The organism is Reyranella sp. (genome assembly GCF_004297265.1).
GTDB lineage: Bacteria > Pseudomonadota > Alphaproteobacteria > Reyranellales > Reyranellaceae > Reyranella.
The window spans coordinates 1-113,370 of sequence record NZ_SCUT01000065.1 but is presented as its reverse complement, the minus strand read 5'-3'; the positions used below and the strand labels follow the sequence as shown (position 1 = coordinate 113,370).

99 protein-coding genes and 1 pseudogene (1 of these 100 only partly in view) are annotated in these 113,370 nt (G+C 67.3%); 51 read left to right on the top strand and 49 right to left on the bottom strand.

The window, feature by feature from the left end; translation table 11 throughout:
• The 4 genes from EPO41_RS29480 to EPO41_RS29465 form a co-directional block, all read left to right on the top strand.
• Positions 1 to 873 carry the 3' portion of an efflux transporter outer membrane subunit gene (locus tag EPO41_RS29480; RefSeq protein ID WP_296333221.1) on the top strand. 663 nt of this gene lie to the left of the window's left edge, so the window shows 873 of its 1,536 coding nt (coding positions 664-1,536); its start codon lies off the left edge, out of view; its stop codon occupies positions 871 to 873.
• A gap of 27 nt (positions 874 to 900) precedes the next feature.
• The gene (locus EPO41_RS29475) at positions 901 to 1,926 is read left to right on the top strand and encodes an adenylate/guanylate cyclase domain-containing protein (protein WP_296333218.1); all 1,026 of its coding nucleotides are present in this window, start codon (positions 901 to 903) and stop codon (positions 1,924 to 1,926) included.
• A gap of 92 nt (positions 1,927 to 2,018) precedes the next feature.
• Complete coding sequence (locus tag EPO41_RS29470) at positions 2,019 to 5,177, top strand: CusA/CzcA family heavy metal efflux RND transporter (RefSeq protein ID WP_296333215.1); 3,159 nt, start codon at positions 2,019 to 2,021, stop codon at positions 5,175 to 5,177.
• A gap of 19 nt (positions 5,178 to 5,196) precedes the next feature.
• Positions 5,197 to 5,991, top strand: coding sequence for an alpha/beta hydrolase (locus tag EPO41_RS29465; RefSeq protein WP_296333212.1), 795 nt, complete (start codon positions 5,197 to 5,199; stop codon positions 5,989 to 5,991).
• An 80-nt stretch (positions 5,992 to 6,071) separates the two neighbouring features.
• Here the strand turns inward: EPO41_RS29465 and EPO41_RS29460 are convergent, their stop codons facing one another.
• Complete coding sequence (locus EPO41_RS29460) at positions 6,072 to 6,974, bottom strand: hypothetical protein (protein ID WP_296333209.1); 903 nt, start codon at positions 6,972 to 6,974, stop codon at positions 6,072 to 6,074.
• Positions 6,975 to 7,191: 217 nt separating this feature from the next.
• Here EPO41_RS29460 and acnA point away from each other — a divergent pair, with 217 nt between their 5' ends.
• The 6 genes from acnA (at position 7,192) to EPO41_RS29430 (ending at position 15,640) form a co-directional block, all read left to right on the top strand.
• Positions 7,192 to 9,879 (top strand): aconitate hydratase AcnA, encoded by a 2,688-nt coding sequence (acnA, locus tag EPO41_RS29455; RefSeq protein ID WP_296333206.1) that lies wholly within the window; start codon positions 7,192 to 7,194, stop codon positions 9,877 to 9,879.
• 20 nt (positions 9,880 to 9,899) lie between these two features.
• Complete coding sequence (locus tag EPO41_RS29450; RefSeq protein ID WP_296333201.1) at positions 9,900 to 10,454, top strand: DinB family protein; 555 nt, start codon at positions 9,900 to 9,902, stop codon at positions 10,452 to 10,454.
• A complete protein-coding gene (locus tag EPO41_RS29445; protein ID WP_296333199.1) occupies positions 10,454 to 11,575 on the top strand; it encodes an alpha/beta fold hydrolase in 1,122 nt (373 codons plus the stop codon). The genes EPO41_RS29450 and EPO41_RS29445 overlap by 1 nt, the downstream gene beginning before the upstream one ends.
• A 6-nt stretch (positions 11,576 to 11,581) precedes the next feature.
• Entirely contained in the window at positions 11,582 to 12,253 is a 672-nt protein-coding gene (locus EPO41_RS29440) for a nitroreductase (RefSeq protein WP_296333196.1), read from the top strand.
• Between the two features lie 85 nt (positions 12,254 to 12,338).
• Positions 12,339 to 14,276, top strand: a complete 1,938-nt coding sequence (acs, locus tag EPO41_RS29435; RefSeq protein ID WP_296333194.1) for an acetate--CoA ligase — start codon at positions 12,339 to 12,341, stop codon at positions 14,274 to 14,276.
• A gap of 8 nt (positions 14,277 to 14,284) precedes the next feature.
• Complete coding sequence (locus tag EPO41_RS29430; protein ID WP_296333191.1) at positions 14,285 to 15,640, top strand: amidase; 1,356 nt, start codon at positions 14,285 to 14,287, stop codon at positions 15,638 to 15,640.
• A 141-nt stretch (positions 15,641 to 15,781) separates the two neighbouring features.
• On the opposite strand, the gene EPO41_RS29425 is transcribed toward EPO41_RS29430, so the two are convergent.
• Positions 15,782 to 16,417 carry a flavin reductase family protein gene (locus EPO41_RS29425; RefSeq protein ID WP_296333189.1) on the bottom strand — a complete coding sequence of 212 codons (636 nt, stop codon included), beginning with the start codon at positions 16,415 to 16,417 and terminating at the stop codon, positions 15,782 to 15,784.
• A gap of 96 nt (positions 16,418 to 16,513) precedes the next feature.
• Here EPO41_RS29425 and EPO41_RS29420 point away from each other — a divergent pair, with 96 nt between their 5' ends.
• The 8 genes from EPO41_RS29420 (at position 16,514) to EPO41_RS29385 (ending at position 22,711) form a co-directional block, all read left to right on the top strand.
• Positions 16,514 to 17,092: an SCO family protein gene (locus tag EPO41_RS29420; RefSeq protein WP_296333186.1), complete on the top strand. Its 579-nt coding sequence runs from the start codon at positions 16,514 to 16,516 to the stop codon at positions 17,090 to 17,092.
• A 76-nt stretch (positions 17,093 to 17,168) separates the two neighbouring features.
• A complete protein-coding gene (gene phaZ, locus EPO41_RS29415) occupies positions 17,169 to 18,389 on the top strand; it encodes a polyhydroxyalkanoate depolymerase (protein ID WP_296333184.1) in 1,221 nt (406 codons plus the stop codon).
• Between the two features lie 49 nt (positions 18,390 to 18,438).
• Positions 18,439 to 19,242, top strand: a complete 804-nt coding sequence (locus tag EPO41_RS29410; protein WP_296333181.1) for a mechanosensitive ion channel domain-containing protein — start codon at positions 18,439 to 18,441, stop codon at positions 19,240 to 19,242.
• Positions 19,243 to 19,260: 18 nt separating this feature from the next.
• Positions 19,261 to 20,121 (top strand): metallophosphoesterase, encoded by an 861-nt coding sequence (locus EPO41_RS29405; RefSeq protein ID WP_296333179.1) that lies wholly within the window; start codon positions 19,261 to 19,263, stop codon positions 20,119 to 20,121.
• 75 nt (positions 20,122 to 20,196) lie between these two features.
• Complete coding sequence (locus EPO41_RS29400; protein WP_296333177.1) at positions 20,197 to 20,586, top strand: YciI family protein; 390 nt, start codon at positions 20,197 to 20,199, stop codon at positions 20,584 to 20,586.
• On the top strand, positions 20,583 to 21,824 hold the full coding sequence (locus tag EPO41_RS29395) for an RNA polymerase sigma factor (RefSeq protein ID WP_296333176.1): 1,242 nt from the start codon (positions 20,583 to 20,585) through the stop codon (positions 21,822 to 21,824). Before EPO41_RS29400 ends, EPO41_RS29395 begins: the two co-directional genes overlap by 4 nt.
• 77 nt (positions 21,825 to 21,901) lie before the next feature.
• The gene (locus EPO41_RS29390) at positions 21,902 to 22,312 is read left to right on the top strand and encodes a glyoxalase/bleomycin resistance/extradiol dioxygenase family protein (RefSeq protein WP_296333173.1); all 411 of its coding nucleotides are present in this window, start codon (positions 21,902 to 21,904) and stop codon (positions 22,310 to 22,312) included.
• A gap of 24 nt (positions 22,313 to 22,336) precedes the next feature.
• Positions 22,337 to 22,711: a DoxX family protein gene (locus EPO41_RS29385; RefSeq protein WP_363247784.1), complete on the top strand. Its 375-nt coding sequence runs from the start codon at positions 22,337 to 22,339 to the stop codon at positions 22,709 to 22,711.
• Position 22,712: 1 nt separating this feature from the next.
• On the opposite strand, the gene EPO41_RS29380 is transcribed toward EPO41_RS29385, so the two are convergent.
• From EPO41_RS29380 to recQ, 3 genes are all read right to left on the bottom strand, one after another.
• Positions 22,713 to 24,632: a PAS domain-containing sensor histidine kinase gene (locus EPO41_RS29380; RefSeq protein WP_296333167.1), complete on the bottom strand. Its 1,920-nt coding sequence runs from the start codon at positions 24,630 to 24,632 to the stop codon at positions 22,713 to 22,715.
• A gap of 116 nt (positions 24,633 to 24,748) precedes the next feature.
• Positions 24,749 to 26,242: an ATPase domain-containing protein gene (locus tag EPO41_RS29375; protein WP_296333164.1), complete on the bottom strand. Its 1,494-nt coding sequence runs from the start codon at positions 26,240 to 26,242 to the stop codon at positions 24,749 to 24,751.
• A gap of 110 nt (positions 26,243 to 26,352) precedes the next feature.
• On the bottom strand, positions 26,353 to 28,170 hold the full coding sequence (gene recQ, locus EPO41_RS29370; RefSeq protein ID WP_296333160.1) for a DNA helicase RecQ: 1,818 nt from the start codon (positions 28,168 to 28,170) through the stop codon (positions 26,353 to 26,355).
• Between the two features lie 156 nt (positions 28,171 to 28,326).
• On the opposite strand from recQ, the gene EPO41_RS29365 reads away from it, so the two are divergent.
• Together EPO41_RS29365 and EPO41_RS29360 are read left to right on the top strand one after the other, a co-directional pair.
• Complete coding sequence (locus tag EPO41_RS29365; protein WP_296333158.1) at positions 28,327 to 28,566, top strand: hypothetical protein; 240 nt, start codon at positions 28,327 to 28,329, stop codon at positions 28,564 to 28,566.
• Positions 28,567 to 28,675: 109 nt separating this feature from the next.
• Entirely contained in the window at positions 28,676 to 28,804 is a 129-nt protein-coding gene (locus EPO41_RS29360; RefSeq protein ID WP_296333156.1) for a hypothetical protein, read from the top strand.
• Between the two features lie 3 nt (positions 28,805 to 28,807).
• On the opposite strand, the gene EPO41_RS29355 is transcribed toward EPO41_RS29360, so the two are convergent.
• On the bottom strand, positions 28,808 to 37,348 hold the full coding sequence (locus tag EPO41_RS29355; protein ID WP_296333153.1) for a glucoamylase family protein: 8,541 nt from the start codon (positions 37,346 to 37,348) through the stop codon (positions 28,808 to 28,810).
• Positions 37,349 to 37,573: 225 nt separating this feature from the next.
• On the opposite strand from EPO41_RS29355, the gene EPO41_RS29350 reads away from it, so the two are divergent.
• Positions 37,574 to 37,951, top strand: a complete 378-nt coding sequence (locus EPO41_RS29350; protein ID WP_296333151.1) for a hypothetical protein — start codon at positions 37,574 to 37,576, stop codon at positions 37,949 to 37,951.
• Positions 37,952 to 38,096: 145 nt separating this feature from the next.
• Here EPO41_RS29350 and EPO41_RS29345 read toward each other — a convergent pair whose 3' ends face one another.
• From EPO41_RS29345 to EPO41_RS29335, 3 genes are all read right to left on the bottom strand, one after another.
• Positions 38,097 to 38,870: a short-chain dehydrogenase/reductase gene (locus tag EPO41_RS29345; protein ID WP_296333147.1), complete on the bottom strand. Its 774-nt coding sequence runs from the start codon at positions 38,868 to 38,870 to the stop codon at positions 38,097 to 38,099.
• 12 nt (positions 38,871 to 38,882) lie between these two features.
• Complete coding sequence (locus tag EPO41_RS29340; RefSeq protein ID WP_296333144.1) at positions 38,883 to 39,773, bottom strand: MBL fold metallo-hydrolase; 891 nt, start codon at positions 39,771 to 39,773, stop codon at positions 38,883 to 38,885.
• Positions 39,774 to 39,852: 79 nt separating this feature from the next.
• Entirely contained in the window at positions 39,853 to 41,532 is a 1,680-nt protein-coding gene (locus EPO41_RS29335; protein ID WP_296333142.1) for a PQQ-binding-like beta-propeller repeat protein, read from the bottom strand.
• Positions 41,533 to 41,662: 130 nt separating this feature from the next.
• Here EPO41_RS29335 and EPO41_RS29330 point away from each other — a divergent pair, with 130 nt between their 5' ends.
• From EPO41_RS29330 to EPO41_RS29315, 4 genes are all read left to right on the top strand, one after another.
• Positions 41,663 to 42,817 carry a CaiB/BaiF CoA-transferase family protein gene (locus tag EPO41_RS29330; RefSeq protein WP_296333141.1) on the top strand — a complete coding sequence of 385 codons (1,155 nt, stop codon included), beginning with the start codon at positions 41,663 to 41,665 and terminating at the stop codon, positions 42,815 to 42,817.
• A gap of 24 nt (positions 42,818 to 42,841) precedes the next feature.
• A complete protein-coding gene (locus EPO41_RS29325; protein ID WP_296333139.1) occupies positions 42,842 to 43,537 on the top strand; it encodes an EI24 domain-containing protein in 696 nt (231 codons plus the stop codon).
• A 9-nt stretch (positions 43,538 to 43,546) separates the two neighbouring features.
• Positions 43,547 to 43,933: a hypothetical protein gene (locus EPO41_RS29320; RefSeq protein ID WP_296333137.1), complete on the top strand. Its 387-nt coding sequence runs from the start codon at positions 43,547 to 43,549 to the stop codon at positions 43,931 to 43,933.
• A 99-nt stretch (positions 43,934 to 44,032) separates the two neighbouring features.
• On the top strand, positions 44,033 to 44,845 hold the full coding sequence (locus EPO41_RS29315) for a DUF4394 domain-containing protein (protein ID WP_296333134.1): 813 nt from the start codon (positions 44,033 to 44,035) through the stop codon (positions 44,843 to 44,845).
• 10 nt (positions 44,846 to 44,855) lie between these two features.
• Here the strand turns inward: EPO41_RS29315 and EPO41_RS29310 are convergent, their stop codons facing one another.
• Positions 44,856 to 46,346 carry an alpha/beta fold hydrolase gene (locus EPO41_RS29310; protein WP_296333133.1) on the bottom strand — a complete coding sequence of 497 codons (1,491 nt, stop codon included), beginning with the start codon at positions 46,344 to 46,346 and terminating at the stop codon, positions 44,856 to 44,858.
• 146 nt (positions 46,347 to 46,492) lie between these two features.
• Between EPO41_RS29310 and EPO41_RS29305 the strand changes: the two genes are divergently transcribed.
• Positions 46,493 to 47,269, top strand: a complete 777-nt coding sequence (locus tag EPO41_RS29305) for a LytTR family DNA-binding domain-containing protein (RefSeq protein WP_296333131.1) — start codon at positions 46,493 to 46,495, stop codon at positions 47,267 to 47,269.
• 70 nt (positions 47,270 to 47,339) lie between these two features.
• Here EPO41_RS29305 and gtdA read toward each other — a convergent pair whose 3' ends face one another.
• Together gtdA and EPO41_RS29295 are read right to left on the bottom strand one after the other, a co-directional pair.
• On the bottom strand, positions 47,340 to 48,383 hold the full coding sequence (gene gtdA, locus EPO41_RS29300; protein ID WP_296333128.1) for a gentisate 1,2-dioxygenase: 1,044 nt from the start codon (positions 48,381 to 48,383) through the stop codon (positions 47,340 to 47,342).
• A gap of 7 nt (positions 48,384 to 48,390) precedes the next feature.
• Positions 48,391 to 49,206 carry a gamma-glutamyl-gamma-aminobutyrate hydrolase family protein gene (locus EPO41_RS29295; RefSeq protein ID WP_296333126.1) on the bottom strand — a complete coding sequence of 272 codons (816 nt, stop codon included), beginning with the start codon at positions 49,204 to 49,206 and terminating at the stop codon, positions 48,391 to 48,393.
• A 163-nt stretch (positions 49,207 to 49,369) separates the two neighbouring features.
• On the opposite strand from EPO41_RS29295, the gene secB reads away from it, so the two are divergent.
• Positions 49,370 to 49,891, top strand: coding sequence for a protein-export chaperone SecB (secB, locus tag EPO41_RS29290; RefSeq protein ID WP_296333125.1), 522 nt, complete (start codon positions 49,370 to 49,372; stop codon positions 49,889 to 49,891).
• 139 nt (positions 49,892 to 50,030) lie between these two features.
• Here the strand turns inward: secB and dnaQ are convergent, their stop codons facing one another.
• The 3 genes from dnaQ to EPO41_RS29275 all read right to left on the bottom strand — a co-directional run bounded on the left by dnaQ (position 50,031) and on the right by EPO41_RS29275 (position 52,559).
• On the bottom strand, positions 50,031 to 50,714 hold the full coding sequence (gene dnaQ, locus EPO41_RS29285; protein ID WP_296333123.1) for a DNA polymerase III subunit epsilon: 684 nt from the start codon (positions 50,712 to 50,714) through the stop codon (positions 50,031 to 50,033).
• 25 nt (positions 50,715 to 50,739) lie between these two features.
• On the bottom strand, positions 50,740 to 51,402 hold the full coding sequence (gene coaE, locus EPO41_RS29280; protein ID WP_296333122.1) for a dephospho-CoA kinase: 663 nt from the start codon (positions 51,400 to 51,402) through the stop codon (positions 50,740 to 50,742).
• Between the two features lie 179 nt (positions 51,403 to 51,581).
• Positions 51,582 to 52,559 carry a quinone oxidoreductase gene (locus EPO41_RS29275; protein WP_296333120.1) on the bottom strand — a complete coding sequence of 326 codons (978 nt, stop codon included), beginning with the start codon at positions 52,557 to 52,559 and terminating at the stop codon, positions 51,582 to 51,584.
• Positions 52,560 to 52,672: 113 nt separating this feature from the next.
• Here EPO41_RS29275 and EPO41_RS29270 point away from each other — a divergent pair, with 113 nt between their 5' ends.
• Genes EPO41_RS29270 through EPO41_RS29250 form a run of 5 tightly spaced genes read left to right on the top strand, consistent with a single transcriptional unit; the run spans position 52,673 to position 56,965 of the window.
• Positions 52,673 to 53,812: a PQQ-dependent sugar dehydrogenase gene (locus EPO41_RS29270; protein WP_296333116.1), complete on the top strand. Its 1,140-nt coding sequence runs from the start codon at positions 52,673 to 52,675 to the stop codon at positions 53,810 to 53,812.
• Between the two features lie 5 nt (positions 53,813 to 53,817).
• A complete protein-coding gene (locus EPO41_RS29265; protein ID WP_296333112.1) occupies positions 53,818 to 54,417 on the top strand; it encodes a Maf family protein in 600 nt (199 codons plus the stop codon).
• Positions 54,414 to 55,304 carry a shikimate dehydrogenase gene (locus EPO41_RS29260; protein WP_296333110.1) on the top strand — a complete coding sequence of 297 codons (891 nt, stop codon included), beginning with the start codon at positions 54,414 to 54,416 and terminating at the stop codon, positions 55,302 to 55,304. Before EPO41_RS29265 ends, EPO41_RS29260 begins: the two co-directional genes overlap by 4 nt.
• 3 nt (positions 55,305 to 55,307) lie before the next feature.
• A complete protein-coding gene (locus EPO41_RS29255) occupies positions 55,308 to 55,760 on the top strand; it encodes a PaaI family thioesterase (RefSeq protein ID WP_296333108.1) in 453 nt (150 codons plus the stop codon).
• On the top strand, positions 55,757 to 56,965 hold the full coding sequence (locus tag EPO41_RS29250; RefSeq protein ID WP_296333106.1) for an MFS transporter: 1,209 nt from the start codon (positions 55,757 to 55,759) through the stop codon (positions 56,963 to 56,965). The genes EPO41_RS29255 and EPO41_RS29250 overlap by 4 nt, the downstream gene beginning before the upstream one ends.
• A gap of 140 nt (positions 56,966 to 57,105) precedes the next feature.
• Here EPO41_RS29250 and rho read toward each other — a convergent pair whose 3' ends face one another.
• The 11 genes and pseudogenes from rho to ubiE all read right to left on the bottom strand — a co-directional run bounded on the left by rho (position 57,106) and on the right by ubiE (position 65,846).
• Positions 57,106 to 58,020: a transcription termination factor Rho gene (rho, locus tag EPO41_RS29245; RefSeq protein ID WP_363247782.1), complete on the bottom strand. Its 915-nt coding sequence runs from the start codon at positions 58,018 to 58,020 to the stop codon at positions 57,106 to 57,108.
• Between the two features lie 15 nt (positions 58,021 to 58,035).
• Positions 58,036 to 58,485 (bottom strand): annotated as a pseudogene (locus tag EPO41_RS29795) (Rho termination factor N-terminal domain-containing protein); the annotation flags it as partial.
• A gap of 206 nt (positions 58,486 to 58,691) precedes the next feature.
• Positions 58,692 to 59,600 (bottom strand): NAD(P)-dependent oxidoreductase, encoded by a 909-nt coding sequence (locus EPO41_RS29240; RefSeq protein ID WP_296333101.1) that lies wholly within the window; start codon positions 59,598 to 59,600, stop codon positions 58,692 to 58,694.
• Positions 59,597 to 60,070 carry a GNAT family N-acetyltransferase gene (locus tag EPO41_RS29235; protein WP_296333099.1) on the bottom strand — a complete coding sequence of 158 codons (474 nt, stop codon included), beginning with the start codon at positions 60,068 to 60,070 and terminating at the stop codon, positions 59,597 to 59,599. Before EPO41_RS29235 ends, EPO41_RS29240 begins: the two co-directional genes overlap by 4 nt.
• A gap of 3 nt (positions 60,071 to 60,073) precedes the next feature.
• Positions 60,074 to 60,508 carry a carboxymuconolactone decarboxylase family protein gene (locus EPO41_RS29230; protein ID WP_296333097.1) on the bottom strand — a complete coding sequence of 145 codons (435 nt, stop codon included), beginning with the start codon at positions 60,506 to 60,508 and terminating at the stop codon, positions 60,074 to 60,076.
• A 37-nt stretch (positions 60,509 to 60,545) separates the two neighbouring features.
• Entirely contained in the window at positions 60,546 to 61,010 is a 465-nt protein-coding gene (locus EPO41_RS29225; protein WP_296333096.1) for an Rrf2 family transcriptional regulator, read from the bottom strand.
• 17 nt (positions 61,011 to 61,027) lie between these two features.
• On the bottom strand, positions 61,028 to 61,510 hold the full coding sequence (dut, locus tag EPO41_RS29220; RefSeq protein WP_296333095.1) for a dUTP diphosphatase: 483 nt from the start codon (positions 61,508 to 61,510) through the stop codon (positions 61,028 to 61,030).
• A 15-nt stretch (positions 61,511 to 61,525) separates the two neighbouring features.
• The gene (gene coaBC, locus EPO41_RS29215; protein ID WP_296333091.1) at positions 61,526 to 62,752 is read right to left on the bottom strand and encodes a bifunctional phosphopantothenoylcysteine decarboxylase/phosphopantothenate--cysteine ligase CoaBC; all 1,227 of its coding nucleotides are present in this window, start codon (positions 62,750 to 62,752) and stop codon (positions 61,526 to 61,528) included.
• A 13-nt stretch (positions 62,753 to 62,765) separates the two neighbouring features.
• Positions 62,766 to 63,506 (bottom strand): sulfite exporter TauE/SafE family protein, encoded by a 741-nt coding sequence (locus tag EPO41_RS29210; RefSeq protein WP_296333090.1) that lies wholly within the window; start codon positions 63,504 to 63,506, stop codon positions 62,766 to 62,768.
• Positions 63,507 to 63,509: 3 nt separating this feature from the next.
• Positions 63,510 to 65,033 carry a 2-polyprenylphenol 6-hydroxylase gene (ubiB, locus tag EPO41_RS29205; protein WP_296333087.1) on the bottom strand — a complete coding sequence of 508 codons (1,524 nt, stop codon included), beginning with the start codon at positions 65,031 to 65,033 and terminating at the stop codon, positions 63,510 to 63,512.
• Positions 65,034 to 65,846, bottom strand: a complete 813-nt coding sequence (gene ubiE / locus EPO41_RS29200; protein ID WP_296333082.1) for a bifunctional demethylmenaquinone methyltransferase/2-methoxy-6-polyprenyl-1,4-benzoquinol methylase UbiE — start codon at positions 65,844 to 65,846, stop codon at positions 65,034 to 65,036.
• Between the two features lie 25 nt (positions 65,847 to 65,871).
• Between ubiE and EPO41_RS29195 the strand changes: the two genes are divergently transcribed.
• The gene (locus tag EPO41_RS29195; protein ID WP_296333080.1) at positions 65,872 to 66,606 is read left to right on the top strand and encodes an SDR family oxidoreductase; all 735 of its coding nucleotides are present in this window, start codon (positions 65,872 to 65,874) and stop codon (positions 66,604 to 66,606) included.
• Between the two features lie 31 nt (positions 66,607 to 66,637).
• On the opposite strand, the gene EPO41_RS29190 is transcribed toward EPO41_RS29195, so the two are convergent.
• Genes EPO41_RS29190 through EPO41_RS29170 form a run of 5 tightly spaced genes read right to left on the bottom strand, consistent with a single transcriptional unit; the run spans position 66,638 to position 71,294 of the window.
• On the bottom strand, positions 66,638 to 67,327 hold the full coding sequence (locus tag EPO41_RS29190; protein ID WP_296333077.1) for an acyl-homoserine-lactone synthase: 690 nt from the start codon (positions 67,325 to 67,327) through the stop codon (positions 66,638 to 66,640).
• A 9-nt stretch (positions 67,328 to 67,336) separates the two neighbouring features.
• On the bottom strand, positions 67,337 to 68,416 hold the full coding sequence (locus EPO41_RS29185) for an SDR family oxidoreductase (protein WP_296333076.1): 1,080 nt from the start codon (positions 68,414 to 68,416) through the stop codon (positions 67,337 to 67,339).
• Between the two features lie 47 nt (positions 68,417 to 68,463).
• Positions 68,464 to 69,228, bottom strand: coding sequence for an iron-containing redox enzyme family protein (locus tag EPO41_RS29180; protein ID WP_296333073.1), 765 nt, complete (start codon positions 69,226 to 69,228; stop codon positions 68,464 to 68,466).
• Positions 69,218 to 69,922: a hypothetical protein gene (locus EPO41_RS29175; protein ID WP_296333072.1), complete on the bottom strand. Its 705-nt coding sequence runs from the start codon at positions 69,920 to 69,922 to the stop codon at positions 69,218 to 69,220. The genes EPO41_RS29180 and EPO41_RS29175 overlap by 11 nt, the downstream gene beginning before the upstream one ends.
• The gene (locus tag EPO41_RS29170; protein ID WP_296333070.1) at positions 69,909 to 71,294 is read right to left on the bottom strand and encodes an aminotransferase class I/II-fold pyridoxal phosphate-dependent enzyme; all 1,386 of its coding nucleotides are present in this window, start codon (positions 71,292 to 71,294) and stop codon (positions 69,909 to 69,911) included. The genes EPO41_RS29175 and EPO41_RS29170 overlap by 14 nt, the downstream gene beginning before the upstream one ends.
• Positions 71,295 to 71,731: 437 nt before the next feature.
• On the opposite strand from EPO41_RS29170, the gene EPO41_RS29165 reads away from it, so the two are divergent.
• Positions 71,732 to 72,823, top strand: a complete 1,092-nt coding sequence (locus tag EPO41_RS29165) for a LuxR family transcriptional regulator (RefSeq protein WP_296333066.1) — start codon at positions 71,732 to 71,734, stop codon at positions 72,821 to 72,823.
• Here the strand turns inward: EPO41_RS29165 and EPO41_RS29160 are convergent.
• Positions 72,785 to 74,362: a PLP-dependent aminotransferase family protein gene (locus tag EPO41_RS29160; protein WP_296333063.1), complete on the bottom strand. Its 1,578-nt coding sequence runs from the start codon at positions 74,360 to 74,362 to the stop codon at positions 72,785 to 72,787. The two genes, EPO41_RS29165 and EPO41_RS29160, sit on opposite strands and share 39 nt — an antisense overlap.
• A gap of 105 nt (positions 74,363 to 74,467) precedes the next feature.
• On the opposite strand from EPO41_RS29160, the gene EPO41_RS29155 reads away from it, so the two are divergent.
• Positions 74,468 to 75,208: a pyridoxamine 5'-phosphate oxidase family protein gene (locus EPO41_RS29155; RefSeq protein ID WP_296333061.1), complete on the top strand. Its 741-nt coding sequence runs from the start codon at positions 74,468 to 74,470 to the stop codon at positions 75,206 to 75,208.
• On the opposite strand, the gene EPO41_RS29150 is transcribed toward EPO41_RS29155, so the two are convergent.
• Complete coding sequence (locus EPO41_RS29150) at positions 75,181 to 76,140, bottom strand: LysR substrate-binding domain-containing protein (RefSeq protein ID WP_296333059.1); 960 nt, start codon at positions 76,138 to 76,140, stop codon at positions 75,181 to 75,183. The genes EPO41_RS29155 and EPO41_RS29150 overlap by 28 nt on opposite strands.
• 10 nt (positions 76,141 to 76,150) lie before the next feature.
• Here EPO41_RS29150 and EPO41_RS29145 point away from each other — a divergent pair, with 10 nt between their 5' ends.
• Positions 76,151 to 77,551 (top strand): MFS transporter, encoded by a 1,401-nt coding sequence (locus EPO41_RS29145; RefSeq protein WP_296333057.1) that lies wholly within the window; start codon positions 76,151 to 76,153, stop codon positions 77,549 to 77,551.
• A 28-nt stretch (positions 77,552 to 77,579) separates the two neighbouring features.
• Here the strand turns inward: EPO41_RS29145 and EPO41_RS29140 are convergent, their stop codons facing one another.
• Positions 77,580 to 78,170 carry a hypothetical protein gene (locus tag EPO41_RS29140; RefSeq protein ID WP_296333054.1) on the bottom strand — a complete coding sequence of 197 codons (591 nt, stop codon included), beginning with the start codon at positions 78,168 to 78,170 and terminating at the stop codon, positions 77,580 to 77,582.
• Between the two features lie 87 nt (positions 78,171 to 78,257).
• On the opposite strand from EPO41_RS29140, the gene EPO41_RS29135 reads away from it, so the two are divergent.
• Positions 78,258 to 78,740 (top strand): hypothetical protein, encoded by a 483-nt coding sequence (locus EPO41_RS29135; protein WP_296333052.1) that lies wholly within the window; start codon positions 78,258 to 78,260, stop codon positions 78,738 to 78,740.
• A 23-nt stretch (positions 78,741 to 78,763) separates the two neighbouring features.
• On the opposite strand, the gene EPO41_RS29130 is transcribed toward EPO41_RS29135, so the two are convergent.
• Positions 78,764 to 79,741: a tripartite tricarboxylate transporter substrate binding protein gene (locus tag EPO41_RS29130; protein ID WP_296333049.1), complete on the bottom strand. Its 978-nt coding sequence runs from the start codon at positions 79,739 to 79,741 to the stop codon at positions 78,764 to 78,766.
• Between the two features lie 176 nt (positions 79,742 to 79,917).
• Here EPO41_RS29130 and EPO41_RS29125 point away from each other — a divergent pair, with 176 nt between their 5' ends.
• Complete coding sequence (locus tag EPO41_RS29125) at positions 79,918 to 80,199, top strand: type II toxin-antitoxin system ParD family antitoxin (protein ID WP_296333046.1); 282 nt, start codon at positions 79,918 to 79,920, stop codon at positions 80,197 to 80,199.
• Positions 80,200 to 80,386: 187 nt separating this feature from the next.
• Here the strand turns inward: EPO41_RS29125 and EPO41_RS29120 are convergent, their stop codons facing one another.
• Both EPO41_RS29120 and EPO41_RS29115 read right to left on the bottom strand, forming a co-directional pair.
• Positions 80,387 to 81,349 (bottom strand): ribonucleotide-diphosphate reductase subunit beta, encoded by a 963-nt coding sequence (locus EPO41_RS29120; protein ID WP_296333045.1) that lies wholly within the window; start codon positions 81,347 to 81,349, stop codon positions 80,387 to 80,389.
• Positions 81,350 to 81,453: 104 nt separating this feature from the next.
• Complete coding sequence (locus EPO41_RS29115; protein WP_296333043.1) at positions 81,454 to 83,319, bottom strand: ribonucleoside-diphosphate reductase subunit alpha; 1,866 nt, start codon at positions 83,317 to 83,319, stop codon at positions 81,454 to 81,456.
• Positions 83,320 to 83,769: 450 nt separating this feature from the next.
• On the opposite strand from EPO41_RS29115, the gene EPO41_RS29110 reads away from it, so the two are divergent.
• Complete coding sequence (locus EPO41_RS29110) at positions 83,770 to 88,593, top strand: NAD-glutamate dehydrogenase (RefSeq protein WP_296333040.1); 4,824 nt, start codon at positions 83,770 to 83,772, stop codon at positions 88,591 to 88,593.
• On the opposite strand, the gene EPO41_RS29105 is transcribed toward EPO41_RS29110, so the two are convergent.
• From EPO41_RS29105 to EPO41_RS29090, 4 genes are read right to left on the bottom strand one after another with little or no spacing between them, the layout of a single operon-like run.
• Complete coding sequence (locus EPO41_RS29105) at positions 88,590 to 89,153, bottom strand: hypothetical protein (RefSeq protein WP_296333038.1); 564 nt, start codon at positions 89,151 to 89,153, stop codon at positions 88,590 to 88,592. The genes EPO41_RS29110 and EPO41_RS29105 overlap by 4 nt on opposite strands.
• Before the next feature lie 12 nt (positions 89,154 to 89,165).
• Positions 89,166 to 90,140, bottom strand: coding sequence for an alpha/beta hydrolase (locus EPO41_RS29100; RefSeq protein ID WP_296333035.1), 975 nt, complete (start codon positions 90,138 to 90,140; stop codon positions 89,166 to 89,168).
• Between the two features lie 38 nt (positions 90,141 to 90,178).
• The gene (locus tag EPO41_RS29095; protein ID WP_296333033.1) at positions 90,179 to 91,048 is read right to left on the bottom strand and encodes a metal ABC transporter permease; all 870 of its coding nucleotides are present in this window, start codon (positions 91,046 to 91,048) and stop codon (positions 90,179 to 90,181) included.
• A 16-nt stretch (positions 91,049 to 91,064) separates the two neighbouring features.
• Positions 91,065 to 91,808: a metal ABC transporter ATP-binding protein gene (locus tag EPO41_RS29090; RefSeq protein ID WP_296333030.1), complete on the bottom strand. Its 744-nt coding sequence runs from the start codon at positions 91,806 to 91,808 to the stop codon at positions 91,065 to 91,067.
• A 257-nt stretch (positions 91,809 to 92,065) separates the two neighbouring features.
• On the opposite strand from EPO41_RS29090, the gene EPO41_RS29085 reads away from it, so the two are divergent.
• Positions 92,066 to 92,824 (top strand): DUF1223 domain-containing protein, encoded by a 759-nt coding sequence (locus EPO41_RS29085; protein WP_296333028.1) that lies wholly within the window; start codon positions 92,066 to 92,068, stop codon positions 92,822 to 92,824.
• Between the two features lie 3 nt (positions 92,825 to 92,827).
• On the opposite strand, the gene EPO41_RS29080 is transcribed toward EPO41_RS29085, so the two are convergent.
• Genes EPO41_RS29080 through EPO41_RS29050 form a run of 7 tightly spaced genes read right to left on the bottom strand, consistent with a single transcriptional unit; the run spans position 92,828 to position 99,576 of the window.
• Entirely contained in the window at positions 92,828 to 93,814 is a 987-nt protein-coding gene (locus EPO41_RS29080) for a tripartite tricarboxylate transporter substrate binding protein (protein WP_296333025.1), read from the bottom strand.
• A gap of 34 nt (positions 93,815 to 93,848) precedes the next feature.
• Complete coding sequence (locus tag EPO41_RS29075) at positions 93,849 to 94,625, bottom strand: enoyl-CoA hydratase-related protein (RefSeq protein WP_296333020.1); 777 nt, start codon at positions 94,623 to 94,625, stop codon at positions 93,849 to 93,851.
• The gene (locus tag EPO41_RS29070) at positions 94,622 to 95,806 is read right to left on the bottom strand and encodes a CoA transferase (protein ID WP_296333013.1); all 1,185 of its coding nucleotides are present in this window, start codon (positions 95,804 to 95,806) and stop codon (positions 94,622 to 94,624) included. The genes EPO41_RS29075 and EPO41_RS29070 overlap by 4 nt, the downstream gene beginning before the upstream one ends.
• 1 nt (position 95,807) lies before the next feature.
• Positions 95,808 to 96,596, bottom strand: coding sequence for an enoyl-CoA hydratase-related protein (locus tag EPO41_RS29065; protein ID WP_296333009.1), 789 nt, complete (start codon positions 96,594 to 96,596; stop codon positions 95,808 to 95,810).
• Positions 96,597 to 96,605: 9 nt separating this feature from the next.
• Positions 96,606 to 97,361 (bottom strand): enoyl-CoA hydratase-related protein, encoded by a 756-nt coding sequence (locus tag EPO41_RS29060; protein WP_296333006.1) that lies wholly within the window; start codon positions 97,359 to 97,361, stop codon positions 96,606 to 96,608.
• A complete protein-coding gene (locus EPO41_RS29055; protein WP_296333004.1) occupies positions 97,358 to 98,590 on the bottom strand; it encodes a CoA transferase in 1,233 nt (410 codons plus the stop codon). Before EPO41_RS29055 ends, EPO41_RS29060 begins: the two co-directional genes overlap by 4 nt.
• Positions 98,590 to 99,576 (bottom strand): tripartite tricarboxylate transporter substrate binding protein, encoded by a 987-nt coding sequence (locus EPO41_RS29050; protein ID WP_296333002.1) that lies wholly within the window; start codon positions 99,574 to 99,576, stop codon positions 98,590 to 98,592. The genes EPO41_RS29055 and EPO41_RS29050 overlap by 1 nt, the downstream gene beginning before the upstream one ends.
• 93 nt (positions 99,577 to 99,669) lie before the next feature.
• Here EPO41_RS29050 and EPO41_RS29045 point away from each other — a divergent pair, with 93 nt between their 5' ends.
• The 6 genes from EPO41_RS29045 (at position 99,670) to EPO41_RS29020 (ending at position 106,340) form a co-directional block, all read left to right on the top strand.
• Positions 99,670 to 100,569, top strand: a complete 900-nt coding sequence (locus EPO41_RS29045; RefSeq protein WP_296332999.1) for a LysR substrate-binding domain-containing protein — start codon at positions 99,670 to 99,672, stop codon at positions 100,567 to 100,569.
• A 45-nt stretch (positions 100,570 to 100,614) separates the two neighbouring features.
• Complete coding sequence (locus EPO41_RS29040) at positions 100,615 to 103,929, top strand: helicase-related protein (protein ID WP_296332996.1); 3,315 nt, start codon at positions 100,615 to 100,617, stop codon at positions 103,927 to 103,929.
• A gap of 25 nt (positions 103,930 to 103,954) precedes the next feature.
• On the top strand, positions 103,955 to 104,209 hold the full coding sequence (locus EPO41_RS29035) for an RNA-binding S4 domain-containing protein (protein WP_296332993.1): 255 nt from the start codon (positions 103,955 to 103,957) through the stop codon (positions 104,207 to 104,209).
• A 77-nt stretch (positions 104,210 to 104,286) separates the two neighbouring features.
• Complete coding sequence (gene fdxA, locus EPO41_RS29030) at positions 104,287 to 104,622, top strand: ferredoxin FdxA (RefSeq protein WP_296332991.1); 336 nt, start codon at positions 104,287 to 104,289, stop codon at positions 104,620 to 104,622.
• A 289-nt stretch (positions 104,623 to 104,911) separates the two neighbouring features.
• Positions 104,912 to 105,439, top strand: a complete 528-nt coding sequence (locus tag EPO41_RS29025) for a CarD family transcriptional regulator (RefSeq protein WP_295134523.1) — start codon at positions 104,912 to 104,914, stop codon at positions 105,437 to 105,439.
• Positions 105,440 to 105,530: 91 nt separating this feature from the next.
• Positions 105,531 to 106,340, top strand: coding sequence for a hypothetical protein (locus EPO41_RS29020; protein ID WP_296332988.1), 810 nt, complete (start codon positions 105,531 to 105,533; stop codon positions 106,338 to 106,340).
• A 9-nt stretch (positions 106,341 to 106,349) separates the two neighbouring features.
• Here EPO41_RS29020 and EPO41_RS29015 read toward each other — a convergent pair whose 3' ends face one another.
• Positions 106,350 to 107,762: a M48 family metalloprotease gene (locus tag EPO41_RS29015; protein ID WP_296332986.1), complete on the bottom strand. Its 1,413-nt coding sequence runs from the start codon at positions 107,760 to 107,762 to the stop codon at positions 106,350 to 106,352.
• A gap of 111 nt (positions 107,763 to 107,873) precedes the next feature.
• Here EPO41_RS29015 and pip point away from each other — a divergent pair, with 111 nt between their 5' ends.
• From pip to dnaK, 5 genes are all read left to right on the top strand, one after another.
• Complete coding sequence (gene pip / locus EPO41_RS29010) at positions 107,874 to 108,884, top strand: prolyl aminopeptidase (RefSeq protein ID WP_296332983.1); 1,011 nt, start codon at positions 107,874 to 107,876, stop codon at positions 108,882 to 108,884.
• 24 nt (positions 108,885 to 108,908) lie between these two features.
• Positions 108,909 to 109,793, top strand: a complete 885-nt coding sequence (locus tag EPO41_RS29005) for a PhzF family phenazine biosynthesis isomerase (RefSeq protein WP_296332981.1) — start codon at positions 108,909 to 108,911, stop codon at positions 109,791 to 109,793.
• 83 nt (positions 109,794 to 109,876) lie between these two features.
• Positions 109,877 to 110,932, top strand: coding sequence for a TauD/TfdA family dioxygenase (locus EPO41_RS29000; RefSeq protein WP_296332978.1), 1,056 nt, complete (start codon positions 109,877 to 109,879; stop codon positions 110,930 to 110,932).
• A gap of 58 nt (positions 110,933 to 110,990) precedes the next feature.
• Complete coding sequence (locus tag EPO41_RS28995; protein WP_296332975.1) at positions 110,991 to 111,620, top strand: nucleotide exchange factor GrpE; 630 nt, start codon at positions 110,991 to 110,993, stop codon at positions 111,618 to 111,620.
• A gap of 220 nt (positions 111,621 to 111,840) precedes the next feature.
• Positions 111,841 to 113,370 (top strand): molecular chaperone DnaK (gene dnaK, locus EPO41_RS28990; protein WP_296332972.1); only part of this gene is annotated, 1,530 nt, incomplete at its 3' end.

The following is a 113,370-nucleotide window of genomic DNA, read 5'->3' as shown; positions in this document are numbered from 1 at the left end:
CTGAACAAGCAGTCGGGCCTGGGCGCCATTCCCGGCGCCGACGTCGCCACCCAGCAGGCCGCGCTCGCGCAGGCCGAGTCGACGCTGCCGCCGCTCGAGAAGGCGCTGGCGCAGCAGCGCAACCTGATGGCCACGCTGACCGGCAGCCTGCCCAGCAATCCGGTCACCGAGCGCTTCGATCTCACCGACCTCAAGCTGCCGCACGAGCTGCCGCTCACCCTGCCGTCGCAGCTCGTCGAGCAGCGGCCCGACGTACGCGCCGCCGAGGCCAACCTGCACGCCGCCAGCGCGCAGGTTGGCGTCGCGATCGCCAACCAGCTTCCGCAGGTGACCCTGGGCTTCGGCCTGAACAGCAGCGCGCTTTCGCTCGGCACCCTGTTCATGCCCGGTCTCGCCGGCGCGACCACGGGCGCCAGCGCGATCCAGACGCTGATCGACGGCGGCGCGCTCGCGGCCAAGAAGCGGTCCGCGGTCGCGGCGCTCGAGCAGGCCGATGCGCAGTACCAGTCGATCGTGCTCGCCGCCTTCCGCAACGTCGCCGACACGCTGAATGCACTCGAGTACGACGCACTCGCGCTGAAATCGGCCGTCGAGGCGGAACGGGCGGCGGCCACCGCCCTCGGCATCGCGCGCAAGCGCCTGGAACTCGGCGACACCACCTACGTCTTCGTGCTGATCGCCGAGCTCACCTACCAGCAGACGCTTCTGACCCGCGTGCAGGCGCAGGCCGCGCGTCTCACCGACACCGCGGCGCTGTTCCAGGCGCTGGGCGGGGGCTGGTGGAACCGCGACGGCGCGGGTCCGGGCAACGGCCGGTCGCGCTGCAAGCCGCCGGCCTCTCCCTGGTCCATCTCCTCGAATACCCAGCGCTGACACGGCGGGCCGGGTGCCATGTCGCGCATGGCCATCACCAGGCGTCGCGAGCCGGCCGCCTCGTCCAGGGCGGCCGTTCTGTTCGGGGCCTTCGTCGTGTCGACCGCGGTGGGCTACGCCGACATCGTCACCGGCGACCTGCGGCTCACGGCCCTCTATCTCTTCGTCATCTTCGGCGCCTCGTGGCTTGCCGGCCGGTGGATCGGCATCGCCGCGGCATCGGTCGCCTTCGCCTGGATGATCGGCGCCAATCCGCCGCCGGCTTTCGTCAGCGCCCGGTTCACCTACTACGGCATCGAAGCCATCGGCACCGTCGCGGTGTTCCTGGCCTGCGCGCTGATGGCCGACCGGCTGAGGCATAGCCTCGACCGCGAGCGGCTGCAGAACCTCAACCTGTCGCGCTACCTGCCGGCGGAGCTCGTCGACCATCTGGCGCGAGAGGGGTTGCGCGCGGCCCGGGGCCGTCGGGCGAAGGCCGCGATCCTGTTCGTCGACATGCGCGACTTCACGGCGTCGGTGCAGACCATGGAACCCGACGCCCTGTTCGGTTTCCTCCAGGAGTATCGCACCGTGGTCTCGCGCATCGTCGAGGCCGAGGGCGGGATCATCGACAAGTTCATCGGGGATGGCGTCCTGGCGGTGTTCGGGGCCGTGCGCCCATCGCCCGAGGACGCGGCCGCCGCCATCCGATGCGGCCTCCGGCTGCTCGCCGCGATCGATGGCTGGAACGTCGAGCGCGCGCGGCATGGCGAACCATCGGTACGCGTGGGCGTGGGCATCCACCATGGCGAGGTCGTCATGGGTGCCATCGGCGACGAGCAGAGGCTCGAATATTCCGTCGTCGGCCATGCGGTGAACGTGTGCTCGCGCATCGAACGCCTGACGAAGAAGTATCGCTGCCCTCTGCTGATATCGGAGGAGACGCTGGCCGAGGCGGCGCGCAGCGGTATGCCATTCGACCAATGGCACCACTTCGTCGACGAGGATGTGCAGGGCATATCCGGCGAATTGCGACTGGCGGCGCCTCGTGCATATGAAGCGAAGGTTGCATAGATGATGTACGCGCAACGCTAGTGTGCCTGCGCCACTTGTGTATTAGCTGCGCGGGAGGCGCGCTGCCCATCGGCCCGCCATGAGGGCCGCGGATGCATGCAATCGTCGGCGCTGCACTACGTCAGCGCATTCTCGTTTTGATTCTCGCCGTCCTGATGATCTGTGGCGGCCTGTTCGCCTACAAGCGACTCAACATCGAAGCCTATCCCGACCCGGTGCCGCCGCTGGTCGACATCGTGACGCAGAATCCCGGCCAGTCGTCCGAAGAGATCGAGCGCTACATCACCATCCCGATGGAAGTGCAGATGGCGGGACTTCCCTACGTGAAGTCGATCCGCTCCATTTCCCTGACCGGCCTCAGCGACGTGAAGGTACAGTTCACCTACGACCTCACTTATCGCGAAGCCGCGCAGCTCGTGACCAACCGGCTGGCGCAGCTCGGTCCGCTGCCCAATGGTGCGCAGCCCATCATCTCGCCGACCAGCCCGATCGGCGAGATTTTCCGCTATCGCGTGATCGGCCCGAAGGGCTTCAGCGTCACCGACCTGAAGACCATCCAGGACTGGATCCTGCTGCGCCGGCTGAAGGCGGTGCCCGGCGTGATCGACGTCACGACCTGGGGCGGCAAGAGCAAGACCTTCGACGTCACCGTCGACCTCGACCGGCTGCAGGCGCACGCCCTTACGCCGAAGCAGGTGATCGACGGGCTGAACGGCGCCAACATCAATGTCGGCGCCAACACCGTCAATCTCGGACCGCAATCGGCGGTCGTGCGCGCCGTCGGCCAGATCCGGTCGATGGAGGACATCCGCAACACCATGCTCATGGCGCGCGACGGCTCGCCCGTTCTCGTGTCGGATATCGCCGACGTCGCCGTCGGCAACGAGCCGCGACTGGGCGTCGCCGGCCACGACGACGACGACGATGTCGTCGAGGGAATCGTGCTGATGCGCCGCGGCGCGGAGACCATGCCCACCCTGCGCGCCGTCGAACGCGAGGTCGAGCGCATCAACGACTCGAACCTGCTGCCGCCCGGCGTGCGCATCGAGCGCATCTACGACCGCAGCGTCCTGGTCGAGGTGACGACCCACACCGTTCTGCACAACATGGTGATGGGCGTCGGTCTCATCTTCCTGATCCAGTGGCTGTTCCTGGGCGACCTGCGCTCGGCGCTGATCGTGTCCGCCACCATTCCCTTCGCGCTGCTGTTCGCAGTCGTCATCATCGTGATGAACGGCGAGTCGGCGAACCTGCTGTCGATGGGCGCGATCGACTTCGGCATCATCGTCGACGCCACCGTCATCATGGTCGAGAACATCTTCCGCCATCTCGCCGAAGCCGGTCATGGCGGCACCTCGCGATCCGCGCGGCAGGAACCGGAGGGCCTCACCGGCAAGCTGTTCACCATCTACGAGGCCTCGGGCGAGGTCACCAAGGCGATCTTCTTCTCGGCCACCATCATCATCGCGGGTTTCCTGCCGCTGTTCACCCTGTCCGGCGTCGAGGGCCGCATCTTCGGGCCGATGGCGCAGACCTACGCCTATGCGCTGGCGGGCGGCCTGATCGCGACCTTCACCGTCTCGCCGGCGCTCTCGGCCCTGCTGCTGCCCGAGAAGGTCTCGGAGACCGAAACCTTCCTCGTACGCGGACTGCGCCGTCTCTATCGCCAGGCCTATTCGCAGGCGCTGGCCTGGCGTCACGCCATGATCGTCGTTGGCCTGGGCGTGATGGCGGCGGCCGGCCTCGCGGCCAGCACCGTCGGCCTCGAATTCCTGCCCAAACTCGAGGAAGGCAATATATGGTTGCGCGCGGCCCTGCCGCCTTCGGTCTCGCTCGACGAGGGCAACGGCTACGTGAACCGCATGCGCAAGCTGGTGAAGAGCTTCCCGGAGGTCGAGACGGTCATCTCCCAGCACGGCCGGCCCGACGACGGCACCGACCCCGACGGCTTCTCCAATGCCGAGTTCTTCGTGCCGCTGAAGCCCGCCAGCAAATGGCGCAAGGGGCTGGAGAAGCCCGAACTCATCACCGAGATGAGCGACGCGCTGCGCAAGGCCTTTCCCGGCGTGAACTTCGCCTTCTCGCAATACATCCAGGACAATGTGCAGGAGGCCGCCTCCGGCATCGACGCGGAGAATGCCATCAAGATCTCCGGCCCCGACCTCGGCACCCTCCACAAGATCGCCGTCGACATCCGCCGTGTCCTGGAAGGCGTGCCCGGGATCACCGACATCCAGGTGCCGCCGCTGCTCGGCCAGCCGACCATCCGCATCGACATCGACCGCGCCCGGGCCGCCCGCTACGGCCTGTCGCCGGGCGACATCAACGCCACGATCCAGGCGGCGGTCGGCGGGCAGGCGGCGGGTGATCTCTTCGAGGAAGGCAGCGACCGCCACTTCCCGCTGCTGGTGAGGCTCGCGCCGCGCTATCGCCAGGACATGGACGCGATCCGGCGTATCGCCATCGGCACCGTCGGGCCCAACGGCAACATCGTGCAGGTCCCCCTGGGCGAAGTGGCGACGGTGAAGCTCGCGACCGGCGCCTTCTACATCTACCGCGAGCAGCAGGAGCGCTACATCCCGGTGAAGTTCAGCGTCCGCGGCCGCGATCTCGGCGGTGCGGTGCTGGAAGCCCAGCAGAAGGTGACGGAGCAGGTGAAGCTGCCGAGCGGCTACCGGCTCGACTGGGCTGGCGACTTCGTGAACTTCGAGAGCGCCATCGCGCGCCTGGCCGTCGCCGTGCCGATCGCCATCGGCCTGATCCTGCTGCTGCTCTATGTCAGCTTCGGCTCGCTGACCGACACGCTGCTGGCCGGTGCCGCCATGCCGCTGGCGCTGTCGGGCGGCATCCTTGCGCTGTGGGGCGCCGACATGTCGTTCAGCATCTCCGCCGCCATCGGCTTCGTGGCGCTGTTCGGCATCGCCGCCATGAACGGCATCATGCTGGTGAGCTGCTTCAACCGGCTGATCGCCGCGGGCGTCGAGCGCGAGCAGGCGCTGCGCGAGACCTGCGAACAACAGATGCGGCCGGTGCTGATGACCTGCGTCGCCGCCGCCGTCGGCCTGCTGCCCGCCGCCTTCTCGACCGCCATCGGCAGCCAGGTCCAGCGGCCGCTCGCCATCGTCGTGGTCGGCGGCACCCTGCTGGCGCCCTTCCTCTTCCTCACCGTGCTGCCGGCCGCCATCGCCGTGTTTTCACGCCGCCGGGCTACGGTCCCCGTGCCGCATGACGCAGCCTTGACCACGGCCTGAGGCACCACGAAAAGAGACGATGCCCTCTACGGACGAACTCATCGATCTCGGCGACCGCCGTCTGCGGGTGCGCCGCCTTGCGCCGACGCACGACGACGGGCTCGACCGCACGGTGCTGGTCTTCCTGCACGAGGGGCTGGGCTGCATCGAGATGTGGCGCGACTTCCCCCAGAAGCTCTGCGACGCCACGCGCTGCGCCGGCATCGTTTACGACCGCACCGGCTACGGACGGTCGAGCCCCTGGCCCTCCGATCCCGGCGTCCGCTACATGGAAATCGAGGCCGACCTCGTCCTGCCGCGCCTGCTGGCGGCCCTCGGTATCGAGGATTGCGTGCTGGTGGGCCACAGCGACGGCGGCACGATCGCGCTGAACTATGCCGCGGCCGATCCCGAGCCGCTGCGCGCCGTGGTGACCCTGGCCGCGCACGCGATCAACGAGCCGGTCTGCGTCGCGGCGATCGAAGCGGCCCGCGCGGCCTTCGCCTCCGGGGACCTGCGCCAGCGGCTCGCGAAGTATCACGACGACGTCGACGGCGCCTTCCATCTCTGGGCCGATGCCTGGGTCGCGCCGGGCTTCGAGCCGATGGACGCCAACGGCCGGCTGCCGGGTGTCGTCGTGCCGGTGCAGGCGATCCAGGGCGAGGACGACGAATACGGCAGCGAACTGCAGCTCGGCATCATCGCCGGCAAGGTCGAGGGCTATTGCGAGACGCGGCTGGTGCCGGATTGCGGCCACAGCCCACACCTGCAGCAGCCGGCCCAGGTCCTGGCGGAAATCACCCGCTTCGTGTCGCCGCTGGCGCTGCTGGGGTGAATCATGGGAGCGCGCCACTCCAGTGGCGCATCATGTTCATGAGCGCCACTGGAGTGGCGCGCTCCAATGACGAGCTGGAACTAAAGCCGCTTCAGCTCGCTGGAGGCCGCCCAGTTCAGCTCGGACACGGTCGGGCAGCGGGCCTGGGCGAGCTGGAACTGTTCGCGGGCGCGCTGCTTGTCGCCGCGGCGGACGGCATCCATGCCGATGAAGAAGGCGGCCGGGCACTTGCCGTTGGCGCGCTTGGCCCCGTCATCGGACTCGGCGGCGACCTCGAGCTCGCCGGCCGTGCTCTTGCCCATCAGGAAGCGCAGGATCGGGCCGGGCCATTCGTTCAGGCTCTCCGCCCCGACGTCGCGCACGAGGGCCGTGCGGGCATCGCGCCGGGCGCGGACCTGCGCCGCATAGCGCCACAGCAGCGGCGCCTGCTTCGACTTGAAATTGGGCCGGCCCGCCAGCGAGGCATCGAAATCGTCGGCCGCCTGCGCATAGTTGCCGAGATTGAAATTCGCATGGCCGCGGTAGAACAGCGCCGAGCGCCGCTCGCCCGGCGTCTGGGCGCTTGCGAGGGCGGCATCGAGCAGGCCGATGGCACGCTGGAAGTCGGCGATCTGCATGTAGACCTGGGCCTGCGCGATCGTCAGCGAGGGATCGCCCGGCTTGCGCAGCAGGGCGCTGTCCAGCGTGCGCAGCGCCGCCGCCCGGTCGCCGCCGCCCGCCAGGCCCGGCATCGTGCTCGACAGCACCACCTGCCAGTCGCCCGGCAGGACCTTGCCCATCTCGGCAATGTCCTTCTGGCTGTCGGCCTCGCGACCCAGGCGGCTCAACTGGAACGCACGGATGCTGAGATAGATCGACCTGTCGAAGGCCGAGAGCTGCGACGCCGAGAGGATCTTGTTCAGCGATTCGAGGGTCGCGCCGCCGCTTCCCCCGGCCGCAGGCAGCGAAGGCGCGGCGGCTCCGCCGGGCGAAAAGCCACGCACGCTGGGGTCCCAGGATTCGGCCGCGTTCCGCTGCGCCGACGCTTCGCCCGACAGGGCGAAAACGGCTGCAAGAGCCCCAAATGCGCAAACTATTCGATGTCGCATGCGTCCAATCTGACACAACGACCGCAAAGCCGCATCCGCCGATTGCCTGTGGGGGTCCATGCCCCTATTTTGCCCAACATCCGCAGAGAACCGACCTTCCAGGAGTGTAGATATGGCCGCCGCCCATCCCAATAGCTTCAAGGCTCGAAAGACGCTGAAGGTCGGTAGCCGCAGCTATACCTATTTCAGCCTGAAGGCGGTCGAGAAGGAGGTCGGCGACCTGTCCCGCCTGCCGTTCTCGCTCCGTGTCCTGATGGAAAACCTGCTGCGCCACGAGGACGGCACGACCGTCAAGAAGACCGACATCTCGGCCTTTGCGGAATGGCTGAAGAACGGCGGCCGCTCGGCCAAGGAGATCAACTTCCGCCCCGCGCGCGTGCTGATGCAGGACTTCACCGGCGTCCCGGCCGTGGTCGATCTCGCCGCCATGCGCGACGCCATGGGCAAGCTGGGCGGCGACCCCAAGAAGATCAACCCGCTGGTCCCGGTCGACCTCGTGATCGACCACTCGGTGATCGTCGACAATTTCGGCAATTCGAGCGCCTTCGGCGCCAACGTGAAGCTCGAATACGAGCGCAACCTGGAGCGCTACCAGTTCCTGCGCTGGGGCTCGATGGCGTTCGACAACTTCCGCGTCGTCCCGCCGGGCACCGGCATCTGCCATCAGGTCAACCTCGAATACCTGGCCCAGGTCGTGTGGACCAAGAAGGAAGGCAAGGAGACGATCGCCTATCCCGACACGCTGGTCGGCACCGACTCGCACACCACGATGGTGAACGGCCTGGCCGTCCTGGGCTGGGGCGTCGGCGGCATCGAGGCGGAGGCCGCCATGCTCGGCCAGCCGCAGCCGATGGTCATTCCCGACGTCGTGGGCTTCAAGCTCACCGGCAAGCTCAAGGAAGGCGCCACCGCGACCGACCTGGTGCTCACCGTCACCCAGATGCTGCGCAAGAAGGGCGTGGTGAACAAGTTCGTCGAGTTCTACGGCGAGGGCCTCCAGGACCTGCCGCTGGCCAACCGCGCGACCATCGCCAACATGGCGCCGGAATACGGCGCGACCTGCGGTTTCTTCCCGGTCGACGACATCACGCTGGGCTACCTCAAGACCACCAACCGCGGCCCGGCCGCCAAGCTGGTCGAGGCCTATGCCAAGAAGCAGGGCCTGTGGCGTTCCAAGAAGTCGCCCGAGCCGGTGTTCACCGACACGCTGTCGCTCGACCTCGGCGACGTCGTGCCGAGCCTCGCCGGCCCGAAGCGCCCGCAGGATCGCGTGCCGCTCGCCGACGCCGCCCAGCAGTTCGTCGCGAACATGGAGAAGGAATTCGACCGCAAGGACGACGGCAAGCGCATCCCCTGCGAGGGCACGAGCTATGACCTCGGCCACGGTGACGTGGTGATCGCGGCCATCACCTCCTGCACCAACACCTCGAATCCCTACGTCATGCTGGGCGCCGGCCTGATCGCGCGCAACGCGGTGAAGCTCGGCCTCAAGGTCAAGCCGTGGGTGAAGACCTCGCTGGCGCCGGGTTCGCAGGTCGTGACCGAATACTTCGAGGCCTCGGGCCTGCAGAAGGACCTGAACAAGATCGGCTTCAATCTGGTCGGCTACGGCTGCACGAGCTGCATCGGCAACTCCGGCCCGCTACCCGATCCGGTCACCAAGGCGATCGGCGACGGCGACCTGGTCGTGAGCTCGGTGCTCTCCGGCAACCGCAACTTCGAGGGCCGCGTCAATCCGCTGACCCGCGCCAACTACCTCGCCTCGCCGATGCTGGTCGTGATCTACGCGCTGGCCGGCTCGATGAAGATCGACATCACCAAGGATCCGATCGGCATCGGCAAGGGTGGCAAGCCCGTCTACCTGAAGGACCTCTGGCCTTCGAACATGGAAGTCGCCAAGACCGTCGACAAGTTCGTGACGGCCAAGGCGTTCAAGAAGCGTTACGCCAACGTCTTCGAGGGCGACCGGTTCTGGCGCGGCATCAAGACCAAGCCCAGCCTGACCTACGCCTGGGACGACAAGTCGACCTACGTGCGCAACCCGCCCTACTTCGAGGGCATGGGCAAGACGCCGGCGGCGCTCAGCAACATCGCGGGCGCCCGCCCGCTCGGCCAGTTCGGCGATTCGATCACCACCGACCACATCTCGCCCGCCGGTTCGATCAAGAAGGACAGTCCCGCCGGCAAGTACCTGATGGAGGAAGGTGTCGAGGCCAAGGACTTCAACCAGTACGGCACGCGCCGCGGCAATCACGAGGTGATGATGCGCGGCACCTTCGCCAACATCCGCCTGAAGAACGAGATGGTCCCGGGCATCGAGGGTGGCTACACGCACCACTACACGACCGACCAGCCCGAGCCGATCTACGACGTGGCGATGCGCTACAAGAAGGAGCACACGCCGCAGGTGCTGATCGCCGGCAAGGAATACGGCACCGGTTCCTCGCGCGATTGGGCGGCCAAGGGCGTCAACCTGCTGGGCGTGAAGGCGGTGGTCTGCGAGACCTTCGAGCGCATCCATCGCTCGAACCTGGTCGGCATGGGCGTGCTGCCGCTGCAATTCAAGGACGGCATGACGCGCAAGACGCTGAACCTCACTGGCCGCGAGACCTACGACGTGGGCGGCATCGACGGCGAGCTGAAGCCCGGCATGGACGTGCCGCTGACCATCCACCGCCCCGACGGCGCGTCGGAGACGATCATGCTGACCTGCCGCATCGATACCGCGGAGGAGGTCGGTTACTTCAAGAATGGCGGCGTGCTGCACTACGTGCTGCGCAACCTGGCCCACGCGGCCTGACGCCGGCGGACACGGGACCCATGGCGACGGGGCTGCCAGGCCATGCCGTCGCCATGGCCCGCAACAACATCTGGGCGAACCACCGGCTGCTGACCGCCTGCAGGGCGCTGACGCCGGAAGAGTTCGCCGCGCCGCGCACCAGCTTCTTCCCGTCGCTGCGCGCCACGCTCAATCACATCCTCTGGGTCGACCTCTATTACATCGACGCGCTGCACCGCGACCCGACGGTGCTGCAGCGCTATAACGACCCGATTCCCGACTATCCCGACGCCGCCTCGCTGTACGGGCCGCAGATCGCCAGCGACCGGCGGCTGCTCGCCTTCTGCGAGCGCCAGACCGAGGAAAGCCTGGCGGAGGGCCTGTCCCTGCCGCGCCCCAACCGCACGCCGCCGCCCTCCAGCGTCATCTCGATCCTGGAGCATCTGTTCCAGCACCAGACGCATCATCGCGGCCAGGCCCATGCCATGCTGGCCGGCACGAGGGTGAAGCCACCGCAGCTCGACGAGTTCTTCCTGGCGGGCGAACAACATTTGCGCCGCGACGAGCTGCTGGCTCTGGGCCTCGAGCCCTCCTGATGCGTCCGCGTTCTTCCTTCGCCGGCGCGGCCATCGAGGTGAGCGACCTCGCGCGCTCCGTCGCCTTCCACCGCCTGTGGCTGCCGATGCTGGGCTTCCATCGCGTGTGGACCAGCCCCGACCGGGTGATGTGGTCGCGCGGCTACGACCATTTCGTGATGCGCCAGGCCAAGGATGGCATCTCGTACGGACCGGGCGCGCTGTGGCTCGCGGTGTCGGCCGAAAGCCGCGGCCAGGTCGACCAGGTCTTTGCCGAACTGCGCGATGCCGGCGCGGAGATCATCCAGCCGCCGCAGGAACTCGACTATCTGGCCCCCGGTTCCTACTCCCTGGGCTTCCGCGATCCCGATGGCGTGCCCATCGAGGTCATGCATCGCTGGGACGACCTGCCGGATGTTCCCGATGCCGAGCAGGTGCGCGTACCCGGCCATGGCGTCAGCCTGGGCGGTTATTTCTTCAAGCCGGTGGCTGGCCAGCCGCCCTATCCGGCGCTGATCCTGCTGCACGGCTTCGCCGGCCATGCCCACAACATGGTAGGCCTCGCGCGGGCCGCCGCGGCCAACGGCTACGCGGCGCTGGCGCTGTCGCTGCGCGGCTGGCTGGGCTCGGAAGGCGAGAACGACCAGGGTCTGCGCCAGCCGCTCGACGTCCTGGCCGCCATCGACTGGCTCGCCAAGCGGCCGCTGGTCGACCGCGACCGGATCGCCCTGGTCGGCGCCTCGATGGGCGGCCAGGTGGCGCTGCTCGCCGCCGCCCACAAGCCGCCGATACGCGCCGTCGCCGCCTTCTTCGCGCCCACGGACCTGGCACGCTGGCGCGAGGCCAATCCCTTCATGCGCGACTATCTCGACGATCTGTGCGGGCCCGAGGGCCTGCCGGTGCGCTCGCCGATCCTGCGGGTCGCGCAGATCGACGCGCCGGTCCTGCTGCTGCATGGCGACCGCGACGAGAACGTGCCGGTCGAGCAGTCGCTGGCCATGGCCGAGGCACTGCGCACTCACGGCAAGGACGCCGAGGCCGTGGTGATCCCCGGCGCCACCCACTATTTCACCGAGCAGCAGAACGCCGCCGCGCGGCGCACGCTGTTCGACTTCCTGCGTCGTCATCTCACCCGGAGCTAGCCGTCCATGCGCGTGTCCGAAGCCGTCAACTCCCGCCGCTCCATGCGCGTCTTCAAGCCGGATCCCGTGGCCAAGGCCGACATCGAATGGATCATCGAGACCGCCAACCGCTCGGCCTCGAACGGCAACCTGCAGCCCTGGAAGCTCTATGTGACCATGGGCGCGGCGCGGAAGCGGCTCTCCGCCGCGATCCTGAAAGCCATGGACGAGGGCGATAACGGTCCGGGCGCGGAGTACCACATCTATCCGCAGGAATTCACGCCGGTGTACGACGCGCGCCGCAAGCTCGTCGGCAAGCAGCTCTACACCCTGCTCGGGGTGCCGCGCGGCGATGCGGCCGGCATGCTGAAGCAGTTCCGCAAGAACTACGAGTTCTTCGACGCGCCGGTCGGCATGATCCTCTGCGTCGAGAAGCGCATGGGCAACGGCCAGTGGATCGACTGCGGCATCTTCCTCGACCAGCTCATGCTGCTGGCGCGCGAGAAGGGTCTGCACACCTGCCCGCAGGCCGCTTTCAGCCGCTACCAGCACGTGGTGCGGCGCGAACTGGGGATCCCCGACGACCAGACGGTGATCTGCGGTCTCGCCCTGGGCCATGCCGATCCCGACGTGGTGCCCAACAGCCTGATCACCGAACGCGCGCCGATCCAGGACTTCACGACCTGGTTCAGCGAGTGACGCCCAAAGTCGAATTGCCGAGCCCGGCGGCAGCGGGCTAGAACGCGGGTAATTCAAGGCACAAAGCCGAAGCCGGAGGAAAGCCATGGCCGATGAAGTGATCGCCGTCAGCGCGGACTGGGCCAAACGCGCCTATGTCGACGAGGCCAAGTACAAGGCGATGTACCAGGCCTCGGTCGACGACCCCGCCGGGTTCTGGAACGAGCACGGCAAGCGGGTCGACTGGATCAAGCCGTACACCCCGGGCGCCGTGCGCGACGTCGACTACAGTGGCGACGTCCGCATCCGCTGGTTCCACGACGGCGTGCTGAACGTCTCGGCCAACTGCATCGACCGTCATCTCAGCCATCGCGCCGACCAGACCGCCATCATCTGGGAAGGCGACGATCCGGCGAAGTCCGAGAAGATCACCTATCGCAAGCTGCACGACGAAGTCTGCCGCATGGCGAACGCGTTGAAGGAACTCGGCGTGAAGAAGGGAGATCGCGTCACGATCTACCTGCCGATGATCCCCGAGGCGGCCTACGCGATGCTGGCCTGCGCGCGCATCGGCGCCATCCATTCCGTCGTGTTCGGCGGCTTCTCGCCCGACAGCCTCGCCAACCGCCTGGTCGACTGCGACAGCAACGTCGTGGTCACCGCCGACGAGGGCCTGCGCGCCGGCAAGCACGTACCACTCAAGGCCAATTGCGACGAGGCGCTGAAGAAGGCGCCCGGCGTGAAGAAGGTGCTGGTGGTGAAGCACACCGGCGGCAAGGTCGACTGGAACACCGATCGCGACGTCTGGTGGCACGAGATCGCCGCCAAGGTTCCGGCCGAGTGCGTGCCTGAGCCGATGGGTGCCGAGGATCCGCTGTTCATCCTCTACACGTCGGGCTCGACCGGCAAGCCGAAGGGCGTGCTGCACACGACCGGCGGCTACATCGTCTATGCGTCGATGACCCACCAGTACGTGTTCGATTATCACGACGGCGACGTCTACTGGTGCACCGCCGACGTGGGCTGGGTGACCGGCCACAGCTACATCCTGTACGGACCGCTGGCCAACGGCGCCACGACCCTCATGTTCGAGGGCGTGCCCAACTATCCCGATTCCAGCCGCTTCTGGCAGGTGATCGACAAGCACCAGGTGAACATCTTCTACACCGCCCCCACCGCGATCCGCGCGCTGATGCGCGAGGGCGAGGCGCCGGTGAAGAAGACCAGCCGGAAGAGCCTGCGCCTGCTGGGCTCGGTCGGCGAGCCGATCAATCCCGAAGCCTGGCTGTGGTATCACCGCGTGGTCGGCGACGATCGCTGCCCGATCGTCGATACCTGGTGGCAGACCGAGACCGGCGGCATCCTGATCACGCCGCTGCCCGGCGCCACGGCGCTGAAGCCCGGCTCGGCGACGCTGCCCTTCTTCGGCGTCCAGCCGGTGATGGTCGACGCCGAGGGCAACGAGCTGCAAGGGCCCTGCACCGGCAATCTCTGCCTGATCAATTCCTGGCCAGGGCAGATGCGTACCGTCTATGGCGATCACCAGCGCTTCATCGAGACCTACTTCAGGACCTATCCGGGCAAGTACTTCACCGGCGACGGCGCCCGGCGCGACGAGGACGGCTACTACTGGATCACCGGCCGGGTCGACGACGTGATCAACGTCTCCGGCCATCGCATCGGCACCGCCGAGGTTGAGAGCGCGCTGGTCGCCAACACCAAGGTGGCCGAGGCCGCCGTGGTCGGCTTCCCGCACGACATCAAGGGCCAGGGCATCTACGCCTACGTCACCCTGAAGGCCGGCCAGCAATCCTCCGAGGAGCTGCGCAAGGAGCTGGTCGCCTGGGTACGCAAGGAGATCGGCCCGATCGCCACGCCCGACGTGATCCAGTGGGCGCCCGGCCTGCCCAAGACGCGTTCGGGCAAGATCATGCGCCGCATCCTGCGCAAGATCGCAGAGAACGATTTCAGCAACCTGGGCGACACGTCCACGCTCGCCGACCCGATGGTCGTCGACGATCTCGTGAAGCACCGCGGCAAGTAAGGACACCGATGGCCAACCCGACGATCACCCAGCTCGCCGCGGACCTGGCCGCCGGCCGCACCACCTCGCGCCAGCTCACGGAAGAAGCGCTGGCGCGCATCGAGGACTCCAAGGGCGAAGGCAAGCGCGCCTTCGTGAAGGTCTGGAAGGACCAGGCACTGGCCGCAGCGGACGCGAGCGACGGCCTGCGCAAGGCGGGCCTCGTGCCCTCAGCCCTCGCCGGCCTCCCGGTCTCGATCAAGAACCTCTGCGACGTTGCGGGCGAAACGACCCTTTCGGGCTCGAAAGCGCTCGACGATGCCAAACCCGCCACGGCGGACGCGCCGGTGGTGGCGCGCCTGCGCGCGGCCGGCGCGGTGATCGTCGGCAGCACCAACATGAGCGAGTTCGCCTTCTCGGGCGTCGGCTTCAACCCGCATTACGGCACGCCGGGCAATCCGGCCGACCGCACGCGCGTGCCGGGCGGATCCTCGGCCGGCGCCGCCGTGTCGGTGGCCGACCGGATGGCCGTCGCGGCGCTGGGCACCGACACCGGCGGCTCGGTGCGCATTCCCGCCGCGGTCTGTGGGCTCGTGGGCTTCAAGCCGACGGCGCGCCGCGTGCCGATCGACGGCGTGATCCCGCTCTCGACCTCGCTCGATTCGATCGGTCCCCTCGCCAACTCCGTCGAGGACTGCGCCCTCGTCGACGCCGTCTTCGCCGGTGAACTCGGAAAGGGGCCGATCTCGGTGCCCGATCCTGCGCCGCTTGCAGGCCTGCGCTTCGCCATCCCGAAGCACTTCGTGATGGACGATCTCGATGCAACGGTCGCCAAGGCCTTCGAGCGCGCCTGCAAAGCGTTGGCAGCCCGGGGCGTCAGGATCGAGCAGATCGACCTCGCCGAGCTGAACGAGCTGCCGGGCATCAACGCCAAGGGCGGGTTCGCGGCCTCCGAGGCCTATGCCTGGCATAAGGAACTGATCGCGCGCCGCGGCCAGGATTACGACCCGTTCGTCCATCCGCGCATCATGCGCGGCAAGGACATGACGGCGGCCGACTACATCGAGCTGCTGGCGAAACGCGCCGATCTCTGCCGCCGCGTCTCGGCCATCACCGCGAACTACGACGCGGTGATCATGCCGACCTGCGCCATCGTCGCGCCGACGATCGAGGAAGTCTCGACACCCGAGGGCTTCACCCAGAAGAACCTGCTGCTGCTGCGCAACACCACGGTCGGCAACTTCCTCGATCGCTGCGCCATCAGCCTGCCATGCCATGCCGCTGGCGAGCTGCCCGTCGGCTTCATGCTGATGGGCGAGGCCATGGCCGACAAGCGCGTGCTGGCAATGGCGCGGTCGGTGGCGCCGGTCGTCGCGGGGCAGTGAGCGTAGAACTGCCGGCGTCTCGACGGGAGCGCGCAGCGCGGAGTGGAGAGACCTTCTCTCCACCAAAAGCCAGAAAATCGTTGAGAGAAGGTATCTCCGCTACGCCGAGCTACGCTCGGCTCCGGTCGAGACGACGGGATTTCACTGATACCGCGGATCGTCCGGACGCCGCATCTTCCAGACGTTCTCGACCGTCGTGTATTCGCTGTAGCCCAGCCGCGCGACCGGCTTCATCGACAGGATGTCGACCCTGCCGTCCTTCAGGATGGCGTCGTCGATATGGATGCCGACCACCTGGCCCAGCACGATCGAGCCGCGCTTGGCCTCAAAGCCCGGCTCCTCCGGCAGCTCGACCGTCTTCCAGTACTTGCACTCCAGCGCGACCGGCGATTCCTTGACCCGTGGCGGCTTCACGAAGCGGCAGGGCTCGGGCGTCAGGCCGGCGAGCTTCATCTCGTCGATGCCGTAGGCCACCATCGCGGTGGTGATGTTCATCTTCTCGCTCATCTCCGCGGTCACCATGTTGACCACGAACTCGCCGGTCTCCTCGGCGTTCATGCGGCTGTGCTTGGTCGGCGTGTCTCCATAGGTGCCGGTGATGGCGAAGTAGACCATGGGCGGGAACTCGCCGACGCCATTGTAGAAGCTGTAGGGCGCGAGATTGACCCGGCCCTGGCCGTCGACCGTCGAGATCCAGCCGATCGGCCGCGGCACGATCAGCGCCTTCAGCGGATCCTGCGGCAGTCCGTGGTCGCGCTTCGAAGCATCGTAGAACATCGCACTTCCCTTCCCGGTCGAAACACAAAGGCAGAGAGGTTGTGCGACGAGCGGTCCGGCTTGTCGAGGCGGCCGCGACGGCCCATGTTTCGCGCCATGTCACGCACCATGAAGGCGCTGCTGGGCGTCTGGATCGCGGCGCTCGTCGTCGCGGCCGGCTGGATCGGCTGGGATGCCACGCAGGGCGGCAAGCCGTCGATCGGCGGGCCGTTCAAGCTCGTCGACCAGGACGGCCGCCCCTTTTCGAGCGATCAGCTCAAGGGCAAGCCGACCCTGATCTATTTCGGCTTCACCTATTGTCCCGACGTCTGCCCGACCTCGCTGCTGCTGATGGAAACGGCTGTCGAGAAACTGGGACCGGACGCGGCCAAGAAGGTGAACCTCGTCTTCATCACCATCGATCCCGAGCGCGACACGCCGGAATTGCTCAAGGGCTATGTCCCTAACTTCGGGCCGGGGATCATCGGCCTCACGGGAACGCCGCAGCAGATCGCCGACGTGGCCAAGGCCTATCGCGTCTATTACCAGAAGGTACCCGGCAAGGAGGGCTCGCCCTACCTCATGGACCACTCCTCCATCGTCTACCTGCTTGATCGCAATGGCCGGTTCGTCACTCACTTCACCCATGACGCCAAGGCCGAAACCATCGCCAATGCCGTGGGACGGTTGCTCTAAGTCATTGATTCTTCACGTTTGCTGCATCGCACTATGGACGTGACAAGCTCCGGCTTGAGCGTACAATCCGCGCCCCATGCTTTATCAAGCGTACGAATTCCAGCGTCAGCTCGCCGCCCCCATCCGCATGTGGGCCGGCGCCCTCGAGCAGGTCTATTCCAGCCCCTACAATCCATGGGCGGAAACCTGGTTCGGCAAGTCGATCGCCGCCAGTGCGGAGATCATGACCCGGCTCACCCGCAGCTACGGCAAGCCGGCGTTCGGGTTGAAGACGACGACGGTCGGCGACGAGACCGTCGCGGTCAACGAAGAGATCCTGCTGCGCAAGCCGTTCTGCCAGCTCCTCCGCTTCCGTCGCGACACCACGCGGCGCGATCCCAAGGTCCTGGTCGTGGCGCCGATGAGCGGCCATTACGCCACCCTGCTGCGCGGTACGGTCGAGGCCCTGCTGCCGGACCATGACGTTCACATCACCGACTGGATCGACGCGCGTGAAGTGCCGCTGAGCCAGGGCAACTTCGACCTCGACGACTACATCGACTACGTCGCCGACTTCTGCCGCTATCTCGGCCCCGACGTCCATGTCATCGCCGTCTGCCAGCCCTCGGTGCCCGTGATGGGCGCCGCCGCGCTGATGGCCGAGGCGAAAGACCCGCGCCAGCCCAAGTCGCTGACCCTGATGGGCGGCCCGATCGACACCCGCGTCAGCCCCACGGTTCCCAACGACCTGGCGATGCGCAATTCGATGATGTGGTTCCGCCAGAACGTCATCTCGACGGTGCCGCTCAATTATCCGGGCGCGATGCGCCGGGTCTATCCGGGCTTCCTGCAGCTCACCTCGTTCATCAGCATGAACCTCGATCGCCACGTGAACGCGCACGTGCGGCAGTTCGAGCATCTGGTGAAGGGTGACGACGACCCGGCGAGCGCCCACCGCGCCTTCTACGACGAATATCTCGCGGTGATGGATCTCAGCGCCGAGTTCTATCTCCAGACCATCGAGGTCGTGTTCAAGGAACACCTGCTGCCGCGCGGCGAGTGGGTGAGCCGCGGCCGCAAGATCGATCCCTCGTTCATCGAGACCGCCCTGATGACGGTCGAGGGCGAGCTCGACGACATTTCGGGCGTCGGCCAGACCAAGGCGGCGCATGCGCTGACGCCCAACATTCCCGGCGCGCGGCACGTCCACTGGGAGCAGCCGCGGGTCGGTCATTACGGCATCTTCAACGGCCGCAAGTGGCGCGAGCAGATCATGCCGCGCATCCGCGCCTTCATCCGCGAGAACGACGTCCACTAGCCAGGTACCGCGAGGCAACCGCGGCGCTCCGTCCCGCGTTGGCTCTTCCATGGGTATCGAACAGCAGTGGGAGAATGCGGCCAACGTGCTGGTCGCGTTGGTCACCACTTACGGCCTGAGGGTGCTGGGCGCCATCATCATCCTGTGCGCGGGGTGGATGACGTCGCGCCTGCTCTATACGGCGGTGGTCCGGCTGTGCCAGAAATCGCCGCGCATCGACCGCACCGTGGCGCTCTTCATCGGCAACGGCGTTCGCTACACGGTCCTCGTCTTCACCTTCGTCGCCGTCCTCACGACCTTCGGCATCGCCACGACGAGCTTCGTCGCCGTCCTCGGCGCCCTGGGCATTGCCATCGGCCTCGCCCTCCAGGGCACCCTGAGCAATCTTGCCGCCGGAATCATGCTGGTCGTGTTCCGGCCCTTCCATATCGGCGACCGGGTCGAGACGGGCGGCGTGACCGGCGTCGCGCGCGAGATCAACCTGTTCTTCACCGAGATCGACGGCGACGACAATACCCGCATCATCATCCCCAACGGCAAGCTGTGGGGCGAGATCGTGAAGGTGCCGACGCGCAATGACACCGCCCGGATCGACCTGCGGATACCACGGCCGGCCAACGAAGATGTCGGGACATCGATCTCACGTCTGAAACACCTGATCGAGCGCGACCAGCGCACCTTGAACGTCTCCACGATCGGTATCGACACCCTCGAAGCCGACAAATACATCCTGGCGGCGCAGGTCTGGACGCAGCGCGAGTCGCTCACAGCCCTGAAATACGACCTGAACCGGAGCATCAAGGAAGAGTTCGACCGCAAGCCGCCGGCTGCAGTGGAGCGCCGCGCCGGATAGGGTTAGCATTACCCTGCCATGGCCGACCTGCCCGTCACGATTTCCGAGTGGGAACCCGCCCCCTTCGCCCTGAGGGGCGAGACGGTGTTCGCCATCGGCGACGTCCACGGCTGTGCGGCCGAACTCGGGGCGCTCCTGAAATCGATCGCCACGCTCGCAGGCGAGACCACGGGTAGCAGGCGCCGGCTGATCTATCTCGGCGACATGATCAACCGGGGCCCCGACAGCATCGGCGTCCTGAAACAGTGGGCCCAGGACGAGGAAGCCCACGGAGTCGACCATGTCGACCGGCTGATGGGCAACCACGAGATCATGATGATGCTCACGGTCGTCGGCGGGCCACACGCGCACAAGGCCGAGACCATGTGGCTCAGCAAGCGCATGGGCGGCCACATCCTGCTCGACGAGATGGCGGCCCGCGCCGGCCATCCGGCGTCGCATGCCGACCAGGCGCTGCTGCACGATGCCCTGGGCGAGACGGTCGTGCACCGGCTGCAGGGCATGCGCTCGCACGTTCGGCTGGGCAACACGGTGTTCGTCCATGGCGGCCTCGATCCCCATGCCGATCAGGACGAGTTCCTCGCCCGCCCCTGGCTGATCTTCACCGAGGCGCGCTGGGCCTGGATCAACCACGGCTTCCTCGACTGGAAGCAGGGCTTCGGCGGTACGCTGGTGGTCCACGGCCACACGCCGCCCGACAAGCACCGGAAGATCAGCGGCATGGAAGACACGCACCTGTTCGAGGGCGACCGCCTGTGCCTCGACGGCGGCAGCGCCCGCACGGGTATCGTCGCCGGGGCGGAAATCCGGGATGGGCGCTATCGCATCCTGAAGGCCGGCACGCCCTTCGAGACTCCGGTCTCTTCCGACGCCGAGTAGGCGAAAATATTCCCTACCGGGCTGTCGGCAGATGGCCTGTCCTGACGTCCTGGGTAACAGAGGAACCGCAAACCCATGCTCTACGCCATCCTTTGCTACAATTCCGAGGAAGCCATCGGTTCGTGGTCGAAGGAGTACCACGACGAGACGATGACGAAGCTCTATGCCGTGAACGACAAGCTCGCGCGGCAAGGCCGGCTGGGGCCGGTGGCCCGCCTGCTGCCGACGACGGCGGCCACGACCCTGCGCAAGGGGCGCGAGGAGATGGTGATCGACGGGCCGTTCGCCGAGACCAAGGAGCAGCTCCTCGGCTTCTATGTGATCGATTGTGCCTCGCTCGAGGCTGCCATCGACACGGCCAAGGAACTCGCCAAGGCCAATCCCGGGACCGGCAGCTACGAAATCCGCCCCGTGGCCGAGTTCCATCCCAGCCAACTTCCTGAAGCGAAGAAGCCAGCGGCATGAACGACCTCGGCTGGATCGATCCGGTTCTGGGCGCAGCGCGTCCCCAGGTGATGGGGGCGCTGCTGCGTTACTTCCGGAAGCTCGATACGGCCGAGGAAGCCTTCCAGGAAGCCTGCCTGCGCGCCCTGAAGACCTGGCCGCAGAACGGCCCGCCGCGCGACCCCGCCGCCTGGCTGATCCTGGTCGGGCGCAATGCTGCGATGGACCAGGTGCGGCGGCAGGCCAGGCAGAGCGAACTGCCCGACGAGGCGGTGCTGTCGGACCTCGACGATGCCGAGGCGTCGCTGGCCGACCGGCTCGACGGCGAGCACTACAAGGACGATATCCTGCGGTTGCTGTTCATCTGCTGCCATCCCGAATTGCCGGCGACGCAACAGATCGCCCTGGCCTTGCGCATCGTCTGCGGACTCTCGGTGAAGCAGATCGCGCAGGCCTTCCTGGTGGGCGAAGCGGCGATGGAGCAGCGCATCACGCGCGCCAAGGCCCGCATCGGCAATGCCGGGGTCGCCTTCGAGACGCCGGGCGCGCCGGAGCGGGCAGAGCGGCTCGCGGTCGTCGCCGCCATGATCTACCTCCTGTTCAACGAAGGCTATTCTTCGAGCAGCAGCCGCGAGGCCGATGCGCGCAAGCCGCTGGCCGAGGAGGCGATCTGGCTCGCCCGGCTGCTGCTGCGCCTGTTTCCCGCCGAGCCCGAGATCATGGGCATGCTGGCGTTGATGCTGCTGCAGCGGGCACGGGCAAAGGCCCGCTTCGACGGGGACGGCAACGTCGTGCTGCTGGAAGACCAGGATCGCAGCCTGTGGAGCCAGCCGCGCATCGCCGAGGGCCTTGCGCTGATCGACAAGGCGATGCGCCACCGCCGGCCCGGCCCTTACCAGGTCCAGGCCGCCATCGCCGCGCTGCACGCCAGGGCGAAGCGCGCCGAGGACACCGACTGGGCGCAGATCGACCTGCTCTATGCCAATCTCGAACGACTGCAGCCGTCGCCGGTGGTGACGCTCAACCGCGCCGTCGCCGTTTCCAAGGTGAAGGGCCCCCAGGCCGCGCTCGAGATGATCGAACCGCTCGGCCAGCGGCTGTGGGGCTATTTCTATTTCCATGGCGTGAAGGGCGCGCTGCTGGAGCAGCTCGAGCGGCCCCTCGAGGCGCGCGAGGCCTTCAGCCACGCGATCGCGCTGGCCAACAGCCCGGCCGAGGCCGCGCACATTCGCCAGCATCTCGACCGGCTCTCATCGTAGAAAAAATTACGGCGGCACTGTCGGAGTCGACATCGGCCGGCCGTCCTCGGGACATGACATCAGCCAAGGAGACCGTCATGACCCCAGCCGTTCAGCCGCCGGTGCTCGGTGGCCCCTGCCCCTACCTCTCGGTCAGCAACGCGGCCAAGGCCGCCGACTATTACGTCGCGGCGCTCGGCGCCCGGGAAGTGATGCGCATGCCGCCCGACGACAAGGGCCGCTACATGCACATCCATCTGGTGATCAATGGCGGCTCGCTGATGCTCGCCGATGCCTTTCCCGAGCACGGCGCACCGCTGGAGAAGCCCGCCGCCTTCACCCTCCATCTCCAGGTCGACGATGTCGATGCCGCCTTCGACCGGGCGATCAAGGCCGGTGCCACGGTCGCGCTGCCGGTGCAGGACATGTTCTGGGGCGACCGCTACGGCCAGTTCCGCGATCCATTCGGCGTGCTCTGGTCGATGGGCACGCCCATCAGGAAGGGCTGACCGGTCGTGGTCTCGACCAAGGCATTGTGGGCGGGTCGCGTGCTGAGCGGCCTCGCCATCCTGTTCCTGCTCTTCGACGGGTTGATCAAGCTGCCGCCGCTGGAGATCGTGACCACGACGTCGAAGGAAATGGGCCTGCCTGAAACCGATTCCTTCGCGCGCTTTCTGGGCATCGTGACGCTCGCCTGCACGGTCCTCTACGCTTGGCCGCGCACCGCGCTGCTGGGTGCGGTCCTGCTGACGGGCCTGTTCGGCGGCGCGATCGCGACCCACCTTCGGATCGGCAGCCCTCTGTTCAGCCACACGCTGTTCGGCATCTATCTGGGTGTTGTCGTCTGGGGCGGGCTCTGGCTGCGCGACGAGCGCGTGCGGCGGGTGATGCCATTCCTGTCCCGATGACTCAGCCGATCAGGCCCTGGATCTGCTCGGCCAGTTGCGCCTGCTGATAGGGCTTGTGGAGACGCGGCAGGTCGAACGGGGCGCGCGTCGGCAGGTCGGCGTAACCGGTGGCCAGCAGGATCGGCAGGCCGGGCCGCAGCGCGCGCGCTTCTTCGGCGAGCTGCAGGCCGGTCATGCCAGGCATGGCGTAGTCCGTGATCATCATGTCGATTGGCCTGCCGGTCCGCAGGACTTCGAGAGCTTGCGATCCCGACGACGCCGTGATGACGGTGTGCCCCAGATCCTCCAGCAGCGACGTCGTGCTGAGGCTGATGAGGAAGTCGTCGTCGACGAACAGCAGCGTCGCATGGCGTTTGCCGTCGGGCGTCCGCGCCGTGGCTTCTGGGGCGGCGGCCTCCATCGCGTCATGAGCCATCGGCAGCCATAATTCTGCGCGCGTGCCTCGCCCGGGCGTGCTGAACAGGCGCAGCGCGCCCTTGAGCTGCAGCGCAAGGCCGTGGATCATCGAAAGGCCCAGGCCCGTTCCCTTGCCGACTTCCTTGGTCGAGAAGAAGGGTTCGATCGCCCTGCGCAGCGTTTCGTCATCCATCCCGGAGCCCGTGTCGGAGACGGTGAGCCGAACATAGCGACCGGCCGCGAGATCGCGCGTCACGTCCGTCTCTGCAAGATCGAGCGCGAGGGTCAGCGTGCCGCCGTCGGGCATGGCGTCGCGGCTGTTGACCGCGAGATTGAGCAGCGCGAGCTCGACCTGGTTGGCATCGACATGGGCGGGCGGAATGCCGGCCGGGAGATCCTGGATCATCGTGACCGAAGGACCGAGTGACCGGCGCAACAGGTCGTCCATGCCGCGCACCAGGTCGGCGAGGTCCACCGGCCGGGCATCCAGCGCCTGGTGCCGGGCGAAAGCCAGCAGGCGCTGTGTCAGCGCCGCGCCACGCTGTGCGCCCTGCATGGCGCCATCGATCAGCCGATCGCTGGACGGGCTGGACTGCACGCGCTTGCGGAGGAGCTCCAGGTTGCCGATCACTGCCGTCAGGAGATTGTTGAAGTCGTGGGCGACGCCGCCCGTGAGCTGGCCGATCGATTCGAGCTTCTGCATCTGGCGAAGCTGCGCCTCGGTGCGCTCGCGCTCGGCAATCTGCGCCAGCAGTTCGTCGTGAGCCTGGCGAAGCTGCGCCGTCCGCTCCTGAACGCGCCTTTCGAGCAGTTCGTTCAGGCCTTGGAGGCTCGCTTCAGCGCCCTTACGAACCGTAATGTCGGACGCGACGCCCACGAAGCGCTGCGGCGATCCGCCGGCGACACGAACGAGGCGGGCCCGGACATCCAGCCACAGGCTTTCCCCATCGGGCCGCCCGAACCGGAGATCCACGGCAAAGTCCTGACCCGTGCTCATGCTGCGGCTGAGCGCCCCGGCTACGGAAGCGCGGTCGTCGGGCGCGATACCACGCATCAGGTCATCCAGTCCGACATCCTGCAGCTCGGTGCGGCCCAAGAGCATTTTGCCCTCGACGGAGACGTTGAGGCGCGACGTCGCGAAGTCGAACTCCCAGGCAGCCAGCCGTCCGGCATGCAGCGCCGTCCGAAGCCGCTGGTCGCTCTCGCGCAAATTGGCCAGCAGCCGGCGGGTCTCATGCTGGCGCCGCCTTCCCTTCACGGCTGCGCGCGAGACACTGAGGAGGGTCGTGGGATGAAAAGGTCGTTCGATGAAAGAGACGTTGCCGAGGGTCTCGAGCCAGCGCGATGCGATCGGGTTGCGCTCCGGCCCGCCACCGCGGTCGGTCACCAGCAGGAAAGGCAGGTCGGACCATGGCGGCTGGCTGGCAAGCCAGGCCGAGAGGGGATTGAGATCGGCACCGTGAATTGCCTCCTCGGTCATCAGCAGGAAAGCGACGTCCTCGTCGAGACATCGGACAACGGCCATGAGGTCGGGACACGCGACGCAGGATACACCGGTCCGCTCGATCAATGAGCATGCCACCGCCGCATCACGTCCGCGCGGCGCAAGAACCAGGGCGCGCAGTTCCCGGGACGCATCGGTCATTCGCGCGATACCGGTCGGACAGGCGCGCGATTGCCCGGCAGCATGGGTGTTCCCCGCAGCACACCATGAAACTGCGAAAGCGGTTCGCCAATGTGAAGTCCCCGGTCCAGCCAGAATTCGCGGATCGTGTCCTCGTGCCTGCCACCCCTTTTCTTGATCACGGACAAGGCCCGTCGAACCGCCCCTTCCGCCTCGAAGAAGCGCAGCAGGATCACGGCGTCGGCCAGATAGGTGACGTCCACCGGCGACTTCATCTCGCCGATGATTCCCTGCTGCGCCATTGTGACGAAGGTCGAAACGCCAGTGCGGTTGAGGTACTGGATCAACTCGTGCATGTGCAGGACGAGCGAGTTCTCCTCCGGCATGGCGGCCTGATAGCCGTTCAGACTGTCGATAACGACAGTCTTCATTGCGGGATCGTTCGCCACCAGCCGGACGTTGTGCGCGAACTCTCCCGGTGACAACTCGGCCGCATCGAGCTGCATGATCTGTAGCCTGCCGGTCGCCTGCATGGCTGGAAAATCGAACCCCAGAGGCTTGGCACGATCGAAAATGAGACCGATCTCTTCGTCGAACACGAACATCGCGGCCTTGTCGCCCTTGCGAATTGCTTCTGCCACGAACTGCCAGGCCAGCGTGGTCTTGCCCGAACCGGCCGGTCCGACCAGCAAGGTACTGGAGCCCTGCTCGATCCCGCCGCCCAGGAGTGTATCGAACGCTGGCAGGCCCGTTCCGATCCGCCCGCGCTCGAAATCGCGGCGGTGCTCCGCTGCAACCAGACGGGGGAACACCTGCGCCCCGCCGGCGCGAATGACGAAATCATGGTAGCCACCCCGGAACCCCTGCGCGCGATACTTCACGATGCGCAGCCGCCGGCGCTCGGCACCGTAGTCCGGCGTGAGTTCCTCCAGCCGGATCACGCCGTGCGCGACGCTGTGAACCGTCTTGTCGAGCACATCCGTCGTGAGGTCGTCGAGCATCAGGACAGTGGCGCCGTGACGCGCGAAATAGTGCTTCAGCGCCAGGATCTGCCGCCGATAGCGCAGCGAACTCTGGGCAAGCAGCCGGATCTCCGACAGCGAATCGAGCACAATACGTTGCGCCTTGCTGCGCTCGACCGCCTGGAAGATGAGCTTCACTGTCTCGCCGAGTTCGAGGTCGGAGGAATACAGCAGGCTCTGCTGCTGGTCGGCATCGAGCAGGCTCTCCGGCGGCACGACCTCGAAGACCTCGATCTTGCCGTCAAGCTCCCAGCCGTGGGCCTCCGCGGTGTGGTGCAACTCCTTGGCGGTCTCGGACAGGGTTACATAAAGGCCGCGCTCGCCTGCCCGGGCTCCCTCCAGCAGGAATCGCAGGGCCATGGTGGTCTTGCCCGTTCCGGGACTTCCCTCGAGCAGGAAGACCCGGCCGGACGCCAGCCCGCCCAGTAGAATTTCGTCGAGACCCGGTACGCCGGTCCGGTCTTTGGATGTACCCTCCCTGGCGTCCATGGTTCCTCTCTGATCTCCGCCCGCAGGCCGCTTGGATCGCCTGCCCGCGAACAGGCAAAGGCGACCTTCACAACGAAGAAAAGAGGCGAAAAGTTCCGGGTTCGCCCCCGTCAGGGGCTGCGCGGCCCGATTGCAGCCAGGAATTCGGCCCCGTAGCGTTCGAGCTTGGCATCGCCGATCCCGTGGATTTCGCGCATGGCCGCCAGGGTCGAGGGCCGGTGGGTGGCGAGTTCGACGAGGGTGCGATCCGAGAAGACGACATAGGCGGGCACGTTCTGCGCCCGCGCCAGCCGGGTGCGCAGCGAGCGGAGAGAGTCGAGCAGCTCGCTGTCGGCATCGCTGACGATCGGCGGCGCCACGGCCCGCCCGCGGCGCTCGCCCCTGGAGGTCGCCGACGCGGCGATCTTGCGCAGCTCGACCTTCTGCCTGCCCTTCAGGACGGACCAGCCCTCGTCCGTCACCCACCAGCGCCCGTGCTCCATCAGGTCCTGGGCAATGAGTCCGACCGCCGAGAGCTGGCGGAAGATCGAACGCCAGTCCGCTGCCTTGCGGTTCTTGCCGACGCCGAAGGTCGGCAAGGCGTCGTGCCTGAACTTGGCGACATTGTCGGTGAGGTCGCCCGTCAGGACGGCGATGAGATGCTCCATGCCGAAACGCTCGCCGGTGCGCACGATGGCGGACATCGCCTTCTGCGCATCGACGGTCGCATCGAACAGCTCGACGCCTTCCTGGCAGAGATCGCAGTTGCCACAGGTCTCCGACGCCTCGCCGAAATACGCGAGCAGGGTCTGGCGTCGGCAACGCGGCGCCTCGGCAAGCGACAGCAGCGCGCCCAGCCGCTGACGCTCGATGCGCTTGCGCTCGTCGGAGGAATCGCCCTGCTCGATCTGCAGGCGGCGCAGCTGCATGTCGCCCAGCCCGTAGAGGGTCAGCGTATCGGCCGGCAGCCCGTCGCGGCCCGCACGTCCGATCTCCTGGTAATAGGCCTCCACGTTGGACGGCAGGTCTGCATGGCAGACGAAGCGCACGTCGGGCTTGTCGATGCCCATGCCGAAGGCGACGGTGGCCGTCATCACCAGCCCGTCTTCCTGCTGGAAGGCATCCTGGTTGGCGTCGCGCACGGATTTCTCGAGGCCGGCATGATAGGGCCGCGCGTTGATGCCTGCGGCCACCAGCGCCTCGGCGAGTTCCTCGACCTTGCGCCGCGAGGCGCAGTAGACGATGCCGCTCTCGCCGGGATGCGCCTGCACGAAGGACAGGACCTGGCGCGTCGAGCGCTCCTTGGGCTTGAAGGCGAGCTTGAGGTTGGGCCGGTCGAAGCTGCGCACGAAGACGCGCGGCTCAGCAGCGAACAGCTTCTCGACGATGTCGCCCCGCGTCGGCGCATCGGCGGTGGCGGTGAAGGCCAGCGTCTGCAGCCGGCCGCCGATCTGCCGCGCCAGGTTGCCGAGCGTCAGATACTCGGGACGGAAATCATGGCCCCATTGCGAGACGCAATGAGCCTCGTCGATCGCCATCATCGTGACCTGCGCCTCGGCCAGCATCTCGACCGTGTCGGGCCGCGCCAGCCGCTCCGGCGCGACATAGAGCAGGCGCAGCTCACGGCGGCGCAGCAGGCCCATCACCCGCGCGTTCTCGGCCGGGTCGTTGCTGGAATTGAGGCTGCCGGCGGCCACACCGGCGGCGGTCAGCGCCTGGACCTGGTCGCGCATCAGCGCAATCAGCGGCGACACCACCAGGGTGAGGCCGGGACGGGCAATGGCGGGAAGCTGGAAACAGAGCGACTTGCCGCTGCCAGTGGGCATGACCGCCAGCACGTTCTCGCCGGCCAGCACGGCGCGCACGATTTCCTCCTGGCCGGGGCGGAAAGCGTTGAATCCGAAGACGGAATGCAGCAGCGCGCGGGCGTTGGAGAGGGGATCGTTCATTGTTGGCGGCAAACTACCCCTCCAGGCCCGCCTGCGACCATGTGGAATGCCGTCGCTGAGGGATGGCTCTCCCGCCAACACCGTATCCAAAAGACCATCCCAGGATGGAACCCGCACTCTCCGTGCTCGTTCATCCATCAACGATAGGGGATACAAATGTTGGGATTGAGCCTCGCCGTGCTATTGGCGGCCGTGGGCATCGCGGCTTTTCCATGCTGGCGGCATAGCGCTGGCTGGGGCTACGGGCTGAGCACCGTCGCGGGAGGGCTGCTTTTCCTGGTGGCCGCATTCACCGTCGGCGAGCGCGCCGTGCCGCATTCGCAGTCGGCCACGCCCGCGCGAGCCCCGTCTTCTCGCGCGCACGCGGTGGTCGCCCAAGTGGAGGCGCTGAACTAGCGCGTCATTAATCGTACTTCGTACGGCAAAGCGCGTAGGATGAACCCATGGCCCGACGAAGCTGAGATTTTCTCCGCATCGACGCCAGGAAACCAATATTCCCATGTCCATGAAGCATCGCCGCGGCAACCGCGAGGCGAAGAAGCCCAAGCAAAACAAAGCCAAGATCGTCGCACCGACTTTCGCGTCGGCCATGGCCTCGCCCGTGAAACCCGCTGCCACGGCCAAGCGCAAATAGCGCTCAGCCCAGCGTCACAGCGACGGTCCTTCGGGCGGCGTCGTTGCCCAGACGGACCATGGCCTTACCGTCAGCAACCGGCTGCGGCACCCCGTCCAACTCGACGGCGACGACTCCGCGGCTGACGCCGTCGGGATTGCGCACTACGATCTCGTACACCGACCCGCGCAAAGTGAGGGTCATCTCGAAACCCGGCCAGGCGGTTGGCAGGCAGGGCGCCACCTCGAACCGGTCACCCTTCACCTTCAGGCCGAGGATCGACTCGATCCCGGCACGATGGAGCCAGCCCGCCGAGCCGGTATACCAGGTCCATCCCCCGCGTCCCACATGCGGTGGCACCGAGTAGACATCGGCCGCCACGACATAAGGTTCGACCTTGTAGCGCAACACGCCAGCACGGGTCGCCGTGTGGTTGATCGGGTTGAGCAGCGCAAACAGCTCATGCGCCTTGTCGCCCTGGCCCAAGGCCGCGAAGCCCATGATCGACCAGGCTGCTGCATGCGTGTACTGCCCGCCATTCTCGCGAATGCCGGGCGGATAGCCCTTGATGTAACCGGGATCGAGCGGAGTCCTGTCGAAGGGCGGCGTGAACAGCAGCGCCAGTCGGTCGCCGCGATGCACGAGCATCTCGTCGAGCGACTCCATGGCCTGCACGGCTCGCGAGGGATCGGCCGCACCCGAGATTGCGGCCCACGACTGGGCGATGGAATCGATGCGACACTCTTCGCTCGTGGCCGAGCCCAGGAGCGTGCCGTCGTCATAGTAGCCGCGACGGTACCAGGCACCGTCCCACGCTTCGCGGTCGAGCGCAGCCTTCAGTGCCCCGGCATGAGCGATCCAGCGGGCCGCCCGTCGCGTTTCGCCGCGGCGTTCGGCAATTGGCGCGAACGCAAGCAGGGCCGCGTACAGGAACCAGCCGAGCCAGACGCTCTCGCCCCGACCCGCCTCGCCCACCCGGTTCATGCCGTCGTTCCAGTCGCCGGTGCCGATCAGCGGCAGGCCGTGCGCGCCGGTGGCCAGACTGAGATCGAGGCCGCGTGCGCAGTGTTCGAACAGCGACGCGGCCTCGTCCGCTTGTTCCGGCTGGAAGTAGAGATCGTGCTCGCCCTCGCGCAGCGCCGGACCCTCGAGGAAAGAAACGGGCTCGTCGAGGATCGCGCCATCGCCGGTGGTCTCGACATAATGCGCGGCCACGGTGGCGAGCCATGCGCGGTCGTCCGAGATGCGCGTGCGCACGCCCTGACCCGCGATCGGGAACCACCAATGCTGGACATCGCCCTCGACGAACTGCCGCGACGCCGCGCGCAGGATGTGGGCGCGCGCCAGCGCAGGCATCGGCACGGCCAGCGACATTGCATCCTGGAGCTGGTCGCGGAAGCCGTAGGCGCCGCTCGCCTGATAGAAGGCCGAACGGGCCCAGTAGCGGCAGGCCAGAGACTGGTAGAGCAGCCATCCGTTCAACAGGATGTCGGTCGCGGGATCGGGGGTCTTCACCTGCACGGTGCCCAGGACGCCGTCCCAGAACTCAACGGCCTCGCGATGCACGGTGGCCAGATCGGCAACCCTGTACCGCGCGATCAATGCACGCGCCTCGGCCTCATCGGCCGCCTGGCCCAGGAAGCACACGACCTCGTGCACGCCGCCTGGCTTCAGGTCGACGGCGGTCTGCAAGGCAGCGCACGGATCGAGGCCGGCGCCGAGGCGCTGCGACAGCGGCAGATCGGCGCTGAGCGCAACGGGATTGTCCATCCTGCCGTTGCGGCCGAAGAACTCGCCGCGATCGCCCGTCCAGGCGGTCTGGCGCCCGGAGAGATCGGCAAATGCGACCCGGCCGCCATGGTGGAGATTCCATCTGTTGCGCGCGAAAATCGCACCGGTCTCGCCGTCCCGCTCCGTGACGACCGTCGGGCCGGCGGCGCCGCGGGCAAGGCCCAGGACCCATTCGACATAGGCGGTGACCGAGAGCCGGCGCGGCCGATCGGAGATGTTGCGGAGGGTGAGCCGCGAGATTTTGAGGGAATCGCCCAAGGGAACGTATTGCAGCAGATCGAGCGCGATGCCGTTCGCCACCAGTTCGAACCGGCTGTAGCCGCGCCCGTGCCGGACGATGTAGGTCGCCTGCGCGAGGCGCACCGGCCGCGCCGTCGGCGTCCACAATTCGCCACTGTCGAGGTCACGCACATAGAACGCCTCGCCCGGCCGGTCGACAACCGGATCGTTGGACCAGGGCGTGAGCTGGTTGTCGCGGCTGTTCTGCGACCAGGTGTAGCCGCCGCCATCGGCCGCCACCTGAAAGCCGAATGACGCATTCGAGATCACGTTGATCCATGGCGCCGGTGTCGACTGCCCGGGGCCGAGTACAGTGACGTACTCCCGGCCATCGGGCGAGAAGCCGCCCAGTCCATTGAAGAACTGCAGCGCACCCAGCGCCACCGGCTGCGGCGGCAATGGCTTCGCGCCGGCCTCCCTCGCCACGGCACGACGGAGCGGTGGCGCCACGCCACGCGGCGACTTGAGGCGACCGAGCTGGTCCGACAGGCTGCCACGGCCGCCGCGCAGCACCACGCGGGCCAGGGCAAGCAGGAGTGCGCGGGTCTCGGCGGAGATCAGATCGGTACGCAGGACGAAGACGGCGCCCGGTGCATCCTCGACCCCGAGATGGGTTCGGGACCGGCTGGCGCGAACCAGGGTCTCCAGCATGGATTGGAGATCCTGCACGTAGGAGGTGCTGCGCTCGTTCAGGATCACGAGATCGACCGACAGACCCTTGAGTCGCCAATATTCGCGTGCGCGCAACAGCTCGCGCACGATGCCCGTGTCCTCGACCTCCTCGACGCGCACCAGAACGATCGGCAGATCACCGGAGATGCCTTGCGACCACAGGGTCGGCGGCGCGGCCAGGCCGCGCCGAATCGCATCGGGCGATGAACGCAGCGCCGGACTGGCGTAAAGCACGTACCCCGCCAGACGCTGGAAGTAGCTCGCCTCGACCGCATCGATGTCGAGATGGCGAAGCTGAACCTGCGCCTGCGTCCAGGCGAGCGTCGTGGCGCGCGTGAACGCATTGACGTCGAGGTGGCGGTCGATGGCGTCGAGCAACGAATCGCGTGACGATGCGACGACCGTCCAGAAGGCGATCCGCGCCATGCCGCCTGCGGGCACCTGCAGGCGCCGGCGCAGTGCAAACACCGGATCCAGGACCGACCCCACCGTGCCGGAGAGCCGGCGACCGTCGGTCACCGCGATCGCGTCGCCGATCTCGTTGCCGCGACCGATGAAGCGGGCGCGATCCGTCTCGACCTCGATCTCGCCCACGGCCAAGCCTTCCACCACCGCCAGCTGGGCGGCCCACAGTTCGGGCTCGTCCGGCCCGCGGCGCCGGCGCGTGGCCAGCAGCGCCCCGGTGGCCGGCAGATATTCGGTGTGTACGAACATCTTGGAGAAGGCCTGATGCGCTGCATCCGCGCCGCGCGGCGCCAGGACAATTTCGGAATAAGACGTCAGCTCGACGGTACGCGGCAGGCTCCCGGCATTGGTCAACGTCACGCGCCTGACCTCCGCATCGTCTTCCGGCGAGACGACGACGTCGAGGCTGGTGACCAGCGTACCATCGTGGCGCACGAACTCGGCGCGATCCTCCGCGAACATCACTTCGTAGCGATCGGGGGGCCGGCCACACGGCTGGGCGGTGGCCGACCAGACTGCGCCCGTCTCGACGTCGCGCAAGAAGATGTAACTCCCCCAGTCGTCGCGCGTCGTGTCCTCGCGCCACCGGGTCACCGCCTGGCTGCCCCATTGACTGTAGCCGGAGCCCGCTGCCGTCAGCATGACGGAATAGCGTCCGTTCGACAGGAGGTGCACCGAGGGGCTGGCGGCGTGCGGATTGCGCAAGCGCCGCACCAGCGCCGGCTCGACATCTCTTGCCAGCGCACTGGTGCCGACCTCGTCGGCGCGCGGATGGGCGACCGCGACATCGCGCGGCGCCCGCTCCTGCAGCAGCAGCTCCGTCGCCTGGACTCCCGGCTCGGCATGGAAGCGTGAGCGCATCACGCCGTCGAGCAAGGCGTTGGCAATGGCGACCACCGTCATGCCCTGGTGATGGGCCATGTAGGCAAGCACGACCGCACGTCCCTCGCCATCCGGCAGACGCGAGGGCGTGAAATCGAGCGCCTCGTAGAAGCCGTAGCGGCCGCGTGCTCCGAAGGCGGCCAGCCGTTCGAAGTTGGTGACCGCAGCAGCAGGATCGACCATGGCGGCCAGGCCGGTGGCATAGGGCGCAATGACGAGATTCTCGCTCAGGCCGCGCTTGAAGCCGAGCCCGGGCACGCCGAAATTCGAATACTGGTAGGTGAATTCCTTGTCGCGCGCATTGTAGGCCGACTCCGATATCCCCCACGGCAGACCGAGTTCGGTCGCATACTGGATCTGCCGGCGGACGACGAGACGGTTGGTCTTTTCGAGCAGGCTGCCGAGCGGCGCGCGCATCACAAGCGACGGCATCAGATACTCGAACATCGATCCCGACCACGAGACCAGGGCCGCGCTGCGGGCGACCGGCGTCACTTCACGGCCCAGCCGGAACCAGTGTCGTGCCGGGATGTTGCCCGCCGCGATGGCGACGAAGCTCGCGAGCCGCGCCTCGGAGGCAAGAAGGTCGTAGCAATTGACGTCGAGCCGGTCTTCGGCGACCAGGAAGCCGATCGACAACAGTCGGCGCCGCTCATCGAACAGGAAGTCGAATTCCATGGCGCCCGCCATGGCGCGTGTGGATGTCTCGATCGTGAGCAGGCGACGGACCAGATCGCCCGTCATCCCGTCGGCCCGGGCGTCGCGATGATGGCTGGCAACCGTGCGGTGAGCCGCCTCGATCCAGAACAGCATGTCGGCGCTCTCCGGATCGGCGCGCTCGCTCGCGAGCGTGCGCGCCAGGTCGACGGCGGTCTCCGCCAGCGATAGCACCGCTTCGAGTCGGACTGGCGTCTCGGACAGGGCGGCCGCCAGCCCGTCGAACGCCCGGACGAGTTCGGGCCGGGTGACGAGATGGGTGCGGCGATCGTCAGACAGCGCCGTCAGAGCCTCGCGAGCGAGGTCGAGACTGTCGGAAACGCCGCGCGCGCCATCGGGCTTCGCGGAATCTCGTGTGCGCCAGGCGCCACAGGCGTTGGCCAGCGCGATCAGGTGTCCGGCGAGGTTTCCGCTGTCCACCGTCGAGACGTAGCGCGGTTCGAGGGCACGCAGATCACTCGTGTCGTACCAGTTGAAGAAATGGCCGCGGAACCGTTGCAGCCTCTCCATTGTCGCGAGGGTGGCTTCAAGACGCTCCACCGCCTCGGCGGTGCCGATCCAGCCGAACTCGCGGGCAGCGGCCGTCGAAAGAAGCAGCAGACCGAGATTGGTCGGCGACGTGCGATGCGCCACGGCAGGCGTCGGCGCCTCCTGGAAATTGTCCGGCGGCAGCATGTTGTCCGCCTCGGTGACGAACGTCTCGAAGAAGCGCCACGTCTGGCGAGCAATGAGGCGTAGCGAGACCGCCTCGGCAGGCTTGATCCGCAAGCTGCCGGCGTCGCGGGGCGGGCGGCTCACCCAGGCTGCGACGGCGGGCGCCAGCAGCCAGGCCAGCACGAATGGGGCGGCGACCGGGATTGCCGCCGCGCCGGCCAGCCAGACCACGCAGGCGGCGACGAGCGCGACCGTGACGCTTCCTGCCATCTTGCCATAGAGGCCAAGCCATCCTGCCCGCACGCTTTGCTTGGATTGGGCTGCAGTGATCCATTCGAGAAGACGGCGATGGCTGGCCACGAGCCGGAACAACGTCCGGCCGATCGCGTCGGCCATCAGCCAGGCATGGTGACCCAGGAAGGTGACGAGCAACGCGGTCTGCAAGGCTGCCGAAACGACGTCGCTCCACAGCGCATCGAGATGACTGCGGGCCGTGATCTTCGCATGTCGCGGGAACAAGCCCGCGATCGCCGGCAGAAGTGTGGGTAGCGCGATGACCAGTAGCACGAAGCCCGTCCAGACCATCGCGGGGCCGAGGGGCAGCGTCCAGCCCGCCAGCAGGGAGAGGATCGCTGCCGGCGCCGAAAGGGTGCGACGCAGGTTGTCGAACATCTTCCAGAAGCCGATCGCGGGCAGGAACTCGGTCTGCGCTCCGGGCTCCGTCGACTTCACGACTCCCAGCATCCAAGGCAGGAGCTGCCAATCCCCCCTCGCCCAGCGATGCTGGCGCGCCGCCGCCACATCATAACGCGCGGGAAACTCCTCGACGACTTCGATGTCGGATGCGAGGCCGGAGCGCGCGAAGGTTCCTTCGAAGAGATCGTGACTCAGCATCATGCTGTCGGGAACGCGGCCCCGCAGCGAGGCCTCGAACGCGTCGATGTCGTAGATGCCCTTGCCCGAATAGGAGCCCTCTCCGAACAGGTCCTGATAGACGTCCGACACGGCCGACGCGTAGGGATCGATACCGCTGTTGTTGGAGAAGATGCGCTGGAACCGCGAGCCCTCGGCGCCGACCGGCAGCGAGGGTGTAACGCGCGGCTGGAGCACGCCATAGCCTTCGATCACGCGGCGCCGGCTCACGTCCAACCGCGGCCGGTTCAGCGGATGGGCCATCTTGCCGACCAGGCGAACGATCGCGTCGCGCGGCAGGCGTGTATCGGAATCGAGGGTCACGACGTAGCGCACGTCCGCAGGCAGCGCCCGGCTGGCGCCCGGCGCGGCGACGAATGTCGTGCCCGTCGAGCCACGCAGCAGATGGTTGAGTTCGTGCAGTTTGCCGCGCTTGCGCTCCCAGCCGATCCAGGCACCTTGCGCCTCATTCCACCCGCGCCGGCGATGAAACAGGAAGAACCGATCGACCCCCTGTTCCGCCGGATAACGGCGGTTGAGGCGCGCGATACCCTCGACCGCGGTCGCGAGCAGGGCCGCGTCCTCCGGCATCGATTCGGCGGGCGCGTCCGTCCAGTCCGACAGGAGGGCGAAGTGAATCGCACCGGCCGGGTTGGAGAGATGATGGACCTCGAGGCTCTCGATCAGCTCCTCGATCGTCGTCTGCGTCGTCAGCAGGGTGGGAATTGCCACGACCGTCCGCAGATGCGCCGGCACGCCATCGCGCAGTTCGAGGCTGGGCAGCAGCGTGGCGCCGAAGCCTCCCGTGATCAGTCGGTTGACCAAAAGGAGCGCCGCATCCAACGCGGGCAACAGACCCGCGGCGGCCATCCCGAGCAGCAGCGGGCCCTGGAGCCCAAGCAGCGACAGACCCAGCAGTGGCAGCAGGAGCACGAGGCCGGCCGTGACGGCAACGCCCGCGACATAACCCGCCAGGCCGGTCCGCAGGAGCCGCCGCCGCACGGTCAGCCCCTTGGTGCGGAAGCCAACCGACCGTTCGAAAGCCCGGCGGCCGCTGCCGATCAGATGAAAGCCCGGCTCGCGCCGCCGGCCGTCTCCGTCGTCGCCGACGGGGCAGTGTGCCGCCATGCCCAGAGCACGCCGGGCGATCTCCGGTTCGTCGAGCGTCGTACCACGGGCGATCTGCTCGATGGCGGTGCGATAGAGGTTGCGGGTCGCAAAATCCATGTCGACGAAGACACCGCCAGTTCGCAGCACGTCATCGACCGGACTCACCTCCTCGAAGAGCTTCGCCCAATCGACGTCAGAGACCAGACGCATGCTCGTGATGATGTTGCGGACCGTGACGTTGGTCGCGCCCTGGAGCTGATGATCGCGCCGCACCAGCTCGTCGGCGCTGGTCCCGTCGCGCGCCAGTCGCTTCTCGAGCCAGCCCACCGCCGGGGTCGTCTCGGGATCCTGGTCACGCAGGCGATGGACGAGCTGGACGGCGAACCCTTCGGAGAAGCCTCCCCGGTCATAAGGCTGGAGAGCCGCGGGGTCCGCCGCGTGATCTTGCAGTCCCAACAGGCGATCGGCAACGAGATCTGCCTGTTCACGCTCGGCGCGCCGGTTGACGATGCGGCTGGCCGAACGACGCAGGTTCTCGACCAGGACGATGCGGAGCGTGATCGCAACGGCCCACAACTCGCCGATGGTCAGCGGTTGGACCGTCTGGTACGCGCGCACGAAGCGGGTGAGCGTCTCGGGATCGAAGCGGCTGTCGGTGTGCGCCACGAAGGCCCATGCCAGGCCGAACACCCGCGGGTAGCCGGCCAGCGGCCCTTCGCTGAGTTTGGCGAGCTGTCGGTAGTAGCCGGCGGGCAAGTCGGTACGGACCTCCCGGACCTGCCGCTCCACGAGATGGAAATTATCAAGGAGCCATTCGGCGGCGGGTGTAACCGTCCGGCCGGCATCGACGGCCGCCGCAATCGAACGATAGGCCTCCAGCAGCACGCGTTCGTTGGCGCGCAGACGGACGACGAGCGACTTGCCGGGGGTCAACCCGGGATGCACCGGCTGGTGGGCGGCAAGGCTGCGGGCATGTTGCTCCAGGCGCTCGATGCCGAACAGCTCGCTGCGGATGGCGTCTTCGTCTTCCCGAATAGCAGGGGGCCGCGCGCGCCCGAAGGCGCGCCACGCGAATGATTTCAAGGAGTGTAGGCCTTTCCGGCAAAAGTGCGCATACGCCGCAGAATGCAGCTTGCGCAGAACGTCCCGTCAGATAGGGGTCCGCTACGAAGACCTTCTTCTACAGCAAACCCCAGGCGGCGACGAATCGTCCATGATGCAAATGCGAACCCTGGCTTGCAGTTCCAGAGGACTATTGATTAGCGTTTTGCTATCGCTCTCCTGGACATCATCACGGGAGACCGATCAATGTTTCGCCTCGCCACCTTGGCCACCGCCCTGTTCGTAGCAACGTCGGCCTTTTTCGTAGCAACGTCGGCCTTTCCCGCCCTGGCGCTCGACTGCCCGAAGCCGCAGCCGACGGCCAAGCCCGGCATCCTGAAGGAGACCCCGGCCCAGATGGCGACCGTCGGCAAGCAGCTCGCGGGCGGCGACACGTTCAACGCGATCGCCTCGGCGACGGCCGATCTCCGCATCCGCTATCCCGGCGTCGAGAGCGCCGAGCTGGTGAACTATCTCGTCACCGCCTACTGCCCCGCCGTGGCGGCCGACAAGAAGCTCAGCGAAGCGCAGAAGAAGGCGGCAGTCGACGGCTTCGCCGCCCAGGTGATGCGCCAAGTTTATTGATGGGCTGAGCGAAGCTCAGCCCAAGAAGCGACAGGCTTGAGCAATGTCCGAGAGCGCCGAAGGAAGAAGAACCATCGGACTCTCGTGACCCCTCCGCCCCTTCGGGGCACCTCCCCATTTGAATGGGGAGGAAAGCGATGAAGCGTCAGTGCCGGGCCGCCTGCCCGCCGTCGAGGGTCATGACCACGCCGCTGATGTAGCTGGCGCGGTCGGAGGCCAGGAACACGGCGAGGTCGGCGACTTCGTCGGGCTCGGCGGCGCGGCCGAACGGCATGTGCTTCGTGAGCTCCGGCCAGCGCTCGGGATCGCCGAACTTCTGCTCGGCCACGTTGCGCAGTCGCGTCAGCATGCGGTCGGTGCGGGTGGCCGGCGGATTGATCCCCACCACGCGCACGCCATGATCGACGCTCTTCGAGCCCACCGCGCGGGTGAAGGCCATGATGCCGGCATTGCCCATCGTGCCGGCGACGTAATCATAATTGTAGCTCTCTCCGGCGAGGCCGATCACGTTCACGACCACGCCCGCCTTGCGGGCGTACATCTTCTCCAGCATGGCGCGCGTGGCGTTGATGTAGCCGAACACCTTGAGGTCCCAGGCTTCGCGCCATTTGGGCTCGGTCATGCCGAAGATGTCGCCCTGCGGGATGGCGCCGGCATTGTTCACCAGGATGTCGGCATGGCCCACCGCCTCGACGACGCGGCGTGCGGTGTCGCCATCGGAGAAGTCGGCAGGATGGATCTCGACCGGCACGTTATGGCGGGCGCGGATCTTTTCCCGCGCGCTTTCCAGCGATTCCCTGGAGCGCGAGGCGATGTGCACCGTGCAGCCCTCGGCCGCGAAGCCCATGGCGCAGGCGAAGCCGATGCCGCGGCTGCCGCCGGTGATCAGCACCGTTTTGCCGGAAAGCTTCATGTCCATTGGTCGTTCCCCCTAGAGCCGGTAGACGCTGTCGATCGTCGCGCGTCCGTCCTCGGTCTTGACCCTGCCGTCCTTCACCATCTGGACGAGATGCGCCAGCATCGAGCGGCCGGCCGCCGGATGCAGATGGACAGGGGTGTCGGCATAGTTCTTTGCCACCATCTGCGGGATGGTCTGCGGACCGTCCTTGAGACGCGCGATGATCTGCGCCTCGCGGCCCAGGCGATGCTCGATATAGGCCTGCACGAACGGATTGGGATCGCGGATCTCGGCGCCGTGCGTCGGGATGTAGAGGCTCTCGTCGCGCGGCAGCAGCTTGCGCAGCGAGGCGAAGTAGTCGGCCATGTTGCCGTCCGGCGGCGAGATCACCGCCGTCGACCAGCCCATGACATGGTCGCCCGAGAGCAGCGCCTTGTCCTCCTTCACCGCGAAGCAGAGGTGATTGGAGATGTGACCGGGCGTGTAGACCGCCTCGACGTTCCAGCCGTCGCCCTGGATCACGTCGCCGTCGTTCAGCTTCACGTCGGGCGCGAAGGAGAAATCGCCCTCCTGCTCGGTCGTGACGCCTTCGGGCGTGGGATGCGGGCCGTAGCTGTAGACCTTGGCGCCCGTCGCCCTGGCGAGTGCGGGCGTCGCCGGCACGTGGTCGACATGGGTGTGCGTCACCAGGATGTGCGTCACCGTCTCGCCGCGCAGCGCCCGCAGCACGGCGTCGATATGCTCCTGATCGTCGGGCCCGGGATCGACGACCGCGACGTTGCCGTGGCCGATGATGTAGGTGCCGGTGCCCTTGAAGGTGAACGGACTCGGATTGTTGGCGACGACGCGGCGGATCAGCGGCGTCACCTCCATCGCCGTGCCGTAGTCGAACTTGAAATCCCTGATGAACGGAATGCCGGCCATTTCAACCCTCATCGGAGCGCGCCACTCCAGTGGCGCCCGGATCTTGAATCATGAGCGCCACTGGAGTGGCGCGCTCCGATCAGGGAGGCGTGAGCTTGTAGAGCGAGTTCCTTATGTCGGCGCTGACATAGACGATGCCGGTACGGCCGACCGCGACGCCGGTGGGCACCAGCGCCGGGGGGCCGCCGGGAAACGGCGCCAGGCCGATATCGAGGTTGGAGGCGATCACCGTCTTCGCGCCGGTCGCGGGATCGATCGAAACGACCCGCTTCTGACCGACCTCGGCGACGTAGAGCTTGCCGTCCGGCCCGAGGTCGATGCCTTCCGGGCCGGTGAGATTGTCGGCCACCACCTTGCGCGTACCCGCGGTAACGTCGATCTCCGTGACGACGCCGGCCGAGATTTCCGTCACATAGATCAGCGGACCCGCCCCATGCACCATGGCCACCGGACCGCGCAGCTCCTTCATGACGGTGCTGCGCTCCTTGCCGTCGGCGCTCACCTTCACGAGGTTGCCGCTCGCCAGCTCGGCCACGTAGATCGTGCCGTCGGCGAATTCCACCGCATCGACGGGCGCGGCGAATTCGCCGAGCGTCGCCACCAGCTTTCCGGTCTTGCGGTCGACCTTCTCGACGGTGTTGGAGAACCAGCTCGACAGCAGCACGTTCTTCGGGCCGACCGAGATGCCGATCGGATAGGCGTGCGTCTCGCCATGCACGCGCAGCACGTCCGTCACGTCGCCGTTGGCGCCGTCGACCGTGCGATAGCTGAACACGTCGGCCACGTGCACCGTGTCCTTGCCGCCCTCGCTGGTGACGGCGAGGTCGGTCGGAACGGCGAGCTTGCCCTCGACGATGGTGCGATGCGCGCCCGTCTGCTTGTCGACCAGGTAGACGCCGTTGTCGGTCATCGAGGTCACGAACAGGCGGCCGCGCGAATCGAAGGCGAGATTGTCGAGGCCGGGTTTCATCGAGGCGACCAGCTTCTTGGCCTTGCTGGTGAGGCTCACGCTCCAGATGCCGCCGGTGCCGGTGTCGACGACATAGACGTTGTCGCGGTTCTGCGGATCGATGTTGGCGGCGGCCGGAGTCTTGAAGCCCGAGGCGATCGCCTCGGTGGCGCCGGTCTCGAGATTCACCTTCACGATCTCGCCCTTGAACCAGAGCGGGCCGTACAGGAAGCCGTCGTCCTTGTGCACCTCGAAACCGTTGAGGCCGCCCAGCTTCTCGGCGATGCGGCGCAGCTCGTTACGCGCCAGCGGCTTGAAGTCGGGCTTGTCGACGTTCTTGATGTCGATCTCGTAGAGCGCGTCGCCGAGGAAGACCTCGGAGACGAACAGCCGCCCGTCCTTGCCGAACGCGAGCGAGTTGGGCCCGGTCATGCCGTTGGCGACCTCGATCGTCTTGCCGTTGGGCTTGCGGATATAGACCTTGCCGATCAGGAACGCCGTCCACGCCATCGTGCCGTCGTCGGCAAAGGCGATGTCGTCGGCCATGCCGGTCGGCGGATCGATCACGCGGTCGACCTCGCCAGAGTCGACTTGCACGCGATACAGCGTCTGGCCGATCACCGAACCGGCGAACAGCTGGTCGTCCTTGTTGAAGGCAAGTCCATGTACGCCGTGGAACCAGGAGCCCGGCACCAGGAACTGCTGGCTGTATTCCTTGGGCGTCGCCGGCGGCGGCGATTCCGCCTTCTGCGCCCACGCGCCGTTGGCTACGCCGAACGCAAGCACCGCCGACGCGACAATGCGGCCCAACCCCATCCCGTTTCCTCCGACCGTCCCACTTCGCGGCGCGAACTTTAGACCGGGCGATACGTTTTGTAACGCCGAACCCTTCGGCTACCATCGTCCGACAGAAGAACGCGCATTCTGCAGGAGGAAAATCATGGCGGGTCCACTCTCGGGACTGACGATCGTCGAACTGGCGGGTATCGGTCCCGGCCCGATGTGCTCGATGATGCTGGGTGACATGGGCGCTGACGTGATCCGCGTCGATCGAACGAAGGCGCATGTGATGGACCGGCTGGCCGATCCGAAGTTCGCGGTGCACAACAGGAGCCGCCGCTCGGTGTCGGTCGACCTGCAGAGCAAGGAAGGCGTCGAGGTCGTGCTGCGACTGATCGAGAAGGCCGACGGCATGACCGAACCCTTCCGGCCCGGCGTCGCCGAACGGCTGGGCCTAGGGCCCGACGTCTGCCTCGCCCGCAATCCCAAGCTCGTTTACGGCCGCATGACGGGCTGGGGCCAGGAAGGTCCGCTCGCCAAGGCCGCCGGCCACGACATCAACTACATCGCGCTGACCGGCGCGCTGCATGCGATCGGCGGCAAGGACAAGCCGGTGCCACCGCTCAACCTCGTGGGCGATTTCGGCGGCGGCGGCATGCTGCTGGCCTTCGGCATGGTGTGCGGCCTGCTCGAGGCGCAGCGTTCCGGCAAGGGGCAGGTGGTCGACGCGGCCATGGTCGACGGTACGGCTCTGCTGCTGGGCGCACTCTACGGCATGACCGGCGCCGGCCTGTGGAACGCCGAGGAGCGCGAGAGCAACCTGCTCGACGGCGGCGCGCACTTCTACGGCACCTACGAGACGAAGGACGGCAAGCATGTCTCGATCGGCTCGATCGAGCCGCAATTCTACGACCTGCTGCTCGAGAAGACCGGCCTGAAGGGCGAGGCGCTGCCGGCGCAGATGGACCGCAAGGCCTGGGCACAGCTCAAGAGCCGAATGGCTTCCATCTTCAAGACCAAAACGCGCGACGAATGGTGCGCGATCATGGAAGGCACGGACATCTGCTTCGCCCCGGTTCTCACCATGAAGGAAGCGGCGCAGCATCCCCACGCCAAGGCGCGCAACGCCTATGTCGACGTGGCCGGCTTCGCGCAGCCGGCGGCGGCGCCGCGCTTCTCGCGCACCAAGGAAGGCGTGCAGGGCCCCGCGGCCCGGCGCGGCCAGCACACCGACGAGATCCTGAGCGAGCGTGGCTTCTCGGCGAAGGAGATCGGCGAGCTGAAGGCCGCCGGCGTCGTCGGACCGCAGGCCTGAGGTCGCATTCATGATGGGACGCCCATGATCCGCGCCTTCGAACTGGCGGTGCAGCAGCTTGGCGATCCCAAGCTGCGCGTCATCGTCTGGCAGTCGCTGGCGCTGTCGCTGGTGCTGCAGATCGCGCTGGGCGTGCTGGCCTGGTGGGCGCTGCAGTCGTTTGCGACCTTTCAGTGGTCCTGGGTGAACGAGACGATCCGCTGGCTGGGCGGCGGCGCCGTGACGGTGCTGGCGCTGATGCTGTTTCCGGCGAGTTTCGGCATCGTCATCTCCATCTTCATGGAGCGCATCGCCGACATCGTCGAAGCCCGGCACTATCCGCATCTCGGCCCGGCGCGCGGCATTCCGATCTGGACCGGCCTCTGGTCGGGCATCCTGTTCCTGTTCGCCCTGCTGGCGATCAACCTGGTGATGCTGCCCTTCTATGTCGTTGCCCTGTTCGTCGCCGGACTGGGCGCGGTCCTTTTCTACGGAGTCAACGGCTGGCTGGCCGGCCGCGAATACTACGAGCAGGTGGCGCTGCGCCGGCGCGACCCGGCCGAGGTGAGGGCCTGGCGCAAGGCGAACGCCGGAACCCTGTGGCTCACCGGCATCGCCATCGTCTTTCTCGGCACCATCCCGATCCTCAACCTGATCGTGCCGGTCCTCGGCATGGCGGCGATGGTCCATATCGCGCAATCGCTGAAGCCGCCTCTTAACCGGCCAACGACGCCGCGTTAAAGTGTGCGCATGAAATCTGGATTCGGGGCACTCGCGGCCTTCTTTCTGCTGGCCGGCTGCCAGACGGGCACTCAGGAATACTTCCTCGGCGCCGGTGAGAAGGGCGTCTTCAGTTCCCGCAACGCCGGCTCGCCGATCCCCGCGGACCGCATCAAGGGTCTCGACGAGGCCCAACTCGTGGCTTTGTTCGGCGCCCCCCAGCTCGACCGCAAGGACGGGACGGCCCGCGTGCTGCGCTACAAGTCGGACGCCTGCACCCTCTTCGTGTCGATGTACCAACGCGACGGACAGCCCTTCAAAGCCGAATTCGCCGACGCCTACGACACCCAGCTGCGTCCCCTGCCGCCCGACCAGTGCGCCGGCTCGATCGCGGCGCAGAAGAAGCGGGTGGCCTGACAGCCTCACGACTGCGTGACCTGTGCAATCCAGATCGCAGTCCTTCTGCGTCTAAGATTCGTGCATCCGCACGACAATCTGGAAACAGGAGAGGCCTCGATGACTCTGGTGAACCGCTTCACGCTCCCCGCTTTCGCCCGGATCGGCGGCACTTCGTTGGCGGCACTCGCCATTGGCATGACGGCTGCGGCGGCGCACGCCGGTACGCTGGTCGGCCTCACCAACGACAACAAGCTGGTCAAGATCGACACGAGCATGATGGCGGCCTCGGCCCCGATGGTGATTTCCGGCACCGGCAAGCTGGTGGGCATCGACGTTCGTCCCGCGGACGGCAAGCTGTGGGGCCTCACCGAAACCGGACAGCTCGTGACCATCGATCCGGCCACCGCCACGGCCACGCCGGGCAGCATGCTGTCGGAGAAGGTGACGCTCGGCGCCCGCCCGGTCGTCGATTTCAATCCGGTCGCCGACCGGCTGCGCGTGATCGCCGCCGACGGCGTCAGTCTGCGTATCAACGTCGACACCGGTGCGACCACCGTCGACAAGCCGCTGAACTATGACGCGTCCGATACCAACACGGGCAAGAAACCGATGGTGGCGGCCGGTGCCTACACCAATTCGATGAAGGGGGCGAAGGCCACCGAGCTGTTCCATGTCGACGGAAGCACCGGCGGCCTGGTCTTGCAGAACCCGCCGAACGACGGCGTCCTGAAGACGCGTGGCATGGTCGGCATCACCGGCGCGCCCGACGTGGTGATGGACATCGCCAACGAGGGTGAAGGCAAGAACACGGCCTGGCTGATCGGCGGCGGCACGCTCTATACGATCGATCTCGCCAGCGGCAAGGCCACGCAAGTCGGCACCGTCAAGGGCATGAACGGCAAGCTGGTCGACATCGCCGTCTGGAACTAGGCAGGCCTCCTCAGGTTCCACTCTCGCCCGACAGCCGTCGCCACAGGGCGGTGACGGCTGCGCAGGCCCGCTCCTGGGCGATCATGTCGAGATGGCCGAGGCCCGGCACGACCTCCACGGAGATCCGCGGATTGAGGTCCTTGAGCAGCGGCTCGTACTGCCCGGCCCAAAACAGTTCGTCGTTCGCGCCGACGGCGACGATCGTCGGCCGGTCGATGCGCGCGATCTCACGGCGCCAGTCGCGGCTGAGCTGAAGGCCCGCGGCCAGCCGGAAGGAGTAGACCGGCGTACGATTCTCGCTCGGCCCCGATGCAGTCGCGAAGCGGACGACCGGCAGCCCCTGGAACCAGGGCAGGCCGAGACCGTCGAGGATCGAGAGCGCAACGACGCGCGGCACGGCCACGCTCGCCCAGCCGCCCGAGTCGGAGCGCGTGGTGGCTGCGTCCTGCGCGATGTAGGGCGAGATCGCGAGATAGGCATCGAAGGCCTGCCGGTTGGCGCCGCTCGCCGTGCGCAGCACGAAGCCGCCGCCCGAGGAGAAACCGATCAGGGTCTTCTGGATCTTCGGATCGGCGAGTCCAACCGCCTTCACGAAATCCACCAGGTCGTCGTCGAGCTGGTCGCGATACGAGGTGTCGCCGATGGCCGTGCCGCTGCCGCCATGGCCGCGCAGGCTGATCGAATAGACCGTGGCGCCCGCCGCCTGCAGCGCCTGCGCCGACTTGTGCATCGAGATGCTGGCGCTCGACGAGCCGTGGACCAGCACGACCGCGCGGTCGGCGCGGGCCGGATAGACCCGGTAGGCAAGCGCTGCGCCATCGCGCGCCGCCACGCGCTGGACCGGCGGAAGCTCGGCCCAGTTCCAGGTCGACATGCCCGGCAGCGAATCGCCCGCGAGCAGGCGCGGCAGTTCACCCGGTGTGCTGAAGCCGATGACGCCGCCGAATCCGGCGGCAACGACCGGCAGCAGGATCGCCGGGCCCCAACCGATACGCCGGACCCAGCGGCTGGACCGGCCGCCCACGCCGCCCAGCCAGCCGAGGCCGATGCCCGCCACGAATCCGCCGACGCCGCCGGCCAGGGCGGTCCACGCCGGATCCGCCCGGAGCGCGGGCGCCATCCCGAAGACGACGCCCAGCGCATAGCGAACGGCGAAGATCGAGAGGCCGAAGACCAGCATGAACCAGCCCCCGCCGATCTCCAGCCGGCCGTCATCGAGACGCCGGACGGCGCGGCGGCGACCGAGCAGGAACCCCAGCGGCAGGGCGATGGCCAAGGCCGCCAGCCAGGCGACCAGGGCCAGCGCCGGCCGGGGGGACTGGCCGATGCCGACCAAGGACAGGCCCAGCCCGACGACCGGCAGGATCCCCAGCCGCCACAGCGGCAGGGTCCGGGTCCGCAGCCCCTTCACCCCCAGCCAGACGACGAGGACCATCAGTGGCCACACCCAGAGCGGGGTGTTCATGACGATCTGGAGGACGATCTGTAACGGCTGCGACATGGCAGGCTCCGAAGCGGACGGCGTTGTCTTCACCTTCCGTGCAGGGCCACTCCCGTTCCATCGTCGCTGCGTGGAAGTGCTGGCGTTTTTCGCGATCTGCCGTCATTCATCCGTTCACGATGCGCGAATCGCCTTACGTCCGGTCGTTGCCGTATCAGCTTCTGCCGGTCCTCGGCGTCGCGCTGGTGCTGGCCGTGATCGGCCCGTTCGGCACGTACCAGAGCATGGACCTCGTCCAGCGACTGGCGCATTTCGGGATCATCGGGCTCTTGAGCTGGATCCAGGTCGTCCTTCTGGCCGCCTGGTTCGGTACCCTCGAACCAATCGACCGCTGGCCGGTTGCCGGCCGCATGACCCTGGTCGGCCTGCTTGCGGCGATCCCCAGCACCTTCGAGGTCATCGCCGTCCATTCCTGGCTGGTACGGCCCATTCCGCTGTCGCTGGCGCCGAAGCTCTATCCGGAGAATGCCTTCCTGACGGTGGTCGTCTCGGTGATGATCGGCCTGTTCGTCGAGCAGCGCCTGCGCGCCAAGGCCGACGCCGAACTGGCCCGGGTGGCCGCGCTGCCTCCGGCGCCGGCCATCCCGGAGGTCGACACGCCCCAGCCGGTAGCCCCCGATTTCCTGCGCCGTGTCCCGCCCGCGCTCGGTCGCGACCTGCTGGCTCTCGAGATGGAGGACCACTACCTGCGCATTCACACGACACTGGGCAGCGATCTCGTCCTGATGCGCCTGCGCGACGCGCTGGCCGAGCTCGGCGCCGAACGCGGGCAGCAGGTCCATCGTTCCTGGTGGGTGGCGGAGGGTGCGGTCGCATCGGTGGATCGAAGCACCGGCCGGCTCATCCTGATCCTGCGCAACGGACTGCGCGTGCCGGTCAGCAAGACGTACCGCGACAGCGTCAAGGAAGCGGGCTGGGTCTAGAAGGAACAAACCCGTCGTCTCTCCACTCCGCACCTTCGGTGCTCCGGTCGAGACGACGATACCTTTACGTCTACTTCCCGCCGCGATCCTCGCGCCACAGGTCGAGCTTTTCCTGGATGGGACGATCCGAGAAGGAGAACAGGACGGCGTCGCTGTCCGCGCGATGCTCGACCCTGGCCCAGCTCGGCACGACGAAATGGTCGCGCTTCTTCCAGCGCATCACCTGGTCGCCGATCCGGCTCTCGCCCTCGCCTTCGACGACCGAGAAGACCGTGCCGTCGGTGGAGCGATAGGGCGCCGTCGCGAAGCCTTTCGGGACCAGCTGCATGAAAGTGCCCATGGTGGCGATGGGCGCGCCGCCGCTTGCCGGATTGACGTAGCGCAGCTTGTAGCCGTGGCAGGGATCGGGGGCGCCGGCCCGGACGAGGCCGTGCAGCGCCTCGCGCGTGCGCGCGTAGGGATAGTTGAAGATCGGCGAGGTCTGCCGCGACGGCTTCCAGTCGACGGGCAGGAGGCCGCTCGCGAACTTCGCGTCGGAGGTGCCCAGCGGCGTCGTCACGACCTGCTCGTCGGTCTCGCCGGTCTCCGCGAAGCCCGCGTTGAACATCGCGACCAGCGGGATGTCGAGCCCGTCCAGCCACACCATCGGCCTCGACGAATCGTTGCCGTGATCGTGCCAGGTCCAGGTCGGCGTGATGACGAAGTCGCCCTCGTGCATGATCGTGCGCTCGCCGTCGACCGCGGTGTAGGCGCCCTCGCCCTCGACGATGAAGCGCAATGCCGACTGGGTATGGCGATGGCTGGGCGCCACTTCGCCCGGCAGGATGAGCTGCAGGCCGGCATAGAGCGTCGGCGTGATGCAGGCGCTGCCCGTCATCGCCGGATTCTCGAGGATCAGCACCCGCCGCACCGCTTCCTTGGCGGTGATCAGCGCGCCCGACTCCATCAGGAACGGGCGCACCTTGTCGTAGTCCCAGTGCGCGGCCTGGTACTTCGGCGCGGGGCTCGGCGGCACGAGCTGGTGCAGCGATTCCCAGAGCGGCGCCATCGAGAGGCCGCCGATGCGTTCGTAGAAATCGCGCCGTGCGTTGTTACCGGTGGTCGGCGCGGACATGGCGGCCCTATTCGGCGGCGCGCAGCAGCGGGACCGACCGCGCCGTCATGCGCGCGCGGCAGGCTGCAGCAAACGCGTCGAACAGTTTCATCGAGACCGGATTCTCGAGCGCCTTGTATTCGGGATGCCATTGCAGCGCGAGTACGAAGCCCGGCGCGTCTGGCACGCTCAGCGCCTCCACCTGTCCGTCGTCGCAGCATGTCGCTTCGAGCCGCGCCCGCGGCGCCAGCACGTCGACACCCTGCCCGTGCAGGGAATTCACCCTCACGCGCGTCTCGCCCAGCAGGCTGTGCAGGAGGCCGCCTTCGGCCACGTCGATATCGTGGGCCGGCGCATAGTTCACGTCCATGTCGGGCGACTTTGGCGAACGGTGATCGCGCCGCCCCTCGACCTCGTGCACATGCTGGTGCAGCGAGCCCCCCAGCGCGACATTGACCTCCTGCAGACCGCGGCAGATCGCGAACAGCGGCACGCCGCGGTCGATCGCGTGCCGGATCAGCGGCAGGGTCGTGGAATCGCGCGCAGGGTCATGCAGCGTGCCGTCGCGGCTCTCCTTGCCGTAATGATGCGGCTCGACATTCGAGGGGCTGCCGGTCAGCAGCACGCCGTCGAGACCGTCGAGCAGGCGATCCATCGCCTCGAGGAAGCCCGGCTCGTCGCCGAAATCGGCCCCGATGGCGGGGATGATGACCGGCAGGCCGCCGGCGGCGCGGAGCGCGGCCTGGACGTATTTCTCGCCGACCGTGTGATGCCAGCCGCCGCGGCCGTTTTCCTTGAGACAGGCGGGAATACCGATCAGGGGGCGCGGAGAGGAGCGATTCATGGACTGCCGGAGCGTGCAAATAGCGGAAGTGTCATTTTCACCGCTGGTCCCCGTCTTGGCAATCGCGGCGCGCCCGGGCCCGGCCGCAGCTTGTGCAGTGCAGCCCTGCATGGTACCGCCGCGCCGCAGCAAACGTTTGTCCAAGACGATTGGAAAGAGCGCCATGACGACCACCCCTCCGCCGTCCGCCCCGCCCTCCGGCCAGACCGCCCAGGCGGGTCCCGCCGCGCCGCTCACCCTGCACGGCCAGTACATCAAGGATCTCAGCTTCGAGAATCCGCGCGCGCCGCAGAGCCTGATCGAGCAGACCCAGCCGCAGCTCACGCTGAACGTGCAGGTGGCCAACCGCCAGTTCGATGCCAAGACCTTCGAAGTGTCGCTCACCATCGAGGCTTCCGCGCATACGCCGGAAAAGGAACCCCTGTTCATGCTCGAGCTGGTCTATGCCGGCACCGTGACCCTGGGCGAGCTGCCGCAGGAGGCCTTCGGTCCGATGCTCTTCATCGAGACGCCGCGCCTGCTCTTCCCGTTCGCCCGCGCCATCGTGGCCAATGCCACGCGCGAGGCCGGCTTCCCACCGCTCAACATCGCCCCGGTCGATTTCGTGGCGCTCTTCCGCCAGCAGCTCGAGGCCAATGGCGGCCAGATGCCCGGCATGCCCGCCGGCCCGGTCGGCCACGCTTAGAGTTTTTCCAACATAGACAATCTCTTCCCCTTTGCGGGCTCCGCAAAGGGGAAGTGCCCTCGTCCTACGAGGGCGATGGGGTCATGACCCCTCCGTCGCGCGAGGCGCGACACCTCCCCAGCTGACTGGGGAGGAAGTGCTAAGCGTCGACCTTCAGCCAGAGCGGCTCGCTGATCTTCTTCAGGAACTCCGCATGGGCGGCGAGCTCCTCGGGGCTGGCCGCGTGCGGACGGGCCGGACGGACGGGCCGGCTCTGGTCGACCAGGCCTTCGAGGCCCGCCGCCGCCATCTCCGGGGCGAGACCGAGATCGCGTTGCCGGCCGCCGCTCAGCTCCAGATAGACTTCCGCCAGCAGCTCCGAATCGAGGAGCGCCCCGTGCTTGGTGCGCTTGGTGTTGTCGATGCCGAACCGGTCGCACAGGGCATCGAGGCTGGCGCGCTGTCCGGGAAACTTGCGCCGCGACAGCGAGACCGTGTCGACATAGTCGTTCGCAAGCTTGGGCTTGCCGACGCGCGCGAACTCGGCGTTGAGGAAGCCCAGGTCGAACTGCGCGTTGTGGATGACGAGCTGGGCGTCGCCCAGGAACTCCAGCAGTTCCTCCGCCTTGTCGGCGAACAGGGGCTTGTCGGCCAGGAACTCGTCGGTGAGGCCGTGCACTTCCTGTGCGCCGGCCGGCATCGGCATCTCGGGATTGAGGTAGAGCTGCAGTGAGCGGCCGGTGGCCACCAGGTTGACCAGCTCGATGCAGCCGATCTCGACCACGCGATGGCCGGCGAGAGGATCGAGGCCCGTGGTCTCGGTATCGAGGACGACTTCACGCATCCCGATCTTCTAGCCCGTCGGCGACCTACTTGCGACGCGCGCGCGCGAGGCGGGCTGTGAATTTCTCCCGCCACGGGTTGGGCGGCCAGAACTCTCCGCGCAGCTCGCGCAATTCGGCCACGGCCTTGCCGAGCGCCGCACGGGTCGGCGCGAGGCCCAGGCCGGTCGGGATCACGATGCTGGCCTTGCGCCGCTTCAGCGCGTCCGGCACCTGCTGGCGCAGGATGCCTTCGAACTTTTCAACCGTCATGCCGGGCCTCGCCAGGACGCGACGACGCTGAAGAAACGCCGGCCCGCTCACCACCAGGGTGGCATCGACCCGCCGCTCGCCCATCCCTTCGAACAGCAGCGGAATGTCGAGCACGACCAACTTCTCCCCCGCGAGGGCGGCGCGCCGCAGGAAGGCGCGCTGCCTCTGGCCGACCAGCGGATGCACGATCGCCTCGAGCCGTCGCAGCGCTTCCTTGTTGCCGAAGACGCGCGCACCCAGCGCCTGACGGTCGAGCACGCCCGCCTTCACCACACCGGGAAACGCCGCCTCGATGCCGGGCAGCGCCGCGCCGCCCGGCGCCTGAAGGGCGTGGACGGCGGCATCGGCGTCGTACACGGGCACGCCCATCTCCCGCAGCATCTTCGCCGCGGTCGATTTGCCCATGCCGATCGAACCGGTCAGTCCGACGATGACCATCTAGAACTCTTTCCGTCTCAATTTCCCCCCACCTACCTCATCCTGAGGAGGCCGCAGCAGCGGCCGTCTCGAAGGATGGGCAACAGACGTGGTGCTCGTTCCCACCCCAGCGCGGAGGTTACTCCGCGCGATGAGACGCGCTCCTTGCGGAGCGCTCCTCAGGGTGAGGCCGTGCTGTGCTAGGGAACCAGAACGGTCTGCCCCGTGGTCTTGCGGCTCTCCAGGTCGATATGCGCCTGGGCGGCCTCGGCCAGCGGATAGTGCTGATCGATCGAGATCTTCACCTTGCCGCTCTTCACCATCTTGAACAGCGAGCGGGCGCTGGCTTCGAGATCGGCGCGCGTGGAGGTGTAGGCGAAGAGGCTGGGACGCGTGACGTAGAGCGAGCCCTTGGTGTTGAGGATGCCGAGCGGAATCGGCGCAACGGCGCCCGAGGCGTTGCCGAACGACACCATCAGGCCGCGCGGCTGCAGGCAGTCGAGCGACGCCGCCCAGGTGTCCTTGCCGACGCCGTCGAACACGACGGGCACGCCCTTGTTCTTGGTGATCTTCTTCACCTCGGCCACGATGTCCTGCTTGGTGTAGTCGATCACCCACTTGTAGCCGTTCTTCTTGGCCAGCGCGGCCTTCTCGGGCGACGAGGTCGTGCCGATCACCTTGTAACCGCGCGCCTTGGCCCACTGGCCGAACAGCAGCCCGACGCCGCCGGCGGCGGCATGGAACAGGACCGTGTCACCCTTCTTCAGCCACGCCTTGGCGGTCCGGTCGACGAGATACTCGGTCGTCATGCCCTTCAGCATGATCGCGGCCGCCTGCTCGTCGCTCACACCCGTCGGCACCTTCACGAGCTGGTCGACACCCATCAGGCGCTCCTGGCAGTAGGCGCCCAGCACGCCGCAGTAAGCCACGCGGTCGCCCTTCTTGAAGCCCTTCACCCGGGGGCCGACTTCGACGATGACGCCGGCAGCCTCGCGGCCGACCGCGTTGGGCATCGGCGTCTGGTACAGGCCGGAGCGGGTGTAGACATCGATGAAGTTGAGGCCGATGGCCGTGTGACGCAGCTTGACCTGGCCAGGGCCGGGCTTGCCGACCTCGACCTCTTCGAACTTCATCTTCTCCGGGCCGCCGTTTTCATGAATCAGGATGGACTTCGACATCTGAATTTCTCCCCTTGCCGCGGCGACCGAGGAACGTCGCCTGCTTGCGCGCGTCGAGTATAGTGACCGGCCTTTCAGGCGCCAGCCCGGCGCGGCCTTCGACAGGAGAGTTTATGCTCGGGAAGGTCTTTCTCGGACGTCGCCGCCTTCTCGCCGCGACCGCCGCTGCGGCGCTGGCCGCTCCCGCCGTCGCGCGCGCCCAGCAGGTCCTGCGCAGCAGCAAGGCTTCCTACAGCCTGAGGATGCTGACGCTCGACCTCGAACAGCCGTGGGGCATGGCCTTCCTGCCCGACGGCCGATTGCTGATCACGGAGCGGCCGGGCCGGCTGCGGATCTTTGCCAACGGCCGGCTGGAACGGGCGCCGGTCGGCGGCCTGCCCAAAGTCTATGCCCGCGGCCAGGGCGGGCTGCTCGACATCTGCCTGCATCCGGACTTCGCCCGGAACTCGGTGCTCTATCTCACCTATTCAGGAGAGGGCGAGGGCGGCGCCGCGACGGTGCTGGCGCGGGCCGAGTTCCGAAACAACGCCCTGGTCGGTGTACAGCGGATCTTCGAGGCCTTGCCGCGCACGTCCGGCGGTCTGCATTTCGGCTCGCGCATCGTCTTCGACCGGGCTGGCCTGCTCTACGTGACCTGCGGCGAACGCTACCAGATGCAGCGCGCGCAGAACCTCGCCGATCTCGGCGGCAAGGCGGTGCGGCTGCGCGACGACGGCTCGGTCCCGCCGGACAATCCCTTCGTCGGCCGCGAGGGAGCGCGCCCGGAGATCTTCTCGTACGGCCATCGCAATCCGCAGGGCATGGCGATGCATCCCGGCACCGGCCGCATCTGGCTCGTCGAGCATGGGCCGCGCGGTGGCGACGAACTCAACCTGCTGAAGGCCGGCGCCAACTATGGCTGGCCGCGGGCCACCCACGGAATCGACTACAGCGGCTCGACCATCAGCCCGAACAAGAGCCTGCCCGGGATGGAAGACCCGGTGCGGGTCTGGGTGCCGTCGATCTCGCCGAGCGGCCTCGCCTTCTACACCGGCGACCGGTTCCCGGGCTGGAAGGGTTCGATCTTCACCGGCGCGCTCTCGGACAACGCCCTGTTCCGCATCGAGCTCGATGGCGACCGGTATGTCGGCGAAGAGCGGTTGCTCGTCGACCTGCTTCCCTATATCCGCGACGTTCGTCAGGGGCCCGACGGCCTCCTCTATATCGTCACCCACACCGACAGTGGGGGCCTTTACCGCCTGGAGCCTGCGTAACGCCCATGCTGATCCTCGCTTCCGCCAGCCCCTCACGCCGGCAGATGCTGCAGAGTGCCGGCCTCGATTTCACGGTCGAGACATCGGGCGTCGACGAGGATGAGGTGAAGCTGAGCCTCACCGCAGAAAAGGCGACTCCGCAGGACATCGCCGAGACCCTGGCGGAGCTGAAGGCAAAACGCGTCTCGATGCGACGGCCCCAGGCGATGGTGATCGGCGCCGACACGACGCTCGCCTGCAACGGCCGCCTGTTCGACAAGCCGCCGACGATGGCCGCGGCCCGCACGCAGCTTCAGGCGCTGGCCGGCCAGACGCACGAACTCCATTCCTCGGTCGTCGTGGCGAGGGGCGGCGTGCGCCTCTGGCATTTCAACGAGCGTGCGCGGCTCACCATGCGGCCGCTGCCCGACAGCTTCCTCGATGCCTATCTCGCGCGCGCCGGTGAGGCGGTGACCAGTTCCGTCGGCGCCTACCAGCTCGAAGGCCTGGGCGCGCATCTTTTCACGAAGGTCGAAGGCGACTATTTCACCATCCTCGGCCTGCCGCTGCTGCCGCTGCTTTCGTTTCTCGCCGGGCATGGCATCGGACTGGAGAGAGTCGCATGAGCGCCTACGACACACTTCTCGCCGAGGCCGCCGGCCGGCCCTTCGCCGCCATCGTCGGCTGGCCGGTCGAGCATTCGCGCTCGCCCGCACTGCACGGCTTCTGGCTGAAGCAGCACCATGTCGACGGGCACTATGGCCGCCTTCCCGTGAAACCCGAGCGCGCCGCGCTGGAGGAACTCGTGACGTTCCTCAAGGCGACGCCCAACGCGCGCGGCTGCAACCTCACCCTGCCTCACAAGGTCGAGATCCTGCCGCTGCTCGATCGCATCGACCCCGTCGCCCGCCGCATCGGCGCGGTGAACACCATCGTGAAGCAGCCCGACGGCACGCTGGAGGGCCGCAACACCGACGGGTTCGGTTTCCTCGAAGCCCTCAAGTACAACGCGCCGCACTGGATGCCGGACACCGGACCGGTCGTCGTGCTGGGCGCCGGCGGAGCGGCCCGCGCGATCGTCGCCAGCCTGATCGATGTCGGTGTGCCCGAGCTGCGGCTGGTCAACCGGACGCGCGAGACCGCGGTCGACCTCGCCGTCGCGCTCACCCCGCCGGGCGGACAGCGCATCGTGGTCGGCTCGTGGGACGAGCGTTCGGACCTGCTGCAGGGCGCGACCTTGCTGGTCAACACCACCTCCCTCGGCATGAAGGGCCAGCCAGGGCTCGACATCGACCTCGCGAAGCTGCCGCACGAGTCGGTGGTCTACGACATCGTCTACGTGCCGCTGGAAACCTACCTGCTGGCCGCCGCCCGTTCGCGCGGCAACCGCTGCATCGACGGGCTGGGCATGCTGCTGCACCAGGGGCGGCCGGGCTTCGAGGCCTGGTTCGGCCCCAGGGTCGACGTCTCCGCGGCACAGCGCCATGCGGTCGCAGCCGATCTCGGAGCCTGATCCATGGACGAGAGCAGGCCGCCAGCCTCCGATCCACCAGTCTCCGATCCACCGGCCGGCTACAAGCCGCTGTTCCGCACCAGCCCGTTCCTCGACCATAACGGGCCGTTCTTCTATCGCGAGAATGCCGATGGCACCTTCGTGGTGGGATTGCGCATCCAGCCCAAGCACGCCAACGCACGCGGCGTCGCCCATGGCGGCATCCTCATGACCCTGTGCGACATCTCGCTGGGCTATCGCACGACGCGCAGCCAGACGCCCTCGCCGCTGATCGTCACCGCGAGCGTCAAGACCGACTTCGCGGGCTCGGCGAAGATCGGCGACTGGGTCGAGGCCCATGTCGACGTTCACAAGGTCGGCGGGCGGCTGGCCTTCGCCAACTGCTACCTGAAGGTCGGCGAGGAGCGCATCGTCCATGCGAGCGCGGTGTTCGCCAGGACGGGCGATCGCTCTTGAGGCTCGCCCTGACGGCGTTCCTGCCGTTTGCCCTCGGCTACTTCCTGAGCTTCCTGTTCCGCTCGCTCAATGCCGTGGTCGCGCCGGCCCTGCGCAGCGAACTCGGCCTCGACGATGCAGCCATCGGCGTCGTGACCTCGATGTACCTGGCGGCCTTCACCGCGGCCCAGCTTCCCGCCGGCGTGGCGCTCGACCGCTTCGGCCCGCGCCGCGTGGCGCCGGTCATGCTGCTGGCGACCGCGCTGGGCGCCGTCGTTTTCGCCCTGGGGCAGGACGTCGTCACGCTCAGCATCGGCCGCGCCCTGATCGGCCTTGGCCTGTCGGTCGCGCTGATGTGTGGCTTCAAGGCCAACGTCCTCTACTGGCCGATCGGGCGGCTGCCGCTGGTCAACGCCGTCATGATGACGTTCGGCGGGCTGGGGGCCGCGATGGCGACGCGCCCGGTGCAATGGCTGCTGGTCGACTTCGACTGGCGGCAGATCTTCCTGGGTCTCGGTGCCGTCACGGTCGCCGTCGCGCTCTACCAGCTGCTCGCCGCTCCGCGATACGAGCGGGGCGGACAGGGCCGCCTGGCCGACGAGCTGCGCGGCCTGGCCGGCGTTCTCCGGACGCCGCTCTTCTGGAAGGCCGGGCTTGCGCCGACCTTCTCGCTCGGCGTCTGGGTCTGCTATGCAAGTTTCTGGGCGGCGGGATGGCTGCGCGACGTGGCCCACCTCGACGAGCAGTCGGTCGGTGTCGCGCTGTTCGCCCTCTCGCTCGCCATCGTCCCCGGCTACTTCTTCAGCGGCATGATTATCGACCTGCTGCACAGACGTGGCGTGCGCGGCGGCCGGGTGTTGCTGGTCTACGGATCGCTGTTCCTGGCCATCCACGTGCCGATCGCACTCAACGTCACGGCGGCGCCGAAGCTCCTGTGGTTTGCCTATGTGATGTTCGGCGGCATGTCGGTGGTCTGCTACGCGCTGGTGACGCGCGCCTTCGCGCCCGAGCTGGCGGGCCGGGTCAACACCACGCTCAACCTCATCTGCATGCTGATCGCCTTCGTGGTGCAGGCGGCGATCGGGCCCGCGCTGGCCTGGATGGACGCAGTGCATGGCCTGTCGCGCGCCGAGGCGCATCAGGTCGTGACCATCGTCTTGCTGGTGCTACAGGCGATGATCTGGCTGTGGTTCGCGGCGAGCCGGGAGGCCCGGGATCTGCCGTAAATGAGAAGAGCGCCGATTACTTCGGCGCTCTCCTGAGTTCTTGTCTTTTCTGAGCCGTGTGGGTCGGCGCTGTTTACGGCGCCTGACTCGCGCTTGGTTACAAGCGCTGCCGCCTACCGTAGGCGCGCGCGAGCGCGCGCCTACTGATTCATCGACCCGAAGAAATCCTGGTTGGTCTTCGACGTACGGAGCTTGTCGAGCAGGAACTCGATCGCATCCACCGCGCCCATCGGCATGAGGATGCGGCGCAGCACCCACATCTTCGACAGCGTCGCGCGGTCGACCAGCAGCTCCTCCTTGCGGGTGCCCGACTTGGTGATGTCGATCGCCGGGAAGGTGCGCTTGTCGGAGACCTTGCGGTCCAGGATGATTTCCGAGTTACCGGTGCCCTTGAACTCTTCGAAGATGACCTCGTCCATGCGGCTGCCGGTGTCGATCAGGGCGGTCGCGATGATGGTCAGAGAGCCGCCTTCCTCGATGTTGCGGGCCGCACCGAAGAAGCGCTTCGGACGCTGGAGCGCGTTGGCGTCGACACCGCCGGTCAGCACCTTGCCGGAACTCGGCACGACGGTGTTGTAGGCACGACCCAGCCTCGTGATGGAATCCAGCAGGATCACCACGTCCTTCTTGTGCTCGACCAGGCGCTTGGCCTTCTCGATCACCATCTCGGCGACGGCGACGTGACGGCTGGCCGGCTCGTCGAAGGTCGAGCTCACGACCTCGCCCTTCACGGTGCGCTGCATGTCGGTCACTTCCTCGGGGCGCTCGTCGACGAGCAGCACCATGAGGAAGACCTCGGGATTGTTGGCGGTGATGGCGTGCGCGATGTTCTGCAGCAGCACCGTCTTGCCGGTGCGCGGCGGCGACACGATCAGGGCGCGCTGGCCCTTGCCGATCGGCGCGATCAGGTCGATCACGCGGGTCGAGATGTCGAGCTGCTGCTGCGCCGTCGTGCCGGCCTTCTTGGTCAGCGTGCCGGTGCGGCGCGTGCCGACGCGGCCCGACGAAGTCGCCTTCGAACCGCCTACCGCTTCCTCGGTGACGACCGGCGCCATGGCGGCGGCACCGCCGTCGAGTTCGAGCTTCAGCTTCTCGTCGGGATAGAGCGGCGTCAGCGAGTCGAAGTTGATGCGATGGCGCAGCGCGTCGGGATCGTCGAAGTTGATCTTGTTGATCTGCACCATGGCGAAGTAGCGCTCGCCGTCCTTGGGCGCGCGGATCTCGCCTTCGACCGTGTCGCCGGTGCGCAGGCCGAACTTACGGACCTGCTGGGGGCTGACGTAGATGTCGTCGGCGCCGGGCAGGTAGTTGGCTTCCATCGAGCGCAGGTAGCCGAAGCCGTCGGGGATCACCTCGATGGTGCCGACGCCGAAGATCGCCTGGTCGGCGGCGGCAAGCTTCTGGAGGATGGCGAACATCAGCTCCTGGCGGCGCATCATCGCCGCACCCTCCACGCCCTGCTCTTCGGCAAAGGCCAAGAGTTCGGGGGGCTTCTTCTTCTTGAGGTCCTGGAGATTCATGGGTCTTCGATCTGGTGGGGGAAATGACGCACGCGCTTGCAGCGGCCGGAACGGCCGAACCTGAAAACAGCGCTATGTCGTACTGGATGGGCCCCATCGAGTTGCCGCCGGGGAGGCAGCGCCAAGGGCCCTAGGTGGCGTTTATATAAACGCCACCCCCGGCTCTGTAAAGACGGCCTCCACCGCGGCGGATCGCCCGGACCTCGTCACTCCCTATCGGCCAGCATCTCGGCGTAGCGGAAGATCTCGGTATGGTCGGCGCCCTTGCCGAGCTTGGCATCGGCGTCGGTCCAGTAGGCCACAGCCTGCTCCAGGCCGGGTACATGCAGCTTGAGATGGGCAGCGACGTCGCCCGCGGTGCGCAGGTCCTTGGCCATGAGAGCCGTCGTGAAGCCGGCTGCGAAGGTCTTCGACACCACGAACTGGCGGCCCTTCACCTCGGTGGCGTTGCTCTTGCCGGTCGAGCTGTTGAACACATCCACCATGGTGCCCGGATCGAGGCCGAAGGATTCACCGACGACCAGTGCCTCGCACATCGCGACCAGGCCGGCGGCCGACAGGTAGTTGTTGAGCGCCTTCAGCGCATGGCCGGCGCCGGCGGGGCCGCACAGCGTGATGGTTTTGCCCATCGCGCCGAAAACGGGCCGCGCGCGCTCGAGGTCGGCGGCCGCACCGCCCACCATGATGCTGAGCGAGCCGTCGACCGCGCGCTTCACGCCGCCCGACACCGGCGCGTCGAGCAGGGCCACGCCGCGGGCGGCGAGGTCCTTCGCGAGCTTCTGCGTGTCCACCGGATTGGACGAGCTCATGTCCATGACGACGGCGCCCGCCTCCAGCCCCTCGATCGCGGGGTCGCGCCCTTCGAGGATGGCCTGCCGCACGATCTTGCCGTCGGGCAGCATGGTGATCAGCGCCGCGGCGCCCTGGGCGGCGGCCTTCGCCGACGCCGTGGCCAGCGCCGAGGGATGGGCGCCGACGAAATCGGAGACCGCCTTCTGCGACACGTCGAACACGCGCAAGGCGAAGCCGGCTTCGACGAGGCGTTTCGCCATCGGGCGGCCCATCATGCCGAGACCGATGAAGGCGATGGTGGCGGGAGGCGCGAGCGTGGTCATGACGAAGCTCCTGACGTGAGGTCGTATTCATAGAATGGCAGGACGCGGCCGGGAATCGCATCCGACGGCTCGTTTCGCAGGAAGCGCGCGCCCATGCGTTCGTAGAAGGGCGCGGCGTTCACGTCGGCGAGAATGGTCATGCGCCGGTATCCCAGTTCCCGCGCCAATGCGACGGCGGCCTCGAACAGCGTCCGTCCCGTCCCGCCGCCGATCGCCGAAGGCTCGACGAACATCAGCGCGAGTTCGGCATCGTCGCCGTCGCGACCGACGCTGACGGTGCCGGCCGTCCGGCCGGAATCGTCGGTCGCCACCAGCACGCGGCCCTCGGCGATGCTCTGCTCCTCGATCGTGAGCGAGGGCACGCAGAGCCGCATGAACTCCGCGTCGTAGCCCCAATGGGCCTTCGAGCGCAGGCAGAGCGCGGTGAGGCCTGCCGCCTCACCGGGCCGTGCCGGCCGAACCGAGGCCATGGTTCAGATGCCGCGGTCCTTGAAGACGTCGCGGGCGGTCTTGAAGGCGTCGAGGCTCGCGGGGATGCCGCAATAGATCGCGACCTGGAGGAAAATCTCCTTGATCTCGTCCTTGGTGAGGCCGTTGTTCAGCGCGCCGTTGATGTGCAGCTTGAGTTCGGGGCCGCGATTGAGCGCCGCCAGCATGGCGAGGTTCAGCATCGAGCGGTTCTTCTTCGACAGGCCCGGCCGCGTCCAGGCATAGCCCCAGCAGTATTCGGTGGTGATGTCCTGGAAGGCCATCATGAACTCGTCGTCGGCAGCACCTGCCAGCGAATTGTCGACGTAGGCCGCGCCGAGCACGGCTTTGCGCATCTTCATGCCCTCGTCGTAGAGCTTCTTGTTGCGCGGTGCGGGTTTGGCTTTCTTCGCCTTCGCGACAGCGGTCTTCTTGGCCATGTCTTGCTCCTCCGGATAAAAACCGGGGAGCTGTATATCAGATCGCCGCGTGGCCTGCGTGTGGCGGCTGTGGCGCCGAGACGGCGAGCCCCTTCGAGCGGGCCTGTTGGCAGAGATCCTCGATGGTGACGTTGTCGAGCTGCGCCATCATCTCCTCGCGCAGCTGCTCCCACAGCGGCCAGACCACTTCATGGGCGAGCGGCGAGCCGACCGAAGGATCGCTGGGCTCGGATTCGACCTCGAGGTTTCGCACCACCCGGACGACCTCGCCCAGGGTGATGCTGGTCTTGTCCCGACCCAGCCGATAGCCGCCGCGCGGCCCGCGTTTTCCGGACAGGATGCCGGCGCGCACCAGATGCTGCAGGACCTGCTCGAGATAACGCTTGGGAATTCGCTGGCGCTCGGTGATGTCACCGCTGCGCACCGGGTGATCGCCGACATGGAACGCCACGTCGAGAACCGCCTCGATCGCGAACATCGTCTTTTTGCTGAGGCGAGGCATCCCGTTCTCGTCCCTCTTCAGGCCCTCTTGAGTGAGCCGGCCGTTACTCCCGTCGAACCAAAGCCGCCCGCACCCCGTGCCGTTTCGTCGAGGGCCGAGACCTCTCGCCAGACGGCACGGGCATGTCGGGCAATGATAATCTGTGCAATTCGCATGCCGCGTTCGATGCGGAACGGCTCCTTGCCGAGATTGATCAGGATGACGCCGACCTCGCCGCGATAGTCGGCATCGATGGTCCCGGGGGCGTTGGCGACCGTGATTCCGTGCTTGGCGGCCAGTCCGGAACGGGGCCGGACCTGGGCCTCGAACCCTGGGGGCAGGGCAATGGAGAGGCCGGTCGGGACGATCCGGCGTTCGAGCGGCGCCAGCTCGATATCCTCTTCGATGGCGGCCAGCAGGTCGGCCCCGGCGGCGGCGGCCGTCGCATAATCAGGCAGCTGCAGGCCCTGCCCGTGGGGCAGCCGCACGATCTCGATCTCGATGCTCTCGACGCCCGCCATCGGCCCCCCGTTGAATTACTCCGCAGCCTGCTTCTTGCCTGCCTGCGCGAGATGCAGCGCGATCCGGCCCGCGAGCCGCATGGCGACATCGCCCTTGCCGAGCGGTGGCCAGTCCTCGACGCCCGCTTCCGTGATGAGATGCACCGTGTTGCGCTCGCCGCCGAAAGTGCCGGTGGCCGGCGACACGTCGTTGGCCACGATCCAGTCGCAGCCCTTGCGGGTGCGCTTGTCGACGGCATTGGCCACCACGTTCTCGGTCTCGGCGGCGAAGCCCACCACCAGTGCCGGCCGCCGGGGTCCGGCCTTGGAGAGCGTCGCCAGGATGTCGGGGTTGGGCGCCAGTTCGAGCGCCGGCGGCGGGGCGCCTGCCTGTTTCTTGATCTTGCCGGTGGCCGGCCTGGCAGCCTTCCAGTCGGCCACGGCGGCGGCGCAGACGGCGATGTCGAGCGCCCCGGCCTCCAGGCTGGCCGCCAGCATCTGGTCGGCCGATTCCACCCGCACGACCTTAACGCCCGTCGGATCGGGCACGGCGACCGGTCCGCTCACCAGGGTCACGTCGGCGCCGAGCTCGGCCAGCGCCGCGGCGATGGCATGGCCCTGCTTGCCCGAGGAATGATTGGAGATGAAGCGCACCGGATCGAGCGCCTCGCGCGTCGGACCGGAGGTCACCAGCGCGCGCCTGCCGGCGAGCGGCCGGTCGCGCACCAGCATCGCCTCGATCGCCGCCACGATCTCGAGCGGCTCGGACATGCGGCCGGGACCGAATTCGTTACAGGCCATGGCGCCGTCGTTCGGGCCGACGAAGGTGACGCCGCGCTTCTTCAGCGTCTCGACATTCGCCACGGTCGCGGCATGCGTCCACATGCGCACGTTCATCGCCGGCGCCGCGAGCACCGGCTTGTCGGTGGCGAGCAGCACGGTCGCGGCGAGATCGTCGGCCAGGCCGCCGGCCATGCGCGCCAGCAGGTTGGCGGTGGCGGGCGCCACGACCAGCAGGTCGGCGTCGCGCGAGAGCTGGATATGGCCCATCTCGCTCTCGTCGGTCAGCGAGAACATGTCGCTGTAGACGCGGTCCTCCGTCAGGGCCTGCAGCGAGAGCGGCGTCACGAATTTCGCGCCGGCCTCGGTGAGCACGCAGCGCACCGAGGCGCCACGTTCGCGCAGGCGCCGGATCAGATCCAGCGACTTGAAGGCGGCAATGCCGCCCGCGACGATCAGCAGGATACGCTTGCCGTGCAACATGGCTTTCAGCCTATCACAAGAGCCGGGTGACGACAGTATAGAGGCCGGTGGCCAGCAGCGCCCAGAACACGGCCAGGCGGAACTGCTCGACCGAGAGGCGCGAGCGGATCTGCTGGCCGAGCCACATGCCGCCGATGGCCGGCACGATCGCGGCCCCCGAGACGATCGCCCGCGGCCCGTCGAGCACGCCGAAGAACAGCAGCGACGCCGTCAGCGTCAGGGACGTGGCGCACAGCACCACCCCCAAAGTCTGCACGAGTTCGACCGGTTTGATGTCGAGCCCCTGGAGATAGGGCATCAGCGGAACGATCGGCACGCCGACCACGCCCGCCACGAAGCCCGACACGACGCCGATGACGGGCGCCAGCGGCTTCTCGAGATCGGCGTGGATCGTGAGTCGTATGCGGAACAGGCCGAGCGTGCTGTAAATGATCAGCACCGTGCCCAGCACCAGGAAGGCCCAGCCGGGGCCCTTCTGGCCGACCAGCCAGACCGTCAGGTAGAGCACCACCGCGAGCGGCAGGATCAGCGGCCACTGTCGGCGCACGATGTGCCAGAAATGGCCACCGACCGACGCCTGCCAGACGTTGGTGACGACCGTCGGCAGTGCGATCAGGGCGATCGCCTCCGACAGCGGCAGAAAAAGCGACATCAGTGCGATGGAGATGGCCGGGAGACCCAGTCCGACCAGTCCCTTGACGGTGCCAGCGAGCAGGAAGATCGCCAGCCCGATGACGATTTGATCGGTGCTCACGGGTCAGTGCCACCACGCGGCGATGGCGGCGATCAGCGCGAGAACGGCCACGATTTCGGCAAAGCGCGGGCGCGACCGGTTGCTCTGGGACGGCTGGTCCGCGTTGCGCTCGGCCTTGCGGCGCTCGTGCTCGGCCACCACGTGCAGGCTGTCGATCAGGCGCGGCAGGCGGCGCAGGCCCTGGGCGAGATCGTCGACCGCGCGGCCCACCGTGGCGCGCGGGCCGAAATGGGTGACCATCCAGTCCTCGATCAGGGGCCGCGCCAGCTCCCAGATGTTGACGTTGGGATTGAGCTTGGTGCCCATGCCCTCGGCCATCAGCATGGTCTTCTGCAGCAGCAGGAGCTGCGGCTGCGCGCTCATTTCGAACTGCTCGGTGACCCGCAGCATCTGCGCCAGCAGGCGGGCGATCGAGATCTGGTGGCTGGGCTTGCCGAAGATCGGCTCGCCGATCGAGCGGCAGGCCTGCGCGAAGATCTCGAGCGACTGGTCGGGCGGCACGTAGCCCGCCCGGAACTGGACCTCGGCGACGGCGCGATAGTCGCGGCGCAGGAAGGCGACCAGCAGCTCGGCGAGATAGCCGCGCGTATCGGAGTCGACCCGCCCCATGATTCCGAAATCAACCGGCACGATGCGGCCCTGGCGGTCGACGAAGGCGTTGCCGCCATGCATGTCGGCATGGAAGAAGCCGTCGCGGAACACCTGATAGAAGAAGGCCTCGGCGCACTTCCGCATGATCTCGTGCGGATCGTGCCCGGCGGCGATGATGGCGTCGCGGTCGCCGATCGGGATGCCGTCGACCCGCTCCTGCGTCATCACGCGCTCGGCCGTGCGGTCCCAGTCGATCGTGGGTGCGCGATAGTTCGGATCGTCGGCGAAGTTCTCCCCCAGCTCCTCGGCCGCCGCGGCCTCCATGCGCAGGTCCATCTCGACCCGCACCACGTCGGCGAAGGCGCGCACCGATTCGACCGGCTTCAGGCGGCGGAAGCGCGGCTGCGTGCGCTCGACCAGCTCGGCCATCCAGTAGAAGAGATCGAGGTCCTGCTCGAAGGCCTTCTCGATGCCCGGCCGCAGCACCTTCACGGCGACGTCGCGGCCATCGGTCGTGACCGCGAAATGAACCTGCGCGATCGACGCCGCCGCCACCGGCACGTCGTCGAAGCTCGAGAAGATCGCGCCGAGCGGCTGGCCCAGCTCGCTTTCGATGATGCGGCGGGCCTCGCTGCCGGGAAACGCCGGGATATGGTCCTGAAGGCGCGCGAGATCGGCGGCGACCTCCTCGCTCAGCAGGTCGGCGCGGGTCGACAGTGCCTGGCCGAGCTTGATGAACGAGGGGCCCATGTCCTGCAGCGCCGCCGCCAGCCGCTCGCCCGGACGGCGCAGGTCGCTGCGCGGCGCAAACAGGCGCGCCCAGGCGATCAGCGCCGGCGCGATGCCCAGCGTCTCGAGCGGAAACAGCGCGTCATGGCGCGCGAAGCTCACCGCCATGCGCAGCAGGCGCCAGCCGTTGCGGAGTGCACGGAACATCTAGATGCGCCAGCCCTGATGCAGGGCCACGACACCGAGCGACATGTTGCGCCAGGAGACGTTGGCGAACCCGGCCGCCCGCATGCGCTCCGCCAGCTCGTGCTGCGGCGGGAAGCGGCGGATGCTCTCGTGCAGGTAACGGTAGGAGTCGGCGTCCCGGGCGATGACCTTGCCGAAGAACGGCAGGGCGCGCTCGGAATAGGCATCGTAGACGCTGGCGACCGGCGCCGAGGTCACCTTGCTGAATTCGAGGCAGTAGAAGCGCCCGCCCGGCTTCAGGACGCGATGGGCGTCGCGCAGCGCCTGGTCGATGTCGGTGACGTTCCGCAGGCCGAAGGCGATCGTGTAGGCGTCGAACGAGCGGTCCGGGAACGGCAGGTGTTCCGCATCGCCCGTCGTCCAGGTGAGCCCCTGCAGCAGACCGCGATCGACGGCACGGTCGCGCCCGACCTCGAGCATCGCCGGATTGATGTCGCAGACGGTGACGTCGGGCCGTTCGCCCTGACGACGCAGCAGGCGGAAAGCGATGTCGCCGGTGCCGCCGGCCACGTCCAGAAGCTTCTCGCCCGGCCGCGGATTGACCACATCGACCATGGCGTTCTTCCAGAGCCGGTGAACCCCGCCCGACATCAGGTCGTTCATCAGGTCGTAGCGCGGCGCCACGCTGGCGAAGACCTCGCGCACCAGCCCGGCCTTTTCGGCAGCCGGCACGTCGCGGAAACCGAAGGACGCACGGCCGTCCGGGGCCAGATCCTCGAGGGTCTGGCCCTCGGGGCGGGCTGCGCTAGGATCGTCGGGGGAGGCTCGGTCCATGGGGCCGCAACCTAGAGGAATCGCCATGACGCTTAAAGACCGGGTCATCCTGATCACCAACGTCGAGAAATTCGCAGGCCACGGCACCACAAGGGTCGCTTTGGCCCAGGGCGCGACCGTCCTGGCGCACGATCCGTCGTTCGAGGCGCCGAGCGCACGGCGCAAGTACGAGGCGGAGTTCCCGGGCGCCCATGCCCTCTCGGCGACCGAGCCGGCGACGATGGTCGAACTCGCCCTGAAGCGGCATGGTCACATCGACGCACTGGTCAACAACGACGCCTATCCCGCCCTGCGCGCGCCGCTCGGCGAGGCCCGGATCGAGGATTTCCGCGATGCGTTGGAAGTCATGGCCGTGGCGCCGTTCCGGCTGACGCAGCTCGTCGCGCCGTCGATGCGCAAGCGCAAGTCGGGCCGCATCGTGTTCGTCTCCTCGGCGGCCCCGCTGCGCGGCATTGCCAACTACGCGCCCTATGTCTCGGCGCGCGCCGCCGGCAACGGTCTCGTCTCCTCGCTCGCCAAGGAGCTGGGCCGCGACGGCATCACGGTGAACGCGGTCGGCTCGAACTATGTCGAGAACCCCGACTACTTCCCGCCGGCGCTGCTCGCCAACAGCGAGGCCATGGCCAAGATGACGGCACAGATCCCGCTCGGCCGCCTCGGCAAGTCAGAAGAGCTGGGCGCCACGATCTGCTTCCTCTGCTCCGACGGCGCCGGCTTCATCACCGGGCACGTCCTGCCCCACGCCGGCGGCTGGGCGTGACCAGACCAACGGGCCCCAAACGCAGGCCGAGCTATCGATTCTCCATCCCGCTTCCCATCAAGACTGCCAAGTCAGGCATTGGAACCCCAGCATTGTTCCATTCCAGGAAGGCCGGGTCGCCAAGAGCCATACGCACATAGGCCTCCGCCAAGTCGAGGCAAGCCACGCAAGTTCTGCCTCGCGGGTCGAATCGGACGGTGGGGCTGATGATCTTGAATGGCAGGTAGTCGACGCGCCGCAACCGTTCGATCAGCGCCCGATAGGCGATGACGTACCAATAGCGGCTGCCGGATCGAATGGAATGCTGGTAGGCGGCGCGGCGCAAGGCCTGAGCGGCCGTATATCCCCGGTCATCCGTCAGGCCTGCAACGCCAGGCAGGGCGCCCAGGCGCGAGACTTCGGCCGACTGGGCCCGCGGATAGTTGGGATCGAGGCCATGCTCGATCAGATCAGAAAATGGCCGCATATCGAGCATCCAACGTCGCGCCATGGGGGGAGTCACCCGGATGCTTCCCGCGACAGTGCCGTCTCCGACGATCAGGCAGAAGTGCGCGGACTGAGCATCGATGTCGTCGCGGTCGACGCCGTCTTCACCCAGCACCTCCCAGCCGAGATAATGGCCGAAATATTCGCTGCGAAACCGGAAGTAGGCCTCGCACTTTTGGGAGTCGCGCAGGTTCAGCTGCTCGACCCGAAAGGAACCCGCTCCCACTGCCGCCATCACGGATTCCTACTCCGGAATGAGATAGGGAGCAGTCGAGCCGCAATAGCGGGTCGAGATGTCGATGCCTTTCATCTCCTCGACTGTCGCAGCGGCGATCATCGAACTGAATTCACCGATGGTCGGCAGCCGCCCAACCTGCCGCTTACGACGTGCCACGAAGCCCGGCACGGCGCGATCCAACAGCATTGCAGTTGTCGTGCCTTCGATGATGTCTCCACTTACGACCCTGAGATTGGGTCGCCGGCTGGAAGCGAGCGAGACCATGCGCCTCAGGGTTTGCTCACCGCGCTGCTTCGAGTGCGCTACTTTCTCGTAAATCGGAAGGACCGGTTTACCCGGGTAGAAATGCGCGCCATGGCTGGTCACGTAGATGATGGCGAGGCCGTCGTCGCATCTCGGGATCAGGGCCGAGACGAGGGCAATCTGAGCGAAGCAGTTGAGCGCAAGCGCGTAGGAGAGCCCCTTGCCCGCCTCCAATCCGCCGCTGGCGTTCAGAACGATTGCATCGATTGGCCCGTGATCCAGAGCCTTCCGAGCAACAATCTCGGGTTCATCGTCGCGAGAAAGATCACCTTCGATCAAATGGCACTTCTGGCCGAGCGCTTCGATGGTACTGGCCACCCCAGCGGCCCGGCGGCGCTTCTCGCGATAGCAGATGGCGACCTCCAGGCCGCGCTGGGCCAAAGCCAACGAGATTCCGGCACCAATTCCACGGGAAGCGCCCGTCACGAGCACCCGCCGGGGACGGGACCTCCTGCTCGCACCGGCAAGCGGGATTTCCAGACCTCGGCAGACATCTCGAAACTTCGCGGCGAATGGGTAACGTTTGTTGAAGGTATCCTCCATCAATACATCCATGATCGGATGTCGGCGGATGACGGTGGCCACCTCGGCGACCTTGCTCGTCTCAGTCGCCGCATCCCACATTTCCGCCAGAAACGCGGCAAGTTTCTGGACGTCCTGCGCTTCTCGACCCGACTGAATCGCCGACCAATGCCGATCCAGCTCTTCGTCGAGGGCCGCCACGGCAGCGCTGTCACCCAAGTAAGCCGGCGATGCTTGCTGAACATAGGCGGTATCAGGCATCAAAGTGCTCCCGTGATGACAGCCGAAGGCCAGCATTGGCGGCATTGTCACGCCGCCTGTGAGCCAAGTTCTTCCATCGAGAACGTCCGGATGCGTTCCTCCTCGCAATGATCGAGGTCGAGCGTGTCGCGATCGCAGATCGAGGAAAGGGTATGTGGCCGGATGGCCCACTCAGCCATCCGCAGGTAGAGGACCGTGCCTTTGCGTGCGCCCTCGTTCAGATCGGCGAAGTGCCCCGGCTCGAGGTGAGCCTCTTCAATAGCCGCCAGGATCTGCTGGCCGTGCGGCAACGCCTCGTGTTGGTGGAGGACCAGGAACTTGGTGTTGTCGCGTGTCAGGAAAGACCCCTGCAGCGCCTTCCTGACCCATTCCTTGGCGACGCCATCGGAGATGTTCTCCAGGATGGCGGCGGCACCCAACCGAACGAAAGGCCGCTCGACCACCACCTTGCTGAAGTAGGTGTGCCAGAGTTCGACGTCGAACGGCATAGGCAGGGGCCGAAGGCCGAGCTTCGCCAGGTCGTTGGCCGCCACCAGGTAGTGCAGTTCTTCCTCGTTGGCGAAGCTGCAGAGGAAGTCGCGCAGGCCGCGCCGTCGGGCGAGGTCGCCATGCGCGGCGATGGCGAGGAAGTAGCGCTGCACGTCCTTGGTGAGATGATACTGGAACGACAGGTATCGGATGTACTGATCGACCGTCGTCGGATGTTCCAGCAGATACGACTTCAGGAGTTCGGCGAACCGCTCCTGGGCTTCGCCGATGCAGGAAAGGAGATTCCGCAGACCATCACTCTCCCTCAGATCACTATCGAGCACAGATGACCTCCCGCTCTCGCACCGGCTGTGACTTCGTATCGAGAATCAGCACCTGCAAGCGACCCGCAGCCGGATCGTCTGCCCAGATTCCGGTCTCGAGGAACTCGAGCTTGCGGAAGAACGGCACGAGTCTCTCCGCGGTCTGCATGATGCAGTAGCGCCAGCCGGCGTTGACCGCCTGCCATCGCACGAACCGGACAAGATCGACCGCGTGCCGGCCGCTGTGTCGCGGCGCGCGGACCAAGCGTGTACAAGTGAGCGTTCTTTCGACCGGGACGTCGAACCGGGCCGCGGTGCGCAAGAACAGCTCTGCATGCCGATTGCACGGGTCCGATACAGCGCCGATCCGCATCGCGCAGGAGATGCCCCTGGAGTCGGTGGCGTAAATGTTGACTGCGCTGAAATCGCCGGGTTCGATCAGGCAATTGGGGTCGAGGACCATCGAGGCATAGGGCTTGCCCTGACCCTCCACATACTGGCGGTGGCGGAGCCTCCCGATCTGGCGCAGTACGCCATAGTCGCGGACCACGCGGATGTGCGGGAAACGCTCGACGTTCTCCAACAAGACTGCACCCAGCGGCAAAGGGGGGCGGCTCTGGTCAACGGCAATTGCCAAGTCGGTGTCGCGCGGGTCTTCGATCGGCCGGGGCAAGTGGTCGGAAGTTCGGCGCAGGGCGAGATCAGGAAGCGACATGCAACGAACCCTCCTCAGCCGCGGTCTGAGTGGAGAGCCCGCTTTCCGGACGCAACCACGCAATGCTGGCGAGGTGCATGCCCGCTCGTGCTCTGGCCGCGATGGCGACATCGATCATCCGGCCGATCTGCACGTCGCTATGATCTGCCATCACCTGCAGTCGCCACCGGCAGGCATTCATCGGCACAGCCGGATGCTCCGCCATGTTCACGAGCGCGCCGCCTTCGAGCGCATATCGCGTCGCCAGCCGAGAGATGGCGCTATCGCCGAGAATAGCCGGCACGATGGGGCTGGGTTCACCTAGGATTTTGAAGCCCGCGCCCTCCAGTCCTGCACGAAGCCTAAGCGCATTCCGATGCAGGCGCTCCCGTCTTCCACAGCCTTCCTCGGACTGCACAATGTCCAGCGCCTTGAGGACGATCGCGCACTGCACCGGCGAGAGAGCATTGGAAAAGGTCAGCGGCCCGCACGAAGAGCGCAACGCGAGCTTCAGCGCCGGATGATTGCTGGCGACATAGCCGCCATTCGAGGCAAAGGTCTTGGAGAAGCTGCCCATCAGGACATCGATCTGGCCGACGAGGCCCTGCCGCTCGATCACGCCACGTCCCGTTGGACCCAAGGCACCGAGATCGTGGGCGGCGTCGACAAGCAGGGTGGCGTTCCAGCGCCTGCAGACCTCGAGGAGGCCCACGAGGTCGGGCACGTCGCTATCCATCGAAAAGACGGTTTCAGTGACGACGAGAATTCCGGCCTCCGGCCTGTCGCGCCTGATGTGTTCGAGTCGCCGCGCCACGCCGGCGTTGGACAAATGCGGCACGCTGAAGACGTTCCTGGTCGCGTTGCGCGCCCCTTCCTGCAGCGAGGCATGGGCAAGCATGTCGATGACGATGTAATCGTGGGGCTGGACCAGCGTTTTGATAATTCCGTAACCGGCTGCCCATCCCGTGGCGAAGACCGTGCTGTCACGGTAACCAAGGAACGCCGCCAGCCGCCCTTCGAGTTCGGCCGACAGCGCGGTGTTGCCCATGAGCGCAGGCGAACCGGCGCTGTGGACTCCGAATCTCTCGATGGCCGTATTCGCGGCAGCGACGATGCCGGGGTGGCTCGACAGGGAAAGATAGTCCTGCGAGGCGAAGTTGACCCCACTATGTATCTTGCCGGCCCTCGTGCGCATCTCGCCCGCCGGACCGATGCGGCCCAGCGTCGTCTTGCAATACGGATCGACCGAAGCGGCGGCTCGTTCGTCGAACCACCGCTGATGCCGGTTCCAACGATCGAGCAGATCCAACCCGCTGGGATCGTATTGCTCACCAACCGACGAGATAAGCGCGCCGGTGGCAGGGTATTGTTCCTCGCTGATATTCGCCATCATATGCCTCGCGTCTGTACGCGTGAGCGCGCGAAAGTCATCTGACCGATACACGCAGCCCTCATAGTTCTAATCCCTCAAATTGGGGATGACTGGCACTTCGCTGGGATCTGGAGAGGGCGGATTGCAACCTCGGTCAGCTCCCAACTCAACCGCGCTACAATCTTTCCGTTCGGTGGCTTACGCTCGCGCATTGACCGACTCTTCCCGACCAGGTCAGAGCAGAGTCCGTCGCGCCTTCTGCATGTTGTTAAACCTCCTCTGGTTGCGTAGCGTGAGGCGATCCATCGGGACGTTGTGTCCCGCAGACCGAACCGGATGCCCTAATGCTCAGACGGCAAAACGGCGTGATCCGAGCTGGACCGCGCGACAACACACACTGCCGCCCGGTTGGCGGACTTATGTATCACCCTGTGAATAGCTGATTGAAGGTTCGTTGCATGATCGACCGGGAGTTGTTGGTTCAGCAGATTTACGAGGCGGCCGTCTTCCCTGAGCAATGGCCCTGCGTGCTGGAAAGGCTGGGCGAGGCCGCCAGTTCTCCAGGTGTCGTACTCCTGACACGACGATCGGATGCCTGGACCGGATCTTGCATCGCGAAGCCTTTGGAAGCGGCTTTTGCGACCTACCTGACGTCTGATATTCCCGCGCAATCAGACACGACCCGGCGACTGCTGGCGGCGGACCATGCTGGCTTCCTTACCGATGACGATTTGTTCACGCCTGCGGAATGGGCGCGAGAGCCAGCGAGACGGGACTGGGGGATCGAGCACGGGTGGAACCATTGCGCGGCAACCGCCATCTCCGTACCGACCGGCGACTTTCTTATCTTCCATGCCCAGCGGTTGGAACATGCTCCCTCGTTTAACGCCGCTGACGTTGCGACCCTCGACTCCTATCGCCCGCATCTCGCGCGCGCAGGTCTGCTGGCTGCGCGTTTGCGTTTACAACGATTGCGTGCGGCGACAGAGGCGCTGGCGATGATCGGCTTGCCTGCTGCGGTGCTTGATCGAGACGGCCGCGCGCTGGCGGCAAACGAACTTGTTCAGCAAATGACCGATCACGTGCGCTGGCTGCCACGCGATAGACTAGCCTTGCGAGATCCGATCGCCAGTGAGCTCCTGCAGCGGGGGTTGGCGAACCTGTTCAAGCCTACCGGCTCCAGTCCCAATTCCTTTGCCGCCAGGTCAGCAACCGGCGATGCTACCGTAGTGCATCTTATTCCTACGTCTGGCCAAGCGCGTGAACTCTTCGATGGTGGACTGGCACTTCTAATCCTAACACCGGTAATGGCACCCGACGCACCGGAGGCTGCTCTGATTCGAGGTCTTTTCGATTTGACAGCCGGTGAAGCGCGTGTGGCGCGGGATCTAACGCGGGGACTGTCGGTGGCCCAGATTGCCGATGCGGGTGGTGTCACCCAGGCAACCGTCCGAAGTCAGGTCAAGGCCTTGCTGGCCAAGACAGGAACAAGTCGCCAAGCCGAAGTGACGTCACTGCTCGCGGGATTGCCCAAGTTTCGTTTGCAATAACGGGGACCGGCTTTCGCGGCTGGGCGTGACGGCGGTCAGCACTACGTCACGCAACTTCACCAACGCGCGCTCGATCTCTGCCTCGGGCGTTCCGGCATAGCCGAGGATGAGGCCGTGCCGCCGCGCGCGGCCGGCATAGCAGACGGAAAGCGGCTGGACGGTCAGGCCCGCCTCCGCCGCCGCGGCCGTCACCGCAACGTCGTCGAAGCGCGGCGCGAGTTTCGCCACGGGGCTGGCGATCACATGCATGCCGCCCGGATCGGGCGCGATGGTGAGAAGCCCATCGAGATGACGCGCCGCTTCCCGCAGCAGGGTTTCGCGGCGGCCGGCATAGAGCTGCCGCGTGCGGCGCAGATGCGTGGCGAAATGGCCCTCTGCGATGAAGCGCGCCAGCGCGCCCTGGCCCAGCAGCGGGGCGCGGACCGAGACGCGGTCCATGATGCGCTCGGTGGCCTCGACCAGCGAGGCCGGCAGCACGAGGAAGCTCAGCCGCAGCGCCGGGAAGAGCAGCTTGGAGAAGCTGCTGAAGTAGGCGACGCGGCCTGAGCGATCGAGGGTGCGCAACGGCGGCAGCGGCCGGCCGCTGTAGCGATACTCGCCGTCGAAATCGTCTTCGGCGATCCATCCCCTCGTGCACTCGGCCCAGCTCAGCAGCTCGAGACGGCGCTGCAGGCCGAGCACGGTGCCGAGAGGGAAGTGATGCGCCGGCGCCACGACCGCCAGCCGCGCATCGGGAGCAAGGGCGAGCGCAGCCTCGGGTGAGAAGCCCGACTCGTCGATGTCGACCGGCACGGCGTCGATGCCCGAAGTCGCCAGCGCCTCGCGCACGCCCACGAAGCCCGGCTCCTCGATCCAGGCTTGGTCACCGGCATCGAGCACGACCTCGGCGAACAGCGAGAGGCCGTGGCGGATGCCCGCGGTGACGACGACCGAACCGGGATCGCAGGTGAAGCCGCGCGCCACGCCTAGATAGGTGGCGATCGCCTCACGCAGGCCGGCATGGCCGAACGGATGGGCGGCGCTCGCCGCCTCGATGCCGGGCCGCCGCCATTCGCGCTCCAGCAGCTTCGCCCACAGCGCGAAGGGGAAGGCTTCGCGGTCGGGCTGCCCGGTGGGAAAGGCCAGAGGAGGTCCGGCGGGAACGGGCGGCGAGGCTTCGGCCAGCAACGCCCGCGTCCGCCGCGCGACAGCCGGTTTGGCGACGGCGCTTCTCTGAAGCGGCGAGCCCGTCCGCGGCACGGTCAGCATCTCGTCGGGCAGGTTCGCCGCAACCGACATGGCCGAGCCGGCCTGGCTCACGACATAGCCCTCGGCGACGAGCTGGTCGAAGGCCAGAACGACCGTGCCGCGCGCACAGTCGAGATCCTGCGCCAACACACGCGACGAGGGCAGGCGCGTGCCGGGCTTCAGCCGCCCGTCGAGGATGGCGCGCCGCATCTGCTCGCCGATCTGCCGGTGCAGCGGCTCGGACGAGGAAGGGTCGAGCGCGAGGCCGAGCGGCGGGGCGCGCCGGGAACGGGATGTCGAGCGGGATTTCAACTGGTCCAGTCTCTTTCCGCCAAACTGGCTCTTTCACCTGATCCGTATCCCGACGATGGTCGGGCCGCAAGCAACCCCCCTTTCCGGTGCGCCAAAGGTCACGTCATGAGCCCTCCCGATTCGGTCACTCCTCCGTCCGACAGCTATCCCGTCACCAACGTCAACAAGGTGAAGCGCGTCCACGAGCGCGGCCGCTACGACAAGGAAACCATCCACGCGATCCTGGACGCCGCCCTGGTCTGCCACATCGCCTACGTGATTGACGGCCGCCCCTATTGCACGCCGACCTCCTTCTGGCGCGAGGGCAGCCACCTCTACTGGCACGGCTCGTCCGCGAGCCGCATGATCCGCAGCCAGAAGGAAGGCGTCGACGTCTGCCTCACCGTCACCCACCTCGATTCGCTGGTGATGGCGCGCTCGGGCTTCCACCATTCGGTGAACTATCGCGCCGTGATGGCCTTCGGTAAGGCGCATGTGATCGACGATCCGGAAGAGAAGCTGAAGCTGATGGACCGCTTCATTGACCGGATTTATCCCGGCCGCTCGAAGCTCATCCGCCAGCCGAACAAGCAGGAGTTCAAGGCCACGACCATGATCGGCATGGAGATCGAGATGGCCTCGGGCAAGATCCGCGACAAGCACGTCGCGGACGAGGAAGAGGATTACGAGGGCGTTCCCGCCTGGTCGGCGCTGTATCCGGTCACCCAGGTGATCGGCGAGCCGTCGGACTGCGCGCGCCAGCTTCCGGGCCTGACGCGTCCCGACGAGATGTCCGACTTCGTGCCCGGCGCACGCCTCGACGAGGTGATGAGCAAGACCTACAAGCGGACCTTCGGCGAAGGCTGAGCGACGCGGCGGCCGGTGGTCTTCTCGGCCTCCGCGACCGCCCACTTCACGAACTTGCGTACGCGCTCGTCGCCCGTCAGGGCGGCGGGCCATCGGACGACATGGGCCTTGCTCGATGGCATGTCCCAGGACGAGGGCAGTACGCGCACCAGCCGGCCGTCCTTCAGCGCATCGTGCACCAGCAGCGAGCGCGCCATGACAACGCCCGCGCCCTGCAACGCCGCCGAGATCGCGGTGTGGATGTTGGCGAAGCGTAACGCCGCCGTCGGTGGCTTGCCGGCGATGCCCAGCCGCTCGAACCAGACGGGCCACGACCATTCCGCCCCCTGGCCGCGACCGGGCGTTCCCTTGTGCAGCAGCGGCAGCGTCGCCAATGCCCTGGGATCGCGCAGCGTCCTGCCGCCCGGTAGCAATCCGGGAACGCACACCGGGAAGACCTGCTCCTGGAACAGAAGTCGCTGAGTCGAGGAGGATCGTGCCGTCGCGGTGGGCTGCCACAGGATATGGACGTCGATGTCCGGCGCGCGCAGCTCGGCCTCGCTCTCCACGATGGTGAGTTCGACTTCCAGGCCGGCATTCGCGGCGGCAAAAGCCGGCAGCCGTCGCACCAGCCAGTAGTCGGCGAGTGCGGCGCCGACACCCACCCTGAGCCCGGACGGCATGGCCACCGCACGACAGCGCGCACGCAAATCCGAGAGACCGTCGAGCAGATCGGCAAGGCCGGTCGCCAGCGCCGTACCGGCCGGTGTCGCACTGAGGCCGGTGCTGGAGCGATTGAACAAGGGCGCGCCGACATAGGCTTCGAGCCGGCGCAGCCGGTGGCTGACCGCGCTCTGGGTCATGCCGAGCTCGGCCGCCGCCCGCGTCATGCTGCGATGGCGGAGCGCGGTGTCGAAGGCGACCAGGGCGTCGAAGGGCGGGAGGGAGCGCATTTTTGGCATCATGAACCATATTCATGTCGAAGTGAATGCTTGGCGCTCGGGCCTGCGCGCGCGAGGCGTCATCACTGCCGTCATGAAAAGCTTCCGGCGCACGCCCGCTCTGGCCCTCTCATTCGCGGGCTTCCTCACCCAGCTCGACGTCACCGCCGTCGTGGTCGCCCTGCCGACCATCGGCGACGATCTCGGCTTCGGCCTCGCGGCCTATGCCTGGACGATGGATGCCTACAGCCTGGCCTTCACCGCCACCTTGCTCGCCTCCGGCGCGCTGGCCGACCGGCACGGGCGACGACGCGCGCTGCTGGCCGGCAATATGCTGTTCGCCGTGGCCTCGCTCGCCTGCGGGGTGGCGTGGGACGGCCCGAGCCTATGGGCCGCGCGCGTCGCACAGGGGCTCGGCGCCGCGTTCGTGATCACCGGCTCGATCGCACTGACCGCCAGCGCCTATCCCGATCCGGCCGACCGCGCGCGCGCCTTCGGCCTTGCCGGCATCGTCTCGGGCGCGGCGATGGCGCTCGGCCCGACCCTGGGCGGCGCGGTCGCCGCCTGGTTCGGCTGGCGCTGGATCTTCCTCGCCAACCTTCCGTTCTGCCTGCTGGCCGCGTGGATCGTGCCGCGGCTCGTCGCGGAGGAGCGCGCCAACGATGCAAGGCCGCTCGATCTCGTGGGCATCGCCCTGCTCACCCTGGCGCTCGGCATCGCCATCGAGACACTGCTGGCCGGCCGCACGGCGACGCATGTCGCCCTGGGCTCCGGGGCAAGCCTGGCCTGCGCCACTATGTTCGTCGTGCAGCAAAGGCGTCGGCCGCAGCCGGTCCTTGACCCCGCGCTGCTGACGCAGCCCGCGATGATCGCCGTGGCCCTGCTCCTGATCACCGTGTCGATCGGCTATTGGGCGGTGCTGGTCTACCTGCCGTTGTTCCTGACGACGGCCTTCGGCCTTTCCACGGCGCAGGCCGGCGTCGCGATCCTCGCCGCGACATTGCCGATGGTCTTCCTGCCGCCTCTCGCCGGCCGCCTGGCCACGCGCTGGGGATGGCGTGCCCTGTTCACCTGCGGCCTCGTGGTGATCGCCGCGGGCGACCTCGCCCTGGCGTTGAAGCCGACCTGGGCGATGGCGCTCCTCGGCATGATCGTGATCGCGACAGGCACGGCGCTCGTGCAGTCCCAGCTTTCGGGTGCGGTCGTGACCCTGGCGCCGCCGGCGCAGGCCGGCATGGCCTCGGCGCTCACCATCGTCATGCGCCAGGGCGGCTTCGCGCTCGGGATCGCGGCTTTGGGCGCGACTCTCGGCCAGGAGCCGTCGATGACCGGCTACGCAACGATGTTTGGCGTGGCGGCCTCGTCGGCGTTCTTCGGCGCGGGGTCGGCTTTCCTCCTCCTGTCGCCAAGGATCCGGAGGTGACGCCGCATGACCCTGGTCTGCGGACCAATCAGCGTGGCGCGGGAAGGCCGGTCTGTGCCGTCAGGTCGGCCTGCAGACCGGCGATCGCGTCCATCAGCGCCTTGTCGACCGCCGCGGTGACCGCGGGCATCGTGCTGATGCAGGCGAGGCCCAGCTGGGCGCGCTCCGAAGCCTCCTTCGCGACGGTCACGCTGACCACCTGACTGGCGCGGGTGGTACCGCCTGCCGTCAGGCCAACCTTCGCTTCCGCCTCGCAGTAGCTCAGGAGGGCAGCGAGACCCGAACTGTGGCACCGCATGCGCAGCGACATCGGCTGGACATCGACGGCTATCCCGTTCGGAAAGGCCGGCGCATAGCCTGCGAGCCCCTTGATGAGCGCCACCTGCGCGAACGCCTGCCGATCGGTTTCATAACTTGCGGTGCGGCATTGATCCGTCAGGACGAGAGCCGTCTGGCGAAGATTCGAAAGGCCGGAAATCCGTACGCCTTCCGCTCCCTGCACCGACGACAACACCATCGGAGGCGGGTTCGAAGACGAGGCGTCGGAAACCGTGCAGCCTGCCAACAGTCCGATCGCGACCAGCGAAACAATTGGAACATTCGCGATCGACTGCATCATTGCGCCACCTCTACGCCCCACGGTAGAAACTTTTCTACTGAGACAAACTTGGATTGTCCAAGAGTAGAATTCAGATTGGGGGATTTCTTGTTCACGCGGATCCTGGCGGCTTCGGCCGCCGTTCTCATGCTTGCGGCCTGCGCCCAACCGGTCAAACCCATCCAGGCATGGGCACCCGCGACGGCTGCACAGGCTTCGATCGGCAGCGTCACCGTCACGAGTCGCGCCGGCAATGTTCCCGAGGAAAATCTCCAGGCACTGAAGACGGCCCTTGAGTTGAAGACGAGCCAGTGCGCGACCGGACCGACCCGGTACGAAATGCAGGTCCGCGTCGACAACTTCAAACTCGCGAACAGCGGCATGGTGATGCTGCTCGGTGACAACCACGAGGTTGCCGGCGAGGTGAAGCTGGTCAATCCCGCCGACAACAGCGTTGCCTCGGAGTATTACGTCCAGGAGATAACGTCCGGCGGGGGACTCATCGGGCTCGCCAAGCTCTCGGGCGGCGCCCGCGCGATATCGACCGATTTCGCGACCTCGGTCTGCGAAAAGGTCTTCTTCAAGAAGTAGCGGAGGCAACCATCGGCGTCGGGTTACTCGGCCTTGATGCCCGCGGCCTGGATCACCTTCGCCCACTTCACGGTCGCATCGCCAAGGACCTTCCCGAACTCGGCGGGTGTGCCGCCCATCACCGTGCCGCCCAGCTCGACGATGCGGGTCTTGACCTTGTCGCTGGCGAGGCCGGCGTTCAGTTCCTTGTTCAGCAGGGTGACGATCTCGACCGGCGTGCCCTTGGGCACGCCGATGCCCGCGAAACCGCTTGCCTCGTAGCCCGGCACGAACTCCGCCACCGTCGGCACGTCCGGCAGCACGTCGAGACGGCTCGTGGTCGTCACCGCCAGCGCGCGCAGCTTCCCGGCCTTGACCTGCTGGATCGACTCCGACAGCGGCGCGAAGATGACCTGCACGTGGCCGCTGATCAGATCGGCGACCGCCGGCGCGCCGCCCTTGTACGGGACATGCACCAGGTTCACGCCGGTCATCATCTTGAAGAGTTCGCAGGCGATGTTCTGCGGCGTGCCCTGGCCGGCCGACCCGTAGTTGATCTTGCCCGGGTTGGCCTTGGCGTAGGCGATCAACTCGGGCAGCGTGTTGGCCGGAACCGACGGGTTCACCACGACGACGTAAGCCAGTCGCGCGGAATAGATGACCGGCGCGATGTCGCGCATGAAGTCGAAGCCGAGATTGGAATAGAGCGCGGCGTTGATCGCATTCGGCGTCACGACCTGCAGCAGCGTGTAGCCGTCGGGCGCGGCCTTGGCGACCGTCTCGGTGCCGATGTTGCCGCTGGCGCCGGGCTTGTTCTCGACGATGAACTGCTGGCCGAGCCGCTCGGTCAGCCATTCCGCCATCAGGCGCCCCTGGATGTCGGTCGCGCCGCCGGCGGGAAAGCCGACGACGATTCGCGCGGTTCGCGACGGATAGGCCTGTGCCTGCGCCAGGCCGGGCACGAACGGCAATGCGGCGGCACCCACGGCGAGGTGCGCCAACGAACGACGACGAATTTTCATGATTGTTGCCTCCACGGTTTCAGTACGACGCGCGTACGCAACGCAACCAAGGACGCTGACCGGAGGAAGCCTACATCGACCCTATGGGGAGGCGGAAGGGAGCAATGCCCTCAGCAAGTTGACGCTCCTGACAGCATTTGGAAGGGTGGTGTGATCAAGTCATACCGGAGGTGAAGGTGGGCAGGGTTTCGAAGCGTACGTTCAGCCTTCCGATCGAGCAGGCGGCCTATATCGACTCGAAGGTCGAGTCGGGAGCCTATGCCTCCAGCTCCGAAGTCATCCGGGCCGGTCTCCGCGCGCTGCAGGAGCGCGACGCCGCCGTCGAACGATGGCTACGGGATGAAGTCGTTCCCGTCTATGACGCGATGAAGGCCAATCCCGAACGCAGGATTTCCGCCAAATCGATCCTTTCCGAAGCGCGCACACGCTACGGCACAAAGCGCAAAGCGCGCCGTTGAGCCCTGCGCCGTCCGACGGGGATCAATCTCTTCCCCTTTGCGGAGTCCGCAAAGGGGAAGTGCCCTCGTCTTACGAGGGCGATGGGGTCATGCCCCCTCCGTCGCATCAGCGGCTTGGTTACAAGCCGCGGACGCGACACCTCCCCATTTGAATGGGGAGGCAGGCAATGCGACTTGTTGGAAGGCTCTAGGAGAACGCCTCTTCCCAGGTGCCGCGTGTCGACGCCTTGGAGTATTCGGTCGAACGGTTCTCGAAGAAGTTGGTGTGCTCGATGGCGTTCAGCATCTGGTCCATCCAGGGCAGCGGGTTCTTGGCGTCCGCGCGGTAGATGGGCTGCAGGCTGAGCTGGGTCAGGCGGCGGTCGGCGATGTAGCGGATGTAGCGCTTCACGTCGACGGCGGTCATGCCCTCGATGCCGCCCTGCTCGAAGGCGAGATCGATGAACGCGTCCTCATGGTCGACGATGGTCGAGCAGGCGACGTAGATCTCGCGCTGCAGCTCCTCGGTCCAGACTTCCGGGTTCTCCTGGATGAAGGTGCGGAACAGCTTGACGATCGAGTTGCAGTGCAGCGTCTCGTCGCGCACCGACCAGGTCACGATCTGGCCCATGCCCTTCATCTTGTTGAAGCGCGGGAAGTTCATCAGCATCGCGAAGCTGGCGAACAGCTGCAGGCCCTCGGTGAAGGCACCGAACACGGCCAGCGTCTTGGCGATGTCGGCCTTCGAATCGACGTTGAAGCCCTGCATGTAGTCGTACTTGTCCTTCATCTCCTTGACGGTGAGGAAGACGGAGTACTCGGTCTCGGGCATGCCGATCGTGTCGAGCAGGTGGCTGTAGGCGGCGACATGCACCGTCTCCATCGCCGAGAAGGCGGCCAGCATCATCTGCACTTCGGTCGGCTTGAAGACGCGGCTGTAGTGCCGCATGTAGCAGTTGTTCACCTCGACATCGGCCTGGGTGAAGAAGCGGAAGATCTGCGTCAGCAGGTGACGCTCGCTGTCGCTCAACTTGTTGCGCCAGTCCTTCACGTCGTCGGCCAGCGGCACTTCCTCGGGCAGCCAGTGGATGCGCTGCTGCGTCAGCCAGGCGTCGTAGGCCCAGGGATAGTGGAACGGCTTGTAGATCGGCTTGGCGTCGAGGAGTGACATGGCGCGCGTGTCCAATATGTCGGGCGAATGAATGGGTCGCTTGAAAAATTAAATCCCCTGCCGTGCCTCCGGAACCCCGGCGGCGCGACAGGGGACGACGCTAGTTACTGGCAGCTAAGACATTCTTCGTAGTCATTGCTCTGCGCCGGCGGCGTTCCGGGAAACAGAGGAGAGGGAGCATCGGTCTTTGGCGCCGTAAGGGCATGGTCGCCGAGCGGTGCGGCGAGGGCTTCGCCTGCGACGCTCTCGGCGCGCTGGATGGAGAGCGAGCGGCAGTAGTAGAGGCTCTTCACGCCGCGCTTCCAGGCCATCATGTGGATCTGGTGCAGGTCGCGCTTGTGCACGTCGGCCGGCAGGAAGATGTTCAGCGACTGGCTCTGGCAGATATAGGGCGTGCGGTCGGCCGCGTGCTCGACCAGCCAGCGCTGGTCGATCTCGAACGCGGTCTTGAACACCGCCTTCTCGTGATCGTCGAGGCAGTCGAGATTCCGCACCGAGCCCTGGTCGGTCATGATCGCCGTCCAGGTGTCCTCGTCGTTCCGGCCCTTCTGCGCCAGGACCTTCTCGAGATACGGGTTGCGCACCACGAAGGAGCCCGAGAGGGTCTTGTGGTTGTAGACGTTGGCCGCCGACGGCTCGATGCCTGGCGAGGCGCCGCCGCAGATGATCGAGATCGACGCGGTCGGCGCGATCGCCAGCTTGTTGGAGAAGCGGTCCTGGAAGCCGAAGTCGGCGGCATCCGGGCAGGCCCCGCGCTCCTTGCCGAGCGTCAGGGACGCCTCGTCGCACTGGGCGCGGATGTGCTTGAACATCTTTTTGTTCCACACCTTGGCCATCACGGATTCCAGCGGAATGCCGTTGGCCTGCAGGAAGGAATGGAAGCCCATCACGCCCAAGCCCACCGAGCGCTCGCGCATCGCGGCATAGGTGGCACGCGCGAAGTCGGAGCCCGCGGTGTCGATGAAGCCCTGCAGCACGTTGTCGAGGAAGCGCATCACGTCCTCGATGAAGTGCGGATGCTCGTGCCACTCGAGGTAGGTTTCGAGGTTGAGGGACGACAGGCAGCAGACGGCGGTGCGCTGCTTGCCGTGATGGTCGATGCCGGTCGGCAGCGTGATCTCGCTGCACAGGTTCGAGGTCTTGACCTCGAGGCCCGCGAGCTTGTGATGCTCTGGCCGCGCGTTGTTCACATGGTCGACGAACACCAGGTACGGTTCGCCGGTCTCGACGCGGGCGGTCAGGATGCGGATCCACAGGGCGCGGGCCGAGACGGTGCGCTGCACGGCGCCGTCCTTCGGGCTGACCAGCGCCCACTCCTCGTCGTTCTCCACCGCGCGCATGAACGCGTCGGAGATCAGGAGGCCATGGTGCAGGTTCAGCGCCTTGCGGTTGGGATCGCCGCCGGTCGGACGGCGGATCTCGATGAACTCCTCGATCTCGGGATGGTTCACCGGCAGGTAGACGGCGGCCGAGCCGCGGCGCAGCGACCCCTGGCTGATCGCGAGCGTGAGCGAGTCCATGACGCGGATGAACGGCACCACGCCCGAGGTCTTGCCGTTCATGCCGACCTTTTCGCCGATCGAACGGAGATTGCCCCAGTAGGAGCCGATGCCGCCGCCGCGGGCCGCAAGCCACACGTTCTCGTTCCACAGCCCGACGATGCCCTCGAGGCTGTCATTCGCCTCGTTGAGGAAGCACGAGATCGGCAGGCCGCGGCTGGTCCCCCCATTGCTGAGAACGGGTGTGGCCGGCATGAACCACAGATTGCTGATGTAGTCGTAGAGCCTCTGGGCATGGGCCTCGTCGTCGGCATAGGCCGATGCGACGCGCGCGAACATGTCCTGGTAGCTCTCGCCCGGCAGCAGGTACCGGTCGTTGAGGGTGGCTTTGCCAAAGATGGTCAGGCGGGAATCCCGGGTGGAATCGGTCACAACCCGCGCACCGCTTCGAACTTGAACGACATCAAACACTTGCGGTCCCCTTTTTCTTTTTGTCCACAGATGTGGATAGAACACTCTGTGGAAGACGCCTACATCTTGGGAGCCGTTGGCCGCTCCCCACTATCCGTAGATAGTACGCGCCCTGCCGACCCTGTCATTGCGAAATTTATTCCCCGTTTGTGAATCTCAAGAATGGTTGGTTAAGCTCCTGAAAAGACGCGCAAAAAATCGCTTTGAAATTCTGTTTCCCGAGGGGTTTTCGACTCTTCGCAGGTGCAGCATGATATGAGAACAAAACGCGCTTTCCCGCGGATTCCGTGGGCCCCAGACAGAAACCGCAGCGAATCGGCTCGCCATCGCCGGGGCACCCTGCAAAACGCGAGATTCGATGGGCATTCGCGGCTTCGCCAAGAGTCCGTCGTCAGAATGTCACGGTCCGGCGTAACATCCGCCCCAGACTCCCGGAGGAATGCACAAAATATGGTCACCGCTTCGGTGCCGCGCGTCTACGGGCTGGACGCCATTTGCGCCGCCGCCCTGCAGGCCGGCGGAGAAGATTCGGCACAATTTGCGCGCAGGCTGTTCGGCCGCCTGTCCGACAAGGATCTCGCCGCCGCGCCCGCGGATCAGCGGGGCGCCGCCGCGCTCTCCCTGCTGTCCTTCGCCCGCCGCCGCCTGCCGGGCGTCGCCAAGGTCCGCATCTTCAATCCGTCCCTTGCCGACCACGGGTTCGAGAGCCGTCACACGATCGTGCAGATCGTCAACGACGACATGCCGTTTCTGGTCGATTCGATCGCCAACGAGTTCAATCGCCGCGAGATCGCCGTCCACCTGCTCGCCCATCCGGTGATGGCGGCGCGCCGCGACCTCGACGGCGACCTGGTGGGAATCGCGCTCGAGGCCGGCGAACGGGCGCGGCCCGAATCGATGATGCACATCGAGATCGACCGCCAGACCGATCCCGTGCTGCTCGACGAGATCGCGGCGGCACTGACGCGGGTGCTGGCCGAGGTGCGGCTGGCGGTCGACGACTGGCGGGCGATGCGCCGCGCCTGCCTCGATGCCATCGCCGACCTGGCGCCCGGCCGCGCACCGGGCCTGGCGGAGTACGAGGATTTCCTGCGCTGGCTCGAGGCCAACCATTTCACCTTCCTCGGCCATCGCCGCTATCGTTATGTCGAGGATGCGAGCCAGCCCGGCGGCCTGCGCTACGAGCTGGTGCCGGGATCGGCGCTGGGCATCCTGCGCCGCGACGAGGTCCGCCTGTTCGACGTCGGCGTGGGCAGCGGCGAGGCGATGGCGCGCTTCGCCCGCGGCCCGCACAACATCCTGATCGTCAAGACCGACCGGCCATCGCTGGTCCATCGCATCGGCGCGATGGACTGCGTGATCGTGAAGACCTGCGACTCCGACGGCAGGGTCACGGGCGAGCATCGCCTGGTCGGCCTGTTCACCTCCGCCGCCTATCACGCGGCGGTGCACGACGTGCCGCTGCTGCGCGGCCGGGTCGAGACGCTGCTGCGCCGCTCGGGCTTCGACCGCCACGGGCACGACGGCAAGGCACTGCTGGCGATCCTCGATTCCTATCCGCGCGACGAGCTGTTCCAGATCGACGAGGACACGCTCTACGACCACGTGCTGGGCATTCTGCAGTTGCAGGAGCGCCGCCGCGTGGCCCTGTTCTCGCGGCTCGACACGGTCGGCCGCTTTGCCACCGCCCTGGTGTTCGTGCCGCGCGAACGCTTCGATGCCGCTCTCTCCGATCGCTTCGCCGCGATCCTGGGCAAGGCCTGGAACGGCGAGGTGACGTCGGTCGCGACGTCGGTCGGCAGCGGTTCCGCGCTGGTTCAGTCGCTCTATACGCTGAAGCTCCACACGCCGGAGCAGGCCGGCCCCGATCTCGCCGCGCTCGAACGAGACCTCGTCGAAGCTGCGACGTCGTGGAATGACCGGCTGCGCGCGGCCCTGCAGGAGAAGCTCGGCGAAGCCGAGGGCCGCGCCGCCGCCCGGCGCTGGCGCGACTGGTTCCCGCCGGTCTATCGCGAGACCTTCGACGCGGCGCAGGCTCTCCGCGACATCGAGCAGTTGCAGGCCTTCGTGGACGGCGCCGGGTTCGGCGTACAGGTCGGCCGGCGGACCGGCATGCCCGCGCATCGCTTCGCGCTGCGCCTGTACCATCCGCGCAAGCCCGTCGCGCTCTCCGACATCCTGCCGCTCGCCGAGAATCTCGGCCTGCGCGTCATCAGCGAGGCACCCTTCCTCCTGCGCAAGGACGGCGGCGACGACCAGACGCATGGCGTGGCCATGCAGGTGCTGAGGGTCGAGACCGCGGACAGATCCCCGGTCGATCTTGCCGCCGCGGGTCCGCGCTTCATCGAGGCGCTCGAGAAGCTGCGCGCGGGTGAACTCGAGAATGACGGGCTGAACCGGCTGATCCTCGGCGCCGGCCTCGCCTGGCGCGAGGTCGCCATCGTGCGCGCCTACGCCAAGTACCTGCGACAGGCCGGCATCCCGTTCAGCCAGGAGTACATGGAGCGCGCGCTCTCGGCCTACCCGAAGGTCGCGCGCCTGCTGGTCGACCTGTTCGACGCGCGCTTTGATCCGGCGCTGGGCGAAGCGACGTCCGATCAACGCGCTGCCCGGATCGCAGCCATCGAGGCGGCGTTCGCTTCCTCCCTCGAAGCCGTCACGACACTCGACGAGGACCGCATCCTGCGGCGCTTCCACAATGCCGTGCTCTGCACCCTGCGCACCAACTACTGGCAGGCCGGCGGCACCAAGGACTGGATCTCCTTCAAGATCGACAGCCGGGCGATCGACGAGCTGCCGGCGCCGCGCCCCCTGGTCGAAATCTTCGTCTACAGCCCGCGCATGGAAGGCATCCACCTGCGCGGCGGCAAGGTCGCGCGCGGCGGCATCCGCTGGTCCGACCGGCGCGAGGATTTCCGCACCGAGATCCTCGGCCTGATGAAGACGCAGATGGTGAAGAACGCCGTCATCGTGCCCGTGGGCTCCAAGGGCGGCTTCTACGTGAAGCAGCCTCCCATCGGGGGCACGCGGGAGCAGGTCCAGGCTGAGGGCATCGCCTGCTACCAGACCCTGATCCGCGGCCTGCTCGACATCACGGACAATTATTCAGGTGGCGGTATCGTGCCGCCCGACGGTGTCGTGCGGCACGACGGCGACGATCCCTATCTCGTGGTCGCCGCCGACAAGGGGACCGCCACCTTCTCCGACATCGCCAATGCGCTGGCCCGCGACTACGGCTTCTGGCTCGACGACGCCTTCGCGTCGGGCGGCTCGGCGGGCTACGACCACAAGAAGATGGGCATCACCGCGCGCGGCGCGTGGGAGTCCGTGAAGCGTCACTTCCGCGAGCTCGGCCAGGACATCCAGGAGACGCCGTTCACGGTGGCCGGCGTCGGCGACATGTCGGGCGACGTGTTCGGCAACGGCATGCTGCTGTCGCCGCACATCAAGCTCGTGGCCGCCTTCGACCATCGCCACATCTTCATCGATCCCGCGCCCGATCCCGCGACCAGCCTGGCGGAGCGGCAACGGCTGTTCGCCCTGCCGCGCTCCTCGTGGATGGATTACGACAGGAGCCTGCTGTCGAGGGGCGGTGCGATCTTCGACCGCGCGGCCAAGTCGGTGGCGTTGTCGCCCGAGGCGCGCGCCGTGCTGGGCATCGACCAGCCGACCCTGGCACCGCTCGATCTCCTGCGCGCCATCCTGACGGCGCCGGTCGACCTGCTCTATTTCGGCGGCATCGGCACCTATGTGAAGGCCTCGGGCGAAACCAACGCTGATGCCGGCGACCGTGCCAACGACCCCGTCCGTGTCGATGCCGCGCAACTGCGTGCGCGGGTGATCGGCGAGGGCGCCAATCTCGGCTTCACGCAACGCGGCCGGGTCGAGGCGGCCATGGCCGGGCGCAAGATCAATACCGACGCGCTCGACAATTCGGCGGGCGTCGACACGTCGGACCACGAGGTCAACATCAAGATCGCGACCGGCGGCGCCATCGCCTCGGGTGCGCTTGCCGCCGACGAACGCGACGCGCTGCTCTTTTCCATGACCGAAGAGGTGGCGACCCTGGTGCTGCGCCACAACTATCAGCAGAGCCAGGCGGTCAGCGTCGCCGAGGGCCAGGCGGCCGAGGAGCACGACCGGCTGGAACGCTTCATGCGCGCGCTGGAGCGCAAGGGCCGGCTCGACCGCGCCGTCGAGTTCCTGCCCGATTCCGCCGCCATGCGCGTGCGCGCCCAGAACCGCCAGCCGCTGACGCGGCCCGAGCTTTCGGTGCTGCTGGCCTATGCCAAGATCGACCTCAACGAGGAGATCCTCGCCTCCGGCCTGCCCGACGATCCGCGCCTGGAAGAGGAACTGCTGCGTTACTTCCCGACGGCGCTGCGGGAGAAGTATCCGGCAGCCCTTCGGAGTCATCGCCTGCACCGCGAGATCACCGCGCTGGAGGTCGTGAGCTCGCTGGTCAATCGGTGTGGCCCGACCTTCGTGCACACGGTGGCGCAGCGCACCGGCGCCTCGGCCGCCGCCATCGCGCAGGCCTTCACGGTCGTGCGCGACGCCTGGAAGCTGCGCGACCTGTGGGCCGACGTCGAGGCGCTCGATCCCACGCTCAAGGCCGCCGCGCAGGTACGCATGCTGACCGCCTCGCAACGCTTCGTGCTGCGCGGCGTGCAATGGGTCCTGCGCCGCCTGCCGCAGCCGCTCGACACGACGGCGGCAACGGCCCAGCTCGGCCGCGCCGTCGATGAGCTGGGAGACCTGCCCGCGGATCTGGTGGGCGAAGCCGAAGGCGCGGCGCTGGGCGAACGTTCCGCCGCCCTCGAGGCGATGGGTGCGCCGGCCGATGTCGCGCGCCGCGCCGCCGCGCTCGAAACCTTGTCCGCTGCAGGCGACCTCGCCCTCGCGGCAGAGGCCAACGGATGCACGATCGGCAGCGCCGCGAGGCTCTATTTCCGGCTGGGCGAGCGGTTGTCGCTCGCATTGCTGGCCAATGCCGCGCTGAAACTGCCGCGCGAGGGGCTTTGGCCCTCGCAGGCGGCGCTCGCCCTGCAGGACGAGCTGGCCGCGCTACATGCCGACCTGCTGCGCTCGGCCCTGCGGGCGGGCGGCGGCAGCGACTGCGACCCCGACACGGCCCTCGCCGCGTGGAGCGAACCGCGCAAGCTCGCACTGGAGCGGGTGGACCGGCTCCTGAAGGAGGATCTCGCCGCCGCCGGTGCGATCGACCTCGCGATGCTGTCGGTCGCCACCGCCGAGCTGCGGACCCTCGTCTAGCGGCGCGGGGAAGCCAGCGGCCAGTCGGGGAGCGCGTAGAGCACCTCGACGAGCCGGCGCAGGTTGGCATTCACCGCGCGTTCGTTGGCGAGGACCAGCCGCGTGTTGTTGTCGATCGCGTCGTCCAGGGTCGCGGTGCCGGGCGTCGCGAGCGAGGCGTCGTAGATCACCGCGCCGGTGACCGTGTCGGTGAGCCGGTAGGCAACCACCGCCTCGACGGTCATGCCGTAGCCCGCGAAAGGCCTCTCGAGCTTCGCCAGCGTGGCGTCGAGCCGGAAGCGGCCGCCGGTGGCCTGGCCGAGACCGGCATTGGCGAGCGTGCTCACCAGCGCGGCCTGGAACTGGGCGTTGTCGATCCGGGCCGTCCAGAGCGGCGAGACACCAGGACCTCCGGCGACCGGCGCGGCGGTGATCGACTGGCGATAGGCCGGCGCCGGACCGGGCGCCAGCCCCGCGAGATCGGGCACCATCGCCGAGGGCTGCACGGGCGGCGGGGCACAGGCACCCAGCAGTGCCAGCGCGAGGAGGGAGGCGGCGAGGGCCCGACGGCGGGTGTGCATTTCGGTCTTCTCTCAGAGGCTCTTGAGGAACTCTATCAGCAGGCGATTGACCTCGCTCGCCCGTTCCTGCTGCACCCAGTGGCCGGCGCCGTCGAGGATGTGGCTGCCGCGCAGGCCCGGCAGGGTCTTCGGGTAGGCGTCGAGCTGGCTCTTGGCGGCCGGGAAGCGCAGCACGCCGTCGCGGCTGCCGGCGATGAACTGCGAGGGCTGGCGGATCGGCTGGCCGCGCCACGGACCGCTGAGCTCCCAGTTGCGCCGCAGGTTGCGGTACCAGTTGAGCCCGCCGCGGAAGCCCGCGCGGTCGAACTCACCGGCGTAATAGTCGAGGTCGGCCTCGCTCAGCCAGGCGGGCAACGTCTCGGGAGCGACGGTGTTGGCCAGCAGCGTGCCGCCCGTGAGGCGGCCGAAGCCCTTGTCCTTCTCCAGCATCTCACCGCTGGCGGTGTAGTAGAGCCTGCGCAGCGCACCGCGAATGTCCTGCTGCAGCTCGGCCTCGGCGACGCCGGGCTTCTGGAAGTACTGCAGGTAGAAGTTGTCGATGCCGAGCTTCTCCAGCGCCGACAGGATGTCGACATAGCCCGGCGGCGCATAGGGCACGCTCATGGCCGAAACGGCGGTGAAGAGATCCGGCCGCCACAGGGCGGCATGCCAGGCGACGGGCGCGCCCCAGTCGTGGCCCACGATCACCGCCTGCGTCTCGCCCAGCGCCTTCACCAGCTCGGCCATGTCGCCCACGAGATGGAAGAGCGTGTACTGGTCGATCGGCTCGGGCGACTGCGTGCCGCCATAGCCGCGCATGTCGGGCGCCACGGCCCGGAAGCCCGCCGCGCTCACCGCCTGGAGCTGGTGACGCCACGAATACCAGCTCTCCGGCCAGCCATGGCAGAACAGGACGAGCGGCCCCGTTCCGGCCTCGGCATATCGCATGTGGATGTTGTTGGCGGTCGTCGTCTTGAGCGTGACGCCCGGCACCGGTGAGCTGGTCATTCTGGTTTCCTCCGCGGAGGCCAGCCTAGCCTGACGCGTCAACCGCGCAAGTGAACCGGCCGTGACAGGCGCGCCCGCACCGAGGCGCGCGAGCCGAAGAGCAGCGACAGAAGGAAGAAGAAGCTGGCGAACAGCACGATCACCGGGCCCGACGGCAGGCCGGCATGGAACGACACCAGCAGGCCCACCGCCGCCGATGCGAAGGCCATCGGCGCGGCGACCAGGCTCATCGACCAGACCTCGCGCGCCCAGAAGGACGAAGCGACGGCCGGCAACAGGATGAGCCCCAGCGCCATCAGGGTACCCAGCGCCTGGAAGCCCGCCACCATGTTCAGCACGGCGAGCGACAGGAAGAGATAGTGGTAGAGCGAGCCGCGCACGCCCATCGCGGCGAGGAAACCCGGATTGAAGCATTCCACGACCAGCGGGCGGTAGATGGCGGCGAGGCCGACCAGGGTCAGCGTCGCCGTCGACACGACGAGGACCAGCGCCTGCTCGTCGACCGCGAGGATCGCGCCGAACAGGATGTTCATGAGATCGACCGCGGAGCCGCGCAGGGAGACGATGAGCACGCCCAGCGCCATCGCCGTCAGATAGGCGGCGGCGAAGCTCGCATCCTCGCGCATGCTGGAGAAGCGGGCGATGACGCCCGAGAGCAGCGCCGTCACGACGCCGGCGATGAAACCGCCGAGGCTCATCGCCGGCAGGGAGAGGCCGCCGATCAGGAAGCCCATCGCGGCGCCGGGCAGCAGCGAATGGGCCAGCGCATCGCCCATCAGGCTCATGCGGCGCAGGATCAGGAACACGCCGATCGCCGAGCCGCCAACCGACAGGGCAAGGCTCGCGACCAGGGCACGGCGCATGAAGCCGAAATCGGCGAAGGGCGCGATCACATACTCGTAGACCATGACGCGAGGCCTGCGATCAGGCGCTGAGCCGCATCGGCACGTCGCAGGCATCGGCATGGTCGTCCCAGGCCTCGGCCATGGCGCGCGCGCGCAGCAGGTTCTCGGACGACAGCACGCGCGCGGTCGGGCCGGCATCGACCAGCTCGCGCGCCAGCAGCAGCGCATGCGGGAAATCGCGGCGGACCTGGTCGAAATCGTGCAGCACCGCGACGACGGTGCGTTTCTCCTCCCGCCAGCGGCGGATCACCGCCATCAGGTCGGCCACCGTCTTGCTGTCGATGGCGGCGAACGGCTCGTCGAGGAGGACGAGATCGGCGTCCTGCAGAAGCAGGCGCGCGAACAACACGCGCTGGAACTGGCCGACCGACAGCGTGTCGATCGGCCGGCGCTCGAAGCCCGAGAGCCCGACCGCCTCGATGGCATGCTGGGCATCGTGCAGATCGACGGGCCTTGCGGCCCCGAAGCCGCCGAAGCGCGACCAGCGGCCGAGCAGGACGGTGTCGAGCACCGAGATGGGGAAGGACCGGTCGATCTCGGCCTGCTGCGGCAGGTAGGCGATGCGCCGGGCCGTGCACTCGATTCGGCCCTCCACGCGCGGCGCCAGACCCAGCAGGGCTTTCAGGAGCGTGCTCTTGCCTGCGCCGTTGGGGCCGACGATGGCGGTCATCTCACCGGCCGGGATCTCCGCCGACACGTGATGAACCGCCGGGTGGCGGTCGTAGCTCACGGTCAGGTCGGTGAGGCGGAGCGCGGCATCCATGGCGGGCCTACAGCGCCCACCAGGCGCAGAGCCACAGCACGGCCGAGAGGCCGAGCGCCGCCGCGATGCGGGCCGGAGCGCTCATGGCGAGCAGGGTCGTGCCGGGAGAGATGGGTCGGTGCATGACAATATATTGTTATAATATTACTCTTCAGGAGTCCATAAGGGCGGCGCCTGCTTGACGTCACCGGCCGGTGAGCGGTGAGTGAGCGATTGTTGATTGGCAGGCCGGGGCTGGCGCGCGCATCTTGTCGCCCATGTCGCTTCCCCTCTTTCCTGGCCGCAGATCCGTGATGATCGGTGCCGCCGCCGTCGCGGCCGGCCTGTCGAAAGCGGCGTCCGCACGGCCGGCCGGCGAAGGTCCTTGGGCAGTCGAGCTCTTCACGTCGCAGGGCTGCAGCTCCTGCCCGCCGGCCGACGCCCTTCTCGGCCGCCTCTCCATGCGGCCCGACATCGTCGCCCTCGCCTTCCATGTCGACTACTGGGACTATATCGGCTGGAAGGATCCCTTCGCCTCGCGCGATACCACCGAGCGCCAGCGCGCCTATGCGCGCGTGCTGAAGCAACGCTACGTCTACACGCCCGAGATGGTGGTCGACGGCATCGGCCACGACACCGGTCGCGATCGCGCGCCCATCGAAGCCCTGCTGACCAGGGCGCAGGCTCAGTCGCCCCGGCGGGCGACGCCCACGCTTTCGCGAGGCATCGGCGGTCCCCTCACCATCAAGCTGGCGGCCTTCCCGCTCGACGGCCGCACCGCGGACGTGACGCTCGCCATCTACGACCGCCGGCACACCACGCCGGTGAAGAGCGGCGAGAACCAGGGCCGCATGATCGAGAACTTCAACGTCGTGCGGCAGCTCGAACTCGTCGACCGCTGGGACGGCGCGGCAAAGGACTGGACGATTGCCGGCGATCGCATCGGCCCCACGCAGGGCGTGGCGGTCCTGGTGCAGCAGACCGATCACGGCCCGATGATCGGCTGCAACAAGCTGGAGCCCGCCTACTCGGGCTGAGCGCTACTCCATCTTCGCGCCGGTCGCCTTGATGATGGGCTCCCAGCGCTCCATCTCGCGCGTGAAATAGGCGGCCGACTTCACCGGATCGGCATCGCCCACCGGATCGATCGACATGGCGCGCAGATCGGCGAGCAGCTTCTCGTCGGCCATGATCTTGCGCGTGGCCTCGGCGATGGCCGTCACGATCGGCTGCGGCGTCCCGGCCGGCAGGGCCACCGGATTGACCGTCAGCACCTGGACCTCGGGCAGGCCGCTCTCGCCGGTCGTCGGCACCTCGGGCGCCAGCGCCGAGCGCTTCTCGTCACAGACCGCGAGGTAGCGCAGCTTGCCCGACTTGTAGTGGCTGAACGACGTGCCGAACGTGTCGAGCATGAAATCGACCTCGCCCGACAGGCAGGCCTGCAGGGCCGGGCTGTTGCCCTTGTAGGGCACGTGCAGCGCACTGAGGTTGCCGGCCTTCATCTTGAAGAGCTCGCCGCCCAGATGGTTGATGCTGCCCATGCCCGAGGAACTGTAGCGATACTTGTCGGGATGGGCCTTCAGGAGCGCCACCAGCTCCGGGAGCGTCTTGGCCGGCAATGCCGGATTCACGGCGATCACCATGGGCACGCGCCCCACGATGAACAGGACGAAGTCCTTCACCGGATGATAGGGCGGCGTCGGCATCAGCAGCGGACTCGTGACCTGCGTCGAGGACGAACCGAACAGCATCGTGTAGCCGTCGGGCCTCGACTTCGCCACGAGGTCGGCGCCGATCGTGCCGCCCGCCCCCGCCTTGTTCTCGATCACGACGGGCTGGCCGAGCAGCGCCGACAGGCGCTCGCCATAGCGGCGCCCGAACACGTCGGTCGGGCCGCCCGGCGGGAAGGGCACCACGAGCCTGATCGGCTTGGAAGGGTAGGCTTCCTGAGCCAGGGCCCTCTTCATGCCGAGTGGCGCACTTCCCGCGAGGGCGGCGGCGCCGATGAGAAGCTTGCGTCGATTCATTCCTTCCTCCCGTCTTTTCTTGAAGTTGTCGCCATCACCACTTTGGAACACGCTTGTCGAAGAAGGCAGCGATGCCTTCGCGGGCCTGCTCACTGGCGAGCCCGAGGCTGATCGAATCCACGGCGGTCGCCATCGAGGCGCGATGGCCGGACTCGTCGCTGTGCCAGACGAACTGCTTGGTGCGCGCGACGGCATCCGGCCCGCTGCGCAGCAGGCCGGCCAGCAGCTTCTCGAGCTCGACTTCGAGCGATGCCGCCGGCATGGCCCGCGTGATCAGGCCGATCCGGTCGGCCTCGAGCGCGTCGATGCGGCGGCCCGTCAGCACCAGCTCCATCGCCTTCTTGCGACCGACGGCCAGGAACAGCGCCATCAGCGCGGGCGAGGGCGGGAAGCCGTGATGGACCTCGGGATAGGCGAACAGCGCCGCTTCCTCGGACAGGGCGATGTCGCACCAGCTCGACAGCGTCGCGCCGGCGCCGAAGGCGTACTTCTCGATCAGCGCCACGGTCGGCTTGGGGCAGAACCACACCGCCTCGTTCAGCGCCTTCAGCTTCTCGTAGGTCGCCACGATCGTGTCGTTGGACGCATCCTGCAGCGCCCGCAGGTCGCGCAGCTCGCGGCCAGCGCAGAAGATGCCGCCGCGGCCGCGCATGACCAGCACCCGGCAGGAGGGATCCGCCGCCAGGGACCGGCAATGGCCGGTCAGCGCGTCGATCAGCGCATTGTTCAGCGCATTGCGATGCGCGGGATTGTCGATCCAGAGCACGGCCACGCCGTCGGCCCGCCGTTCGAGTTCGATCCTGCCGCTCATATTGCTCCCTCTTCCCTCAGCGCCGCGATGCGCGCCTCGTCCAGTCCAAGTTCACCGCGCAGGATGGCGTCGGTGTGTTCGCCGAGCAGCGGCGGCGCGGCGCCAGGCACCGCCGGCGTAGCCGACAGGTTGAGCGGCACGCCGACCAGCGGCATCGAACCGCCGTCGCGGCGCGCCACGTCCAGCACCATCTTCATGGCCGCAATCTGCGGATGGGCCAGCGTCTGCGAGATGTCGTTCACCGGCGCGCACGGCACGTTGGCGGCGTCGAGCGCTTCGACCCAGTCCGCCGTCGACCGCGTGGCGAAGATCGCGGCCAGCGCCGGGATCACCCTGTCGCGGTTCTCGATGCGCAGGGCCGAGGTGGCGAACGCGGGATCGGCGGCGAGCGCCGTCGCGCCGATCGCCGCGCAGAGACGCTGCCAGGCCGCATCGTTGGTGGCGCCCGCCAGAACGTGACCGTCCCGTGTGGCAAAGGCCTGATAGGGCACGATGTGCCACACGCCCGAGCCGTCGCGCGGGGGCACCTTGCCGCCCATCGTGTAGGCGGGCACGTGATAGCCGAGCAGCGCGATCGCCGTTTCCAGCAGCGATACCTGGATGTGCTGGCCACCCGCCCTGCCGGCCTGCCGCGCATAGAGCGCCGAGGCGATCCCGGAAAAGGCCAGCAGTCCGGTCGCCATGTCGATGAAGGAAGCGCCGGCGCGGATCGGGCCGCCGTCGCGTTCGCCGGTCATCGCCATCATGCCGCTGAAGGCCTGCAGCATCAGGTCGTAGCCCGGCTTGGCCGCCAGCGGCCCTTCGTGGCCGTAGCCGCTGATGGTCGCATGCACGAGGTCGGGCCGGAGCGCGCGCAGCCGCGCGTCGTCGACGCCCAGCCGCCGGGCGACCCCGGGCAGGAAGCTGTCGATCACCACGTCGGCCTTGCGCACCAGGTCGGCCAGGACCTCCTGTCCGGACTCGCTCTTGAGATTGAGCGTCATGCCGCGCTTGCCGCGGTTGACGCTGAGAAAGTTGGCGCTCTGGCCGTCGATGACCGGCGCCCACTTGCGGTTCTCGTCGCCGCCGACATCCTCGACCTTGATCACGTCGGCGCCGAAGTCGGCGAGCATCTGCCCGCAGAACGGCCCCGCGAGGACGCGGCTGAGATCGAGGACGCGGATGCCGGCAAAGGCGGTCATGTCAGGTGCCGCGCACCGTGGCCTTGCGCTTCTCGCGCCAGGCCTTGTGGGCTTCCTTGGAATCCTCGGTCTGGCTCAAGGCCATGAAACGATAGACGTCGACCTCCGAAGCATCCTGGATGTTGGGAATGTCGAGACCCTTGGTGAGCGACTCCTTGGCCAGCCGCGCGGCGAGCGGCGGCAGGTCGGCGATGTCGCCGGCCACCTGCAGGGCGCGGTCCATCAGTTCGGCGTGCGGCACCAGCCATTGCGCGAGGCCGATGCGGTAGGCCTCGGCCGCATCGATCGGATGGCCGAGCGCCGCCTTCATCGCATGGCCCTTGCCGACCCAGCGCGCCAGCCGCACCGCACCGCCATAGGCCGGCATGATGCCGAGCCGCACCTGCGGCAGGCGCCATTCGGCGCGTTCCGACGCCACGATCAGATCGCAGCAATAGGTGGCGATGCAGCCGATGCCGATCGCATAGCCGTTGACCGCGGCGATCACCGGCTTGGGAAAGTCGGTCAGCAGGTTGGCGACGAACTTGCGCCAGTGCGGGATGCCGGTGATGAACGCCGCCGGCGAGGCGACGGTGTGGGTCTCGGTGTCGGCGAGGTTGGCGCCGGCCGAGAAGGCGGCGCCCTTCTCGTCGCCGGTCAGGATCACGCAGCGGACCTCATGGTCGTGCTCGAGTTCGCCGAGCTGCGCCGCGAGCCCTTCGTTGAAGTCCTCGTCCCAGGCGTTTCGGGCGTCGGGACGGCTCAGGGTCAGAATGGCCACATGGCCGCGTTTCTCGCAAAGCAGGGGCATCGTTCTCTCCTATTTTCCTTTCCAGACCGGAGGGCGCTTCTCGCGGAAGGCGCGCATGCCCTCCACGGCGTCATCGCTCTCGAACACCGGCTTGAAGCGCTCCAGCGACACCGCCATCGCGGCCTCGGGCTTCAGTCCGGCAGTCTCGTAGATCATCGCCTTGGTCGCGCTCACGGCGAGCGGCGCGGCCGCACAGAGATCCATCGCAAGGCTCAACGCCTTCTCCATCAGGAAGGCGTCGGGCACGACATGATTGACCAGGCCGAGTTCGTAGGCGCGCCGTGCCGTGATCGGATTGCCGGTCATCGACATCTCGAGCGCCACTTTCTGCGGGATCACCCCGTTCAGCCAGAAGGCATAGATCGGCGCGCGCCCGACGCGGGCCTCGGTGAGCGCGAAGCTCGCGCGCTCGGCAGCGACGCACAGATCGCAGGAGATCGCCATGAAGCAGCCGCCACCCAGCGCCGCACCGTTGATGGCAGCGATCACCGGCTTGGAGACCGACACCTCGTCGCGCAGGATCGGGATGAAGCCGTGCCCGTGGCCGCTCGCCGCTTCGGACAGGTCGCGGCCGGCACAGAACGCCTTGTCGCCGGCCGCGGTCAGGATCGCCACCCGCGCCGCGGGGTCGGCCTCGAAGCGCTTCCAGGCCGCCAGGACGCCGTCGCGCATCGCCGTGTTCACGACGTTGCGCTTCTCCGGCCGGTTCAGGGTGACGATCGCGACCGGACCCTGCATCTCGTAGAGGACGGGATCTCCGCTCATCCGACGACTCCCCGGGCCTGCAGCGCGTGAATGGCCTCGTCGTCGAGACCGAGAAGCGCCGCGAGTGTTTCGCGCGTGTGCTCGCCGAGCTGCGCGGGACGGCGATCGTAGCGGACCGGCGTCCGCGACATCCGCATCGGCGAGGCGAGGCAGGCGACCGTGCCGAGATCGGGATGGTCGAAATGCACCACGGCCTCGCGCGCCTGCACCTGCGGATCGGCGAAGACCTGCCCGACATCGTTGATCGGGCCGGCCGGCAGGCCCGCCGCCTCGAAGGCGGCGAGGCAGTCGAGGACGGTGCGCCCGGCTATCACGGGTTCGACGATGGCATCGAGGGCGGCGCGATTGGCGACGCGCAGCGGCGAGGAGGCAAAGCGCGCATCGCCGGCCAGCGCCGGCAGGTCGAGCACGCCGCACAGACGGCGGAACTGGTCGTCGTTGCCGGCGATGATCATGATCCGGCCGTCGCGGCAGGCATAGATGCCGCTGGGATGGGTCACCGGATTGCGCGACCCGGTGCGCTGCGGCACCCGGCCGGACGCCAGGTGATCGACCGCGAAATAGGAGAGCGAGGAGACCATGACGTCGAGCAGCGACAGGTCGATCTGCTGGCCGAGGCCGCTGCGGTCGCGATGGCGCAGCGCCGCCAGGATCGCCGTCGAGGCGTAGAGGCCGGTCAGGATGTCGATCATTGGCACGCCGGCCCGCTGCGGACCGCCGCCCGGCTGGCCGTCGGGCTCGCCGGTGATGCTCATCAGGCCGCCCATCGCCTGGATGATCGAATCGTAGCCGGCGCGGCCGCGATAGGGACCGGTCAGGCCGAAGCCGGTGATCGAGCAGTAGACCAGGCGCGGATTGATCGCGGCGAGATCCTTCCAGCCGAGGCCGTAGCGATCGAGCGTGCCGACCTTGAAATTCTCGATCAGCACGTCGGCCCTGGCGGCGAGGCCGCGCACGAGATCGGCGCCCTCGGCGGTCGCGAGATCGATGACCACCGAGCGCTTGCCGCGATTGGCCGCCCAGAAATACGCCGAGCGGTCGACCAGCTCGCACATGCCGCCGGGGAAGTGCGGTCCCATCAGGCGCGTGTCGTCACCCGCCGCCGGCCGCTCGATCTTGATCACCTCGGCACCGAGGTCGGCCAGGGTCTGGGCGGCCGATGGTCCCGCCAGGACGCGGCTGAGGTCGAGGACCCGCACGCCTTCGAGCGATCGCGCGCCGGCTTCCATCACTCGTCCAGCTTGATGTTGCCGGCCCGGATCACCTCGCCCCACTTCTTCGATTCGGCATCGAGGAAGGCGCGGAACTGGGCGGTGTCGTTGCCGACGATGTTGTTGCCGCCGGCGATCAGCTTCCTGCGAACCTCGGGATCGGCGAGCGCCGCCTTGGTGGCCTCGTAGAGCCGCTTGATGATCGGATCGGGCGTGCGGGCGGGCGCGAACAGGCCGACCCAGGTATCGGCGTTGAAGCCCTTCAGCACCGTCTCGTCGAGCGTCGGCACGTCGGGCAGGCTCTGCGAGCGCTGCAGCCCGGTCATCGCGATCGCCCTGAGCTTGCCGGCCTGGATCAGCGACAAGGTGGCCGAGACGGTCGAGAAGCTGAGATCGACGTTGCCCGCGACGACGTCCATGACGGCGGCGCTGTCGCCCTTGTAGGGCACGTGCACCATGGCGGAGCCGACTCGCGTCTTGAAGAGCTCCGCCGCGAGATGGGTCGGCGCCCCGATGCCCGAGGAGCCGTACTGCATCTTGTTTCCGTTGGCCTTCGCATAGGCCACCAGCTCGGCCGGCGTCTTCACCGGCAGCTTCGGATTGACGACGATGACGACGTCGTTCGTGGCGACGAGGCTGATCGGCACGAAGTCGTTCACCGGATCGTACGGCACCTTGAGCATGTGCGGATGGATGGTGAGGGCGCCGATGCCGCCCAGCAGCAGCGTGTAGCCGTCGGGCGCGGCCTTGGCGACGGCGTCGGTGCCGATGCGGCCGTTTGCGCCCGCGCGATTGTCGATGATGATGCTCTGGCCGAGTTCGCGGCCCATTCGTTCGGCCAGCACGCGGCCGATATTGTCGGTCACGCCGCCCGGCGTGAACGGCACGATCAGCCTGATCGGCTTGTCTGGATAGGTCTGGCTCTGTGCCCGGGCCCCGGCAAGGGCCGATCCGGCGCAGGCAAGCGCCAACAGCGCGCCCAGCGCAAATCGTCTCGTTTTCATTCTGCGTTTCCTCCGAGGCCGAAGGATTCGCCGAGTCCGATCATATGAGAATTATATTTTTTAAATCAGACTATTCCGAATATCGTATCAGAGATGAATCTGCGCTCCCTCCGCTGCTTCCTGGCCGTCGCCGAAGAACTGCATTTCGGCCGAGCGGCCAAACGGCTCGCCCTCTCCCAGCCGCCGCTCACCCAGCACATCAAGAACCTGGAACTGCAAATCGGCGCCGTGCTGTTCCATCGCACCAAGAGATCGGTGCGCATCACCGATGCCGGCACCGCGCTGCTCGACGAGGCGCGGCGGCTGATCGCCCAGGCCGACGGATTGCGTCATGTCGTGCAGCGCGCGCACGAGGGGCGCAGCGGCTATCTGCGCGCGGGCCTGATCACCTCCTCGGTCTTCACCGAGATCCGCAAGCTCTACAGCACGATCTCGCGCGGCGTGCCGGGCGTCACGGTGATGTGGCAGGAAATGAGTTCCTCCGAGCAGATCGAGGCGTTGCACGAGGACAAGCTCGACATCGGCTTCCTCCACATGCCGACGCCGCACCCCGACCTCGTGACGCGCACGATCGTTCGCGAGCCGATGCTCATGGCGATGTCGGACGTGCACCCCCTGGCCGGCCGCCGCCGGGTGCGGCTCTCGGAATTCGCCGGGGACGACTTCGTCCTGCCGCTCCGGCACATGTCGCCGATCTTCTACGACAGCATCATCGCGGCCTGCCGCGCCGCCGGCATCAGCCCGGCGATTCCGCCGCACCAGCCGCGCAACCTTCTCACCATCCTCAGCCTGGTCTCGGTCGGCGCCGGCGTTTCGGTGATCCCGCGCACGCTGGCCGCGGCGGGCTTTCCCGGCGTCGCCTTCAAGCCGCTTCGCGGCGAAGCGCCGATCAACGAGGTTTCCGTGGTCTGGCGCGCGGACAACCGCTCGCCGGTCCTGGCGCGGGCCCTGCAGGCACTCGGCCTCGCCCCGGCCAGGGACGCATCGGCCTGACGTGCCGGCCTTGCTTCCGCCACCGCTGCGCGCGAAGCTGCGGCCATGTCGCTCTCCGGCGCCTCCGGCCGCCTGACCGCCGTCCTCGGTCCCACCAACACCGGCAAGACCTATCTCGCGATCGAGCGCATGCTCGGCCACGAGTCGGGCATGATCGGTTTCCCGCTGCGGCTGCTGGCGCGCGAGAACTACGACCGCATCGTCAAGCTGAAGGGCGCCGCCCAGGTCGCGCTGATCACCGGCGAGGAGAAGATCGCGCCATCCAGTGCGCGCTACTTCGTCTGCACCGTCGAATCGATGCCGGTCGACCGGCCGGTGTCGTTCCTCGCCATCGACGAAGTGCAGATGGCGTCCGACCCCGAGCGCGGCCACTTCTTCACCGACCGGCTGCTGCATGCGCGCGGCCTGAACGAAACCATGCTGCTCGGCGCCGACACGATCCGCCCGGTGCTGAACAGATTGCTGCCCGACATCGACGTGGTGGCACGCCCGCGCTTTTCCAATCTCACCTATGTCGGATCGAAGAAGGCGACACGCCTGCCGCGCCGCTCCGCGGTCGTCGGCTTCTCGGCCAACGAAGTCTATGAGATCGCCGAGCTGATCCGCCGCCAGCGCGGCGGCACGGCGGTCGTGATGGGCGCGATGAGCCCGCGCACGCGCAACGCGCAGGTCGACATGTTCCAGTCCGGCGAGGTCGACTACCTCGTGGCGACCGATGCGATCGGCATGGGCCTCAACATGGACGTGAACCACGTGTGGTTCGCATCGTTGCGCAAATATGACGGCCGCACCTCGCGGCCGCTGCGAACCGGCGAGCTGGCGCAGATCGCCGGACGCGCCGGGCGCCACATGAACGACGGCACGTTCGGCACGACCGCCGGCGTGAGCGGCCTCGGGCCCGATGTGGTGGAAGCGATCGAGAACCACCGCTTCGATCCACTGCGCGACCTGCAATGGCGCAACAGCGATCTCGACTTCCGCTCGGTGCAGACGCTGATCGCTGCGCTGAACGCCATTCCGCCGCATGCCGCGCTCCAGCGCGTACGCGAGCAGGACGATCAGCTCGCTCTGCAGACTCTGGCCATGCACTCGGCGTTTTTGCCGCGCCTGCATTCGCCCCGGCGCGTGAAGCTCCTGTGGGAGGTCTGTCAGGTCCCCGACTTCCGCAAGACGATGACGGAAGAACACACGACCCTGCTTGGCCAGATTTTCGAGCACCTGACCCAGGGCGGTGAAAGACTGCCGGAAGACTGGATCGACAGCCATGTGAAGCGCCTGGAACGGTTCGACGGCGACATCGACACCCTGATGACACGCATCGCGCACGTGCGGACCTGGACCTATATTTCACACCGGCCGGACTGGATTCAGCGGGCGAGCCATTGGCAGGAACGCGCGCGTGCCATAGAGGACCGGCTTTCTGACGTTTTGCATCAACGTCTCACGCAACGGTTTGTCGATAGACGCGCGGCGTTGCTTGTACGAAGATTGCGTGATGAGGGTGAAATGAACTCGACAGTCGCCGCTGCAGGCGAAGTCACCGTTGAAGGCGAGCATCTCGGGCGCATCGAGGGATTTCGCTTCGTGCCGGATGCAACCGAAGGACAGACCGACCAGAAGGCGGTGCTGAGCGCGGCCTTGCGCGCGCTGCGCCAGGATCTGCCCGAGCGGCTGCAAGCGTTCGTGAACAGTCCCGACGGCGAGATCGTCTTCGACGGCCAGCTGCGCGTCTGCTGGGGCGGCGGTCCCGTCGCTCGGCTGTTGCCTTCGGGCGATGTGCTCGCACCCAAGGTCGAGGCCATCGCCTCCGATCTGCTCGACGGCCCGGCCCGCGAGGAAGTGCGCAAGCGCGCCGCGACCTGGGTCGAGACCCGCATTCGCCTCGGCCTCAGCGAATTGATGGATGCGCGTGCCACGGCCGAACTCCCCGCCGGCGCACGCGGCGTCGTCTTCCAGCTCTGCGAAGGCCTCGGCGTCCTGCCGCGGCGTCCGGTCGAGGAACAGCTCGCCCAGCTCAGCGACGAGGATCGCAAGGCGCTGGCGCGTCTCGGCGTGCGCATCGGCGTCTTCTCGCTCTACTTCCCCAGCATGCTGAAGCCGGTGCCGATCCGCCTGCGCGCCGGCCTCTGGATGGTGGCCAGGGGCCGCGAGACGATCCCGGCGCTGCCGGCCGAAGGCCGCACCTCGATGGACCTGCCGCGCGATGCCGAGCGCGATTTCTACGCGGCCATCGGCTATCTGCCGCTGGGCGACCATGCGATCCGCGCCGACATGGTCGAGCGCCTCGCTGCCATGGCACGCGCCGCCGTGCGCGAGAGCCGCGAATCGTCTCGCCGCTCGCAGCAGCAGGAGAAGCCGCAGAAGAAGCCCGCTGCCGAGGCGACGGGTGCTGCGCCCGCGATCCCTGCGCCCGCGACGGCCGACGAAATCAGCGAATGGGCGATCGTCGCCGCCGCGTTCGGCGAGACCGAACCCGCGCCGGAGCCTGAGACCGCGCCTGAAGCCGCCGCGCCCGAACCTGTCGTTGCCGCCGAGCCGGTTGTCGAACCAGCCGCAGAGCCTGCCGCCGAAGCACCCGCCAAGGCCGCTCCTGTCGCCGAAACGGCTTCGGCCGAGGAACCCGCGACCGAATCGCCACCGGCCGAATCCGCAGCCGAAACCGCGCCGGAAGCACCGGCCGAGGATGCGACTCCGCCGGTCGAGAGCGCCACGCCACCGGCGGAAACCACACTCGCAGAAACCACACTGGCAGAAACCACACCGGCGAAGAAGGAGCCGCGGCCGTTGCCGCCGGGCTGGTTCCGCGCGACGCCGCAGATGATGTCACTGGTCGGCTGCTCCGAGCCCGAGATGGCCAACGTGCTGCGCGGCCTCGGCTATCGCGTGCATCCGCCGTCGGAAGAGAACGGACCGCTCCACGCCTTCTCGATCAAGCCGCGCTTCGTGCGCGAGCGCGAGGAGCAGCGCGATCGACAGCGCCAGCAGCAGCGCGAACAACGCGAGCAGCGCGACCAGCGCCGCCGCGACCGGCCGGAACGCCCGAACGAGCGCCAGTTCTTCGCCGACACGCCGCGCCCGCCGCGCGGCAGGGACGACGGTCCGCGCAGTGGACCGCGTCCCGGCGGGGGTCCGCGCGCCGACGGGCCGCGGCCCGAGGGACCGCGGCAGGATCGCAACAAGGACGGACGTCCGCCGCAGGAGAATCGCGGGCGCGACGACCGGCGTGGCCCGCGTCCGCCGCGGCGCGACAGCGGCGGTCCGGCCTTGCGGCTCTACGCGACAACCGAGACCAAGGGCGATGCGGCGGCCGATTCGCCGTTCGCCAAGCTGCTCGAACTCAAGCTTGGTGGAAAGAAGTAACCACCCCGTGACGTGCTAACGCGCCATGCGGCTCGACAAGTGGCTCTGGCAGGCGCGCTTCTTCAAGACCCGTACGCTGGCCGCCCGCTACGTCGAGAAGTCGCGCTGCCGGATCGATGGCCGGGCCGTCGAGAAGCCGCATGCCGCCGTCGCTCCCGGCATGGTACTCACCTTCGCGCTGGGTCCCCACGTGAAGGTCGTGCGCATCGTGGCCCTGGGAGAGCGGCGCGGTCCGGCGCCGGAAGCACGGACGTTGTATGAAGAGATCGACTCGCTCTAAATGACGCCCCTCCATCGCCAGCCTTGCGTCGCCGGGGCTCGCGCGTTAAGCAGCCGCCGCTCGTTCCTGGAGCCTCTATGACCTATGTCGTTACGGAAGCTTGCATCAAGTGCAAGTACATGGATTGCGTTGAAGTCTGCCCCGTGGATTGCTTCTACGAGGGCGAGAACATGCTGGTCATCAATCCAGACGAATGCATCGACTGCGGCGTGTGCGAACCCGAATGCCCGCCCAATGCCATCCTGCCCGATACCGAGAAGGGTCTGGAGAAATGGCTGGAGTTGAACCGCAGCCTGTCGGTTTCCTGGCCGAACATCACCCGCAAGGGGGAAGCCCCCGCCGATGCGGAGCAGTTCAAGGACGAAAAAGACAAGTTCGAGAAGTATTTCAGCGACAAGCCTGCCGCCCGCTGAATTTTACTCTTACAAGTCCTTTATTGTACCTTTTGCAATAGCCATGCAGTTTCTGCATGGCTCGACCGTTGCTGAAATGCAACATAAAACGCGACTCTGTCCCCAATCTCTGATATAAAGGCGCGGCTGGAAGCGGTCCGGGGTCCGGTCCGCCGCTGGCTCGGTGTCCGTATCGGTATCCGAAAGAAACTTACCGATGCTTGTGACGCCGGGCCGAATACGCAGGGGAGCGTATGCGGTGGGTCGCGGTATCGCAGAAAGCGGGGCTGTTGTGAAGGGACTAGAGGATATGGCCAAGCCGAAGAAGGCGCCCGTCAAGGCGAAGGAATTCGCCTTCGAGAAGGGTGATTTCGTGGTGTACCCGACGCATGGCGTCGGCCGCGTGATTGATATCGAGGCGAAGGAGATCGCGGGTCACAAGCTCGACCTGTTCGTCATCTCGTTCGAGCAGGAGCGCATGATGCTGCGCGTTCCGGTGGCCAAGGCGAAGATCTCCGGTCTGCGCAAGCTCAGCTCGCGCAAGATCATGGAAAGCGCGCTGGTGACCCTGAAGGGCCGCAGCCGCGTGAGCCGCGCCATGTGGAACCGCCGCGCCCAGGAATACGAAGCCAAGATCAACTCGGGCGACCCGGTCTCGATCGCCGAGGTCGTGCGCGACCTGCATCGCAATGCCGGCCAGCCCGACCAGTCCTACAGCGAACGCCAGATCTACGAAGCGGCGCTGGACCGGCTGGCGCGCGAACTCGCCGCCGTCGAGCGGATCGACAAGGATCTCGCGACCCAAAAGCTCAACAGCGTTCTGCAGAAGGTCGCCTAGGCGGTTCTGTCACGGGATGAGATAAAAGGCGGCCGACACTCCATTGTCGCGCCGCCTTTTTCATGTCCGCCTGTCCGAGCCCTCCTGATTCATGAGCAAAGTCGCCTCCATCGCCCGCCTGCGTGACGGCGGTACCACGTGGGCGCTGGGGGCCCTCAAGGGCGACGACACCGCCCTGGAGAGGCTGGGCGGCGCCCTGATGCAGCGCTGGCAGCCCGGCGACCGGCTGGTCGTGCTGGGCAACATGCTGGGCGCGGCCGGCAACACGCCGCGCACGATCGACCTGCTGCTGCTGCTGCGCCGCCGCCTGCTGGCGCGGCCCGGCGCCGAGGTCGAGGATTTCGTCTTCCTGCGCGGGCCGCAGGAAGAGATTTGGCACAAGGTGCTGCAACTCCAGTTCGCCCTGGCGCCGCTCGACGTGCTCGACTGGATGCTGTCGCGCGGGCTGGATGCCATCATCGAGGCCTACGGCCATTCGATCGCCGAGGGCCGCATCGCCAGCCGCAACGGGTCGCTCGCCATCGCCCGCTGGACCTCGGGCCTGCGCGAGCGCCAGGCCACCCGGCCCGGCCACGGCGATCTCCTGAACGCCCTGTCGCGTGCCGCCCTCAGCGCCGACGGACGTCTCGTCTTTGCCGCCACGGGCGTCGATCCCGGTCGCCCGCTCGACGGACAGGCCGATGCCTTCTGGTGGAGCACCCAGACCGATTCGGCGCTCGACGAGGCGCTGGGCAGGGCCCGCGACGGCGGCTGGCCCGCCATCGATCGGGTCGTGCGCGGCACCGGCCCGTCGAAGAACGTCGCTCAGGACACGGGGCGGGTGCTGACCGTCACGCGCGACACGCCGGCGCTTGTGGCACTCGATGCCGACGGCGCCGTACGGGAGCGGATCGAACCCTGATCCGAACTTTCAGGGCTGGACGATCTTGATCTCGGATCGGCTGCCGAGGTCGGCCGGCACCTGCGCCGCGTTGAGCACCAGCAGGCGCTCCATCCGAAGATCGGGATAGGGCATCCGCGCCGCGAGCTGCGCCGGCGTCGAGCCCGCCGGCGAGACGATGCGCAGCCGGTAGGGCTGCAGTGCCGCCGCCTCGGCGGGCGTGAGGGTGCGGAAGGTCCGCGCGGCCCGGACCATCGCCTCGATCTGCCGGTCCTGGTCGGCGCCCTCGCTCACGAGGGCGAAATTGCACACCCGGTTGCCGTCCCGGATGACGACGTATCGCGCCTGGCCGAGGCCGGTGTCCGAGCCGCGCGGCCGCGCGCCGATGGCCGCCTCGCTGCCATTGATCTCCAGGGTCTGGATGTCGGTCGGCGTGGGCTTCAGCTTGTTGCGCATCCAGTCGTCGAGCGGGCCCGACACCGGTGTGGGCAGACAGGAGAACAACATCAGCGAGCGGTCACGATTGACCGCCAGCACGCCATCGCTGTCGTTGAACAGCCGGAACCCGGACGGGGCGGTGAAGGTGAGGCGCAGGGTCGGATGGAGGAACGAGCGGCCACGGATGAAGCCCTCGCTCGGCGGATCGTCGACCGACATGCCGTCGATGGCGGCGAAGTAGCCCTTCTCGTTCGATTCGCCGGGCGCGTTTGCGAGCGGCAGGGTGGCGATCGCCGAGGTGCGTTCGACCGGGACCGGATGGGTCGACGCCGCACTCGGCCGGTCGCCGATGTCGGGCGCCTCTCCCATGATCTGGGCCTCGAGCGCGCTCTGCCGGCGCAGCCGGTCGATCAGGGAGGCCATCGCATCGCCGCGATACCCCGCCTTTACGATGTAGCCGATGGCCAGCCGGTCGGCTTCGAATTCCTGTTCGCGCGAGTAGCGCCGCAGGGCGAGCAACCCGTCCTGCGCCACGGCGCGGCCGACGGTGACCGAGCCGCTGGTGGCGGCGGCCTCGACCGCCGCATCGAGCACGCCCTGGCGGACGCGCGCGCGCTGCGCGGCATGGCGCTGCACGAGATGGCCGAGTTCGTGGCCGATCGCGGCGGCAAGCTCCGCCTCGTTCTCGAGCAGGGCCAGCAGGCCGCGCGTGACGAAGATGTAGGACTGGACCGCGTGCGCATTGGCGACCGGCGAATCCAGCACGATGAAGCGGAAGCCGGTCGCGCCGGCGGCCGCCACCACGCGCTGGCCCACCCGATCGACATAGGCCTGGAGAGCGGCGTCCTGATCGGCCGGGCCGACGAGCTTCTCGACCTCGCGCGGCAGGGTGAAGGTGCCGCGTCCGGTCGCCGCAGCCGATGTGACCGGCGGCGCTCCGGCCGGCGTGCAGGCGGCGACGCCGGCCAACAACGCAACCAGCGCCAGAATACGGCGAATTTCCACGGCCCCTCCTCGGACGCCTCGACCTTAGACGCTCGGTGGACGAGGCGGCAATCGTCCGCAAGGCTGGCACGAAAGCCGCTGCTATGGCACTGATGCCTCAAGGACAATCGCATGCCGCGTTCAGAGACTCCGCTCCGTTCCGACCTTTTCCCGGAAATCTCGCCCTACGCCAGCGGTATGCTGGCGGTCGACGGGCGGCATACGATCTATTGGGAACAGAGCGGCAATCCCGAGGGCGTGCCCGTCGTCTTCCTGCATGGCGGGCCGGGCGCCGGTTCCGCGCCGGTCCATCGCCGTTTCTTCGACCCGCAATTCTATCGCATCGTCGTGTTCGACCAGCGCGGCTGCGGCCGCTCGATGCCCCTCGGCGAACTTCACGACAATACGACGGGCCATCTCGTGGCCGACATGGAGAAGCTCCGCACGCATCTCGGCATCCCGAGCTGGTTGCTGTTCGGCGGCTCGTGGGGCAGCACCCTGGCGCTGGCCTACGGCCTCACCCATCCCGAGCGCGCGACCGGCTTCATCCTGCGCGGCATCTTCCTCGGTGCCCGTCCGGAGATCGACTGGTTCCTCCACGGCATGCGCACGATCTTCCCGGAGGCCTGGCGCGATTTCGCCGAGCACCTGCCCGCCGACGAGCGCTCCGACCTGCTGGGCAACTACTACCGCCGCCTGATCGATCGCAATCCCGACCTGCACCGCCCGGCATCGCGCGCCTGGAGCCGCTACGAGGCGGCCTGTTCGACGCTCTATCCGACGGTGCGCGCGCCGTTCGAGACGGACCATGGCGGCTTCGCACTCGCCCTCTCGCGCATCGAAGCCCACTACTTCGCCAACGGCACCTTCGTGCCGGAAGGCTGGCCCTGGGCCGATCTCGGCCGCATCCGCCACCTGCCCGGCACCATCGTCCAGGGCCGCTACGACATCGTCTGCCCGCCGGTGACCGCCGATGCCCTGGCCCGCGCCTGGCCCGAGGCGCGCTACGTCGTCGTGCCCGATGCCGGCCACAGCGCGCTGGAGCCCGGCATCCGCGCCGCACTCGTCAACGCCACCGAGAGCTACCGGCTGTCCACCAGCGATACCGAACTCTTCGCCCCGCGATTTCCCTGGGACGCCTGAACCGAGAGCGATGCGCTCCCGACCATGAAGCCGGACGTCGATCTCGTCAGCGTATTCACCTTCGAAGGACAGGGCGGCAATCCCTGCCCGATCGTGGTCGACGGCCAGGGGTTGGCGCCGGACGACATGCAGGCCGTCGCGCGACGGCACGGGCATGAATCGGGATTCGTGATGCCGCCCGCCAGCCAGGACTACGATCTCGGCCTGCGCTTCTGGGTGCCCAACCACGAAATGGAAATGTGCGGCCACGCGACCATCGGTGCGCTGTGGCTGCTCGCCTCGCAAGGTGCGCTGCCGGGCGACACCGTCCGGATCGAGACGCGCAGCGGGCCGGTCACGGGCTTCGTTCGACATGACGCCAGCAACGCGCCTTCGGTCGAGATCACGCAGCCGGCGGGAAGAGTGGCCGCCCTTACGGCGGCGCAAACGCAGGATGTTCTCGGGGTGCTCGGCATCGACCGGCACGACCTGCTCGACCTCCCGATCCAGAATGCGGTCACGTCGCGCGTGAAGACCCTCGTCCCAATCAAGGACGTGGATCGGCTGAACGCGCTGAAGAGCGACATGCCGGCCGTCGAGGCCGTCTGCAATCGCATCGGGTCGACCGGCCTCTATCCCTACGCGGTGCAGGAACGCCGGACGCAGATCTTCGAGGCGCGCCAGTTCCCCAGGTCCTCCGGCTATCCCGAGGATGCGGCAACGGGCATCGCCGCCGCGGCGCTGTCGTTCGGGCTGCTGGCCAACGGACTTGTCGAGGCGACCGACAAGCCCATCACGGTCTTCCAGGGCCGTGCCATGGGGGCCTTGTCGGCAATAGGCGTGCGCCTCGGGTTTGCCGGCGGCCGAGCCATCGGCTGCCTGCTGGGAGGCGCTGTCGAGCGGATGGAGCGCGCTCCCTGGCCTTCTTGACGGCCGGCCGCAACAGGTGGAATGACCTTGCAATGAAAGCGGGCACTCAAGGACCCCGCCAAGAGATTGAGGGACGAAACGACATGAACTTCGAACTGCCGCCGGAGCAGACCGGCGCCGCCGCCTGGTACGGGCCCGAGATCGCCAAGCGCAGCGACTGGCAGATGCCGCTCGGCGCCGCCGAGGTGGCCGAAGTCGAGGTGGCGACCCGCGCGCTGGTGGCACGCGACGCCGACATCGCCGTCCTGAAGCCGCAAGATTTCCCGCTGCCGACGCTCGGCCCCAAGCTCAGGTCGCGGGTCGACGATGAGGTGCTGAACGGCCGCGGCTTCCTGCTGCTGCGCGGCCTGCCGGTCGAGCGCTGGTCGATCCGCGAATCGGCGACCGCCTTCTTCGGCCTGGGCGCCCATCTCGGCAGCGCCCGGTCGCAGAACGGCAAGGGCCATGTGCTGGGCCACGTCCAGGATCTCGGTCTCGACGTGAACGACCCCAACGTGCGCATCTACCAGACGCACGAGCGGCAGACCTATCACACCGATTCCTGCGACATCGTCGGGCTGCTCTGCCTCAAGACCGCCAAGTCGGGCGGCCTGTCGGCACTGGTGAGCTCGACCACCATCTTCAACGAGATGCGCCGCCGCCGGCCGGACCTGCTGAAGCTGCTGTTCCAGCCGATCGCCACCGACCGGCGCGGCGAGGTGCCGGAGGGCCAGAAGCCGTACTTCGAGATCCCGGTCTTCAACTGGCACCAGGGCTACCTGACCGCGATCTACCAGCGCCAGTACATCGACTCGGCCCAGCGGTTCCCGGACGCGCCGCGGCACACGCCGGAACTGGTCGAGGCGCTCGACATGTTCGACCAGCTCGCCAACGATCCGGCGCTCAACATCTTCACGGAGTTCAAGCCGGGCGACGTGCAGCTGGTGCACAACCACACGATGCTGCACGACCGTACGGGCTTCGAGGACTGGCCCGAGCCGGAGCGCCGCCGCCACCTGCTGCGCCTGTGGCTGGCCGCCGAACGCGCCCGGCCGCTGCCCGAGATCTTCGCCCAGCGCTACGGTCAGGTGACGATCGGCGACCGCGGCGGCATCATCGTGCGCGGCACCCGGCTGCAGGCGCCTCTGCAGGCGGCCTGAACCAGTTGACCCGGAGCGGGGTCGTCCCTAAGTGAAGGCCGCCTCAAGAGACCAACACATGAAGGGACAGCACATGGCCAGCGATCCAACCGCGGGCGGCGCCCCGGCGGATATGCCGGTCGACCCCGACAATCTCGACATTCCGCCCCGGCCGGAAACCGCCGCCGAATGGCAGCGTCTGGTCGAGCAGCTCCAGGCCGAGAAGGCCGACCTCCAGGACAAGCAGCTCCGGGCCCTCGCCGAGGCGCAGAACGTGCGCCGCCGGGCCCAGCAGGATGTCGAGAAGGAGCGCAAGTTCGGGGTCGAGCGCTTTGCCCGCGACGTGCTTTCGGTGGCCGACAATTTCGGCCGCGCTCTGTCGGCCCTGCCGTCGGACCTCGGCGCGCTGGACCCGGCGCTGCGCAACGTGATCGTCGGCATCCAGGCGACCGACCGCGAGCTGCAGTCGGTCCTGGAGCGCCACGGCGTCACCCGGATCGAGAGCCTGGGCAAGCCGTTCAACGCCGAATTCCATCAGGCCATGATGGAGGTCGAGAACCCCGACGTGCCCTCGGGCACCGTCGTGCAGGAGCTGATCCCGGGATACCTGATCGCCGGGCGCCTGCTGCGCGCGGCCATGGTCGCGGTGTCGAAGGGCGGCCCCCCGCTCAGCCACTCCGCCAGCCCCTCGGCCAGCAACGAAAATTGAGGAAGATCGGCCCTTCCGGTCTTCCTCTGCGAACCGCGGGTAATGCGCCAAACGGTGCTTTCCAGCGGCGATTTTGGTCCTCAAGTCCATTGCAGGCAGCCGGATAGGACCTATATAGCCCCTGTCCCTGACCCGGGTTTTCCGGCAGGTAACATTCATACGGGGATCGATCGGGTGCCTTTGGGGTCCGGGCGATCTGCCGAAGGAAGAGAGTAGAATCATGGCGAAAGTCATTGGCATCGACCTGGGTACGACCAATTCGTGCGTCGCGGTCATGGAAGGCGGCGACACCAAGGTCATCGAGAATTCCGAGGGTGCGCGCACCACGCCGTCCATGGTCGCCTTCACCGACGGCGGCGAGCGCCTGGTTGGTCAGTCGGCCAAGCGCCAGGCGGTCACCAATCCGCTGAAGACCCTTTACTCCGTGAAGCGCCTGATCGGCCGCCGCTTCGACGACCCCATGGTCGCCAAGGAGAAGACGCTCGTCCCCTTCAAGATCGAGAAGGCGCCGAGCGGCGACGCCTGGGTCGAGGTGGCCGGCGAACAGTACAGCCCCAGCCAGATCTCGGCGTTCATCCTGGGCAAGATGAAGGAGACCGCCGAGGCCTATCTCGGCGAGAAGGTCGACCAGGCGGTCATCACCGTCCCGGCCTACTTCAACGACGCCCAGCGCCAGGCCACCAAGGACGCCGGCCGCATCGCCGGCCTCGAAGTCCTGCGCATCATCAACGAGCCGACCGCGGCTGCCCTGGCCTACGGCATGGACAAGCGCAAGTCCGGCACGATCGCGGTCTATGACCTGGGCGGCGGCACGTTCGACGTGTCGATCCTCGAGATCGGCGACGGCGTGTTCGAGGTCAAGGCGACCAACGGCGACACCTTCCTGGGCGGCGAGGACTTCGACCAGCGCATCATCAGCTACCTGGCCGACGAGTTCAAAAAGGAGCAGGGCATCGACCTGCGCAACGACAAGCTCGCCCTGCAGCGCCTGAAGGAAGCGGCCGAGAAGGCCAAGATCGAGCTCTCCAATTCCAAGGAGACCGAGATCAACCTGCCGTTCATCACCGCCGACGCGTCGGGCCCGAAGCATCTCGTCATCAAGCTCTCGCGCGCCAAGCTCGAGTCGCTGGTCGACGATCTGGTGCAGCGGACGCTCGAGCCCTGCAAGGCGGCGCTCAAGGATGCCGGCCTGCAGGCCGGCCAGATCGACGAGGTCATCCTGGTCGGCGGCATGACCCGCATGCCGAAGGTCATCGAGGTCGTGAAGCAGTTCTTCGGCAAGGAGCCGGCCCGTAACGTCAATCCCGACGAAGTCGTCGCGGTCGGCGCGGCGGTCCAGGCGGCCGTGCTGAAGGGCGAGGTCAAGGACGTCCTGCTGCTCGACGTGACGCCGCTGTCGCTCGGCATCGAGACGCTGGGCGGCGTGTTCACGCGCCTCATCGAGCGCAACACGACGATCCCGACCAAGAAGAGCCAGACCTTCTCGACGGCCGACGACAACCAGACCGCGGTGACCATCCGCGTGTTCCAGGGCGAGCGCGAGATCGCCGCCCAGAACAAGATGCTGGGCCAGTTCGACCTGGTCGGCATCCCGCCGGCGCCGCGCGGCGTGCCCCAGGTCGAGGTCACGTTCGACATCGACGCCAACGGCATCGTGCAGGTCTCGGCCAAGGACAAGGCCACCGGCAAGGAGCAGCAGATCCGCATCCAGGCTTCGGGCGGCCTCAGCGAGGCCGACATCCAGAAGATG

What these genes read in the sequence shown, in the direction of transcription:
- EPO41_RS29475 (WP_296333218.1), top strand. Translation starts at nt 901, where the DNA reads ATGGCCATCACCAGGCGTCGCGAGCCGGCCGCCTCGTCCAGGGCGGCC.
- EPO41_RS29470 (WP_296333215.1), top strand. Translation starts at nt 2,019, where the DNA reads ATGCATGCAATCGTCGGCGCTGCACTACGTCAGCGCATTCTCGTTTTG.
- EPO41_RS29465 (WP_296333212.1), top strand. Translation starts at nt 5,197, where the DNA reads ATGCCCTCTACGGACGAACTCATCGATCTCGGCGACCGCCGTCTGCGG.
- acnA (WP_296333206.1), top strand. Translation starts at nt 7,192, where the DNA reads ATGGCCGCCGCCCATCCCAATAGCTTCAAGGCTCGAAAGACGCTGAAG.
- EPO41_RS29450 (WP_296333201.1), top strand. Translation starts at nt 9,900, where the DNA reads ATGGCGACGGGGCTGCCAGGCCATGCCGTCGCCATGGCCCGCAACAAC.
- EPO41_RS29445 (WP_296333199.1), top strand. Translation starts at nt 10,454, where the DNA reads ATGCGTCCGCGTTCTTCCTTCGCCGGCGCGGCCATCGAGGTGAGCGAC.
- EPO41_RS29440 (WP_296333196.1), top strand. Translation starts at nt 11,582, where the DNA reads ATGCGCGTGTCCGAAGCCGTCAACTCCCGCCGCTCCATGCGCGTCTTC.
- acs (WP_296333194.1), top strand. Translation starts at nt 12,339, where the DNA reads ATGGCCGATGAAGTGATCGCCGTCAGCGCGGACTGGGCCAAACGCGCC.
- EPO41_RS29430 (WP_296333191.1), top strand. Translation starts at nt 14,285, where the DNA reads ATGGCCAACCCGACGATCACCCAGCTCGCCGCGGACCTGGCCGCCGGC.
- EPO41_RS29425 (WP_296333189.1), bottom strand. Translation starts at nt 16,417, where the DNA reads ATGTTCTACGATGCTTCGAAGCGCGACCACGGACTGCCGCAGGATCCG.
- EPO41_RS29420 (WP_296333186.1), top strand. Translation starts at nt 16,514, where the DNA reads ATGTCACGCACCATGAAGGCGCTGCTGGGCGTCTGGATCGCGGCGCTC.
- phaZ (WP_296333184.1), top strand. Translation starts at nt 17,169, where the DNA reads ATGCTTTATCAAGCGTACGAATTCCAGCGTCAGCTCGCCGCCCCCATC.
- EPO41_RS29410 (WP_296333181.1), top strand. Translation starts at nt 18,439, where the DNA reads ATGGGTATCGAACAGCAGTGGGAGAATGCGGCCAACGTGCTGGTCGCG.
- EPO41_RS29405 (WP_296333179.1), top strand. Translation starts at nt 19,261, where the DNA reads ATGGCCGACCTGCCCGTCACGATTTCCGAGTGGGAACCCGCCCCCTTC.
- EPO41_RS29400 (WP_296333177.1), top strand. Translation starts at nt 20,197, where the DNA reads ATGCTCTACGCCATCCTTTGCTACAATTCCGAGGAAGCCATCGGTTCG.
- EPO41_RS29395 (WP_296333176.1), top strand. Translation starts at nt 20,583, where the DNA reads ATGAACGACCTCGGCTGGATCGATCCGGTTCTGGGCGCAGCGCGTCCC.
- EPO41_RS29390 (WP_296333173.1), top strand. Translation starts at nt 21,902, where the DNA reads ATGACCCCAGCCGTTCAGCCGCCGGTGCTCGGTGGCCCCTGCCCCTAC.
- EPO41_RS29380 (WP_296333167.1), bottom strand. Translation starts at nt 24,632, where the DNA reads ATGGCCGTTGTCCGATGTCTCGACGAGGACGTCGCTTTCCTGCTGATG.
- EPO41_RS29375 (WP_296333164.1), bottom strand. Translation starts at nt 26,242, where the DNA reads ATGGACGCCAGGGAGGGTACATCCAAAGACCGGACCGGCGTACCGGGT.
- recQ (WP_296333160.1), bottom strand. Translation starts at nt 28,170, where the DNA reads ATGAACGATCCCCTCTCCAACGCCCGCGCGCTGCTGCATTCCGTCTTC.
- EPO41_RS29365 (WP_296333158.1), top strand. Translation starts at nt 28,327, where the DNA reads ATGTTGGGATTGAGCCTCGCCGTGCTATTGGCGGCCGTGGGCATCGCG.
- EPO41_RS29360 (WP_296333156.1), top strand. Translation starts at nt 28,676, where the DNA reads ATGAAGCATCGCCGCGGCAACCGCGAGGCGAAGAAGCCCAAGCAAAAC.
- EPO41_RS29350 (WP_296333151.1), top strand. Translation starts at nt 37,574, where the DNA reads ATGTTTCGCCTCGCCACCTTGGCCACCGCCCTGTTCGTAGCAACGTCG.
- EPO41_RS29345 (WP_296333147.1), bottom strand. Translation starts at nt 38,870, where the DNA reads ATGGACATGAAGCTTTCCGGCAAAACGGTGCTGATCACCGGCGGCAGC.
- EPO41_RS29340 (WP_296333144.1), bottom strand. Translation starts at nt 39,773, where the DNA reads ATGGCCGGCATTCCGTTCATCAGGGATTTCAAGTTCGACTACGGCACG.
- EPO41_RS29330 (WP_296333141.1), top strand. Translation starts at nt 41,663, where the DNA reads ATGGCGGGTCCACTCTCGGGACTGACGATCGTCGAACTGGCGGGTATC.
- EPO41_RS29325 (WP_296333139.1), top strand. Translation starts at nt 42,842, where the DNA reads ATGATCCGCGCCTTCGAACTGGCGGTGCAGCAGCTTGGCGATCCCAAG.
- EPO41_RS29320 (WP_296333137.1), top strand. Translation starts at nt 43,547, where the DNA reads ATGAAATCTGGATTCGGGGCACTCGCGGCCTTCTTTCTGCTGGCCGGC.
- EPO41_RS29315 (WP_296333134.1), top strand. Translation starts at nt 44,033, where the DNA reads ATGACTCTGGTGAACCGCTTCACGCTCCCCGCTTTCGCCCGGATCGGC.
- EPO41_RS29310 (WP_296333133.1), bottom strand. Translation starts at nt 46,346, where the DNA reads ATGTCGCAGCCGTTACAGATCGTCCTCCAGATCGTCATGAACACCCCG.
- gtdA (WP_296333128.1), bottom strand. Translation starts at nt 48,383, where the DNA reads ATGTCCGCGCCGACCACCGGTAACAACGCACGGCGCGATTTCTACGAA.
- EPO41_RS29295 (WP_296333126.1), bottom strand. Translation starts at nt 49,206, where the DNA reads ATGAATCGCTCCTCTCCGCGCCCCCTGATCGGTATTCCCGCCTGTCTC.
- secB (WP_296333125.1), top strand. Translation starts at nt 49,370, where the DNA reads ATGACGACCACCCCTCCGCCGTCCGCCCCGCCCTCCGGCCAGACCGCC.
- dnaQ (WP_296333123.1), bottom strand. Translation starts at nt 50,714, where the DNA reads ATGCGTGAAGTCGTCCTCGATACCGAGACCACGGGCCTCGATCCTCTC.
- coaE (WP_296333122.1), bottom strand. Translation starts at nt 51,402, where the DNA reads ATGGTCATCGTCGGACTGACCGGTTCGATCGGCATGGGCAAATCGACC.
- EPO41_RS29275 (WP_296333120.1), bottom strand. Translation starts at nt 52,559, where the DNA reads ATGTCGAAGTCCATCCTGATTCATGAAAACGGCGGCCCGGAGAAGATG.
- EPO41_RS29270 (WP_296333116.1), top strand. Translation starts at nt 52,673, where the DNA reads ATGCTCGGGAAGGTCTTTCTCGGACGTCGCCGCCTTCTCGCCGCGACC.
- EPO41_RS29265 (WP_296333112.1), top strand. Translation starts at nt 53,818, where the DNA reads ATGCTGATCCTCGCTTCCGCCAGCCCCTCACGCCGGCAGATGCTGCAG.
- EPO41_RS29260 (WP_296333110.1), top strand. Translation starts at nt 54,414, where the DNA reads ATGAGCGCCTACGACACACTTCTCGCCGAGGCCGCCGGCCGGCCCTTC.
- EPO41_RS29255 (WP_296333108.1), top strand. Translation starts at nt 55,308, where the DNA reads ATGGACGAGAGCAGGCCGCCAGCCTCCGATCCACCAGTCTCCGATCCA.
- rho (WP_363247782.1), bottom strand. Translation starts at nt 58,020, where the DNA reads ATGGCGCCGGTCGTCACCGAGGAAGCGGTAGGCGGTTCGAAGGCGACT.
- EPO41_RS29240 (WP_296333101.1), bottom strand. Translation starts at nt 59,600, where the DNA reads ATGACCACGCTCGCGCCTCCCGCCACCATCGCCTTCATCGGTCTCGGC.
- EPO41_RS29235 (WP_296333099.1), bottom strand. Translation starts at nt 60,070, where the DNA reads ATGGCCTCGGTTCGGCCGGCACGGCCCGGTGAGGCGGCAGGCCTCACC.
- EPO41_RS29230 (WP_296333097.1), bottom strand. Translation starts at nt 60,508, where the DNA reads ATGGCCAAGAAGACCGCTGTCGCGAAGGCGAAGAAAGCCAAACCCGCA.
- EPO41_RS29225 (WP_296333096.1), bottom strand. Translation starts at nt 61,010, where the DNA reads ATGCCTCGCCTCAGCAAAAAGACGATGTTCGCGATCGAGGCGGTTCTC.
- dut (WP_296333095.1), bottom strand. Translation starts at nt 61,510, where the DNA reads ATGGCGGGCGTCGAGAGCATCGAGATCGAGATCGTGCGGCTGCCCCAC.
- coaBC (WP_296333091.1), bottom strand. Translation starts at nt 62,752, where the DNA reads ATGTTGCACGGCAAGCGTATCCTGCTGATCGTCGCGGGCGGCATTGCC.
- ubiB (WP_296333087.1), bottom strand. Translation starts at nt 65,033, where the DNA reads ATGTTCCGTGCACTCCGCAACGGCTGGCGCCTGCTGCGCATGGCGGTG.
- ubiE (WP_296333082.1), bottom strand. Translation starts at nt 65,846, where the DNA reads ATGGACCGAGCCTCCCCCGACGATCCTAGCGCAGCCCGCCCCGAGGGC.
- EPO41_RS29195 (WP_296333080.1), top strand. Translation starts at nt 65,872, where the DNA reads ATGACGCTTAAAGACCGGGTCATCCTGATCACCAACGTCGAGAAATTC.
- EPO41_RS29190 (WP_296333077.1), bottom strand. Translation starts at nt 67,327, where the DNA reads ATGGCGGCAGTGGGAGCGGGTTCCTTTCGGGTCGAGCAGCTGAACCTG.
- EPO41_RS29185 (WP_296333076.1), bottom strand. Translation starts at nt 68,416, where the DNA reads ATGCCTGATACCGCCTATGTTCAGCAAGCATCGCCGGCTTACTTGGGT.
- EPO41_RS29175 (WP_296333072.1), bottom strand. Translation starts at nt 69,922, where the DNA reads ATGTCGCTTCCTGATCTCGCCCTGCGCCGAACTTCCGACCACTTGCCC.
- EPO41_RS29170 (WP_296333070.1), bottom strand. Translation starts at nt 71,294, where the DNA reads ATGATGGCGAATATCAGCGAGGAACAATACCCTGCCACCGGCGCGCTT.
- EPO41_RS29165 (WP_296333066.1), top strand. Translation starts at nt 71,732, where the DNA reads ATGATCGACCGGGAGTTGTTGGTTCAGCAGATTTACGAGGCGGCCGTC.
- EPO41_RS29155 (WP_296333061.1), top strand. Translation starts at nt 74,468, where the DNA reads ATGAGCCCTCCCGATTCGGTCACTCCTCCGTCCGACAGCTATCCCGTC.
- EPO41_RS29150 (WP_296333059.1), bottom strand. Translation starts at nt 76,140, where the DNA reads ATGCGCTCCCTCCCGCCCTTCGACGCCCTGGTCGCCTTCGACACCGCG.
- EPO41_RS29145 (WP_296333057.1), top strand. Translation starts at nt 76,151, where the DNA reads ATGAACCATATTCATGTCGAAGTGAATGCTTGGCGCTCGGGCCTGCGC.
- EPO41_RS29140 (WP_296333054.1), bottom strand. Translation starts at nt 78,170, where the DNA reads ATGATGCAGTCGATCGCGAATGTTCCAATTGTTTCGCTGGTCGCGATC.
- EPO41_RS29130 (WP_296333049.1), bottom strand. Translation starts at nt 79,741, where the DNA reads ATGAAAATTCGTCGTCGTTCGTTGGCGCACCTCGCCGTGGGTGCCGCC.
- EPO41_RS29120 (WP_296333045.1), bottom strand. Translation starts at nt 81,349, where the DNA reads ATGTCACTCCTCGACGCCAAGCCGATCTACAAGCCGTTCCACTATCCC.
- EPO41_RS29110 (WP_296333040.1), top strand. Translation starts at nt 83,770, where the DNA reads ATGGTCACCGCTTCGGTGCCGCGCGTCTACGGGCTGGACGCCATTTGC.
- EPO41_RS29105 (WP_296333038.1), bottom strand. Translation starts at nt 89,153, where the DNA reads ATGCACACCCGCCGTCGGGCCCTCGCCGCCTCCCTCCTCGCGCTGGCA.
- EPO41_RS29100 (WP_296333035.1), bottom strand. Translation starts at nt 90,140, where the DNA reads ATGACCAGCTCACCGGTGCCGGGCGTCACGCTCAAGACGACGACCGCC.
- EPO41_RS29095 (WP_296333033.1), bottom strand. Translation starts at nt 91,048, where the DNA reads ATGGTCTACGAGTATGTGATCGCGCCCTTCGCCGATTTCGGCTTCATG.
- EPO41_RS29090 (WP_296333030.1), bottom strand. Translation starts at nt 91,808, where the DNA reads ATGGATGCCGCGCTCCGCCTCACCGACCTGACCGTGAGCTACGACCGC.
- EPO41_RS29085 (WP_296333028.1), top strand. Translation starts at nt 92,066, where the DNA reads ATGTCGCTTCCCCTCTTTCCTGGCCGCAGATCCGTGATGATCGGTGCC.
- EPO41_RS29080 (WP_296333025.1), bottom strand. Translation starts at nt 93,814, where the DNA reads ATGAATCGACGCAAGCTTCTCATCGGCGCCGCCGCCCTCGCGGGAAGT.
- EPO41_RS29075 (WP_296333020.1), bottom strand. Translation starts at nt 94,625, where the DNA reads ATGAGCGGCAGGATCGAACTCGAACGGCGGGCCGACGGCGTGGCCGTG.
- EPO41_RS29070 (WP_296333013.1), bottom strand. Translation starts at nt 95,806, where the DNA reads ATGACCGCCTTTGCCGGCATCCGCGTCCTCGATCTCAGCCGCGTCCTC.
- EPO41_RS29065 (WP_296333009.1), bottom strand. Translation starts at nt 96,596, where the DNA reads ATGCCCCTGCTTTGCGAGAAACGCGGCCATGTGGCCATTCTGACCCTG.
- EPO41_RS29060 (WP_296333006.1), bottom strand. Translation starts at nt 97,361, where the DNA reads ATGAGCGGAGATCCCGTCCTCTACGAGATGCAGGGTCCGGTCGCGATC.
- EPO41_RS29055 (WP_296333004.1), bottom strand. Translation starts at nt 98,590, where the DNA reads ATGGAAGCCGGCGCGCGATCGCTCGAAGGCGTGCGGGTCCTCGACCTC.
- EPO41_RS29050 (WP_296333002.1), bottom strand. Translation starts at nt 99,576, where the DNA reads ATGAAAACGAGACGATTTGCGCTGGGCGCGCTGTTGGCGCTTGCCTGC.
- EPO41_RS29045 (WP_296332999.1), top strand. Translation starts at nt 99,670, where the DNA reads ATGAATCTGCGCTCCCTCCGCTGCTTCCTGGCCGTCGCCGAAGAACTG.
- EPO41_RS29040 (WP_296332996.1), top strand. Translation starts at nt 100,615, where the DNA reads ATGTCGCTCTCCGGCGCCTCCGGCCGCCTGACCGCCGTCCTCGGTCCC.
- EPO41_RS29035 (WP_296332993.1), top strand. Translation starts at nt 103,955, where the DNA reads ATGCGGCTCGACAAGTGGCTCTGGCAGGCGCGCTTCTTCAAGACCCGT.
- fdxA (WP_296332991.1), top strand. Translation starts at nt 104,287, where the DNA reads ATGACCTATGTCGTTACGGAAGCTTGCATCAAGTGCAAGTACATGGAT.
- EPO41_RS29025 (WP_295134523.1), top strand. Translation starts at nt 104,912, where the DNA reads ATGGCCAAGCCGAAGAAGGCGCCCGTCAAGGCGAAGGAATTCGCCTTC.
- EPO41_RS29020 (WP_296332988.1), top strand. Translation starts at nt 105,531, where the DNA reads ATGAGCAAAGTCGCCTCCATCGCCCGCCTGCGTGACGGCGGTACCACG.
- pip (WP_296332983.1), top strand. Translation starts at nt 107,874, where the DNA reads ATGCCGCGTTCAGAGACTCCGCTCCGTTCCGACCTTTTCCCGGAAATC.
- EPO41_RS29005 (WP_296332981.1), top strand. Translation starts at nt 108,909, where the DNA reads ATGAAGCCGGACGTCGATCTCGTCAGCGTATTCACCTTCGAAGGACAG.
- EPO41_RS29000 (WP_296332978.1), top strand. Translation starts at nt 109,877, where the DNA reads ATGAACTTCGAACTGCCGCCGGAGCAGACCGGCGCCGCCGCCTGGTAC.
- EPO41_RS28995 (WP_296332975.1), top strand. Translation starts at nt 110,991, where the DNA reads ATGAAGGGACAGCACATGGCCAGCGATCCAACCGCGGGCGGCGCCCCG.